A 110073-nucleotide genomic window follows, 5' to 3' on the forward strand; every position below is an offset into this window, starting at 1 on the left:
GCCGTTAAGACCGTATGTGCTCCAACGCACGAGGGAGCGCTTTCGTTTCATCACAAAGCCCGATAAGTTCCGCCGCGACCTGATCGGACCATTGGATTTACCATAAGCCGGTAAAGACCACGTACGGTAGAGCCACAGACAGACCAAAAGGAAGGGCCACAAGGTGAGCGGAAGCCAGAACACGAGCGGCCGGGTGACGGCGAGCGTCAATTCTCTCGCGGGCGAGATCGTCGACCGTCTGGTCGCCGGCGCGGAGCGCTACCGCGTTTCCGTCTCTCGGGGCGGGCTCGGCGAATTGCTGATCGACGCGGGCTCCAAGGTCGCGGGCGGAATAGACGCCGGCCTCCTCCTCACCGAAATCTGCATGGGCGGCCTCGGGAAGGTCACGCTCTCCCACGCGCCGGGCGCCGCCAAATGGCCGTTCTGGCTGACGGTGGGCAGCAATGATCCGGTCGTCGCCTGCCTCGCCAGCCAATATGCCGGCTGGAGCCTGAGCCACGAGAAATTCTTCGCGCTGGGCTCCGGTCCCGGCCGCGCGCAGGCGCGGGTCGAGAAGCTCTTCGAAGAGCTCTCCTATCAGGACAAGGCCGACCGCGTGACCATCGTCCTCGAAAGCGGCTCGCCGCCGCCGAAGGAGGTCGTCGAAAAGGTCGCGTCGAAGTCGGGCGTTTCGCCGGACAAGGTCGCCTTCATCTATGCGCCGACCCAGTCGCTCGCCGGCAGCGTGCAGGTTGTCGGCCGCGTGCTGGAAGTCGCGCTGCACAAGGCGCATGAGCTGCATTTCCCGCTCGACAACATCGTCGACGGAGTCGCCACGGCGCCGCTGTCGCCCCCTCATCCGGATTTCGTGCAGGCCATGGGCCGCACCAATGACGCGATCATCTACGCCGGCCGCGCCCATCTCTTCGTGAAGGGTCCGGCGGCTGCGGCGAAGGAACTCGCCGAAAAGCTGCCCAGCCACAATTCGCGTGACTACGGCCGCCCCTTCGCGGAAATCTTCAAGGCCTACAAGGGCGACTTTTACCAGATCGACGGCAGCCTGTTCTCGCCGGCCGAGGCGCTGGTGACGGCGGTCGAAACCGGCGAAACCTTCCGCGGCGGCGAGATCAATGTGGCGCTGCTCGACAAGTCGTTCGGGGGTTGAGCCTCGAATCTCTGTCCGCCAACGCGGGGAGAGTTTCAGCGTGAAGGGTCCGGGAATTTAGTGGCGTCGTCAAACGTGCTGGATCAACCCCGAACCCCTCGCGCGGCCGTTCTGCCGACAGGCGGAAAAAGGCGTCCCCGCGTCGCGGTCTTCACCGACAAGCTCGACTGGCATGTCGAGCATACGCTCGCGGCCTTTCGCGCGCTCGGCGCGACGCCGATTGCGGTGCGCCTCGCGGCCTGCAGGATCGACACGACGCGAACCTTCGGCCTTGCGATCCCGGGCTTTCACGCGCTTCCCGACCTCGCGATCGTGCGCGCCATCGGCGACGGGTCGCTGGAGGCGATCACCATGCGGCTCGGCGTGCTGCATGCGCTGGAGGCGCTGGGCGTCCCCCTGATCAACAGCGCGCGCGCGATCGAGCGCTGCACCGACAAGAGCATGGCGAGCTTCCTGCTTGCCCGCGCCGGCGTCCCGAGCCCCGAGACCTTCGCCACGCAGACGCTGGCGCAGGCGCGCGCCATCGCGCGGCGCGAATGCGCGCATGGCCCGCTCGTGATGAAGCCGCTTTTCGGGGCGCAGGGCTGGGGCCTGCGCCTCATCGAGAAGGAAAGCGATCTTCCCTCGCTCGAAGAGGCGCGCGGCGTCTTCTATCTGCAACGCTTCGTCGGCCCCTCGCGGCCGCCCTACGAGGACATGCGCATCCTCCTTTCCGGGGGAAAAATCATCGGCGCCATGCGGCGTCGCTCGAGCCACTGGATCACGAATGTGCGGCAGGGCGCGAAACCCGTCGCTGTCGAACCGACACCGGAGGAGCGCGACATGGCGCTCGCCGCCGCCGCGGCTCTGGGCGTCGATTTCGCCGGGGTCGATCTCATCACGGCGGCGGACGGCGCGGCGATGGCGCTGGAGGTCAACAGCATGGCGGGCTGGAGCGGGCTGCAGCGTGTGACGCCCTTCTCCATCGCCGAACGCATCGCCGCCGACGCGCTGGAAAAACTGGCGGCGGCGAAACGTGACTGAGGCGGCCGTCGCGCCCGGGACGGTCGCCCGCGCCTTCATCGCCGCCTGCGAGGCGGAGCTCGCCGCGCCCAAGCCCGGAAATGTCCATGTCTTCGCGGACGGGCATGGCATGGCGGCGCAGGATTTCATCGACAGCGCGAAGGCCGCCGCGCCCGAAATCGCAGCGCAAGGCGCGAACGTCGGAAAGCGCATCCTCGGCGCCATGCAGGCGACATGGACGGCGGTGGGTCAGAACACCAATCTCGGCATCGTGCTGCTTTGCGCGCCCCTCGCCCATGCCGCGCTCACCGCCGAAACCGGCGACCTGCGCCGCGAGACGTCGCGCGTTCTCGCGCGACTCGACCGCGCCGACGCCGACGCGGCCTTTCGCGCGATCAGCCTCGCGCAGCCGGCCGGACTCGGCTCGGCGCCCGCGCACGACGTCGCCGAGCCCGCGCAAACGACATTGCTGGAAGCCATGCGGGCGGCGTCGGACCGCGACCGCATCGCCTTCCAATATGCGAGCGGCTTCGTCGATATTTTCGGGATGGGCGCGGAGACGCTCATCCGCGCCCGCGCCGCCGGCCATGACGCGCCGCGCGCGACGCTCGAGGTTTACATGGCTTTCCTCGGCGCCTTTCCCGATAGCCACATCGCCCGCAAATACGGTCTCGAAACAGCGCAAGCCGTGCGTGATGAGGCGCGCCGGGCCGCTTTGCAAATTGGCGCCGCGACGCGCGAAGAGGCCTTTGCAATTGCGCTGGACCTCGACCGTTCGCTCAAGGAACGGCGGCTCAATCCGGGCACGAGCGCGGACATGACAGTGGCTGTTCTTTTCGCCGATTATCTCGCGGCCATCTTGGCAAGCGCTCGCAAAAATGGTTGAGTCCGCGCCGCGCGGGGTGGTCTCGCGGCTATCTGGCCAACCGGTCGGGCTTTTCGCCCGATGTCGAAAACAAAGATAGGGCGCTCGCGGCGCTCGGCGCGCGGGCGCGTCAGGGATTTGGAAAGGGAACGCACATGGCAGTTATCAACAAGATGCTGGTCGGCGAGTCGCTGGTTGGCGAAGGCAATGAAGTCGCGCACATCGACCTGATCATGGGACCGCGCGGTTCGGCCGCCGAGCTCGCTTTCGCGAACGCTCTCGTCAACAACAAGGACGGCTTCACGACGCTTCTCGCGGTCGTCGCTCCGAACCTGCTCTGCAAGCCCAACACGATCCTGTTCAACAAGGTCACCATCAAGGGCGCCAAGCAGGCCGTCCAGATGTTCGGCCCGGCTCAGCACGGCGTCGCCAAGGCCGTCGCCGACTCGGTCGCCGAGGGCGTGATCCCGGTGGCCGAAGCCGACGACCTGTTCATCTCGGTCGGCGTGTTCATTCACTGGGACGCTTCGGACGACAAGAAGATCCAGGACTACAACTATCAGGCCACGAAGGAAGCCATCGCCCGCGCCGTTCGCGGCGAGCCGAAGGCCGCCGAAGTCGTCGCCAAGCGCAACGAGGCCAAGCACCCCTTCGCGCCGAACTGAGAACCGCGCATTCCTGCGTAAATTTCGGGGAGCCGCTCGCTGCGGCTCCTCGTTCATGATGCGGATGGATAATCGACGCTGCGGCAATGTCCGGGCGTCGAGGCGAAAAAAGTTTTGGCATTCCGCGCGTGCGCTGGACAACAGGACGCCGCTGGGACGCGAACAGCACGGGAAGGGATGGAAATATGGCTTCGTTCTTTGAGAAGATTCTAGGCGCGCTGTTTCCGAAGCCATCGAGCGGCTTCGTTTCGTCGAGCGCAAAGATGGGCGTCGGCGAGTCGCTCGTCGGCGAGGGCAATGAGGTCGCCCACATCGACCTCATCATGGGTCCGCGCGGTTCGGCTGCGGAAAAGGCCTTCGCCAACGGGCTCGTCAACAACAAGGACGGCTTCACCACGCTGCTCGCGGTGATCGCGCCGAACCTGCTCGTCAAGCCCTACACCATGATGTTCAACAAGGTGACGATCAAGAACGCCAAGCAGGCCGTGCAGATGTTCGGCCCGGCGCAGCATGGCGTCGCCAAGGCCGTCGCCGACTCGGTCGCCGAGGGCGTGATCCCGCTCGACAAGGCCGAAGATCTCTTCATCTGCGTCGGCGTCTTTATCCATTGGGACGCCAACGACGACCAGAAGATTCAGGACTTCAACTATCAGGCCACGAAGGAAGCCATCGCTCGCGCGATGAAGGGCGACCCGACCGCGCAGAGCGTTCTGTCCGCCCGCGTGACGGCGAAGCATCCTTTCGCCGCCAACTGATTTCAGCCTCGTCTCGCGTTCAAAAAGGGAGCCTTCGCGGCTCCCTTTCTTTTTGCGGCTCAGCGAGCCGCGCAATATCGTCTCGCGTCAGATTGCCGTCGTGCAGGGCTGTGGCGACAAGCGCGCCGCTCGCGCCCATCTGTTTCAGCGCCACGAGATCGTCGACGCCTCTCGCTCCGCCCGCAGCGTAAACGCGCCGGCCTTTTGCGCGCGAAACAAATCGGCCCAGGCGCGTCATATCCGGCCCGAGACCGGCGCCGATGCGAGCTAAAGTCATGACGATGACGCGCGATGGCCAAAATTCCGTATTCACGAGCAGCTCCGCATCTCCAAGAAAATCTTCGCCCAGAAAATCGAGCGACAGAATCATGCGTTCGTCGTCGCGCAGGCGGCGCATCTCCTCCGGCTTTTCGAAACTTTCGCTGCCGACGATGACATCGACGTCGCGAAGCCGCAGCCAGCGCTCGACGTCGCAAGCGGTCCGAACGCCGGCGTCGACCCAGAGGCGCAACGCGGGAAAAGCGGCGCGGATCGCTTCGATCGCCGCGCGTGCGTCGCCGCGCCTTTCGATTGCGTCGAGATCGGCGATATAGAGTGCGTCGAAATCGTGGATCCTCAGCAATCCGTCGACGACATCTATGGGCGCGCTTGATTTTGCGAGCGGCGTGACGATGGGCGCATATTCGGCGCGCCGCCCCGCGACGGCGCGGACCACTTCGCTGTTTCGAATATCGATGACGGGAACGACATGCATGGGGCATTATACGCGGGACGCTTCGTCGGGCGGAGAAAGGTTGAAGGAAGCATGAATATTTCGCGCATTCTCGCGGCGGCGCTCGCTTTGACCGTTGGCGGCGCCGCATTCGCGCAAACCTCCGCCCCGCAAAGCGACTGGCCATGCAAACAGGTGCGCGTGCCAGAGATCGCGCTCGGCGGCGTGTGGACCGGGCCGTCGATCGAGAAGGAACGCAGAGACTGGCGGGGAGACGCGGCGGTCGCCGATCTCGTCACGCGTATCGCGCCCCGGCGCACGCCGCTCGAGGAAGCGGAAAGGCTCATCGGCGATTTCGCGAAAGGCGCCGGCGAGTCGCGCAAGGCGCGGCTGACGCTGCTTTTCGCCGGCGTCTATGAGCGCATGAACGACGAACGTCGCGACGTCGTCAACGGTCTCGACCGCTTCGGCCGCCGCCTGAAGGACATGGCGGAGAAGGCCCGCGAGGAGACGCAAACGATGCGCGAAGTCCAGGACCGCAAGCCGCAGGACCCGGAGGCGATCAGGAAGGCGAGCGAGGCGCTGCAATGGCGCCTGCGCATGTTTGAAGAACAGCGCAAGATGGTCGCATTCGTTTGCGAAAGCCCCGCGCTGATCGAACAGCGCTTCGGCGCGCTGGCCCGCGCGATCATGGCGGCGATGGAAACGAGGTAGAGCCATATTCGGCGAGCCTGCCGCGGATTCGCGTCCTGTCTCCCCCTTCGCAGCTGTGCCCGCGAACTTTTTTCCTGAATGGGCCCTACTCGCGCGGCTCGGGCTTGCGCTCCTCGAGCGGATGCTTTTGGGCCGCCCAGCCGTCGGTTCCCTGCGGGTACCAGAAGACATTGGCGTAGCCGAGAGACATGGCGCGCTTCGCCGCGTTCCAGGACATCCAGCAGTTTTCGAGGCAGTAGAAGACGAGCGGTTTGGCCTTGTCGCTGGCGGTGGCGCGCGCGAGTCCTTTTTCCAGATAGCGCTGCGTGGCTTCCGCGAGCTCGCCGTAGCCCGTGTCCGGAAGCCAGACGCTGCCCGGGATGTCGAAGCGCGGCTGCTCGCGCCATACTGCGCTTTTGGGGAGGCCCTCCGGTTTTGGCGCATGCGGCAGCGCGTCGATGAAGACGGCCGCCTTCGCCTTCCACATGTCGAAGGCTTTCGCCGTGTCGATCACCGTCGCGCCTGTGAGCGTCGCGGGAACCGGCGCGCGATAGGCGTCGAGACGATAGCCTTCCGGCTCGCGCGGGCGCGGCGGCGCCTCGCCGCGCGCGTTGGTCGCGGCGAGGCAAATTGCAAGAAACAAGAAGGCGCGGGTCACTGCGACCTTGCGAGGGGCTGGCCCGTTTCGTCGAGCAGCGGGACGCCATAATCGCTGAGGATCTTCTCCAGAGCGCCCTTGTTCTGCGCGATGAAGGCGTTGAGATCGCGCTTCCAGTTCTGGTCGGAATGGCGCACGCCGAACGCGATCCGGAAGGCCATGCGCGTTCCGGGGGTCTCCGCCAGCGGCGCCACATTGAGCTTCGCGCTCGACTTCTTCGCGTAGAAGCCGGCGATTGGCCCCCAGAGGAGCGCAACGTCGATGTCGCCGGTCTCGAGGTCGTGGATCATCGCGGCGCTCGAGGATTCGACGCGGGTGTCCACCATGAGCGGATATGGTTTGACCGAACCCATCAGGCCGTTCCGGGCGAGAATGTTCCCCGGCGGCGTGTTGGCGACGAGGCCGATGCGGTGCGGTTTCTCCTTCAGCCGAGGATCGTCGAGAGCGGTCATGCCGTCGAGGTCCGATCCGGCGCGCGTCACGATGGCGTAGGTCGTGCGGTAATAGGGATTGGTCGGCTGTACGAGGTCGTTGCCCTGCGGCATGCCGAGGATGACGTCGCACAGATGCGCGTTGAGCGTGTTTCGCACGAATCCTGTGGCGCCCGGGTAGAAGGAATAGGCGAGCTCCTTGCCGAGCTTCTGCGCCAGATATTCCGCGATCTTGTTTTCGAAGCCTTCGCCCTTTTCATTCGAGAAGGGTAGATTGTTCGGGTCGGCGCAGACCCGCAGCACTTTCGGATCGATAAGTTCTATTCCGCCCGAATTGTCGGACCCCTTTGCGCCGAAATCCGGTCCCATATGCTGGGCGAAGCCGGTCGCCGCCGCGAGGCTGAAGGCGATCACGAGCGCCGGCTTGCGCCAGCGCTGCTTCAAACTTTTTTGCCGCTTCACGCAATTCTACTCCTGACCTGCCGGGGGCCTTTCGGCGCCGCGGGCCAACCAAGCTTCTCCCAGATAATCTCGCTTTGTGGTTTTGACCACGGAAAAAACAAAAGGTCCGGAAGCCGCGGCGGCTCCGGACCAATTGTTCAGGCATGCTCCCGAAAGAGAACGCCGGGCGGCTTACTTATTGCCCATGCACTCGGCCTCGGCCTTCTTGAAGGCCTCGGGCGCCGGCTCCTTTTTCTCCGGGCGACCGGGCTGGACGGCGCCAGTCGAGAGCGCGCGGAGATAGACGTAAAGGTCGTCGATGTAGCAGGAAGCGTTCTTGTTGTCGGAGAAGGCCGGCATGACGCTGTTGCCGTTCTGACGGCCGCCGATCACGATGCCGGCGAATTCCGCATAGTCGAAGCGCTTCACCGACTCCTTCAACGCCGGCGCGTAAGTCGAGCCGCCGCCGTTCGGGCCGTGGCAGACGTGGCATTCGGCGTGATAGCGGCGATAGCCGGAGAAAGTGTACCAGTCCACCGTGCCGTCGGCGCCGACGTTGTAGGTGGGGTCGCCTTTCGCGTCGTAATATTTGCCGTCGACGGATTTGACGGCCTTGGGATCTCCGGGCGCCTCGGCCATGGCGGAGGTTCCCACAAACATCATGACGCCCAGGGCCAGCGCCCCGGCAAGCGACGATTTCATCACACTCTCCCTGATCGGTTCTCTAACCTTGGAAACAGCGGCGCTCGGCGACACCCGACGGAGGGGTGCGCCGAGCGCCAGATTTGCTTATGCGCCAAGCGTCTCGCTTAGTTCGGCAGAGCGAAGACGGTCAGCACGCCGCCGAGGGCGGTGTAGTTGGCGAGCGAGGCGTAGTTGCCCACCGCGCCGAGACCTTCATTGCTCTTCGACAGACCAGCCGCAAGGCCGATGCCGGCCCAGCCGCCAACGCCCGAGAGGACCGCGACATACTGCTTGCCGCCTGACTCATAGGTGATGACGTTGCCGATGATTCCCGACGGAGTCTTGTACTTGTAAAGCTCCTTGCCGGTCTTCGTGTCGACGGCCTTCAGATAGCCCTCGAGCGTGCCGTAGAAGGTCACGCCGCCGTCGGTCGACACCGCGCCCGACCACACCGAGAACTGCTCCTTGTTCGACCAGACGATCTTGCCGACCTTGGCGTCCCAGGCGATGAAGTTGCCGGTGTTGTTGGTGCCGTCGCCGAGCACCTTGCCCGCCGGATACATTTCCAGCGTCGCGCCGACGTAGGGCTGACCCGCGGTGTAGGACACGCGGAACGGCTCGTAGTCCATGCAGACGTGGTTCGTCGGCACCAGGAACAGACCCGTCGCCGGGTCATAGGAGACCGGCTGCTGGTCCTTCACGCCCAACGCCGCCGGGCACACGCCCTGGGTGTTGGTGTCCTCGCCATTCTGCTCGGTCGAATATTTCGACACGACCAGCGGACGGCCATAGGTCTTGGAGTTCTTGTCCATGTCGACCTTGGTCGCCCAGTTCACGGCCGGGTCGAACTTCTCGGCGACGAGCAGCTCGCCCGTCACCCGGTCCAGCGTGTAGCCGAAGCCGTTGCGGTCGAAGTGGACGAGCGTCTTGCGGGTCGTTCCGCCGATGTTCTGGTCGGCGAGAACCATCTCGTTGATGCCGTCATAGTCCCACTCGTCGTGGGGGGTCATCTGGTAGACCCACTTGGCCTTGCCCGTGTCGAGGTCGCGCGCCCAGATGGTCATGGACCAGCGGTTGTCGCCCGGACGCTGCTTCGGGTTCCAGGTCGAGGGGTTGCCCGAGCCGTAATAGACGAGGTTCAGTTCCGGATCATAGCTGTACCAGCCCCAGGTGGTGCCGCCGCCGATCTGCCACTGGTCACCCTGCCAGGTCGAGATGCCCGAGTCCTTGCCGACCGGCTTGCCGAGATGGGTGGTCTTCTCCGGGTCCATCAGCGTGTCGCTGTCGGGGCCCATGGAGTAGCCGCGCCAGGCCAGCTTGCCGTCCTTGATGTCGTAAGCGGTGATGTGGCCGCGCACGCCGAACTCGCCGCCGGCGATGCCCACGAACACCTTGTCCTTGAAGACGTGCGGAGCGGCGGTGGAGGTCTGGCCCTTCGCCGGGTCGCCGTTCTTCACCGACCAGACCAGCTTGCCGGTCTTGGCGTCGAGCGCGACAAGCGTCGTGTCCGCCTGGGCCAGGAAGATCTTGCCGTCGCCATAGGCGAGGCCGCGGTTCACCGTGTCGCAGCACATGACCGGAACGACGGACGGATCCTGCTTCGGCTCATACTTCCAGAGGATCTTGTGATCCGGATCCTTCAGGTCGAGCGCGTAAACATTGTTCGGGAACGGCGTGTGGAGATACATCACGTCGCCGACGACGAGCGGGGCGCCTTCGTGGCCACGCAGCACGCCGGTCGAAAACTGCCACGCCGGAGCAAGCTTGCCGACGTTCTCAGCCGTGATCTGCTTGAGAGCCGAATGGCGCAGATTCGCGTAGTCGCCAGTCGGCGAGACCCACTGCTTCGGGTCCTTCTGAAGCGCCAGCAACTCGTCGGCCTTCGCCGCGCCAGTCAGCGCGAGAACGGCCACCGAAGTCGACAACAACAGCTTATGCATGAGCTTTTCCTCCTGACGACGCCGAGGCGCGCCTTATTGTTGCGCCGCCGCCGACGTCGCGCCTCTCAGGGCGCCTCGACATTGGGAAGGCGTTTTCCGTTTCATGTCCCGCGCCGTTCGGTCAAAAAATCCGCCCGACGTCGAGAAGCTTCCAGTTCCCGTCCGGAAGGCATCTTTTAACTCGGAAACGGCGGGATAATATGTTGGGAGCGGTTGAATCGCAATCGCAAAAAACGCAGGCGTCAGCGTTTGCCGACATGCCGCCAAGGCAACGCATAATGCTAAATAAAATCAATATATTACATCGCGCGGCGGCATGTGCCGCGCTCCTTCTTTCGCTCGTTCCCGGGCCATCGCCCCTGCTCGCGCAGCCGTCCTTCACGCTGACGGAGCTCGCTCCGGGAGTCTTTGCGCATCAGGGAGAAACATCCCTGATGACCCGGGAAAATTTCGGGGGCATCGCCAATCTCGGCGCCGTCGTCGGCGACGACTCGGTCGCGGTGATCGACACGGGAGGCAGCCTGATTCAGGGCAAGGCCTTTCTCGCCGCGCTGCGCGAGAAGACGCAAAAGCCGGTTCGCTACGTCATCAACACCCACGCCCATCCCGATCACGTCTTCGGCAACGGCGCCTTCGAGGGGCCGGGCACGGTCTTCGTCGGCCACAAGAACCTGCCGCGCGCGCTCGCGGCGCGGGGCGCGCATTATCTCGCCTCCTTCCGCGAGGCGATGGGCGACGCGCTGGACGGCGTCACGATCATCTCACCGACGATGCTCGTATCCGATTCGTCAACGCTCGATCTCGGCGGACGTTCGCTCGTCCTGCAGGCTTGGCGAACCGCGCATACCGACAGCGATCTCACTGTGCTGGACCCGGCGAGCGGAACGCTTTTCGCCGGCGATCTGCTTTTCCTGCAACATGTGCCGGTGGTGGACGGCAGCCTTCTGGGCTTCCTCGACGTCGCGGAAAAGCTTTCGACGATCAAGGCCGAGCGCGTCGTGCCGGGCCACGGCCCCCTCGTCGCGCCCTGGCCGAAGGCGCTCGACGACGAGCGCAATTATCTGACCCGTCTGACCGCCGATCTGCGCGCGGCGATAAAGAAGGGCGAGAGCGTCACCGACGCGACCAAGGCGGCTGGCGCCTCGGAGCAGGGCAAATGGCGGCTGTTCGAGAATTACCACGCCCGCAACGCCACCGCCGGCTTCGCTGAACTCGAATGGGAGACGCCATGAGCGGCCGCTGCATGACTTTGTCTCATCCGTCGGGCGCGAATTGAGCTAATCTCCCGCAAAAGACCCGTCAGGAGGAACCCATGTCGAAATGCTTTCGCGCCTCAGGGCTTCTCGCCGCGTTTTTCGCCGCGACGCTCGCCTCGCCCGCGCGCGCCGAAACCGCGCCGGACCCATGGCCGGGGCTCGTGACGGATATTTTTCAGGGCCGCGCGATGGCCGAGCGCGACGGAGTCATTGCGCTCGAGGCGCCGGTGCGCGCCGAGGACGCGGCGATCGTGCCGATGACCCTGCGCTTCCCCGAGCCTGCGCGGGTAAAAACCGCAACGCTCGTCATCGATCAGAACCCGATGCCCATGGCCGCGGCCTTCACGGTCGGAGAAAAAGCGGGCGTGAGCTTCATCAGCACGCGCGTCCGGGTGAATTCCTACACCAATGTCCATGCGGTGGCGGAGACGCGGGACGGCAAGCTGCATTCCGAAGTGAAATTCGTGAAGGCGGCCGGCGGCTGCTCGGCGCCGGCGGTCAAGGACCAGGACGAGGCCAACGCCAATCTCGGCAAGATGAAATATCGCGAGTTCAGGAGCGCGGAGGCGGGCAGGCGCGAGGCGCAGATCATGATTCGCCACCCGAACAATTCGGGTCTGCAGATGGATCAGATGACGCATCTCTACATACCCGCCCACTATATCGACCGGGTCGAAGTGCGGCAGGGCGACGAACTCGTCTTTTCGATGGAAGGGGGGATTTCGCTGTCGGAAGACCCGAACTTCCGCTTCACCTATGCGCCCAATGGCGCGAAGACGATGTCAGTCGTCGCGCATGACAACAAGGGAAACGAGTTCAAGGCCGAATGGCCGGTCTCCGACGCCTCGTAAGGCGGTCGCCGCAGGACATGAACAGACAAAAGGGGAGCGCCGCGCCGCTCCCCTTTTCGTGTCACGAACCCCAGATCGTCAACGCCGCGCAGAAGGCGAGCGGGAACGTCGCCAGGGCGCAGATCGCCAGAACACACGCAACTTTCTGGAACTCGGGCGCGTCGTCGCGCGCCTCCCGCCTCTCGGTCACAAACGCCATCTCACCCACTCCGTCGCCACAACGCCACCATTCGGCGCGCCCGAAAACGGTCGCTCCATTTGATTAACGCGCGAGGGAGCGGATTCGTTGCAATTTTATCGGTCAACCGGGACGAATATGTCGAGCTTGTGACATGATGATCAATCGGTGAAGACTTACCGCGCTGCAGCGACGAGCGGCGCCGGGCGACCGCGAACCGGCTGGGGCGCCGCGGGCGCGGCCCTTTCGCTGAACAGCTCCGCGAGCTTTTCCGTCATGGCGCCGCCGAGTTCCTCCGCGTCCACGATCGTCACCGCGCGGCGGTAATAGCGCGTGACGTCGTGTCCGATGCCGATGGCGATCAGCTCCACCGGAGACTTGGTCTCGATGTCGTGGATGATCTGGCGCAGATGACGCTCCAGATAATTCCCCGGATTGACCGAGAGCGTCGAATCGTCGACCGGCGCGCCGTCGGAAATCATCATCAATATCCGGCGCTGCTCGGTGCGCGCGAGCAGGCGCCGATGCGCCCAGTCCAGCGCCTCGCCGTCGATGTTTTCCTTCAGGAGCCCCTCGCGCATCATCAGTCCGAGGTTGCGCCGCGCGCGCCGCCAGGGCGCGTCGGCCGCCTTGTAGATGATGTGGCGGATGTCGTTCAGGCGGCCCGGGTTCGGCTTCTTTCCTTCATTTATCCAGAGTTCGCGCGACTGCCCGCCCTTCCAGGCGCGAGTCGTGAAGCCGAGGATCTCGACCTTCACGCCACAGCGCTCCAGCGTGCGCGCCAGAATGTCGGCGCAGGTGGCGGCGACGGTGATCGGGCGTCCGCGCATCGAGCCGGAATTGTCGAGGAGCAGCGTGACCACCGTGTCGCGGAAGTCCATGTCCTTCTCGCGCTTGAAGGACAGCGGCTGCTGCGGATCGATGATGACGCGGGTGAGGCGCGCGGGATCGAGCATGCCCTCCTCGAGATCGAACTCCCAGCTGCGGCTCTGCTGCGCCATCAGGCGGCGCTGGAGCCGGTTCGCGAGCCGGCCGACGACGGAAGAGAGATGCAGGAGCTGCTTGTCGAGATAGGCGCGCAGCCGATCCAGCTCCTCGAGATCGCAAAGTTCCTCGGCGCGCACGATCTCGTCGAAGCGCGTGGTGTAGGCGTGGTAGTCCGCGCCGGAGCGTTCGGCGGCGGTCGTCGACGGGCGGCGCGCGTCGGGCGCCTCCTCCATGTCGCCGGCGTCGGAATCCTCCTCCGTCTCGCCATAGGGCGCCTCGGCCGATACGCTTTCGCCCTCCTGCTCCGAGTCCTCGGCGGCGAGCGCCGTCTCCATCTCGGCCTTGCTCTTGGCCGTGTCGTCTTCCTGGTCCTGATTCTCGGTCTCGTCCGGGTTCTGGGGCTGCTCCTCGCTTTCGTCCTCGGCCTCCGTTTCCTCGGGCGCCTCGCCGCTCGCCATGTCGAGATGGGAGAGAAGCTCGCGAACGATCTGCGCGAAATGACGCTGGTCCTCGACCGCGCCGACGAGCCGGTCCAGATCGGCGCCGGCGCGCTCCTCGATGACGTCGCGCCAGAACTCGACGATCTTCGCGCCATGAGGCGGCGGCGCGAGGCCAGTGAGCCGCTGGCGGGCCATGAGCGCCAGCGCGTCCTCGAGCGGCGCGTCCTCGCGGCTCCTGATCTGGTCGGAATGGCCGCGCTGGTAGCGGTCGTCGAGCATCGCCGCGATATTGGCGGCGACGCCGTCCATGCGCCGGGCGCCGATCGACTCGACGCGGGCCTGCTCCATGGCGTCGAAGGCGGCGCGCGCCTCCGCGGTATCGGGAACGTAACGGCGGTGCACCGCATCGTCGTGACATGCGAGTCGCAGGGCGATCGAGTCGGCCTGGCCGCGCAAAATGGCGGCGTCCTTCGGCGAGAGCTTGCGCGGAGGCTCCGTCAACCGCGCCTTGGCGCCGTCCTCTCCCGTGACGAGCGACGGCCGCTCGGGCGCGAAGATCACGTCGAGCGCGGGAGTTTTCGCCATGGCGCGCATGGCGCCGGAGACGGCGCGCTTGAAGGGCTCCTGCGGGGCTTCCTTGGGAGAGGCGGGACGGCGGTTTGTCGGCGCGGGGGGCATTCCGCAGTATATGCGCAACCGCGCGCGCCGCCGCAAGTCGGGCTTTGCCGGGAAAGCTCGGGGCCGCGCCGCCCCATACGCCTCCCCATGCGCCTCCCATGCGTCGCCCCGCCGCATGACGGCGCCCCTCGCCGGCCCCGACAGGCATTGATCAGGGCCGCCAAAAGGGGATAACTCGAAGTTCCTCGCGGCCCGATTCCCGGGATGGCCTTCGAACCCCGCCATGATGTCCAAACGGCTGACCTTCGTTGCGCTTTTTTCCGCCGTTTCGTGCGGGGCGGCCGATGCGCACGCTGTGATTGTCAACGCGACGCCGAGCCCCGGTCAGCAGGTTTCCGGAACCGAAATCGCGATTGAAATCCGCTTCAACAGCAGGATCGACGCCACCCGCTCGAATCTGAAGCTGACGACGCCCGAGGGCGCGAGCGTGTCCCTGCCGCTGATCGGCGACGCCGCGGCGGACAGGCTGAAGGCGCAGGCGCGCGGCCTCGCCCCCGGCGCCTATCGGCTCCACTGGCAGACTCTCAGCCCCGACGGCCATATCACTCAGGGAGACATTCCCTTCAGCGTGGGCCGCTGAGGAATGCAGCTCTTCATCGAGATATACGGCTTTCTCGGCGTCGTGCTGCGCGGCTTCATCCTCGCCGCGCAATCGCTGACCGTCGGCGGACTGGCGTTTCTCGTCCTGCTTTCCTGGCCCCTCGCGCCGCGGCTCGGCGACGCCGGGGAGAGAATTTCGACCCGCGCCCTGCGTCTGATCTCGTGGAGCGCCGGCGCGCTCGCCGCGGCGGAGGCGGTTGCGGCCGTCTCGCTCGCCGTCATGCTGGCCGGCACGCTGGAGATTTCCTTCCCGGAGGCGATCAGCGCCCGCGCGGCCATCGCCGATCTGATCGCTGCGGCGATCGCCCTGTCCATCGCCCTCGTCGCGCGCAACGGCGGCCCCGCGTTACGCTTCCTCGCGCCCGCGCTCGGCGCGCTGCTCCTCGTCGTGCAGGCCGTCTCGACGCATGCGACGAGCCAGCTCGAGGGCGCGGTCTCCCTTGCGGCGGCGGAATTGCTGCACATGTCCAGCGCCGCGGTCTGGATCGGCGGCATTCCTTTTTTCCTCATCGCGCTGACGGAAACGAACGGCGCCCCGACGCAGCCGATCGTCGGACGCCGCTTCTCGCTCATCTCCATCGGCGCCGTTGCGGCGCTGCTTTCGGGGGGCGTCTTCCTGGCCCTCGATTATGTCGATGCGCCGCCGGCGCTTTACGGCACGTCCTACGGCCTCATGCTCGGCGCCAAGATCGTGCTGCTCATGGGCCTGCTCTTTCTCGGCGGCATGAATTTTCTCGCCGTGCGCGGCGCGGCGCCCATGCTGCGCACCCGCCGCTTCGCCGAGACGGAGATCGGCGTCGGACTGACGGTCCTGTTCTGCGCCGCCTCGCTCGCCTCGCTGCCGCCGGCGCGCGACATCATCGAGCGCGCGAGTCTGCCGGAGATCGTCGAGCGTCTGGAGCCCCGCTGGCCGGTGCGTCTGGAAAGCCCGGATCACTCGGCCCTGTCCGTCTCGCAGGAGGCCATGGCCGCCGAAACCGCCTCCGCGGCGGCGCAATCGCGCTGGGCGGCGGACATCGCCTGGTCCGAATACAACCACCATTGGGCGGGGCTCTTCGTCCTCGCGATGGGCGCGATGGCGCTGATGGAGCGCGGCCGGCGCCTCGCGCCTTTCGCCCGCCACTGGCCGCTGATGTTCCTCGGCCTCGCGGCCTTCCTGTTCCTGCGCGCGGACGAAGCCGTCTGGCCGTTGGGCAAACTCGGCGTGATCGAGAGCCTGCGCGATCCGGAAATCGCGCAGCATCGCCTGCTGACGCTGTTGATCGTCGCCTTCGGGATCTTCGAGTGGCGCGTGCGGCTCGGCCGCGTGAAGGCGGGATGGGCGGCCTATGTTTTCCCGCTCTCCACGGCCGTCGCGGCGGGCTTCCTGCTGACCCACTCCCATGCGCTGACCAATGTGAAGGAAGAGACGCTGCTCGAAATCACCCACACGCCGCTCGCCCTCGTCGGCGTCGCGGCGGGATGGTCGCGCTGGCTGGAGCTGCGGCTCGACGGGCGGGCGGCCCGCATCGCGGGCTTCGTCTGGCCCATCGCCTTCATTCTGGCGGGGCTGATGCTGCTCTTCTACCGCGAGGCCTGAGTCAGACCTTCCGCTCGGCCTTGCTGAAATTCGAGAGATCGCCGGACGCCGCCGCCGCGCGCCGCCACGATCTGGCGATGGCGGGATATTTGATCTCCCTGCAGATGCGGGCGACCTGCTGCGAGAGCTTCTCGCTCTTGCAGGCGGGGCAGGCGGGCGTGTCCGACGAACGAACGAGAAGTTCGAACTGAGAATTGCAGTCTTCGCAGACATAGGCGTAAAGCGGCATCGGCTCCTCGCGACAGGCGCATTGGCGTTCCGCTCCTTGCGAGAGCAAATTCCGTTCCTGAACTTTTGCCGCCCTGTGGCGCTTTACAGCTCAATGGATTGACCCGTTAAAGGGTCCAGAAATCGTCATGTCGGGAATCGGACATCAGACCATGACCGCCCCTTTCGCGCCCGAGCTTTCCGTCACCCGCTGGTTCAATACGCCCGCGCCCGTCACCCTCGCCTCGCTGCGGGGCCGGGTCGTGCTGCTGCACGCCTTCCAGATGCTGTGCCCCGGCTGCGTGGCGCATGGCACGCCGCAGGCGCAGAAGGCGCACAGCCTCTTTCGCAACACCGACCTCGCGGTGATCGGCCTGCACACCGTCTTCGAGCATCACGCGGCGATGACGCCCGTCTCGCTCGAAGCCTTCATCCACGAATATCGCCTCACCTTCCCGATCGGCGTCGATGCGCCCGGCGAGGACGGGCCGATCCCCGTCACCATGCGCCGCTACGAGATGCGCGGCACGCCGACGTCGATCGTCATCGGCCGCGACGGGCGCATCCGCCATCATGGCTTCGGGCAGGAGGACGACATGGCGCTGGGCGCGCTTCTCGGCTCCCTGATCTCCGAGGTGCCGCCGGAAACATGACGCCCGCGCCCGTCCGCCCGCTGGTTCTCACGGGGCCGATCGCGCCTTTGGGCGAGGAAGGAGCGTCGAGCGCAATCGACAAGCGGCCCGCGCCCGCGCCGTGGCGAATTGGCGCGACGGGGTTGGAGGGCGACGCGCAGGCGGACCGCAAATATCACGGCGGGCCGGAGAAGGCGCTGCATCATTACGCCTTCGAGCATTACGCCGACTGGGCGAAAGAGATCGGCGACGCGCAGGCGCTCGAAGCGGCGGGCGCCTTCGGCGAAAATCTCTCGACGACCGGCTGGACCGAAGCAAATGTCTGCGTCGGCGACATCGTGCGTTTCGGAAGCGCGCTGCTGCAGGTGAGCCAGGGACGCCAGCCCTGTTTCAAGCTCAACATCCGATTCCATTGCCCGGACATGGCGGCGCGCGTGCAAAAGACCGGCCGCACCGGCTGGTATTACCGCGTGCTTGAAACCGGCGTCGCGGAAGAAGGCGACCTTTTGCGCCTCGTCGACAGGCCCCGGCCCCACTGGCCGCTCGAACGCCTCACGCGCCTGCTTTACCGCGACACGAGGGACCGCGAGGGACTGACCGCCATGGCGGCGCTGCCGGAGCTCGCCCAGAACTGGCGCGACCTCGCGCGAAGGCGGCTGGAGAGCGGGAAGGTGGAGGACTGGGACCGGCGGCTTTTTGGGGAGCGGTGGCTCGTTAACTAGCCCACCGACGGTATGCTCACGCGGCGGCGAAAGCGAGACTTACGACCTGGCTTAGTTTCCCTGCCTGATGACGGTCAATGTTGCGAACTTTACGGCTTTTCAAGCGTCTGAATTTTTGGCATTTCCTCTATTAGATTCTCTTTACCAGATCGGCTGGGATTGAAATTGCCATGGGTATTCGGTTAGCGCCATCACCAGTTTCGTTCATACATGAAACTAAGCTGCCCGCGTCTGATGCGGCGGCGGCGGCGTTTCTTTCATTTATGCCAGATTACTTCAAGGATAAAGTGTATCTGTTGCATGGGATTCGACGAAAGGTTGCTACAAAATTTTCTATTGAGAGTCCGTCCCAGAAGTTAGTCAACAATTGCAGAGCTTTCGTAGCATGAGCCGAATCGACGCGAAACGCAGGAACACGAGCGCTGTGATATTGAGGTTTTCCCAATCCTTGGCCAGTCTTCTACAGCGGTTTAGCCAGGCGATTGATCTTTCGACGATCCAGCGCATGGGCAATTTCACGAAGCCCTTCGCCTGATCGGATCGTTTTATAATCTCGATTTTGAGACACGGTAGGATTTTGCCCGTTGCGTCGGCGAAGATCGGTCCCTGATAGGCGCTGTCAGCCAACAGCTTTTCAAGAAAGGGAAACCGCCCATGCAACGTCGAAAGCAGCAAGACGCCGCCGTCTCGGTCCTGAATGTCGGCGCCGTGAACGACGGCGCCCATCAACAAACCTTGCGTATCGACGAGTACGTGGCGTTTCTTGCCTTTGATCTTTTTGCCGGCGTCATAGCCATGCGGATCAATGCGCGCCCCCCTTTTTCCGCGCTCTTCACGCTCTGACTATCGATGATCGCCGCGGTGGGGCTCGCCTCTCGTTCCGCTCGTTCGCGACACATGACGTAGAGCGCGTCGTGCATGCGATCCAGAACGCCGCACCAGGCCCAATCGCAAAAATAACGATACACTGTGCTCTTCGGGGGAAAATCCTTGGGAATGTACCGCCATTGGCATCCCGTGCTCAGCACATACATGATGGCGTTGAACACCGCCCGCATGTCCACTTCACGCTTGCGCCCGCCACGCTTGGCCGGAGGAATAAGCGGCGCCACATGCCCCCACTCCTCGTCCGTCACATCACTCGGATAACGTAACCTGTCGCGATTGTATTTCGCCCGGTTTGCCTTCGTCCACATCGACGGCCTCCTACGAATCAGACCGCCTCCCATCCATCACAACAGATTCATTCGATTCAACATCTTTCAGGACGGACACTTAGATGGAAAAATATTCTCGCCTTACGAGACATCGCGGATGGTGCATCTCATGTACACCTTAAATTTGATGGCTACATTTTTATTCGATTTCTATAATAGAAACGACAAAGCGAAGCAGTTTTTAGATGATTACGCTGAAAATTTTGATAACAAGGATGAATTAGTCAATAAGTTTGAACATGGAGCATTATTATTTAATCGGATGAAGTTTGCCAAGGGGTCGTCATGGCTGACGAAGTCCAACTCTTTTTCGCTCTTCCTTGTCATCGTAAGGAATATTAACGCTATTGAATCGCTTGGACCAAAGCAAACAAAAGAAAGGCTGATTGCTTTTGAAGCAAATTTGCCGAAGGATTACGAGATCGCAGCTAGAGGGTGTTATGCACCTTGGATCATGAAATCTGCTGCGCGCTTGAGCATGAGACATGCGAAGGCGACGACGTGGAGTCCTGCGAGGGTCTGAGCATAGCGCTCGTAGTCTTTGACGAGCCGCCTGCATCGCGTCGCCCAGGCGAATGAACGCTCGACCACCCAGCGCTTGGGCAGCAACACGAAGCCCTTCTTCGCTTCGGCAAGTTTGACGACGCACAGTTCGGCGCCTTGCGCCTTCGCCGCCTCGGACGCCTTTTCGCCGGTGTAGCCCTGATCGACATAAACGAGTTCGACGCTTTCGCCTGTCACATCCTGCACGGCTGCGATGAGCTTGCCGACCTCGGCGCGGTCATCGACATTCGCCGGCGTGACATGCAACGCCAGCAAATGGCCCAATGTGTCGACTGCCATGTGCAGCTTCGAGCCGCGCTTTCGCTTCGCGCCGTCATAGCCCGCTCGTGGGCCGCTCTCAGGGGTCGAGCGCAAGGTGCGGCTGTCGATGATCGCCGCCGTCGGCTCCGCCGCCCGCCCGGAAGCGACGCGCAACTGGGCGCGCAGATCCTGCGCAAGCGCCTCGAACACGCCCGCCGACAGCCAGCGCTGCGATTGCTGATACACGGCGAACCATGGCGGCAGATCGTTGGGCATGGCGCGCCAGGCGATGCCGTAGCGCAGCACGTAACGCAGGCCGTTGAACAGCTCGCGCAGCGAATGTTGACGCTGCGGCGCGCCTTCGTCCATGAGCGTCAGATAAGGCGCAACCAGCGACCATTCTTCGTCGCTGACGTCAGACGGATAAGGTTTGCGAATCGGAGACATCCGATTCTACTAAGACAATCAATCACCAAAGTACATAACACCCTCTAAGGAAGGGGTTAACAATCGTAAGGAGCGTGAGACGCGCAACGCATGGATTTTACATGCTGTCCTCGATCATCCTCCACCAATTATGCAGGTATGAGAGAGCACGCGCCCGGATCAATCCTCCGACAATCTCGTCTTCCCCGGCCCGTGCGGCGCCTCGGCCAGCGCTTCGAGATGCGGCTCCTTGCGGGCGCGGCGCAGGGCGGCCTCCAGATAGATCGTGAAGGCGTCGATGTCTTCCTCATGGGTGCGGTGATTGATGATCGCCGCGCGGATCGCCGGGACGCCGTCGAGGATGGTGAGCGAGGGGGCCGCCTCGCCGCGCTCGTGCAGCTCCATCACGATCTCGCGGGCGAGCGAGCCGTCGTCGTCGCCCGTCACGCCGAAGCAGACGATGTTGAGCGACACCGGCGCGCGCATGAAGAAATTACCGCTTCCCTCGATCCACGCCTCCAGCCGCTTCGCCATGCGGCAGGTCTGCTCGATGCATTGGCCGAGCTTTTTCGCGCCGAAGGTCTCGATCGTCATCCACGCCTTCAGAGCGCGAAAACCCCGCGAGAGATCGGGGCCGAGGTCGCAGGGCCAGGTCTCGCCCGCCGCGAGCCCGCGCGGGGCGCGCGTGAGATAGGCGGCGTTGGCGGCGAAAGCCCGCTTGTGGGCTTTGGGGTCGCGCACCAGAAAAAAGCCCGCGTCATAAGGGGCGTGCAGCCATTTGTGGAAGTCGAAGGCGATGCTGTCGGCGCGCTCCAGCCCCTTTACGAGAGGTTTGAGCGCCGGCGACAGGGCGGCCAGCGCCCCGAAGGCGCCGTCGACATGGAACCACATGTCTTCGGTGTGCGCGACGTCGGCGAGGCGGTCGAGCGGGTCGATCGCGCCCGTATCGACCGTCCCCGCCGTGCCGACGATGAGGAAGGGCCGGAATCCCGCCGCCCGGTCGGCGGCGATGGCGTGGCGCAGATAGCTGATCTTCATCGCCCGGCGCTCGTCGGAGGGGATGAGCCGCAGATGACGCGCGCCCAGCCCGGCGAGCTCCATCGCCTGCCGCACGCAATTGTGCGCCTCGCGCGAGGCGTAGGCGATGAGCTGGCCGCTCTGCGCGCACAGCCCGTTCAATCGCACGTCGCTCTCGCCATAGGCCTGATCGCGCGCGACGAGCAGCGAGAGGAAATTCGCCATGGACGTGCCGGTGACGAAAATGCCCGACGCGTCCTGCGGAAAGCCGAAGGCCTGCGCCATCCATTTCGCGATCTGGCGCTCGACGTCGATGGCGATGTGATTGCGCCCGCCGCAATTGGAGTTCAGGCCGGCGGCGAGCATTTCCGCGATCATGCCGACCGGCGTGCCGGCGCCCTGCACCCAGCCCATGAACATCGGATGGATGTTGCCGGTGGCGAAGGGCTTTATGTAGCGGTCGAAGTCCTTCAGCACATCCGCGAAATCGCGCTCCTCGACGGGAAGGTCGCGGTCGAAGCGCGCCTTCGCCTCCTCGGTCGGCGCCCGCCAGACCGGGCGCTCGCGCAAATCGCGCAGATAGTCGATCATCTCGTCGAGCGCGCGATGGCTCTTCGAGCGGAAATCTTCCCAGTCTTCGGGGTCGAGATCGACCGGCTGCGTCATGATCTTAAAGGCTCGCGCGCCGGCGGTTCACGGGAAGGCGCAATCCGGTTGCGGTCGATCGTCGTTGACGATCCATCTTGACAGCAAATAGCCGGTAATGCCCGCCGGGCGCAACCGCCCTTATTTTTCGAGGTTTACGACGACCGAACCGACGCCCTCGATCACGCCCTCCGCCCGGTCCCCCGGCTGGAGCGCGCCGACGCCGACCGGCGTGCCGGTGAAGATCAGGTCTCCCGCCGCAAGCGCCACGAAGCGCGACAGCTCCGCGATGATCCCGGGAACGCCCAGGATCATGTCCGAAAGATCGCCCTGCTGGCGCGGCGCGCCGTCGACGGAGAGCGTGATGCGCCCGCGCGCGGGATGGCCGATCCTGGCGGCGGGCTGGATGACCCCCATCGGCGCGGAATTGTCGAAGCCCTTGGACATGTCCCACGGGCGGCCGGCGTTGCGCGCCTCCGTCTGAAGGTCGCGGCGGGTGAGGTCGATGCCGGCGGCGTAGCCATAGACGCAGTCGAGCGCCCGCTCGACTGGAATATCGGAACCGCCGGACTGGAGCGCCACGACGAGTTCGATCTCGTGGTGAAGATTGCGCGTCAGGCTCGGGAAGGGAATCGTCGCCCCGTCGGCCACGACGGCGTCCGCCGGCTTGGTGAAGAAGAAGGGCGGTTCGGCTCCCGGCTCCTTGCCCATCTCGCGCGCGTGCTCCGCATAATTGAGCGCAACGCAGAAGATGCGGCGGACCGGGAAAAGGCCGCCGCCGGCGACGGCGACGCTTGGGGGCGGCGGCGGGGGAATGACGAAATTCTCGGACATCCGGGGCTCCACGAAACCTTCAAGCTTCAATTTTCCGCCAACTTATAGAGCGATTTGCGAAAAATCGCGCTATGTTGCCCGTTATGGACAAGTCCAAGGCGGAAAAGGATGTTTTTGCCGACGCGCTAGCGCGCGGGCAACTGGGCGTCGCGCTCGTGGACGACGGGCTGACAGTCGCGCGCCGTCTGGGGCGCCTCAGCGCGTGGCTGCCGGACGAAGGAGAGAAAGCCTGCAGCGCCCCGCTGCTGTTGCATATGGAGGAAAGCCTCGCCGCGCTGAAGGAGAGAGGCGGCGAGATCGTCCTGCCGTCCATGCGCGCGGCGCCCGAAGCGCCGCGCGTGACGATCTCCATCGCCTGGGACGCCGCCGCGCGGGGTTTCGTCGTCGTCACCGCGCCCGACCACGGCGGCGACCAGATCGACCGCCTGCTGGCCTCGGAGCGGCGCGAGAAGCAGTTGCTTCAGCAGCAGGCGGACGCCGCCGCCGCAAGGCTGCGGGTGGAGCGCGAGAAGGCGCAGGAGGAGGCCCAGGCGGCGGCGATCGCCAATGAGCGGCTGCGGATCGCCCACGACCTGCACGACACGCTCGTGCGCTCCATGGTGACGCTCATCACACAGTCGCGGCTCATCGCCAGGAAGACCAATGACGCGGAGGCGAGGGTGGCGCTCGCCATGCTCGACGTGCAGGCGCGCGAGGGCCTTCAGGAGGCGCGCGAGGCGATCGCGCGCACGCGCGAGGAGCGGCGCGACCTGTATGATCTGCGCCGTATCGTCGACGGCTTCTCGGAACGCATGGGCGATATTGCGGTGACGGTTGAATTCGGTTTTCCCAGCGCCGAACTGCCGCGCGAGACCGAGCAGCTCTTCGCGGCCGTGCTGCGCGAGGCGCTGCGCAACATCGAGTTGCACGCCGGCGCAAGGCGCGTCCGCGTCGCACTGGCGAAGGACGCCGGCGTGACGCGGCTTCTGGTGGAGGACGACGGGACCGGTTTCGATCCGTCGGCGCCGACGCCGGGTCATTTCGGGGTGACGGGGATGCGCGAACGCGCAAGGCTCGGAGGCGCGACGCTCGTCCTGGACAGCGCGCCGGGGAAAGGGACGCGGGTGACGCTGTCCGCGCCCGCGGCGGACGCCGCCCCGGACAACTGAGACGCCCTCGCCGGCGTCTCAGGCGAACGCCGCCGGATCGAAGCTGCGATAGGTGGAGCAGAATTCGCAGGTGACGCCGATGCGGCCGTCGTCGCCGACCATGTCGGCGCGCTCCTGCTGCGTGAAGCTCCTGAGCAGCTTCTCGATGCGCTCGGTCGAGCAGCGGCAGAATTCCTCCAGCGCGCGTTCGGCGAAGACCTTCACGCCGCGCTCGTGGAACAGGCGGTAGAGCAAGCGCTCGCCCGACAGGCCGGGGTCGATCAGCTCATGGTCCTCGATCGTCGCCGCAAGGGCCTGACCTTCCGTCCAGGCGTCGTCCTCATCGGCTTCGTCGAGAACGCCCGCGCCCTCCGGCGCGTCGCCCGGCGACAGGTCGCGCGCCCTTGCGCCGCCCGAGGGCAGATATTGCAGCAGCAGGCCGCCCGCCCGCCAGCTGCGGCCCTGCGGCGTCACGACCTCGCCGACGGCGAGGCGCACATAGGAGGGGATCTGCTCGGACTGGCGGAAATACATATGCGCCGCCTCCGCGAGGCTCTCGCCCTCGAGCGGCACGACGCCCTGATAGCGCGCGGCGTCCTCCTCGCGCTCGATGGTGAGGGCGAGATGGCCGCGCCCCAGGAGCGCCGACGGCGCCGGGTCGGTCATCTCCTCGACGCGCGCGAGATCGAAACGCGCGAAGCCGCGCAGCTTGCCCGGCGCGTCGTAATCCACGACCAGCATGTCGACGGGGCCGTCGCTGCGCGTCTGCAACTGGAATCGCCCGTGCGACTCGAGGATCGAGCCGAGCAGCGTCGCAAGCGCGATCGCTTCGCCGAGCAGGCGCGCGACCTGCGGCGGGTAATCGTAGTGCGAGAGAATGGAGTCGACGGTCGGCCCCAGCCGCACGAGGCGCCCGCGCAGGTCGAGCGGCTCCACTGCGAAAGGGAGCACGCGATCGTCCTGCGCCTCGAAAGAGACCGGCCTGCTCGGCGCCTCGGCCATCACGCCGCGCCCGGCGCGAGACACCAGGCGAGCACGCCCTTCTGGGCATGCAGGCGGTTCTCGGCCTCGTCGAAAACAACCGACTGCGGCCCGTCGATCACTTCGTCCGTGACTTCCTCGCCGCGATGCGCCGGCAGGCAATGCATGAACACCGCGTCCTTGTCGGCGGCGCGCATCAGCTTCGCGTCGACCTGATAGGGCGCGAGAACCTTGCGGCGGAAATCCTCGTCCCTGTCGCCCATCGACACCCAGCAGTCGGTGATGACCGCATCGGTTCCCGCGACGGCGGCGTAGGGGTCGCGCGTGACGTTCATCGCCACGCCATTGGCTTTCGCCCAGTCGACAAGCTCAGCGGCCGGCGAAAGTTCGGCCGGGGTCGCGACATTGATCGCAAAGCCGAAGCGCGCCGCCGCATGCACCCAGCTCGCGAGCACATTATTGGCGTCGCCGATCCAGGCGACCGTGCGCCCCGAGATCGGCCCGCAATGCTCCTCGAAGGTGAGCACGTCGGCCATGATCTGGCAGGGATGCGAGAGCTTGGTGAGCCCGTTGATGACCGGGACAGTCGCGTGGCGCGCGAGTTCCGTCAGATCTTCATGCGAGAGGATGCGGATCATGATCGCGTCGAGGAAGCGCGAAAGCACGCGCGCCGTGTCGGCGATGGTCTCGCCGCGGCCGATCTGCATTTCATTGCCGGTGAGCATGATCGTCTCGCCGCCGAGATCGCGCATGGCGACGTCGAAGGAGACGCGCGTGCGGGTCGAGGGCTTGTCGAAGATCATGCCGAGATATTTGCCGGCGAGCGGGCGCCCGGTCGGCTCCACGCCCTTCACACGCTTCGCTTTCAGCGACTTGGCGAGATCGAGGATGCGTCGAAGCTCTTCGCCGGAATGATCGCAGATGTCGAGGAAATGGCGTGGCCTTGTCATGGAATGCGCGGTCATCAGGCCGCTCCCAGTTTCGCCGCCGGAGCCGCAAGCCGCGCGCAGGCGGCGAAGAGACGCCGGACGGCCTCGGCGATATCGCTCTCGTCGATGATGAGCGGCGGCAGCAGTCGCACGACATTGTCGCCGGCGAGCACGGTGAGCAACCCTTCCGCGCGCGCGGCGGCGGCGAAGTCGCCATTGGGGACGCGCGTCTTGAGGCCGAACATGAGCCCTTCGCCGCGCACTTCCCCGATGATCGCAGGATAGCGGTCCTCGAGCTCCGCGAGACGCTGGCGCAGCAAGGCGCCGAGCCGCGCGACGCGGAGCATGAAGCCGTCTTCCAGCACCACGTCGAGCACGGCGGAGCCGACAGCCGTCGCCAGCGGATTGCCGCCGAAAGTCGAACCATGCGTGCCGGCCGTCATCCCTTTCGCCGCCTCGCGCGTCGCAAGGCAGGCGCCGATAGGGAATCCGCCGCCGAGCCCCTTGGCGAGCGCGACGACGTCGGGCGTGACGCCGGCATGTTCGCAGGCGAGGAATTTCCCCGTGCGGCCGACGCCGCATTGCACTTCGTCGAGCACGAGCAGCAGGCCGCGCGCGTCGCACAGCTTGCGAATGTCGGAGAGGAAAGCCGGCGGGAAGACGCGCAGTCCGCCCTCGCCCTGAATGGGCTCCAGCAGCACGCCCGCCGTTTCATCCGTGATGGCCTTCTCGACCGCGTCGAGATCGGCGAAGGGAACCTGATCGAAACCCTCGACCGGCGGGCCGAAGCCCTCGAGATATTTCGGATTGCCGCCGGCGGCGATGGTCGCGAGCGTGCGGCCGTGGAAGGCGCCCTCGAAAGTGATCAGACGATAGCGTTCCGGCTGGCCGTTCGCGGCATGATATTTACGCGCGGTCTTGATCGCGGCTTCGACCGCCTCGGCGCCGGAGTTGGTGAAGAAGACGATGTCGGCGAAAGTCGCCTCGGCGAGGCGCCGGGCGAGACGCTCGGCCTGCGGGATGCGAAACAGATTGGAGACATGCCAGGGCTGTTCGGCTGCGGCCTTCAGCGTCGCGACGAGATGCGGATGCTCGTGACCCAGCGACAGGACGGCGACGCCCGACGCGAAGTCCAGATAGCGGTCGCCGTTCTCGGCGACGAGCCAGGCGCCTTCGCCGCGCGCGAAAGAGATGTCGGCCCGCGCATAGGTCGGATAAAGCGCAGAATTCAAAACCGTGCTCCAGTGCTCAGGCGACCGCAACGCCGTGCGGGGCTGAAAAACAAAGCGCCGCCCTTTTCAGGGCGGCATTTTGAGCCCTTGATTTTATGCGCCCGCGCCTCTGCGGTCAAATCTCGGGCCTCGAATGCCGACGCGGCGGTCCTATGGCGCGGGCGAGGAATCGGTTTGCAGGCGTTCCGTGACCTTCGAACTGAGTCTTGAGAGCAACACCCTTGCACAAAGCTTGCAGAAAGCCTGTTGAGAACGCCGCCTTTCGCTTGCCAGCGACTCCCGCCCGTGATTCAACTGGGTCAGTAACGTTTCCTGCCGGCGCTGGCTGCATGTCGCGCCCGGCGTTTCTCGAGTTTCGATCCGCGTCAAGTCGCCGCTGGCGCCCTCCAGCGCAGCGGGCGGTGAAGGATTCTAAATCCGCGCTCGAACCGACCGAGTGGAGGACAGATATGTCTTGGACCGATGAACGCGTCGAGCTGTTGCGTAAACTTTGGAGCGACGGACTCAGCGCGAGCCAGGTCGCAGCCGAACTTGGACCCGGCATCACGCGCAACGCGGTGATCGGAAAGATCCATCGTCTGGGTCTCGCGGAGCGCGCCAAGACCGCCGCCGCGCCGCGACCGCGCGCCGCAAAGGCGCAGCGTCAGGCGGCGCCGCAGCCGCGCGCAGCCGGCCATGTCGTGCATGGCAATGTGGCGCTCGCCTTCGCGCCGCAGGCGATGGTCGTCGCCCGCGCGCAGCCGCAGGAGGAAGAAGTCGTGATCCCGATGTCGGAGCGCGTGACGCTGATGGACCTGCGGGAGTCGATGTGCCGCTGGCCGATGGGCGATCCGACGACGCCGGAATTCCGCTTCTGCGGCGGCAAGTCGCCGATCGGCGGCGGCCCCTATTGCGCCTATCACGCGCGCGTCGCCTATCAGCCCGCGCAGGATCGCCGCCGCGCCCGCGACCAGCTGCGCGCGCCGCGCTACGCCTGACAAAATGAAAGGCCGCGACTTCAGTCGCGGCCGAATGTTTCGTCGAAGGAATAGCCGGCGCCGCGCACCGTGCGGATCGGATCCTTCTCCCGCCCGCGGATCAACGCCTTGCGCAGACGGCCGACATGGACGTCGACAGTGCGCTCGTCGATTTCCGCCGACATGCCCCAGACGCTGTCGAGAAGTTGCGCGCGCGTGAAGACGCGGCCCGGCTTCTCCATGAAATATTCCAGCAACCGATATTCCGTGGGGCCGAGATGAATCTCTCGGCCCGACCGGCGCACGCGATGCGTGTCGCGGTCGAGATCAATGTCGCCCAGCCTCAACTTCGAGGCGACGCGCTCCGGGCGCGCGCGACGCAGCAGCGCGCGCACGCGCGCCATCAGCTCCGGCGTCGAGAAGGGCTTCACCACGTAATCGTCGGCGCCGACGGAAAGACCGCGCACGCGTTCGCTTTCCTCGCCGCGCGCCGTCAGCATGATGATCGGCATGTCGCGGCAGGCCTCGCGCGCGCGCAGGCGTCTGCAAATTTCGAGACCCGAGACGCCCGGCAGCATCCAGTCGAGAATGACGAGGTCGGGCGGCGTTTCCGCGATGCGCAGCTCCGCCTCGTCGCCATTGTCGACATGCTCGACCTGATAGCCTTCGGCTTCGAGATTGTAAGTGAGAAGGAGCGCGAGCGACGCTTCGTCTTCGACAACCAGTATGCGCGGCGCGCGATCGCTCTTGCCCTCCCGCATTACCGCGGGAATGCTGTCATTCATTGCGAAGCCTCTTCACTGTCTCCGCCGAACTGGGCGACGCGTATTTTCGGCCGCTCGGTCGGCATCGGCTCGCCGGTCACGAGATAGACGATCGTCTCGGAAATATTCGTCGTGTGGTCGCCGATGCGCTCGAGATTCTTCGAGCAGAACAGAAGATGCGTGCAGAAGGAGATGTTGCGCGGATCCTCCATCATGAAGGTGAGAAGATCGCGAAACACCGAATCCTCGAGCGCGTCGAGATCGGCGTCGGTCTCCCACACCGCCCGCGCGCGCTCGACGTCGCGCAACGCATAAGCGTCGAGGACGTCCTTCAATTGCATCGACGCGATTTCATGCATCGACTTGAGGCCCACGAGGGCGCGCGGAAAGCGCGCTTCCGACGCGATCTTCAGCGTGCGCTTGGCGATGTTCTTGGCGAGGTCGCCGATCCGCTCGATGTCGCCCGCGATGCGGATCGCGGCGATGCATTCGCGCAGATCCACCGCAAGAGGCTGGCGCCGCGCGATCGTCAGGACCGCGCTTTCCTCGATCTCGCGATGCAGCGCGTCGAGACGCGCGTCGCTCGCGACGACGCGATGGGCGAGATCGACGTTGCAGGTCGACAGCGCCTCCATCGCTTCCGCGAGCATTTTCTCGGCGATGCCGCCCATCTCCGCGATGCGGCGTCCGAGCGCCTCGAGATCGCGGTCGTAGGATTTGACGATATGTTCGCTCATGGCGATCATTCCTTGATTCAGATCAGCCGAAGCGGCCAGTGATGTAATCGAGGGTGCGCTTTTCTCTCGGCTTGTTGAAAACCTCGTCGGTGTCGCCGAATTCGACGAGCTCCCCGAGATACATGAAGGCCGTGTAGTCCGAGACGCGCACCGCCTGCTGCATGTTGTGCGTGACGATCGCGATGGTGTACTGATTGGCGAGTTCCTCGATCAGCTCCTCCACCTTCGCGGTCGAGATCGGATCGAGGGCCGAACAGGGTTCGTCGAAGAGGATGACCTCCGGCTGCACGGCGACGCTGCGCGCGATGCAAAGTCGCTGTTGCTGACCGCCCGAAAGGCCGAGCCCGCTGGTGTGCAGCTTGTCCTTCACCTCATCCCACAGCGCCGCGCCGCGCAGCGCCTCCTCGACGCGGGCATCCATGTCGCCGCGCGAAAGCTTCTCGTAAAGGCGGATGCCGAAGGCGATGTTCTCGTAAATCGACATAGGAAAGGGCGTCGGCTTCTGGAAGATCATGCCGACGCGCGAACGCAGCGCATTGATATCGACGGCGGGATCGAGAATGTTCTCTCCGTCGAGTAGCACCTCGCCCTCGGCGCGCTGGCCGGGATAGAGGTCATACATGCGGTTCATGACCCGCAGCAGCGTGGACTTGCCGCAGCCCGACGGACCGATGAAGGCCGTCACCTTGTTGGCGTAGAGCGGCAGGCTGATGGATTTCAGCGCGCGGGACGAGCCGTAGAAGAAATCGAGGCTGCGCACCGACACTTTGGCCGGCGGTTCCTTGGGAGCGTTGGCGGCGATGTTCATTCAGGATTTCCTCCGTCCGGCGCTGACCGCGCGGGCGATGACCGAAAGAGTCAGAACGGTGACGGTGATCAGCAGCGCGCCCGTCCAGGCGAGTTGCTGCCAGTCCTTGTAGGGCGAGAGCGCGAACTGGAAGATGACGACCGGCAGGCTCGCCATCGGCGCGGCGAGGTCCGAGCTCCAGAACTGATTGTTGAGGGCCGTGAAGAGCAGGGGCGCCGTCTCGCCGGAGACGCGCGCCACCGCGAGCAGCACGCCGGTGACGAGGCCGGCCTTCGCCGCGCGATAGGCGACGCGAGAAATGATCAGCGCGCGCGGCGCGCCAAGCGCCGCCGCCGCCTCCCGCATCGAACCCGGCACGAGCAGCAACATGTCCTCGGTCGTGCGCAGCACAACCGGCACGACCAGGATGGCGAGCGCCACGGCCCCGGAAATTCCGGAGAAATGGCCGATCGGCGCAACGAGGATCGTATAGACGAAGAGTCCGATGACGATCGACGGCGCGCTGAGCAGAATGTCGTTGATGAAGCGCACGACCGTCACGAGCTTCGTGTGTCGGCCATATTCCGCCATATAGGTCCCCGCGAGCAGGCCCAGCGGCGCCCCGATGGCGACGCCGATGACGGTCATCACGAGGGAGCCGGCGATCGCGTTCAGCAGGCCGCCCTGGCTGCCCGGCGGCGGCGTCATCTGCGTGAAGACGGCGGGGGAGAGACCGCGCAGCCCTTCATAGAGAAGGGCCGCGAGAATCAGGAACAGCCAGGCGAGGCCGAAGAGCGCGGCGCCCCAGGCGAGGCCGGTGGCGATCGAATTGCGTCGGCGGCGAGCGGCGTAGAGCGACATGAATTGGCTCCTCAAGCCGATTTCTGCTCGATGCGCATCAGCATGTAGCGCGCGCAGGCGAGAACGATGAAGGTCAGGAAGAAGAGGATGAGGCCGAGCTGGATCAGCGCCGACGTGTAGATGTCGCCCACAGCCTCCGTGAACTCATTGGCGATGGTCGCGGAAATCGTCGTGCCCGGCGCGAAGAGCGAGGGAGCGACCTTGTGCGCATTGCCGATGACGAAAGTGACGGCCATCGTTTCGCCGAGCGCGCGGCCGAGCCCGAGCATCACGCCGCCGATGACGCCGACGCGCGTGTAGGGCAGCACGACATGGCGCATCATTTCCCATGTCGTGCAGCCGATGCCCGCGGCCGCCTCCTTCAGCAAGGGCGGCACTGTCTCGAACACGTCCCGGGAGATGGAAGCGATGAAGGGCAGCACCATGATGGCGAGAATGAAGCCCGCCGTCAGCATGCCGATGCCGTAGGGCGGACCCGCGAACAGCGTCGAGAGGACCGGCACATTCCCGAAAGCCGAAATCACCGCCGGCTGCACATGCGCCTGAATGAAGGGCGCGAAGATGAAGAGGCCCCAGATGCCATAGATGATCGAGGGAATGCCGGCCAGAAGCTCGATCGCGACGCCGATCGGGCGGCGCAGCGGATGGGGGCAGAGCTCGGTGAGAAAGGTCGCGATGCCGAGCCCCACCGGCACCGCGATGAGCATGGCGATGAGCGAGGTGACGATCGTACCGTAGACCGCCGGCAGCGCGCCGAAATTATCCGTGACGGGATTCCAGGCCTGTGACGTCAGAAAGCCGAAGCCGAACGCCTTCATCGACGGCAGGGAGCCGTGAACGAGCGAGACGATCACGCCGCCGAGGATGATGAGAACGGCGATCGCCGCCGCGCGCGTCACCTGATGGAAGACGCGGTCGATGATCGCGATGCGCGCGAGCGACCGGCCGCGGTCCGCGACGGCCGGCTGCGAAACGCTTTGCTCCATTAGTGCATCCGACACGTCGCCCGCTCCATTCACTTCACGCCGGCTCGCTTCGCGCCGGCCTGGCTCGATCGTCATTCGCAACTCCCGACGCCGGTCCGCGAGGACCGACGTCCCTTGATGAAAAGGCCGCCGTCTCCGCGGACGGCGCCTGCCATATTAGTGCGCCAGCGGCTTGCCGTCCGCGCCCTTCACAGTAGCCCAGCTCTTCCTGATGAGCTCGACCACCGGCTTCGGCATCGGAATATAGTCGAGCTCCTCGGCGGCCTTGCCGCCCTTGGCGAAGGCCCAGCCGAAAAACTTCAGCGCCTCGGCCGCGGCCGCCTCGTCCTTCGGCTCCTTCGGGAGCAGGATGAAGCTCGCCGCCGTGATCGGCCATGACTTGGCGCCGGGCTCGTTGGTCAGGATCTCGTAGAAACCGTCGGCATGCGACCAGTCGGCGCCGGCGGCGGCGGCCTGGAAGCTTTCCGTGGCTGGCGCGACGGCCTTGCCGTCCTTGTTGACCATCCTGGTGTAGGTCAGCTTGTTCTGCTTGGCGTAGGCGTATTCGACATAGCCGATCGCGCCCCTGGTGTTCGCCACATTGTTGGCGACGCCCTCATTGCCCTTGGCGCCGATGCCGACCGGCCATTCCACGGCCGAGTTCTCGCCGACCTTGGTCTTCCAGTCCTCGGAGACCTTGGACAGATAGTTGGTGAAGTTGAAGGTGGTGCCGGAGCCGTCCGAGCGATGCACGACGACGATCGGCGCGTTCGACAGTTTGGCCTTCGGATTGAGCTTCTTGATCGCGGCATCGTCCCAGGCGGTGATTTCGCCGAGGAAGATCCTGGCCAGCGTCGCGCCGTCGAGCGTCAGTTCGCCCGCCGCGACGCCGTCCAGATTGACCACCGGCACGATGCCGCCGATGATCTGCGGCCATTGCACGAGGCCCGCCGCCTCGAGATCGGGGGCCTTGAGCGGCTGGTCCGAGGCGCCGAAGGTCACCGTGCGCGCCTTGATCTGCTTGATGCCGCCGCCCGAGCCGATCGACTGGTAGTTCATGCCGTTGCCGGTCTCTTTCTTGTACGTCTCGGCCCATTTGGCGTAGATCGGGTAGGGGAAGGTCGCGCCGGCGCCGGAAATGTCCAGGGCGACCGCCGCGCCCGCCGTCACGGCGAGCGCAAGCGCCGCGCCGGCGCCGCGTTTCAGCATGTTGAAAATCATCTGAGGTCTCTTTCTCAGTTCGAGAACAAAACAGGGGGAGGCGCCCACGGCGCCGTCACAGGCAGTTCCTACCCGACCCACAAAAGGATTTTGTGACAGTTGGATAACAGTAATATGACAGACTTATCGCTTGTATTTTAATGACTATCGCGATTTTGCCGCGTCGGGATCGATCGCCGGCAGCGTCACCTTGAAGAGCGAGCCTTCGCCGAGCGCGGATTCGATCGCGAGCCGGCCCTGGTGGCGCAGCACGATATGCTTGACGATGGCGAGACCGAGCCCTGTGCCGCCCTTGGCGCGGCTCTTGCCGGCGTCCACGCGATAGAAGCGCTCGGTGAGACGCGGAATATGCTCCGGCGCCACGCCCGGCCCGTGGTCGCGCACGGAGAAGGTCGCGACCGCGTCCTTGCGCGTGAGCGAAATCTCGATCGGCTTCTCCCCGCCATTTTCGTTGCGGCCGTATTTGAGCGCATTCTCGATGAGATTCTCGATGATCCGTGCGAGTTCGTCGCGGTCGCCCGGAACGATGACATTGGGCGCGAGATCGAGCGCGAGGGGAATGGCGTCCTCTTCCGCCATCGGGGTCAGCGTATCGACGATATGCGCGACCAGCAGGGTGAGATCGACCGGAGTCGCCGGGCGCACATGCATGTGCTGCTCGATGCGCGACAGCGACAGAAGATCATCGACGAGGCGCGCCATGCGCTGCGCCTGCTCGCGCATGATGCCGAGAAACTTCTCGCGCGCGGCCGCGTCATTTTTCGCCGGGCCCTGAAGCGTTTCGACGAAGCCGAGGAGCGAGGCGAGCGGCGTGCGCAATTCATGGCTGGCGTTGGCGACGAAGTCGACGCGCATGCGTTCGACCCGATGCGCTTCGGTGAGGTCGCGCAGGCTGATCATCGCCGCCGCGTCATAGCCCGGAACGCACATCGGCGCGACATGCGCCTCGAACCAGCGCTCGACCGGCGCCCGCTCGACCCAGACCGTCTTTTCCGCCGCGCCGCCCGCGAGCACGCGCCCGACGGCGTCCAGCATGTCAGGGGAGCGCAGGCTGCGCGACAGAGGCTCTCCGAAGCGCATGGCCGGCGCCAGCGCGCGCGCCGCGCCATTGGCGGCGATGGTCCGCTCCTCCGCGTCGACGACGAAGACCGGTTCCGGCAATGCGTCGATGACAGGTGCGAGCCAGTCGGTCGCCTGATCACGCCATTTTGTCTGCGGCATGAATGAGAGTCCGGTTTGTGCGGAGACGGTCAGGCGCCGCGGTCCTCGAGAATGCGGGCGATGGCGTCGCGCAGGGAGGACCAGCGGCGGGCGCCTTCGTCCGCGCCGAGAACGGCGAGCGCGAAGATGAAGGGCAGGAAGTAATAGATGACGCGGAAAAGCAGAAGCGAGGCGAGAATGCTTCCCTGCGAGGCGCCGGGGAGCGCGTGCAGCATGATCGCCTCGAACACGCCGATGCCCCCCGGCGCGTGGCTGACGACGCCGAGGATGCAGGCGACGACATAGACCGCGACGAAACCCATGAAATCGAGGTCGACGCCCTGCGGCAGCAGCACGTAGAGCGCGCCGGCGGCGGCGCAAAGATCAGCCACGCCGAAGGCGAGTTGCGCCAGCGTCGGGCCGAGACGGGGCAATTCGAGCGCATGGCCGCGAATGTGAATGCGCCGCCGCTCCAGCGCCACCCAGACGCAATAGGCGGCGACCGACGCCGTGACGACGACGCCCAGCGCGATGTGCAAGAAGACCGGGACGTGATCGAGCGCGGCGAGCGCGTCGGCGCCCGTCAGCAGGCTGACGCCGATCATCATCGTCATGCCGAGCCAGAAGGTGACTCCGGTTATGACCGTGATGTTGGCGACCTGCAGGGCGGTGATCTGGACGCGCGAATAAATCCAGTAGCGCACGGCCGCGCCGGTGATGATCGGAAAGCCGAGATTGAAGGAGATCGCATAGCTGGCGAATGAGGCGAGCGCCGCGATGCGATAGGGCGAGCGCATGCGAATTTGATACAGCGCCGAGACGTCATATCCGGTGAGGGCCAGATAGGACAAGGCGGTGAACAGCATTGCGACGAGGATCTGTGCGCCGCTCGTCTCCTTGAGCGCCGTCGCGACGTCGGCGAAATGGATTTTCGACAGGACATTGCCGAGAACGAAGGCGGCGAGAGTGAACAGCGCGAGACTCGCCAATGCGCCGATGATCTGGCCGGCGCCGTGAGGCAGGCGCTGGCTCAGTGTCTCGAAGAAGCTTTTTCGCTGCGGGGCCACGACGACAGGCAGGCGGGGTTGAGGTGAAATGGCGAGATCCTCGTCTTTTTGCATCTTTGTCTCGCGGGCTTCGGGCCCGAATGGACGGAACTGCGCTTCTTTGCTCGCAAGAGTGGCGCCGTCGCAGCGACTTCGACCGGAAATCATGACGTTTGAATGACGTCGAGCCATCTTCAGGTTGGAGCGGCGAAGACCTGGATCAAGAGAGGCCATGCACATACCAGCGCGGCCGGCCGGCCTCGCGCCCGTAAAGCCCCTCGCGAAACAGCCAGAACAGCAGGCCCTGCGCGTCCTGCGCATGGAAATAATCGCGCGTCAGCCCGTCGTCCCCAGCGCCCCACCAGGGCGGCGCGATGCGCTCCGGGCCTTCATAGGCCACGATTTCATGCAGCGCGCGCCGCCAGCGGAAGCGCAACGGGGGGCCGTCGGGCGCGAGCGCCATGGCCTCGATCGGTTCAGGCCGCTCGAAGAGGCGCAGCGGCCGCGGCGCCTCCTGCGCCGGAAAGGCGACGGGCGTAGGGCCGGAGGCGGCCGGGACGGCGGCGACCGCGAATTCCGGCAGATGCGTCTCCTGTGGATGAAGCCGCAGCACGCGGCGCAGGCCGAGCCTTGCGCCGAGCCGGTCGAGAAGATCGGAGAGATCCCGATCGTCCGGCGCGCCCTTCGGCGGCGCGACGAGCGTCGTCTGCGGCGTCTCGAAACTCTCGACCTCGCTGGCGCAGAGCCGGAGCACGTCGAAGCCATAGCCCGCGTCGAGCCCCTCCTCCGTGATCGCCGCAAGGCGCTCGATGAGCAGCGCCGCGAGGCGGGAGGGCTCGCGCAGCGGCCGGCTCGTCCCGGCGGAAAGATGTTTCACGGCGCCGTCGACGCGGTAGAAAACGGCCTCCAGCCGCCGCGCGCCGACGCCGGCGCGCGCAAGCATCGGGCAGAGGTCGGCGGCGAGGAGCCGCAGCGTCGCCTCCACATCGGCGCGCCGGGTGAGCCCGTCGATGAAGCGCCGCTCGGCGATGAAGGCCGGCGCCTCGAAGCGCGGCGTGATCGGATCACGGATGCGGCAGGTCAGCGCGTCGAGCCGGGCGAGCGCCGCCTGTCCGAAACGCGCCGCGAGCGGGGCGCGCGGGCGGGCGAGGAGATCGCCGATCCGGCGCAGGCCGGCCCGGCGCATTCCTGCCAGCGCCTCGGGATCGAGGCCGAGCGCGGCGGCGGGCAAGGCGGCGGCGATCCGGTCGATCTCCTCCTGCGGAGTCTCCGGCGCGACGAGCCGCAGGGTCGAGAAACGCGCCAGCGCCCGGGCGAGGGCGGGACCCGGCGCGATCGCGGCGCGGGCGGAAAAGCCGAGGGCCGCGAGACGGCCTTCGATTTCCGCCATCAGCGCATTCTCGCCGCCGAAAAGATGCGCCGCGCCGGAAACGTCGAGCAGCACGCCGTCCGGCGGATCGGCGGCGGCGAGCGGGGTGAAGCGGCGGCTCCAGTCGGCGAGCGTCCCGACCAGCGCGGCGTCGGCGCGGGGATCGGCCTCCGCAAGCGCGAGCGCCGGGCAGCGGGCGCGGGCGTCGGCGACCGCCAGGCCGGGATGAAGGCCGAGCTTCTGCGCGCCGGCGTCGACGGCCGTGAGCCGCTCGGCCCCCTTCACCCGGGCGTAGACGGCGAAGGGCTCACGCCCGGCGCCGCCGCGCCGCCGCAGCAGCCGGTCGGTCGCAAGACGGGGCAGGAAGACGCTCAGGAAACGCATGACGAAACACCACTCTTTCGGGATCGAAGGCGAGATCGCGCCATTGCCCCGGATCGATCTCGCCCGTCTCGCCCAGCAGGCCCGCGCGGGCTTTCGTCACCCGCAGCCGCCAAGCGAAGGGCGCGGCGGGCGAGAGCGCCGGGCGGGGACGCGACGGCGGGACGGGGGCGGCGGCGATTTCGAGGCGAAGTTCGGCGGCGCTGGAGAAGCGCGTCGCCTCCGCCCCCTGCGCGACGACGAGGCCGAGGCCGCCGCCGCGCCGCGCCGCGAGCAGCAGGCGGCGCGAAGCGGAAAGATCGTAGAGACGCGCGGGCAGGAAGCTCTCGGCGACCACCGCCGCGCAGGCTTCGCTCCTCAGCGCCTCCTCCATCGCCCAGAGAGTTTCGCGCGGACGGCGGACGCGAATGAGCGCGAAGCGGGAGAGGTCCATCCCCGCCGCCGCGAGGCCGCGCCCGTAGGGCAGGCCGAATTCGCCGGCGCTGAAATCCTCGACGATCCAGACCAGCGCCCCGCCGCCGCGCGCCGCCTGCGCCCGCAGCGCAAGCGCCAGAGCGAAAGCGCCCGCTCCCGGCGCGTCCGGCGGGCGGGCCGGCAAAAGCTCGCTCAACCCAGCGCGGCCGGGAGAAAAAAGCGCGTCGATGGAGTCGCGCGCGCCTTCGCGGACGCCCCGCGCGACCCCGTCGCGCGCCTCGATGGCGGCGATGCGGCGGCGCAAAAAGCCGATACGTTCCGAAACGCCGCCCTGCGACATCGGTTGCGAAGTCCCCGAGTTTGGAAAGATCGCCCTCATGGCGATGTTCGATATTTGTTCTCACGCGCCACGAGAGTCAAGCGAAAGAGTCCGGGCGTCGCCGCCAGGCTTGATTACGTCTACATATGGCCCAGCTAACCAAGGGGGCCGACGCGGATGAACGCGTCGATCGACCGATCGGAGGACGCCCCATGCACAAAATGTCCAAGGAGATGCAGAGCTGCGTCGACGAATGTCTGCGCTGCTACCAGATGTGCTTCGGCATGGCGATGACCCATTGTCTCGAAACGGGCGGCGACCATGTGAAACCGAAACATTTCCGCGCCATGATCAGCTGCGCCGAAATGTGCCGCAACGCCGCGCATATGATGCTGATGAAATCGCCGCAGGCCAGACATATCTGCGAGGATTGCGCCGAGGCCTGCGAAGCCTGCGCGAAGGAATGCGACGCCCTTCCCGACATGAAGGATTGCGCCGCGCAATGCCGCCGCTGCGCAGAAGCCTGCCGCAAGATGGCGGGACAAAAGATGGCGGCGTGAGAACCGGCGCTTGCGTCTCACGCAAGCGCCAAGCCGCTCCATCGCGACAAGGGACGCGCTCGCCGCTACTTCTTCTTGAGCCCCAGAATATAGGCCGCCAGGGAATCGATCTCCTCCGGCGAGAGCATGATGTTGGGCATGTTTTTATGCGAGGAGCGCAGGAAGACCTTCAGCGACAGTTCCGTCGTCGAGACCATATTCGCGACCTCCGCGAAGCGCGGCGCCTTGGGGTCGGGACTCCTGGCCTTGGCGTCCGCGTCGATGGCGTGACAGGCGGCGCATTCGCTCTTTGCGAGGCGCTCGCCCACGGCCGGATCGACGCTCTGCGCGCGAGCCGGGAAAGCGGCGGCGAGAGCGCCGATGAAAGTCATTGCAAGCGCCAGCCTCATTCGCGTCGCCCCCTTGCGCCTCACTCGCCGCCGTTGAGATCCTCCGGCCGCGGCTGCAGCATGATGTTGTAGCCGGCGTCGACGAGATGGATTTCGCCGGTCACGCCGCCCGAAAGCTCGGAAAGGAAATAAAGCGCCGAACCGCCGATTTCGTCCAGCGTGATCATTCGCCGCAGGGGGCAATGCTGCTTCTGGAAGGCGCCCATCGCCCGCGCGCCGGTGATGCCCGCGCCGGCCATGGTGCGCACCGGCCCCGGCGAGATGGCGTTCACGCGGATGCCGCGCGCGCCGTAATCCGCTGCGAGATAGCGCACGGAGGAATCGAGCGCGGCCTTCGCGACGCCCATGACATTATAGTTCGGCATGACATGCGTGCCGCCGCCGAAGCTCACCGTCACCATGGAGCCGCCCTTCTTCATCAGCGCCGCCGCGCGGCGCGCGGCCTCTGTGAAGGAGAAGCAGGAAATCACCATCGTGCGGATGAAATTCTCGCGCGAGGTGTCGGCGTAAAGCCCCTTCAGCTCGCTCTTGTCGGAATAGGCGATGGAGTGGACGAGAAAGTCCATCTCGCCCCAGTCATATTCGAGACGCGCGAAGACGTCGTCGACCGTCGAAATATCCTCGGCGTCGCAGGGCAGCACGAGGGAGGAGCCCAGCTCCTGCGCAAGCGGCTTGACGCGCTTGCCCAGCGCCTCGCCCTGATAGGTGAAGGCGAGCTCGGCGCCATGGCGCGCCAATACGCGCGCTATGCCGTAGGCGATCGAATGGTCGTTGGCGACGCCCATGATGAGCCCGCGTTTGCCTTTCATCAAACCAGTTGCAACCGTCATCGACACTCTTTCTCTTTAAGCGCGCCGCGCCTTTTCATTTCTTGCGATAATCGCCGCTGAATTCGCAGGACGCCCCGTGGAAGTAGAGGCAGCGGCTGTCTTCCTCGACGCTGACGCCCTTTTTCGTGCGGCGGATGGTCAGCGTGCAGGTCTCGTTGTCCTCTTTCTGCGAGGCCGCCAGCGCGTCCCCGCCCGCCGCGCCCACGCCATCGAAGACGCCCGTGCAGTCCGGCGTCCCGACGACCGCCTCGACTCGAAAATCTCCGTTCGCGCGGCGCTTGATGTCGAGGCTCCGCGAATACTCCTTCGTCGCTTTGGACTTCACGCCCCCGGCATACCGGCCCTCGAAGGCGGCCGCGCCGGAGGCGGAGGCGAGCGACCACGCGAGCGCGATAACGCCTGAAACTCCTGCTCGCCTTCTCGTCGTGGCGTTTGTCATGAAGCGTTCCTTAACGCGGCCCAGCCGCAAGCGCCACTGTCTGGCCGGCCCCGTTCCGCCAAAAATCCTGAAAACCCGCGGCCTGCGCCGAGCGAGCGGCGCAGGGACATGCTGTAAAGCTGCAAAAAAACGCGGCGCGCCGGATGGCCGTGTCAGGGCCGCCTCCGGCAGTTGCTCGGCGCCCGCCGAAATCTGGCGCGCGCCGGAACGCCCTTACGCGTCGGGATGCTTGAAGACCAGCGTCGCGTTGGTTCCGCCGAAACCGAAGGAGTTCGACAGCACCGCGCCGAGCTTCACATTGTCACGACGCTCCAGCAGGATCGGCATGTCCGCGAAGTCGGGGTCGAGCTCCTCGATATGGGCGCTCTTGCAGATGAAGCCGTTCTGCATCATCAGCAGCGAATAGATCGCCTCCTGCACGCCGGTCGCGCCGAGCGAATGGCCCGTCAGCGACTTTGTCGCGGCGATCGGCGGACATTTGTCGCCAACGCCGAAGACTTCGCGCAGCGCCTCGATCTCCTTGGCGTCGCCGACCGGCGTCGCGGTGGCGTGCGGATTGATATAGTCGATCGAACACTTCACGGTGGAAAGCGCCTGGCGCATGCAGCGCACGGCGCCTTCGCCCGAGGGCGCGACCATGTCGTAGCCGTCCGACGTCGCGCCATAGCCCGCCACTTCGGCGTAGATCTTCGCGCCGCGGGCCTTGGCGTGCTCATATTCCTCGAGCACCAGCACGCCCGCGCCGCCCGCGATCACGAAGCCGTCGCGGTTTTTGTCATAGGCGCGGGAGGCGGTCGCCGGACGGTCGTTGTAGGCGGAGGACATCGCGCCCATGGCGTCGAAGAGGACGGAGAGCTCCCACTCCAGCTCCTCGCAGCCGCCGGCGAAGATCATGTCCTGCTTGCCGTGCTGGATCATCTCATAGGCGTTGCCGATGCAATGGTTGGAGGTCGCGCAAGCCGAGGAGATGGAATAGTTCACGCCCTTGATCTTGAACCAGACCGCGAGCGTCGCGGACGCCGTCGAGGACATGCATTTCGGCACCGCGAAGGGGCCGACGCGCTTGGGGCCCTTGCTGCGGGTGATGTCGGCCGCCTCGACGATGGTCCTGGTCGATGGGCCGCCCGAGCCCATGATGATGCCGGTGCGCTCGTTGGAGATTTCCGCCTCGGTCAGCCCCGCGTCGCGGATCGCCTGATCCATGGCGACATGGTTCCAGGCGGTACCCGTCGCATGGAAGCGCATGGCGCGGCGGTCGACGACGGTCGAGGGATCGAGCGTCGGCATGCCGTGGACCTGCGAGCGGAAGCCGAGTTCGGCGTATTTCTCCGCGCGCACGATGCCCGACTTCGCCTCGCGAAGGGAGGCGACCACTTCCTGCGTCGTATTGCCGATTGACGACACGATGCCCATGCCGGTGACGACGACTCGTCTCATTGTTCTCTCCCCTGGCGTCGGGATCACGGCTCCCGAACTTCCCATCGATTTTCCGTTCAGGCGGCGGGCGCTTCGGCCTTGGCGAGTCCGACCCTCAGATCCTTCGCCTCATAGATTCGCTCCCCGTCGGCCGCCACCCAGCCGTCGGCGATGCCGAGCACGAGCTTGCCCTTGAAGACGCGCTTGAAATCGACTCCATAGGTGACCGTCTTGACGGTCGGGCGCACCTGGCCGGTGAACTTCACCTCGCCGACGCCCAGCGCCATGCCGCGTCCCGGATTGTCCAGCCAGGCGAGGTAGAAGCCGACCATCTGCCAGAGGGCGTCGAGGCCGAGGCAGCCGGGCATGACCGGATTGCCCTTGAAGTGGCAGTCGAAGAACCAGAGGCTCGGCTTGATGTCGAGTTCGGCGCGCATATAGCCCTTGCCATGCTCGCCGCCTGTCTCGAAAATCTCGGTGATGCGATCGAACATCAGCATCGGCGGCAGCGGCAATTGCGCGTTGCCGGGGCCGAAAAGCTCCTCGCGCCCGCAGGCCAACAAGTCCTCATAGCCGAATGACGAGCGCCGTTCGCTCATGGTGATACCGCCTCCCGTTGGAGCCTAAAGCCCTGATTCCCCAGCCTTTGCGCTCGACCTCCGAAAGGAGGGCGAGCCGCCCCTTTGTTATCGAAAGGTCCGCGGCCAGCGAGGACGCGCCTTTGCGCTTATGGGCGATTTGTTCCGTAACATAGGCCGCGGCGCGCCGGAAGCGTCTGCTGCGATCGCGTGGACCGCTCGCTGCGCCGGCGCCCAGGCGCCGGCGGACGTTGAGTTCCAGCCGTTTTTTGGTATAAGTCAAAGCTTGGGAGAACAAAGAGCCGCCGCCGATGGACGCCTTTGAAAACGGAGCCGTTGCGCCAGCCGCCGCCTCGCGCGAACAGGACGCGAGCCGCAGGCCGGTTCATGAAATTCTGGACAAGGCGGGGCTTCGGCCGACGCGCCAGCGCCTCGCGCTCGGCGAACTGCTCTTTTCCGGCCGCGACCGCCATGTGACGGCGGAGCGTCTCTATGAAGAAGCGGCCGCCGCCAATCTCTCGGTCTCGCTCGCGACCGTATACAACACGCTGCATCAGTTCACCGACGCCGGCCTTCTGCGCGAAATCGCCGTGGACGGGACTCGGGTCTATTTCGACACCAATGTCAGCGACCATCATCATTTCCTGATCGAGGACGATGGCGAGCTGTGCGACATTCACGGCTCGAACATCACGATCGCAAATCTGCCCGCGCCGCCCGAGGGACTGCGCGTCGAGCGCGTCGACGTCGTGGTCCGGCTGCGGCGGGACAAGCCCGCCTCCTGACGGGTTCCGGCGCTACTCCACCTTCTCGCCGGGATAGACGCCCCAAAGATTCTCCTGCTGAATGTAGCCGTCGAACTCCTTGCCCGCGAGACGGCACCATTTGCCGTCGCAGCCGCGCAGCGTCCCGATCACGCCGGGGCCGAGCTTGGCGACCGGCGTCGTGTGATCCGAGGCCGTGAGGAGCTGCGGCTCTTTCTTCCAGGGCGCGATCAGCGCGGTGCGCCGGCCCGACAGCAGCGAGTGCAGGACCCAGCCCTCCGAGCCTTCCGAATCGCGGATCTTGCGCCAGGTCTCGAATTCGGCGGTGATCTCCACGGGCAGGCCGGCCCGCGTGTAGATCCAGAGGGTGGGGTGCTCCTTGCTCGGCCCCTCGCGCACATTGACGCGGTCGGACTTCAGGCTGACGTAGCGCGGGATCGGCAGATTGCTCACCGGCCCCTTCTGCTGCTCCTGCGCAGGCGCCAATGTTGCAAAAATCAGGCAGAATGCGCCGATCAGCAGGGCGGCCCCGCCTGTTGCAAAGTCTCTTTTCCGATGCGGCATGATGGAGTGGTCGCTCGTCTTGTCTTTGGCCCGTCATCTGCTAGGAAGTCTAAGCCCAGCGCGCAGACGGCGTATTGGTTTTGTCGCTTATCGCCGTTAAGACCGGGTTGAAAAGGGCGCAGGATTCGACCGCGGTCTTTACCCGCGAAGATTGTGAATCGGCTCGGGCGACTGGGCGAAATTGTATCGGAAATTGCGGATTTCTGCTACGCAGCAACGCATAGGCGAGCCGAGGGGATAAAGCGCAAGATGCCGAAAAAGAAGCCGCTCGTTGTCGTGACGCGTCGACTCCCCGAGGTGATCGAGACTCGCATGTGCGAACTCTTCGACACGCGCCTCAATGAGACCGACAGGCCGCTCACCCACGACGAACTGGTCGAGGCCATGCGCACCGCGGAAGTCCTGGTGCCCACCATCACCGACCGCATCGATTCGCATCTCATCGCCCAGGCGGGCGAGCAGATGAAGCTCATCGCCAATTTCGGCAATGGCGTCGACAATATCGACGTCGCCTCGGCGCTCGGCCGCTCGATCACGGTCACCAACACCCCCGGCGTGCTGACGGAAGACACCGCCGACATGACCATGGCGCTGATTCTCTCGGTCGCGCGCCGTCTGGTGGAAGGCGCCCGCGCCATTCCCGAGGGCACATGGTCCGGCTGGTCGCCGACCTGGATGCTCGGCCATCGCATCACCGGCAAGCGGCTCGGCATCGTCGGCATGGGCCGCATCGGCCAGGCGCTCGCCCGCCGCGCCAAGGCCTTCGGCCTGTCGATCCACTATCACAACCGTCGCCGCGTTCCCGTCGAGATCGAGGAGCAGCTGGAGGCGACCTATTGGGAATCGCTCGACCAGATGCTGGCGCGCGTCGACATCGTGTCGATCCACTGCCCGCATACGCCGGCGACCTACCACCTGCTGTCCGCGCGACGGCTGAAGCATCTGCGCCCGCAGGCCATTCTGGTGAACACCGCGCGCGGCGAGATCGTCGACGAGAACGCGCTGGTGCGCATGCTGGAAGCCGATGAAATGGCCGGCGCGGGCCTCGACGTGTTCGAGCACGAGCCCGCCGTTTCGCCCAAGCTCCTGAAGCTCGCCCAGTCCGGCAAGGTCACGCTGCTGCCGCATATGGGCTCGGCGACGATCGAGGGCCGCATCGACATGGGCGAGAAGGTCATCATCAATATCAAGACCTTCATGGACGGCCACCGCCCGCCGGATCGCGTTCTGCCCAGCATGCTGTAAAAGTAGACGCGCCGGCGCCCGACCGCCGCCAGATTTTGCGGCGATGATCGTCCCGCGTCGCTTTGAATTCAGGGAGAACGCCCAGATGAACAGATTTTTCCTCGCTGTCGCCGCCACCCTCTGCGCCGTGGCGCTGGCGGCGCCGGCCGAGGCCAAGAAGGCGAAGCCGGCGGCCGGCGGCGAGCAGCAGCAACAGCAGCAGGGCGAAGGCGAGGACGCCGCCGGCATTCCGCGCTACCAGCCCTTCCCGCACAATCGCAACTTCGTCCTCAAGGAAATCAACGGCAAGGCTCCGCCCGTCGAGATGTGGATCACCATCGACGCGACGGGTCGCGCAAACGGCTTCTCGGGCTGCAAGAACTGGTCGGGCGTCTTCGTGATCGGCCCCAACCGCCTCGGCCCCAAGGCCATGCCGGCGATCAACGAGCAGAAATGCGACGGCGCCCTCGCCTCCATCGAAAAGGACTATTGGGGCGTGCTGCTTTCCGGCCCCTATTGGGACACCAAGGGCGACGAACTGACGCTGAAGGGCTTCAAGGGCGGCGTGCTGAAGTTCCAGCGGTCGCTTTGATACGAAGAGGCAAAAGGGATGCGAGGCGCGAAGCCTCGCGTTCCTATTTCACCGGCGCAGCATAGAGCGGGCAGGGCGACTGGCGCAGGACGCGCTCGGTCGTCGAACCGCGCAAGGCGTCGAGCAGTCCGTGACGGCCGCGCGTCGGCATGGCGATCATGTCCGCGCCGATCTCCTTCGCGTAATTCAGGATCGTCTCCACAACCGGCCCCTGCCGCAATTCGATATGCGGCAGCAGCCCGTCGAAGATGGGCAGATCCTCGCCCACATGCAGCAGCATGACGTCCGCGGCCGGGTTCAGCGCATGGGCGAAGTCGGCGACATGGCGGAAGGCGTCGAGCGGGGCCACCCTCGCCTCGACCGGCATCAGCACGGTGTTGAGCGACACCGCGCCCGTCTCGCGATCGACGAAGCCGGTCTGATCTTCGCGCAGGAACAGCGCGGGCGTCTTCGCCTCGCGCGCCGCATCCTCCGCCACCGACCCCTCCAGCCAGCGCTCCAGCCCGCTGCGATTATGGGTCATCAGCACCATGAGGTCGCACATGTGCCGCTCGACATAGGCGGCGACGCCATGCACGGGCGTATCCGACTCGACGGCGGCCTTGATCAGCTTGACGCCGAGCTTCTCGGTCACTTCGGCGCGCGAGGCGCTCGGCTCGATCATCCGCCAGCGCGCGAGCATTTCGCGAACATGGGGAAAGCGCTCCCAGTCGTCTTCGTCCTGATCCTCCCCCTCGATGTGCAGGATATGCAGCAGCGCCCTCGACGCGACGGCGATGCGCAGCGCATGCGCGAAGGCGTCGAGGCTCCCGAAGGAAAGGTCGGTCGGATGGACGATGGATTTGGGCGGATTGCCGAGCATTTGCATTTCCCCTGGCCGCGTTACCCAGAAAACTATAGCGCGCCGAAGGTGACGCAAGGACGAGCTTTGTCGCAGGCCCTCACTCCTGCCCCTTCTGCGCCGCGAGCGCCTGCGCGACCCTCTCGACGAGCTCGCTTTCGGGGATGGAAATCTGCGCGGGGCGCGCGGCCTTCCATTCCTCATTCGTGGCGATCGCCGCCGCGGCCCTGGCGCCGGCCACGAGATCCTTGATCTGCACTTCGCCCTTCGCCTTTTCGTCCGAACCTTGGATGACGACGAGCGGGCTGTTGCGCCGGTCGGCGTATTTCATCTGCGCCTTCATGCCGGCGGCGCCGAGATAAAGCTCGGCGGCGATTCCGCCCTGCCGCAATTGCCCGACCATGCGCTGATAATCGGCGAGCCGGTCGCGATCGAGCACCAGCACCACCACCGGCCCGACATGCGGCCGCGCCGTGACGATCGGACTTCCCACGAGCTTCAGCGCCGCGAAGAGGCGCGACACGCCGATCGAGAAACCGGTCGCCGGCGTGTTCTCCGGCCGGAAGCGCCCGACGAGCCCGTCATAGCGCCCGCCGCCGCCGACCGAGCCGAAGCGCACCGGATGGCCCTTCTCGTCCCGCGTCTCGAAAGTGAGGTCCGCCTCGAAGACGGGGCCGGTGTAATATTCGAGGCCGCGCACGACGGAAGGATCGATGCGGATGCGGTCCGGCCCGAAGCCGGCGTCGCGGGCAAGATCCTCGATCTCCAGTAGCTCCTCGGCGCCCTGCGCTCCGATGTCGCTCTTGCCGAGCAGGCCGAAGAGATCGAACTGCGGCTTGCCGTCCCGATATTGGCCGCCGAGGCTGAAGGAGAGGATCGTGTCGATCGCCTCGAGCGGCAGGCCCGCGCCTTTGGTGAAATCGCCGCTCTCGTCCTTGCGGCCCTCGCCGAGCAATTGCCGCACCCCGTCGGGGCCGAGCCGGTCGAGCTTGTCGATGGCGCGCAGCACCACGAGGCGGCGCCCCGCGTTTTCCTCGCCGCCAACGCCGATCGCCTGCATGACGCCGTCGAGCACCTTGCGGCTGTTGATCTTGATGACATAGTCGCCGCGCGCAATGCCGAGCTTCTCCAGCGCGTCGGCCGCCATCATGCAGATTTCCGCGTCGGCGGCGGGCGAGGCGGAGCCGACGGTGTCCGCGTCGAACTGCATGAACTGGCGGAAGCGTCCCGGCCCCGGCTTCTCGTTGCGGTAGACATGGCCGAGCCGGTAGGAGCGATAGGGCTTCGGCAGCCGGTCGAAATTCTGCGCGACGAAACGGGCGAGCGGCGCGGTCAGGTCATAGCGCAGCGACAGCCATTGCTCGTCGTCGTCCTGAAGCGAGAAAACGCCCTCGTTCGGCCGGTCCTGATCGGGCAGGAACTTGCCGAGCGCGTCCGTATATTCGAACGCCGGGGTCTCCAGCGCCTCGAAGCCGTAAAGCTCATAGACCGAACGGATGACGTCCAGCATGCGCGAGGTCGCGGCGAGTTCGCCCGCCTCTCGGTCGGCGAATCCGCGCGGCGCGCGCGCTTCGACTTTGGTCTTTGCTTCTTCCTTGGACATTTGGCCTTGTTCGCCGTGAGGGCGCTGAATCGCCCTCCCCTTTAGGGGGAAGGTCGGACCGCGGGGCGGTCCGGGGGTGGGGTGAATTCAGCCGCCTTCCTAGCATTTTCCCATGCGGAGGGAAGCCGCGCATCGGTAGGAAAAAAGCGCAAATGCGACCCGCAGCGCGGGCAATCGGAGCTGCCGAAGCCGTCGAGGGGGATTGGCAGCGCGGCGAGCGCGGCGTTGAGCGCGCATTCGTCGCCGCCCTCGACGATGAAAGCCCCGCGCGCCTCGCCCGCGACGGTGAGCTGGTCGATGTGCCAATGGGGGCGTTTGTCGCGACGCATGTGGCGGGCGAGGCGCGCGCGCAACCCGCCCGATCCGCGCGCCGAGCCGCAATAGAGATAGTCCCCCGGCGCGAGAACCGCGGCGCGCTTGCCGGCCGTGACGGCCAATGGCGCGTCGAGCCGCAGCCACAGCGCATAGGCGCCGGGCGCTGCGGGGGCGTCGGCGGCGTCGATGACGAAACGGATCATCGCTCACCCAGGCGGCGCGCGCCCTTTCGGGGCGGGGTCGAGCGCGCGTTTACCCTGCCGCAAGCTCGGCCTCGACGGGGAGACCGGGATTGCCGACAATCGAAAAATGCTGCGCAGCAATCCTTGCACAAAACCGATTTCCCGCCGAGAAATGCTGCGCCTTTGCTGCGCGGTAAGTATTTCTCAAGTCTCACAAATTCCCGCGGCCCATGCGAGGACCGCCGATCTCGCCCTTCGGCTTCGGGAAGCCGCGGCGCGAGGCGCCGCCGTGAACCTTCCCGCCGGTGAAATATCCCTCATGGGCCTCGACCTCCCGGACGGGACGATCCTCAAAGGCGTTCCCGGCCGCACGGTGTTGAAGCTCGCCGGCCTCGGCCCGCTGCTTTCCGCCAGCATGGCGAAAAGAATTACGCTGGAATCGCTCATTCTCGAAGGGGCCGAAGCCTTTATCCCCCGCGAAAAGGGCCTTCTCGATTTCGCCGACGTGATCGACCTCGCGATCCGCGATTGCGTGATTCGCCGCTCGACGGCGCGCGGCGTCAATCTCCTGCGCTGCGGCGGCGTCTTCGCCGGGAATACGATCGAGACAGTCGCCGATTCCGGCTTCCATTCGCTCGACGGGCTCGGGATCGACGTCGACGACAATCTTGTGCGCAAATGCGGCGACAATGGCGTCGTCGTCTTCACCACGACCGCCGGCCGCTATGAGGGCTCGCGCATTCGCAACAACAGGATCGAGGACATTCTCAACCGCTCGGGGGGCAACGGGCCCTTCGGCAATGGCGTGCTGATCTGGGGCGCGGGCGCGGTGCGCGTGGCGCATAACCGCATCTCGCGCTGCGCCTACACCGCCGTGCGCAACAACTCCGGACATGGCGTCGAGGTGATCGGCAACGACTGCAGGACCTTCGGCGAAAAGGCGATGTACGCCGAATTCGGCGCGAAGAACGCCGTCTTCCGCGACAATCGCATCGAGGACGCCGGCGCGGGAATAGCGGTCGCAAATTCCGACAAGGGCACGGATGGCGCGGTCATTTCGGGCAATGTCATCATCGGCATGAGGGAGAGCCATCCCGATTCCGACTTCGGGCCGGACATGCTCTGGCTGACCGGAATCCTCGCCGAGAAGAACGCCGACATCGTCGGCAACCGCATCGTCGGACCGGGCTGGATCGGCGTCGCGCTCGGCGGCTGGCGCGAGAATCTGCGCGCCGAGGCGAATGACATCGCCGGCGTCGACTATGGAGTGGTCTTCGCGACGGGCGAAGGCGCTGGCGACGCCCTCATCGCGCGCAACCGGATCAGGGCGCGAAAAGGCGCGATCGTCGCCACGGCGGGAACGGAATTCCTGCCCGGCGATCTGGCGGCGCCCGGCGCGCGAAAATATCCCCGGCTGACGGTGCGGGACAATGAGACGACCTAGCTAGAATTTCGTCAGCACGAAGCGGACGAGCGCAGCGCAGACGGCAAGAGTCAGTGTCGCGCCCATCGCCGGAAACGCCATGTGACCGGCGCTGTCGAGCGTTATGAAATCGATCGCCTCCACACCGAGCGCGGCGCCGAACCAGATCGCGACGCTGGCGGCGAGAACGATGAAAAGGCGGGTGAGTCCCTTCGCGACTTGCGCGGGAGGCGTATGTTTCCAGTAGTAGAACTGAATCGCGACAAAGCTGGCCAGCAGCGCGAGGAAAACCATGCCCGCCCACTCGCCGAAAAGCGCATCGGGGGTCCAGCGCCGATATTGTTCGGGCATCCAGCGCGAGCAGACGAAAACGATGGCGACGGCGGCGAGCGAAAAGAAAAAGGGAACGCCGATGCGGGCGCGTCCCAGCAGAGCGAAAAGCCAGGACTTGTCTCTGAACAGCGCGTCGTTTTCCCCGATATGGCCGAAGGGCTTTTCTCGCGTGACGATGAACTTCGCGATCTCGGGCCAGTGTCCCTCCCCGATCGCGCCGCTGTGGCCGCCTTTCGCGTAACGCTTCGATTGCGTCAGCTCGGCGCCATCCATCTCGATCTGATCGAATCCATCGAAGCCGCCGCCGCCGAGATCCGTGAAATATTCGAGGCTCTTGGGCAGGAGGGCCACGACCCAGTCCGTGCCGCCGCGCGCATTGTGAAACCTCCGCACTCGCTCCTGCGCGATCTTTTCCTTCCAGTCATAGGCCGGATGAACCACGCTGCCGGCGAAATAGATGTTGCCGAAACGCGCCGCCGGATAATACTCCAGGGAGCTTGCGGCGAGATATGTGCCGTTGGAGTGGCCGACGTAATGCATGGTCGCGCGCGGAAATTGCGCGCGGGTTTCGACGTAGAGATCCATGAACCATTCGACTTTTTGCCGCCTGATCCAGGGCATGATGAACGCGCCCATCGGAAAATAGCCATAGGTCTGCGTGCAGGCGACAAACGGCGCGCGGTCCGCTCCGTCGGGGTCGGCGGCGCGCGTCGCCTCGTCCGTTTCCTTGATGCATTGCGCGATGCGCTGCGTCCAATAGCCGTCGTCGCGTATGCCGTGCATGACGAAGACGACGTCGGTCACGCCCGGGTCGACGGGCGACTGGCGGTCGAAGAAATAGGCGGGATTGAGCGAGAGACGCGCCAGTTCCTGCGGCGGAAGACTCAATGCGCTCGCAAAGATCTCCTTGCGCTTTTCGAGGATCTCGCCGCTTTCCACGACCGGTCTTTGCAGGAGCCCGCGCTTTCTCCCCAGTGAATTGCTGAAATCGACAACCCCGCCGTGGTCGCTCCCCTCCATTTGCAGCAGGAAGTAACGCTTCTCGTCGGCGTCGTCCTCCAGCCAGGCCGTCGCCTCGACGTCCCGGTCCACCTGGTCTCGCGGCGACACGAAATCGTCTTGCGACCCGATCACCTGCACGACGATCGGATTGGCTGCTTGCTTCTCGTCCGGCGCCGCAAGAAGCGCCGCTGGGCGCCCCGCATTGTAAAGCTCGCGAAGTTTCTCGTTATGCCAGCGACGGTAGGCCATCCACAGCAGCCGGGTCTGGACGATGAAGGGCGCGCCCTTTCGCGCGTCGAGCATCGTCCGGCCCGGCTTGCGTTCGCTTATTCCGGATAATTCCAGCAGATCCAGAACACGGCCCCAGGCGCCCAGAATATTCAGACCGATCGAATAGAACCAGCTGGTGCTGTCGGAAATGCTCCAGCCCTTGTCCCAGGAAGCGAGCAGCACGAGGCGCCTGACGCTCCTGGCCCATTCGCAAGGGAGTCCCCTGTCGCGCTTTTGCGCGACAGCCTTCCACAATTCGTCACGCACCGAATATGCGCCCGAATAATCGGGCGGATTTAGCGAACCCGCGAGAAAGACGCGCCGCAGGATCGTGCCGCCGATGCTGTGCCCGATGAAAATGACGTTTTGGTATTTTTCTCCGGCCTTGGCGTCCCATATCCGGTCGAGGTCGGCCACGAGATTGAGGACGAGTTCATCGGCGCCGCCGCCGTCGAGCCGATGCTGATAGGGCAAGTCGGGGGCGTAGACGTCGACCTCGTCCTTTCCGTAAACCGTCTCCACGACCCTGATCAGATCGGCGAGTTGCTTATGCGTCGACGCGAATGCGTGCAGCATCACGACGAGCGTTTTCGCTCCGGGAGCGGAAGTGAAGACGGGAATGTTGTAGGTCAGCGCCGGGCTCGTCGAATTCATTTTCGACCTCGAAAAAATTTCCCGGCCGGAATTCGGCCGAATGAATGAAATGCGACTCCGCCACGATCGCGAGCGGACGAAAGTTTATAATTAAATGGTGTTAGCGCAATGACGATTTACGGCGGAGGCGGCGCGGAAGGCGCCGCCAAGCCTTTACGCGATCATCACCCGGGCCGCGCCCTTCTCGTCCCCAAGAAGCTCCAGCGCCTTCGCCACGATCGCCTTGCTGTCGAGCATGGCCCTGGCGATCATGATCTCGTGCTTGTCGTGGTCGATATAGGCGTCTGGCAGGGTCATGCTGCGGAACTTGAAGGCGCCGCGCGCGCCATCGAGCAGGCCGTCGTCGGAGAGCGCCTGGAAGACCTGTGAACCAAAGCCGCCGATCGAGCCCTCCTCCAGGGTGATCACGACTTCATGATTGGCGGCGAGGCGGCGCAGCAGGTCGCGGTCGATCGGCTTGGCGAAGCGCGCGTCGGCGACCGTGGTCGAGACGCCGTAATTCTCCAGCTCCTCGGCGGCCTTCATCGCCTCGGCGAGACGGGTGCCGAGCGCGACCAGCGCGACCTTTGTCCCTTCGCGCAGGACGCGGCCCTTGCCGATCTCGAGGACGTCGCCGCGTTCCGGCAGCTCCACGCCCACGCCTTCGCCACGTGGATAGCGGAAGGCGATCGGGCCTTCGTCATAGGCGGCGGCCGTCGCCACCATATGCATGAGCTCCGCCTCGTCGGAGGGCGCCATCACCACCATGCCCGGCAGGCAGCCGAGATAGGCGATGTCGAACGCGCCCGCATGAGTCGGGCCGTCGGCGCCGACGAGACCGGCGCGGTCGATGGCGAAACGCACCGGCAGATGCTGAATCGCAACGTCATGCACGACCTGATCGTAGCCGCGCTGCAGGAAGGTCGAATAGAGCGCGCAGAAGGGCTTGTAGCCCTCGCAGGCGAGGCCGGCCGCGAATGTCACCGCATGCTGCTCGGCGATGGCGACGTCGAACGTGCGCTGCGGGAAATGCTTGCCGAATATGTCGAGGCCCGTGCCCGACGGCATGGCGGCCGTGATGGCTACAATCCTGTCGTCATGCTCGGCCTCGGCGACCAGCGCCTTGGCGAAGACGCCCGTGTAGGAAGGGGCGTTGGCCTTCGGCTTGAACTGCTTGCCGGTCTCGACGTCGAATTTCACGACGCCGTGATATTTGTCGTCGGCGGCCTCGGCCGGCGCGTAGCCCTTGCCCTTCTGCGTCACGACATGGACGAGAACCGGGCCGTCGTCCTTGTCGCGCACATTCATCAGCACGGGCAGGAGATGGTCGAGATTGTGCCCGTCGATCGGCCCGACGTAATAGAAGCCAAGCTCCTCGAACATCGTGCCGCCGGTGATGAAGCTCCTCGAGAACTCCTCGGCCTTGCGCGCCTTGTCGTAGATGAAGCGCGGCAGATGGGAGGCGAGCTGCTTGGCGGCGTCGCGGATCGAGCGATAGGCGCCGCCGGAAACCAGACGCGCCAGATAGGCCGACATGGCGCCGGTGGGCGGCGCGATGGACATGTCGTTGTCGTTGAGAATGACGATGAGGCGGGAATCGAGCGCGCCGGCGTTGTTCAGGGCCTCATAGGCCATGCCGGCCGACATGGAACTGTCGCCGATCACTGCTACGACATGATTATTGCCGCCCGCGAGGTCGCGGGCCACGGCCATGCCGAGGCCGGCGGAGATCGAGGTCGAGGAATGACCCGCGCCGAAAGCGTCATATTCGCTCTCCGCGCGCTTGGTGAAACCCGAAAGGCCGCCGCCCATGCGCAACGTGCGGATGCGGTCGCGCCGCCCGGTGATGATCTTGTGAGGATAGGTCTGGTGGCCGACGTCCCAGATGATCTTGTCGTTGGGCGTGTCAAAGACATAGTGCAGCGCGACCGTCAGCTCGACGACGCCGAGGCCCGCGCCGAGATGGCCGCCCGTGACCGATACGGCGTCGATGGTCTCGCGCCGAAGCTCGTCAGCGAATTGCTTCAGCTGGCTGGGGTGCAGCCTGCGCAACTCGTCAGGCGTGTTGATCCGGTCGAGAAGGGGGGTCTTCGATGTGGTCAAAGTCTTTTCTCTGATCTCGGTCGCTTACGATGCCGGAAGGGCAAGCCTTACCCGCTTAGCAGCGCCGCCGCAAACGCCACGCAACGCATTGAGATGATTCTCTTGACGAGTGTTGCCGCCGGGCAACGCCGCAGCCGCATTTGCGGCCGCCGGGGGGCGCAAGACGGAACATTTCAATAACGGGAGACGCTCTCGAGCACAACGTCGGCAGAATCCGCGTCGCGAACCGGCGGACGGCGGGAGAACCGCGGCCGCTCCAAGCGCGGCCCGCGGCGCGCGGCGGAACGGGTTTCGCCGACGATCTCGATGGAGGCGCCGCCCTGCTCCTCGACCCATTGATAGAGCTTCTGCGCATTGGCCACCGAAAGCCGAACGCAGCCGTGCGAGGCCGGCCGGCCCAGCCCGCGCTCGAAACTGCCATGAATGGCGAGCCCGCGCGGCGAGAAGAAGATCGCATAGGGCATCGGCGCCTGGTCATATTCGTCGGAATGGTGGTCGGCCTCCATCCGCATGACCGAGTAGCTCCCGGTCGGCGTCTCGTAACCCGGTCGGCCGCTGGAGATTTTCCACACCACCGTCTCACCGCCGCCGCGCATGGCGGTGAGCCGCTGCGCGCCGAGGTCGATCCTGATCTGGACCCTGGCGAAGGCTGGCGCCGTCGATAGCAAGGCTGCGAAAACCAGCAAAATCCGGAAAGTCTTCATGTGCGGACCTAACCACGACGGGCGGCCGGCGTAAAGCGCCGGTTCAAGACAGGATTCACGCGGCTGGCGCGCCGCTTGAAGCGCGCGACGGCGGCGGGGGCGACGCTTTCGCAAACGTCCCGAAAAATCGGGCCTTCGTTTCAGGATGACGCAGTCGGGAGGATCGTCGAGGATGTTCGCGCCGTTCCGGAACACCAAAGGCGTCGCAGGCGCCATGGTCGATTTCGGCCTTTCCGAGGCGCGCGGCGGCCGGCCCGCGCGACCGGGCCCGCCGCGCCTCGTAGCGGACAACCGTCTGTCGGGCGGCTTCGCCGCCTTCGACGTGGCCGAGCTGTCGCTGGACCAGATCGACGCGGCGCAGGGCGAATGGACGAGCCTCGCGGCGCGGGCGCTGGAGCCCAACGCCTTCTTCGAACCCGGCTTCGCCCTTGCGGCGGCGCTGCATTTTCCGCCGAAGGCGCGGCCGGTCTTCATCGTCGTCTGGAGCCGCCAGCCGGGCGGCGGCCGCCGAATGATGGGCCTCTTTCCGATCACGCCGGCCAATCCGCTCACGGGCGACGGCTTCATCCGGCTGTGGCTGCACAAGCAGGCCGCGCTGGCGACGCCGCTCGTCGATCGGGAGAAAGCCGTCGAGGTTCTCGAAGCCTTTCTCGACTGGTTGGAGGCGCGCAGTTTCGCGCGGGGGATCGTCTTTTCCAGAACGACCGCCGACGGCCGTTTCCACGCGGCGCTCGCCGACGCCGCCCGCCGAAAGGGGCGGCGCATGGAAATTCTAGATTCCTACGAACGCGCGGCCCTGTTCGCCGGCGGCGACGCGGACGCGGTGCTGGCGCGCGGCTCGCGCAAGAGGCTCAACGAAATAGGTCGGCTGCGCCGCCGCCTCGCGGAAATGGGGCGCGTTGATTTCGACTTCGCCGCCACGCCCGAGGAGGTGCGGGGCGCGACCGAGGAGTTTCTCGCGCTCGAAGCCTCCGGCTGGAAGGCCGGCCGCGGCGCCTTGCTCTCGCAGGCCTCGCTGACGACCTTCCTGCGCAGCGCGACGCGGCTGCTGGCCCGAGAGGGTCGCTGCAAAATCCACGCGCTGCGCCTCGAGGGCCGCCCCATCGCCATGGGCGTGCTGATCGAAAGCCAGAGGCGGAACTATTACTGGAAGATCGCCTTCGACGAGAATTTCCGCTCGCTGGGGCCGGGCGTCCAGCTCGTCCATGAGCAGACCAGATTGCTGCTGTCGCGGCCGGAGGTCGAACTCACGGATTCCTGCGCCATCGCCAATCATCCGATGATCGACCGCCTCTGGCCGGATCGCATCGGCGTCTGCGATCTCGCCGTGCAGCTGCAATCCGGGCGGGAAGGCGATTTTCTGGCGGGCTGCCGCAGGGACCTTGGCCGCCGCCGGTTGCGCGATCTCGCCAAGCGGGCCGCGAACCGGCTTCTGAGGCGCAAGGTGAGCTGAGACGGCTCGCCTTTTCTCCGCGGATCAGTATAGTGCGCGCTGTTCCATACCGCCGGACCGACCGACCCGTGACGCTTCGCCGAACCCTTCGTTACACCCTTTTCGCCGCCGCGATCTGCGCGCTGGGCCTCTCCGGCTGCGGACGGCGCGGACCGCTGGAGCTGCCGCCCGAAACGCAGGCGCGCGGCGCCGCGCTGAAGGCGGAGGAGGAGGCGCGCGCGGCGCGCGCCCCCAAGGCGCGGCCGGCCCCCGGCGCCGCGGAAGCGCCAAAACAGGACCCCGCGATCCCCGGCACGATCGGCCATCGCCCGCCGGACCAGTATCCCTTCCCGCTCGACCCGCTGCTCTAGAAGCGATGCATCATTTCGACTATCGCGACGGCGCGCTCCACGCCGAAGACGTCGCCGTGTCCGCCATTGCGGATTGCGTCGGCACGCCCTTCTATTGCTATTCGGCGGCGACGATCCGGCGACACTTTCGCGTCTTCGCGCAGGCTTTCGACGGCCTCGACGCGATGGTCTGCTATGCGATGAAGGCGAACTCCAACCAGGCGGTGCTGCGCCTTCTGGCCAAAGAGGGCGCCGGCATGGACGTGGTCTCGGGCGGCGAACTCGCCCGCGCGCTCGCGGCCGGCGCGCCGGGAGGCAGGATCACCTATTCCGGCGTCGGCAAGACCGAGGAGGAGATCGCCGCGGCGCTCGACGCGGACATCTTCTGCTTCAATGTCGAGTCGGAGCCGGAGCTCGAGGCGATCTCGCGCGTCGCGACCCGCATGGGCAAGGTCGCCCGCGTCTCGCTGCGCGTCAATCCGGACGTCGACGCGCGCACGCACAAGAAGATTTCGACCGGCAAGGCCGAGAACAAATTCGGCGTGCCGCTGTCGCACGCCCGCGAGGTCTATGCGCGGGCCGCGAAATTCCGCGGCGTCGACATCACCGGCGCCGACATGCACATCGGCTCGCAGCTCACGGATCTCGAACCCTTCGACGAGGCCTTTTCACTGCTCGCCGAACTGGTGGTCGATCTGCGCGCCGACGGCCATCATATCTCGCATGTCGATCTCGGCGGCGGCCTCGGCATTCCCTATCACGAGGGCGACGACCCGCAGTCCTATCATCCGGAGCGCTACGCCGCGATCGTTCGCAAGCACTTTGCCGGATTGAACTGCAAGCTGGTGCTGGAGCCGGGGCGCCTCATCGTCGGCAACGCCGGGGTTCTCGTTACGCGCGTGATTTACGTGAAGCATGGCGAGGCCAAGACCTTCGTCATCGTGGACGCCGGCATGAACGACCTCGTGCGGCCGACGCTCTACGACGCGCATCACGACATCATCCCCGTGCGCGCGGCGGCCGACCGCGAGGAGATCACCGCCGACGTGGTGGGTCCGGTCTGCGAGACAGGCGATTATCTCGCGCTCGACCGCAAGATGCCGGAAGCGCGGCCGGGCGAATTGCTCGCGGTTCTCACCGCAGGCGCCTATGGCGCCGTGCAGGCGGGCACCTACAACACCCGCCCGCTGATCCCGGAAGTTCTGGTCGACGGGGAGCGCTTCGCGGTGATCCGCCCGCGCCCGAGCGTCGCGGAGCTTATTGCGATGGACCGGGTGCCGGACTGGCTGTGACGGTCGCGTCGATCCAGTCAATCGCGCGGGCCAGCACGTCGGGGCGCGACATGGGCACGTGGCCGCCGCCGGGGATTTCGACAATCTCCTTGGGTTCGTTCGCCCTTGCAAAAAGGCGGCGCGCGGATTCGACCGGGGTGATCGGGTCCGCTTCACCCACGGCCATGAAACACGGCGCGCGCACTTTTCCGATGGCCTCACCGGCGTTGAAAGTATCGATGACGGCGAGGCTGACGGGAAAGAGTGGAAATCGCACCGCGGCCGCGTCGACGATCGAATCGTAGGGCGAGTCCAGCACCAAGGCCGCCGCCTCATGGCGCGAAGCGAGAATCGTCGCGACGCCCGTGCCGAGAGATTCTCCCATCAGGACGATTCGCGAGGGCGGAAAACCGCGTCTGCGCGCCTCGGCGTAGGCGGCGTCGGCGTCCTGCAACAGCCCCTCCTCGGTTGGCGTTCCCGTTGAACCGCCATAGCCGCGATAAGAGATCGCGAGGAGTCCGAAGCCGTGCATGGTCAGCATGCGAAACCGGTTCCCGCGGTCGACGAGCCCGCCGCCATTGCCATGGAAATAGATGATCAACGGAAAGCGCGCCGTGCTGGGCGCGGCGTACCAGGCCGCCAGGCGTTCTCCGTCCTCGGTAGCGAGCTTCAGCGTCTCGGCCCCGGCAAGCCCCGCCTGCGCGGGCGTCATGAAGGCGGCGCCGGGATGATACAGGATCGAGCGCTGCTGGAGCGCGAGGCCGATAAAAGTCGTGGCGTAAAGCAGCGGGGGGCCGCAAGCCGCGACAGCAATGATGTTCCTGATCCGCAACCCATGTTCCTCCGCCGCGGCGGCGCGCCAGTCGACCATGAAGATATGTCGCGCCTGACGAAAAACGGAAGGAGAGACTAAAGTTTCAACTCACCATGCGTCGCCCGATACTCCCGATACCATCCCACCAGCGCCTTCACCCCCTCGTCGAGCGACGTCTGCGGCCGGTAGCCCGTGAGCCTTTCCAGCAGATCGGCGGAGGCGAAGGTGCGGGGCACGTCGCCGGGCTGCATGTCGAGATAGTTGCGCTTCGCTTTCCTGCCGAGCGTTTTCTCCAGCGTGTCGATGAAATCGAGGAGCTGGACAGGGGCGCCGCGGCCGATGTTGACGATGCGGAAGGGCGCGACCGGCGAGACGCTGTCGTCGCCCGAATCCCGCGCGGGAACGCAGTCGATCAGCCGCACGACGGCCTCGACGAGATCGTCGACATAGGTGAAGTCCCGCGACATGTTCCCGTGATTGTAGATGTCGATCGGCCGGCCGTTTTCTATCGCGTCGAGAAATTTCAGCGGCGCCATGTCGGGGCGCCCCCAGGGGCCATAGACGGTGAAGAAGCGGAACATGGTCGTCGGGATCGACCACAGATGCGCGTATGAGTGCGCCATCGCCTCGCCCGCCTTCTTGCTCGCGGCGTAGAGCGTCAGCGGATGGTCGGTGCGATCATGTTCGTGGAAGGGCACGCTCGGGCTCGCGCCATAGACCGAACTCGTCGAGGCGATGAGCAGATGCCGCGGCTTGAGGATGCGCGCGACCTCCATGACGTTGAAGGTTCCGACGAGGTTCGATTCGACATAGGCGCGCGGGTTCTGCAGGCTGTAGCGAACCCCCGCCTGCGCCGCCAGATGAATGATGACGTCGGGCGCGCCCGCCTCCGCCGCGCGGTTCAGCGCCTCCATGTCCTCGAGCATGGCGATCGTGTCGCGATAGCCGTCGCCGCGCAGCAGGATCGCGCGGCGTGCCTCCTTGAGGCGGGGATCGTAATAGAGCGTCATCCCGTCGAAGCCGTCGACAAAATGGCCGAGTTCGAGCAGTCTCCTCGCGAGATGGAAGCCGATGAATCCGGCCGTGCCGGTGACGAAAACGCGCATGGACCGCCGTGTCGCTGGAGGGGAAGTGCCGCGCCCTCATGGGCAAAAGCCGCGGGCGTGTCAACGCGTCGCACTTTGGCGAAACTCTCGCTTTCCGGCGCGCGCGACATAGTTGAGAGTGGTTCGCTGACAACGGGAGACGCGATGAAGGCTGAAGCGCGGGAATTTGAGTCTGTTTCAGGGGCGACCGTTCACCCGCTCGCCCTGAGAATGCTGCATTGGGCGACCGCCTTCGCCGTCATCGTCATGATCCTGAGCGGCTGGCGCATCTACAACGCCTCGCCCCTCTTTCCGTTCGTGTTTCCGGTGGGATTCACGCTAGGCGGCTGGCTCGCCGGCGCGCTGGCCTGGCACTTCGCCGCCATGTGGCTGCTGGCCGGGAGCCTTCTCGCCTATCTCGCCTACGGGATATTCACCGGCCATTTCCGCAGGCGCCTGTGGCCGTTTTCGCCCGGGGCCATATGGCGTGATTTCCAGAAAGTGCTCGCCGGCCGCGGCCACGTTCCCGGCAGTTACAATGCCGCGCAACGCGCCGCCTATGTCCTCGCCTTCCTCGCCATCGCCGTCGCCATCCTCTCCGGCCTCGCGATCTGGAAACCCGTGCAGCTTCAGGAGCTGACGGCGGCGTTGGGCGGCTTCGAGACCGCGCGGCGCATTCACTTCTTCGCAATGTCCGCGCTCGTTCTCTTTATCGTCGTCCATGTCTCCTTCGCCTGCGGCGTGAAGGGCGTGCTGAAACTCATGATCACCGGGCGGTTGGAGGCGCCGCAATGAAGACGCGCAAAATCTCTTTGCAGGATTTCCGACCGCAACTCGCCCGCGTCGAGCGCCGGCTCTTTCTGAAGCAGAGCCTGTCGCTGGGCGCCCTGACCATGCTCTCCGGCTGCACGCTGAAGGACGAGGACGCGGTCGATCGTCTTCTCTTCGCGATGTCGTGCTTCAACGACCGCGTGCAGGCGGCGCTGTTCGACCCGGATAAGCTCGCGCCGACCTATTCGGAAGCGGAAATCACGCAACCTTTCCCCTTCAACGCATTCTACGAGGAGCCGCTCGCGCCGGTCATCGACGGCGACCATTACCGCCTGCAGCTCTCGGGCCTCATCGAAAACAAGAGGGCCTGGTCGCTGCGCGAATTGCGCGAACTGCCGCAGGTCAGCCAGATCACGCGGCAGGTTTGCGTGGAGGGCTGGAGCGCGATCGGCAAATGGGGCGGGGTTCCGCTGCGCACATTTCTCGAGCGCGTCGGCGCCGATCTGACCGCGCGCTATGTCGGCTTCCGTTGCGCAGACAATTATTCGACGAGCATCGACATGCCGAGCGCGCTGCATGCGCAGACCCTGCTGGCGCTGGATTTTCCGGGGAGCCAGGTCGAAACGAAATATGGCTTTCCGGTAAAGATCCGCATTCCGACGAAACTCGGTTTCAAGAATCCGAAATTCGTCACCGAGATTTTCGTCACCAATGATTATCCGGGCGGCTATTGGGAAGACAAAGGCTACAATTGGTTCAGCGGCTCGTGACGCCTCAATCGTGGTCAAGCTCGCCTTGAAATGAACTCATTAGGGCCAAATGCGCGACTCGAATTTTCCACGGTTGGGCGGCCTCATTGCCTCGGGCGGGCCGGCTGAGTCGGCGCGGGGGCTTTTCACATCCGAGGGGATTTCATGATCCATCCCAGACCCTGCGTGAACGGCATTCTCGCCGCCGTGCTGTCGGCCAGCATACTTCCGATCCATGGCGCGCTTGCCAGAGAGAAGGCGCCCGCCGCGCACAAGGCGGCGAAAAAACACGCGGTGAAGAAGCCCGCGCCGGCCGAGGCGCCCAAGGCCGAGCCGGCCCCCGACACCGGCGGGGGCGGAGCCGGCGCGCCGATGGTTCAGTAATCGACAGCGACGAGATAGAGACCGTGCGGCGGCGCGACCTGTCCGCAGCGCGCACGGTCTTTCGCCTCGAGGGCCGCCGCCAGATCGTCGGCGGTCCATTTTCCCGAGCCGACATGCTCCAGTGAACCCGCCATGGAGCGCACCTGATTATGCAGGAAGGAGCGGGCGCAGGTGACGATCTCGATGCGGTCGCCCTCGCGCCGCACGTCGAGTCTTTCGAGCGTGCGGACGGGCGAATTGGCCTGACATTCGGAGGCGCGAAAGGTCGTGAAGTCGTGGCGGCCGACGAGGCGCTGGGCTGCGTCATGCATGGCCTGCGCGTCGAGGGGGCGCTTCACATGCCAGGCGCGGCCGAGGCCAACGGTGAGCGGCGCGCGGCGGTTGTCGATGACATAGCGATAGTGGCGGCGGATCGCGGAGAAGCGCGCCTCGAAATTTTCATCGACCGCGCGCGCTGAAACAACGGCGACAGGATCGGGCTTGAGATGCGCGTTCAAGGCGTCGCGCAGCCGGTCCGCGCGCCATTCGCGCGCGAGATCGACATGAGCGACCTGCCCCAGCGCGTGGACGCCGGCGTCGGTGCGCCCGGCGCCGTGGATGACCGCGCGCGCGCCATTGATGGCCGCGACCGCTTCCTCCAGCCGCTGCTGCACGGAGACGCCATTCGCCTGCCGCTGCCAGCCGACGAAGGGGCCGCCGTCATATTCGATGGTGAGCGCGTAGCGGGGCATCAGGCGAGCGTGACGCCGCGCGTGAGCTTGCGGCCGCGCAGGAATTCCTCGATCCCCATTTCGCCCTTGCCTGCGCGCTGAACGCGCAGGAGGCGCAGCGCCCCTTCGCCGCAGGCGATGAGTCCCGCGTCGTCGAGAGCCGCGCCGGGCGCGCCCCTGCCGTCCTCGACCCGCGTGCGCAGGACTTTCACGCGCTCGACGCCATGGCCGAGATCGCTTTCGAAAAAGGCGCCGGGGAAGGGCGCGAGGCCGCGAACGTGATTATGGAGGTCGCGCGCCGACCTGCGCCAGTCGATGCGTCCCTCCGCCTTGTCGATCTTCTGCGCGTAGCAGGCGCCCTCCTGCGTCTGCGGCGTGAAGCGCAGTTCGCCCTTCGCGAGAAGGTCGAGCGCGTCGGCCATCAGCGGCGCGCCGAGTTCGGCGAGCTTGTCGTGCAATTCGCCCGCGGTCATGTCCGGGCCGATCGGCGTCCTGGCGGTCAGGGCGACGGGGCCGGTGTCGAGGCCGGCGTCCATCTTCATCACCATCACGCCGCTTTCGGCGTCGCCCGCCATGATGGCGCGCTGGATCGGCGCCGCCCCGCGCCAGCGCGGCAGCAGCGAGCCGTGGAGATTGAGACAGCCATGTTTCGGCGCGTCGAGGATCGGCTGCGGCAGGAGAAGCCCATAGGCGGCGACCACCGCGACGTCGGAGCCCAGCGCGGCGAAAGCCTCCGCCTCCTCCGCGCTGCGCAGGCTCCTCGGCGTGCGCACGGCGAGGCCGCGGCTTTCGGCGAACTGGTGGACGCTGGATTTCTTTTCCGACATGCCGCGCCCGGCCGGACGCGGCGGCTGCGTATAAACCGCGGCCACGTCATGGCCGCGGGCGCAAATCTCTCTGAGCAGGGCCGTCGCGAAGTCCGGCGTGCCCATGAAAACGAGGCGCAAGCGTCAGGCCCCGGCTTCTTCCGACTGGCGCTCGGCTTCCGCGCGGCGTTGGGCGACGATCTCGTCGAAGCGCGCCGCCTTGCTGAATTTCTTCACCACCCGCTCGCGCTTCAGGCGAGAGAGATTGTCGATGAAAAGGCCGCCTTCGAGATGTTCGAGCTCGTGCTGCACGACGGTCGCGAGCAGCCCCACCGCGTCGAACTCCTGTGTTTGGCCATGCCGGTCTAGGTGGCGCACCTTCACCATCGCCGGACGTTTCACGTCGTCGAAATAATCCGGCACCGAGAGGCAGCCCTCCTGATAGGAGCTGAGCTCCTCGGACGCCCAGATGATCTCGGGATTGATGAGAAAGAGCGGCGAGCGCTCGTCCTCCGTCTTGCCGATGTCGACGACGACGATCCGCTTCGCGACGGCGACCTGAATGGCGGCGAGCCCAATGCCCGGAGCCGCGTACATGGTCTCCAGCATGTCGTCGAGGAGCCGGTGGATTTCGGCGTCGATGCGCTCCACGGGTTCGGAGACCTTGCGCAGGCGCGGGTCGGGAAGGGTGATGATCGGCAGAAGAGCCATCGCTGTTTCTTCTATGGTTTGGTCGCGTTTTCGCGCGCTGCAAGGGTTTCGGAAGAGATAGGCGCGGTTTGCCGTTCCGTCAAATGCCGCGCGCGTCTTTGCCATGGCGCGGAAGGCGGCTAACATGCAGGCGTTGCAAGTCGGCGCAGCCGCCTCGGGGGGTCGACCGGAAAGGATTACGTCATGGCGTTCCTCGTATTCTTGGGATTGGTCGCGCTCGTCGGCCTCTGGCTGGTCGGCGTCTACAACGGCCTCGTCAATCTGCGGCAGCGCAGCAAACAGGCCTTTTCCGACATCAATGTGCAACTGAAGCAGCGCCACGACCTCATTCCCAACCTCGTCGAGACGGTGAAAGGTTACGCCACCCACGAAAAGACCACGCTCGAGGACGTGATCAAGGCGCGCAACGCCGCCGTCGTCGCCAGCGGCCCGGCCGCACAGGGCGCCGCCGAGGGCGCGCTGACCGGCGCCCTTTCCCGCCTCATCGCGCTGTCGGAGGCCTATCCCGACCTCAAGGCCAATCAGAACTTCCAGCAGCTTCAGAACGAGCTTTCGGACGTCGAGAACAAGATTTCGGCGGCGCGGCGCTTCCTCAACAACACCGTCGCCGAATACAACGCCACGCGCGAGGGCTTCCCGGGCTTTCTGATCGCCCAGCGCTTCGGCTTCGATCCGCTCGACTATTTCAATCTCGACGAGGCCGAACAGAAGGCCGTCGAGGCCCCGCCGAAGGTGCAGTTCTGACTGGCCTTCGCCGCACGGCCGGGCTCGACCCGGCCGGCCCTGCAAACGCCCGGCGCAAAGACCGGGCCTGACGGCCGCAGCCAGGACAATTGCGCCAGATGTTCAAAGCCTACGGCCTTTATTCCCATATCCGCGCCAACCGGCTGCGCTCGGGCTTTCTGCTCGCGGGCTTCGTCGCGCTGCTGTTTGCGCTGATGTTCTCCTTCGCGCTGCTGTTCGAGGCCTTCGGCGCGCGGCACGGCGAGCCCTTCGACTACATTCTCGCCCACGCTTACGACGACTTCAGGCGAAGCTGGCCGATCGGCTTCGCGGCCGCCGGCGTCTGGTTCGCCATCGCCTATCTCTTCCACCAGAAGATGATCGACTTCGCCACGGGCGCTTCGGCGATTTCGCGGGCCGAGGCGCCGCGGCTTTACAATCTGCTGGAGAATCTCTGCATCTCGCGCGGCGTCCCGATCCCGGCGCTCCAGATCATGGAGAGCGAGGCGCTCAACGCCTACGCCTCCGGCCTGAAGGAAGGGCAATACAGGATCGCGGTGACGCGCGGGCTGATCACCGAGCTCACCGACGCCGAGATCGAGGCGGTGCTCGCCCATGAGCTGACCCATATCCGCAATCGCGACGTGCAGATGATGGTGATCGCGGTCATCTTCGCGGGGATTTTCGCCTTCGTCGCCGATCTGACCATCCGCCGGTGGGACTTTCCCTTCGGCTTCTCGCCGCATCGCCCCTCGACGCGCGAGGACAACCGCCGCGAGGGCGGCGCGGGGCTGGCCGTTCTCGTCGCGCTGCTCATCATCGCGCTGAGCTGGGGCGCGTCGGTGCTGATCCGCTTCGCCATCTCCCGCTCGCGCGAATATCTCGCCGACGCGGGCTCGGTGGAATTGACCAAGAACCCGGACGCCATGATCTCCGCGCTGCGCAAGATCGAGGCGCATTCGGCGATGCCGGCCATGCCCTCGCGCATGCACGCCTTTTTCATCGAAAGCCCGGCGCGCATTCAGGAGTCAGGCTGGTTCTCGACGCATCCGACCGTCGACGAGCGTATCCGGGCGCTGGTCGAATATGCGGGCGGCCAGGATGTTTCGATCGCGCTGGAGGAGCCGCCGCGGGAGGCGAACGGGCTGCCCCGGGAGGGCGAAGCCTCCTTTCTGCCGCAGGACGGCCGCAGCCCGCTCGAGCCGCCGCCGGAAGGACCCTGGGGTTAAACGCTCCGTCGCGCCTTTTCCTTCAGGAACGCGATCGCCTTCCCGCGCGATTCTTCCGCCTCGGGCAGGAAGCTCATCAGCTGCCATGCGTGGGGAACGCCGGGCCAGATTTCGATCTGCGCCTCCACGCCGGCGGCGCGCGCCCGCTCGACGAGTCTCGTCGAATCGTCGCGCAGGACTTCGTCGGCGCCCACATGGACGATGAGGGGCGGAAGGCCGGAGAGGTCGGCGAAAATCGGCGAGGCGAGAGGATTGCGCGCGCTTGCCTTCCCCAGAGCGGCGCGGGCGCCGGAGAGAATCGCGCGCCGCGTGAAGAAAGCGTCCTTCTCCTCATTCTCGCGCGCCGAGGCGCCGGTGGCGGCGAGATCGGTCCAGGGCGAAAACAGCGCGGCGGCCGCGGGCAGACGGAAACCGTCGTCTCGCAGCCGCGCCATCAACGAAACGGCCAGGCCGCCGCCGGCCGAATCGCCGGCGACGACGATCGGCCCCGGCCTTGCGGCGGCGAGCGCCTTGTAGGCCGCCACCGCATCCTCCAGCGCCGCGGGGAAGACATGTTCGGGCGCGAGGCGATAGGCGGGCGTGAAGACGTCGAAGCCGGCCTGCGCGAAACGGCGCGACGCATAGCGGAAAACGCGGGGCGAACCGACCAGAAAGGCGCCGCCGTGAAGATAGAAGAGCGTCGCCGCGGGCGCGCCCTCCGATGGCGTCCAGTCGCCGGGGATGTCGGGCGCGAAAGGCGCGCGGCGGGCGGGCGACAGCCTTTCGATGAGGGATTGCAACAGCCGCAGCGTCGGCGCGAGGCGCTCCACCCGCGGCTTCACGAAGCGGCGCAGGAAGCCGACCGTCCGCTGAACGGCGGGGCTTGCAGTCTTGTCGCTCATTTCGCAGGCGGGGGCGGAGGCGTCTTGCTCTCCGCCGCTTTGGGGGGAGTCTCCGCATTGTCCAGAAAATCGAGCGAGGGATCCTTCAGTCCGGCCTCGCGCGCCTTGTCGCGCCACTCGCGGGCTTCGCGCAGGTTGGTCTCGACGCCGAGCCCCTCGGCGAGGAGATGCGCGAGGCGGTTCTGCGCCACCGCATTGCCCTTCACCGCGGCCTTGCGCAGGAGATCGACGGCCGAAAGCCGGTCGCGCTCCACGCCAACGCCGTTGAACTGCATGATGGCGTATTCGACCATCGCCGCCGTCAGGCCGAGATCGGCGGCGCGCCTGAACCATTCGGCCGCCGCCTTGTCGTCCTTCGCGACGCCCTTTCCGGTCTTGTAGAGGACGCCCAGCGCATAATCGGCGTCGGCGTTGCCGCCCTCGGCGGCCCGGCGGAAATAGTTCGCGGCCGTATCGAAATCCGACGGCTTGCCTTCGTTCTCCAGCGCCATCTCGCCGAGAAGATGCAGCGCCGCCGCATGATCCTGGGCGGCGGCCTTCTCGAGATAGTTTCGGGCGGCCGCGCGGTTCTTGGGGATGTCGATGCCTTCGAGCGCCGCCACGCCGTAAAGATAGGCCGCCTCCTTCCCCCCCGCGTCGGCGCCGCGCCGGAACCAGTCCATCGCCTGCTTGCCGTCGCGCCTGACGCCGGCGCCTTCGAGATAGAGCTGGCCGATGAGGGTGAGCGCCGCAGAATCCTTCGGGTTCGCCTCGACGCGCTTCTTCGCCTCGCTCATCGCCGCCTTGTAGTCGCCGCGCTGATAGGCGCCATAGGCGAGATCGCGCGGTGGCGCGCCGTTCTCCGCCTCCTTGGCCAGCGCGGGCGCGAGCAGGGAGAGAAGGACGAGCGACGCGAGTAGACGGCGAATCATGGCTGCGCTTCCTGCAAATGTTTCAGCGCGTCGGCGACGGCGGCGGCGGGACCGCGGCTGTCGGTCCATACCGCGTCGTCGAGCATGACGAAATCGGCGCCGGCCTGCGCAAGCGGCGCGACGTCCGCGAGAGAAGCGGCGCGCGCCACGCAGGGCGTGTTGAAAAGCTCCGTCCACCAGGAGACGCGCTCGGCGAGGGCTTCCCGGTCGTCGTCCTCGAAGAGCACATAATCGGCGCCGAGCTCTCCGGCGCGCATGGCGTCGTCGCGCAGCGCCAGTCCGCCGGCGCCGACGATGTAGCGCGGCGAGAGTTTCTTGACGGCGTCGGCAAGCTCGTCGCCGGAGCCCGAAACATGCGCGCCGTCGGCCCTGGCGCGCAGCGCGACCGTCACGGACCCGTCGACCAGAACCGCAACGCCCTTTTCCTGCGCGAGGGGCGCAAGCGCGCGAACGATGTCCTCGTTCCTGCGCGGGTCATCGCCCGCGAGACGGATGAGGAGCGAGGCGACCTCGCCGGCCGAAAGCGCGCTCGTCAAGGCGGGCAGGAAATCCCGCGCCTCCGCGAGCGGCGGGGTCGCGAGATAGAGACGCGGGGCGTCCTCGCTCATTTTTGCGCCTTCAGGCAGTCGAGCCAGCTTTGCGCGGAGCGGCGCACATTGTCGGGCGCCGTGCCGCCGTAGCTCGTGCGGCTCTCGACGGATTTTTCCACGCCGAGCACGGCGAACACGTCCTGCGTGATGCGCGGCTCGACGCTCTGCATGTCCGCGAGCGTCAGATCCTCGAGGCCAATTCCGCGGCCCTCGGCCAGCGCCACGACGCGGCCCGTGACGTGATGCGCCTCGCGGAAGGGGAGGTTGAGCTTTCTCACCAGCCAGTCGGCGAGGTCGGTCGCGGTCGCGAAGCCCGCTCCGGCGGCGGCCTTCATGCGTGCGCGGTTCACCTTCATGTCGCGAACCATTCCCGCGATGGCGGCGATGCAGAGCGACAGCGAATCGAGCGAATCGAAAGCGCCTTCCTTGTCCTCCTGCATGTCCTTGGAATAGGCGAGCGGCAGGCCCTTCATCACGATCAGCAGCGCCGTCAGCGCGCCGATGACGCGGCCCGACTTGCCGCGCACCAGCTCCGCAGCGTCGGGGTTTCGCTTCTGCGGCATGATCGACGAGCCGGTGGTGAATTTGTCGGACAGCGCGATGAAATTGAACTGCGGCGTCGTCCACAACACGATCTCTTCCGCGAAGCGCGAGAGATGCGTGGCGCAGATCGCGGCGGCCGACAGCGTCTCCAGCACGAAGTCGCGGTCGGAAACGCTGTCGAGCGAATTGGCGGTCGGGCGGTCGAACTGAAGCGCCTTCGCCGTCATGTGGCGATCGATGGGGAAGGACGTTCCCGCAAGCGCGGCGGCGCCGAGCGGGCACTCGTTCGTGCGCGAACGCGCGTCGCGCAGGCGCCCGCGATCGCGGCCGATCATCTCGACATAGGCGAGAAGATGATGGCCGAGCGTGACCGGTTGCGCCGACTGCAAATGTGTGAAGCCCGGCATGACGCTCGCCGCCTCCTCCATCGCGCGCTCGACGAGCGCGAGCTGCAAATCGGCGAGCTGGGCGTCCAGCGCGTCGATCTCGTCGCGGATGTAGAGGCGGAAATCCGTCGCCACTTGATCGTTTCGCGAGCGCGCCGTGTGCAGCCGGCCCGCCGCCGGGCCGATGAGTTCGGCGAGGCGCGATTCGGCGTTCATGTGGATGTCTTCCAGCGCGCGGGAGAAGACGAATTCGCCGCGCTCGATCTCGCCGCCGATCTGCTCGAGGCCCTTCTTTATCCTGTCCGCGTCCTCCTGCGAGACAATGCCCTGTTTCGCGAGCATCGCGACATGTGCGAGCGAGCCGCGTATGTCCTGGGGCCCGAGACGCTTGTCAAAATCGATGGAGACGTTAATGGCCTCCAGAACCGCGTCGGTTGCGCTCTGAAAGCGACCGCCCCATATCTTGCTCGTCATTTTTTCCCCGGAGCCCGCGCCTGATGAAAACACCGTCCGCCTTCCCGCGACGCCTGACGTCGCTCGCTGTTGTCGCGGCCAGCGCCGGTTTTCTATACTTGGGCGGGCCGAGCGGCAAGGAAGCGCTGGCGGAGGAAGCCTGCGGGGCGTCGGCCAGGATCGCCGACAGCGTGAAGGATCTCGCTAGGGGCGATGTCGCGGCGATGAATATCTCGAAAAAGCCCGAGGCCTTGCCCGACTTCGCCTTCAACGGTCCCGACGGCAAGGCGACCTCGCTGTCCGCCTTCAGGGGCAAGACCCTCCTCTTCAATGTCTGGGCGACATGGTGCGTGCCCTGCCGCGCGGAAATGCCGGAGCTCGACAAGCTTCAGGCCGACCTGGGCTCCAACAGGTTTCAGGTCGTGACGGTCAATATCGACACGTCGAGGCTCGAGCGGCCGAAAAAGTTCTTCGAGGAGACTGGCGTCAAGTCGCTCGACCTCAACGCCGACCCCAAGGCCAATATTTTCTTCGAGCTGAAACAGGCGGGCAAGGCGCTTGGGCTTCCCGTCACCATTCTGATCGGCCCCGACGGCTGCCAGATCGGACTGATGAACGGCCCGGCCGCCTGGCATTCCGCGGACGCCAAGGCGCTCGTCTCGAAGGCGGTTGAAGCGGCGTCGCGCTGAACGCTTAACATCGGCCGGCCGCGCCCTAGTTGATGTCGAGATGTTTCCCGGACGCAACAAGGAAGACGGCCGTGCACGTATCGATCGAACAGGCGGAGAAAGCCATCGCCGCCGCCCGCAGCAAGGCGCTCGAACTCAAGACCCAGATGTGCATCGCCGTCGTCGACTCGGGCGGCGTGCTGAAAGCGTTTCATCGCATGGACGACGCCTGGGTCGGCAGCGTCGATATTGCGATGAAGAAGGCGAAGACGGCCGTCTTCTTCGGCATGCCGACCGGCCAGATCGGCAAGCTGTCGCAGCCGGGCGGCCCGCTCTACGGCATCGAACACTCGAACGACGGGCTCATCACCTTCCCCGGCGGCCTGCCCATCGTCGACGGGCAGGGCGTCATGATCGGCGCCATCGGGGTCAGCGGCTCATCGGTCGAGAATGACCACGCCGTGGCGAAGGCGGGCGTCGACACGCTCGGCGTCTGCGACCTGCCGGAGCATCCCTGGCGGACCTGATGGCGGCGCCGGGCGGCGGCGCCCGGGCCGCGCCAAGGCCTCAATCTTCGTCATGCGACCTTTTCGATTTCTTCTTTTTCTTGCCGGCGGGCTTTGCCGGCTCGGCGGGAGCGGCGGCCTTGGGCGCCTCTGGCGCCGCGGGGGCGGCAGCGGGAGGCTGTTCGGCGGGCGGCGCCGCGGCGGGCGCCGGGGCGCTCTCGGCGGCGGGAGCGGGGGCGGCGGCTTCAGTCGGCGCCTCGGGCGCGGGATTGGAGGCGGGACGGGTCGTGAAAAGCCAGGTCAGACCGGCGATGACGAGAACCGCTGCGGCGATCGCGAGACCCGACATGCTCGCCTTCTTCGCCGCTGCGACGGGCGTCTTGACCGCAACCGCCTCGGCGGGCGGTTCGGCGGCAGGAGCGGCGGCTGGCGCTGGATCGGCGGCGGCCGGCGCGGGCTCCCCGGCCGGAAGTTCGCCCCGATACTGGCTCCACACCCACGCCTTCGACTGCTCGTCCGACATCGTCATTCCTCCCTGAAAAAGCTCGCGCCTGGAGAAGTTTATCTCCGATCCGCCACTGGCCTCATGTTGCCTTCCCTTCGCGCGGGTCACAAGACCATTTCGCGGAAAACGCGTGGGCGAAACCGCGCAAAATCCGTCTCCCCAACTGGAGACAGGGCTGCAAATCGCGCTAAGTAGAAGGCAGTTTCACCCAACCCGAAGCAATGAGCGAGAGGCAGCATGACCATCAAGGCCGGCGACAGAATTCCCGACGTCACACTGACCGTCATGGGCAAGGACGGCCCGCAGACGATCAAATCCAAGGATTATTTCGCCGGTCGCAAGATCGCGCTTTTTTCGGTGCCGGGCGCCTATACGCCGACCTGCCACACGAAGCACCTGCCGGGCTTCGTCGAGAAGGCCGACGAGATCAAGTCCAAGGGCGTCGACGCCGTGGCGGTGACCGCGGTCAACGACATCTTCACCCTCGACGCCTGGCTGAAGGAGAAGGGCGCGAGCGGCAAGATCGACGGTCTCGCCGACGGCTCCGCCGTGCTCGCGAGGGCCATGGGGCTCGAACTCGATCTGACCGAGCATGGACTCGGCGTGCGCGGCAAGCGCTATTCGGCGATCGTCAGGGACGGCGTCGTCGAATGGATCAATGTCGAGGAAAATTCGAGCCTCGCGACCGTATCGAGCGCCGAATCGACGCTGGCGAAGCTCTGAGCGCGACGCGCTGAAACGAAAAGGCCGGCCCCGCGAGGCCGGCCTTCTTTATTTTAGAATCCGTAAATCTTCGCGAAATCCGCATCCTTCGCCGCGACCTGCCTTGCGAGGTCGACGACGACCTTGCACTGCTTCCAGGTCGCGTCGTCCTGCATGCGGCCGTCGATCATCACCGCGCCGGTGCCGTCGGGCATGGCCTCCAGCACGCGCCTCGCGAAGGCGACTTCCGCCGGATCGGGCGAGAAGACGCGCTTGGCGATGTCGATCTGGGTCGGATGAAGCGACCAGGCGCCGGCGCAGCCCAGAAGGAAGGCGTTGCGGAACTGCGATTCGCAGGCGGCCGGGTCCGAGAAGTCGCCGAAGGGGCCATAGAAGGCCTTGATGCCGGCGGAGGCGCAGGCGTCGACCATCTTGGCGATGGTGTAATGCCAGAGATCCTGCTGGAAGGTCGCGCGCGGCGCGTCTCCTTGGGCGTCCGCGATGACCTTGTATTCCGGATGGCCGCCGCCGACGCGCGTCGTCTTCATGGCGCGCGAGGCCGCGAGGTCCGCCGGGCCGAGCGAAATGCCGTGCATGCGCGGCGAGGCGGCCGCGATGGCGTCGACATTCTTCACGCCCTCGGCCGTCTCCAGAATCGCGTGGATCATGATCGGCTTGGTGACGCCGTTCTTCCCCTCCAGCTGCGCGAGCAGCTGGTCGAGATAGGCGATGTCCCAAGGGCCTTCGACCTTGGGCAGCATGACGACGTCGAGCTTGTTCCCCACCGCGCCCACGACCTCGATCATGTCGTCGAGCGCCCAGGGGCTGTTCAGCGAATTCATGCGCGTCCACAGGCCGGTGGAGCCGAAGTCGGTGGACTTCGCCATTTCGATGAAGCCGGCGCGGGCGGCCTCCTTGGCGTCGGCGGGAATGGCGTCCTCGAGATTGCCGAGCACCACGTCGACCTGTTTCGCGATATCCGGAACTTTCGCGCGCATTTTCTCGATATGCGGCGGCACGAAATGGATCATGCGCTCCACCTTCACCGGCGGCTCGCGGTAGGGAGCGGGCGCGCCGATGGCCAGCGGACGGTAGAATTGATTGGGAAGTTTCATCGAGATCAGCTCCGCTCGCGCGCGTCTCCCGCCGGGAATGGAGGCCGGAGGGCTTCGGGGGAGACGCGGAAAAGACGGGTCGAGCTAGCGCAGACCGCGGGGAATGGCAATGGCGCCGCCCGAAGGCCGCGCCTTTTTGAAGATCGGCCCGGACAATGAAAGGGCGCTCCTGCGCCCTTATTCCGCCGGCGCGGGCTCCGCGTGACGCGCCGGCTGGGGAGCGGGCGGCATGGCGAGTTGCGGCTCCCAGTAATTGCCCTTCGCGAACATGTGCCGGGCCTGGGCGTATTGGAACATGATGCGCGCGACGATGGTCATCGTGGAGGGCTTACGCACGGCCGCGCCCCAGACCCTGTTCCACATGCGGCCTTCCGGCTCGCCCATCTTGCGCACGTCCATCCCCACCTGCATCGCCTGGCGCTCGATATCGCGCAGCTTCGACACGTCGAGCGGAGCCGGCTCCGGCCCCTTGCGCTCCCGGCCGAAGGTCTCGATGAAGCGCAGCATCCGCTCGCCGAAGGCCGCCGGCGCATAGAGCGCGTTGCAGAGATTCTTCATGCCGTGATGAAGCTCCTCCATGCTCATCGTCTTCGACTGGATGTTGGAGCTCCACGGCACCGCCTGCGTCTCGACGCCGCCGGAGAGAAGGCGCCCTTCGCTCGTGATGCGGTCGTAAAGCGGCGTCGCCTCGGAGGCCATAAGGGCGCCGAGGCTGAACATCGGAATCGCGGTCGCCATGGCGAAATCATATTGCTGGGCGAAGACGTTCGGACCGTCGTGGTCGAAGCCGACGATCATGCCGCCCATGACGGAAATCCCGTGGTCGACGAGCTTCTGCACTTCGTCGACGAGATTGATCTTCAAATTCTGCCGCTTGCCCGTCTCGCGCAGGCTCTCGATATTCGGCGTCTCGATGCCGACGAAGACCTGGTTGAGGCCGGCCGCGACGCACATGTCGAGCAGTTCCTCGTCGCGGGTCGCGTCGATGGAGATTTGCGTGACGAAATCCATGGGGTGATCGCGCCGCCAATCGGCGATCGCCGCGAGCAGTTCCTTGCAATGCGCACGATAGGCCGTGAAATTGTCGTCGGCCAGAAAGGCCGCGCGATAGCCCTGCGCCCAGAGTGCGTCGAGTTCGGCGATGACATGCGCGATGGGCTTGTGGCGCTGCCTGCGCCCCAGATACTGGATGACGTCGCAGAACTCGCATTCGAACGGACAGCCGCGCGAGGTCTGCACGGCCCCTAGCAGCGCGCGATCGTTGGGATAGAGATCCCAGCGCGGCGCCGGCGTGAGGGCGAGCGAGGGCTTGTCGCCGAAATAGGCGTCGTTCGGCCGGCCGGCGCGAAGATCCGCGAAGACCTTGCCGGCGATTTCCTCCGCCTCGCCGCACACCATCACGTCGCAATGGTCGCGCAGGCGGGCGGGGCTGAGGCTGGCATAGGGGCCGCCGATGACGACCTTCTTGCCGCGACGCCGGAACGCGTCGGCGATCGCGGTCATGCGGCCGCGCTGGCTGACCTTGCCGGTGATCAGGATCCAGTCCGCCGGATGGTCGTAATCGACCGGCGACACCGTTTCATCGCAAATGGAAATCCGGAAGTCGCCCGGCGCCAGAGCCGCGACCGTCGCGGCGGCGAGGTCGGCCATCATCACGCCGGCGGGCTGTCCCGAAGCGGCAAGAACCTCCGCGCCGAAATAGGTCGGAAAATCGGCCGCCGGATTGATCACGTACAGAGATGATGTCATTGTGAAGCCTCAGCTTTAACATGATTTATTATTTCCTTTTCTGAATGTTGCCACAAGCGCCGTAATCGCGTCACATGGCTGCTGTCGCGCCTAAGCTTGCCCGGTCGGGGCCGGCGTCGGGGCAATTCGGCGCCGGCGCGACGCATGCGCCGTCAGCTCCCGTCACCCCTATGCGCTGATTGCTGACTTCCACGGCGGCGACCGACGCCGGCGACCCGGCCATCGCCCGCGAAGAAGGGAGACCACCGCAGCCGGGATTAAGTATTTTTCGCATGTTGCGCTCTTCGATCATTCGTGGAACCCAGGGCCGGGTTTTTGAAGCGCGCCCGAAATTTTGTCCGCGCGGCGGCCTTCGAGGGTGAGCGAGGGGCGCGAGACAACGTAAAGAAAGCGTAAATGCGACGACGCGACGCGCTGTTTCTAATCGGGAAATCCGGTACGGGACCGGCACGAAGCCGGTCCGAATCGGGAGCGGCGGATTCGCCCGGCGCGAATGTGAAGAAAGCGTAATCGCGCCCGGCGGATCGGGGAGGATGTATGGGTAACGCGACGTCGCCGAAGAAATCCCTGTGGCGCGGGATCATGATGAAATGCCCCCGCTGCGGGGAGGGAAAGCTTTTCAACGGCTATCTGAAACGGGAAGCGGCCTGCCCCCATTGCCATGAGAGCTTCGACGGCCTCGACGCGGACGACGGCCCGGCGTGGCTGACGATCGGCCTTACGGCGCATATCGTCATTCCGCTGCTGATCTTTCTGGAGCGCGGCGACTTGCTGCCGCTCTGGCAGGAGTTCTCGATCCTCGCCGTCGTGACGATCGCCTGCGCGCTCCTGCTGCTGCCGCTCTCGAAGGGCTTCTTCATCGCGGCGATGTGGCTCACCGCCCGCAAGAGCGCCTGATTACGACATAACCTTGCGCAACAACGCTTCCAGCCCCTCGGGAAAGATCAGCTCGCGCGAGGCGGCGATCTCCTCCGGGCTCCACCAGCGCCAGCCCAGCGTGTGGGTCTTTTCCTCTTCCGTCTGCCCTTGCGGAGCGGGCGCGAATTCCTCGGTGCGGATGAGATAATAGCGCTCGACCGCCTGATGCCAGTCCTCGCCCAGCTCCATCGGGAATTCGCGCGTGGCGACGACGGGGCCGGGATCGCCGGAGACGACGAGGCCGGTCTCCTCATAGACCTCGCGGCGCAGGGCGGCCGTGAAGCTCTCGCCCTCCTTCAGCGCGCCGCCCGGCGTCGCCCAGAAGTGATGATGGCCAAGCTCCAGGAAATGCGGCGACAGCCCGCCGGCGTATTGCATCAGCAGCGCGCGGCCGCCCGTCTCGACGATGAGCGCGCGGGCCGCCTCGCGCCGCGGCAGCTTGGACCCGTCCCAGGGCGCGGCGATCTCGGGGCGCCCCTCCGGCCGGGCCCAGTCGACGAGCGACCATTTGCCGTCCTCGTAAGCGATCCAGTTCGGCGTGGCGTTCAGCACCGGATATTCGCGCTTCTCGTCGAGCCGCTTGCCCGTGGCGAGGCGCCAGGCGATGTCGAGCACGCCCGCATGGGCGACCACCAGCACGGTGCGCCCCTCGTTTTCGCGCGCGATGGCGGTCAGGGCCGCCGCGACTCGCTCGCGAAACTGCTCGAGAGTCTCGCCGTCGGGCGCGGCGAAGCTGGCCTTCCGGCTCAGATAATGCGGATAGATGTCTTCGTAGATGACCTGCACTTCGGCGTGGGTGTGACCCTGCCAGACGCCGTCATTCTTCTCGCGCAGCTCGGGAACCGTCCGGATTTTCAGCCCCCGTCCCTCGGCGACGGCTTCCGCGGTCGTCAGCGCCCGGCGCAGATCGCTCGAATAGACTCGGTCGAAATGTTTTTCGTCGAGCTCGCGGGCCAGCGCCTGCGCCTGGGCGCGGCCGCGGGCGTTGAGCGCGATGTCGAACTGGCCCTGAAAGCGCCGTTCGATATTCCAGTTGGTCTCGCCGTGGCGGGCGAGGCATAGCAGCGTGCGGGACATGTCGTTTCAAGCTGCGCCGGCGCCGAAAACGGCCTGGCCAATATGCGCGCGGGCTTGCGCGAAAATCGCCCGCCGCGCCGTTACGCTTGGTTGTATTGCCTCATTCAGCGCCAAAAGTCAGTCGCCTTTTGGCTGTTGCGGCCGCCAAATCGCTAGTGGCGGGCGGTCAGCGTGAATTCGCCCGCGCGCAGGCGGCCAGGCAGCGCCTCCGCGAATGTCGCCACAGCCTCTTCGCCATAGGTCGCGACGAGCTCGCGCAGGGCGGCCGACAGCGCGGCCTGAGCGAAGGAATCGCTCTCTATGCCGGCGAGGATCGCTTCGGCGAAAGCTTCGGTCACATAGGCGAGCGCGGCGCGGTGTTGCTCCCCGCCCGCCTCGTCGAGAGAGGCGAATGTCAGTTGCGTCATGAAGCGCACTCTAGACAAGCCGCCCGCCCCGCGCGACACGCCTCTTTCCAAACGGTTAATTCGGGCTTGTAAAAACTGTTACGGACTTCCGTAGCGATAGGTGATGTTTTCATGCTCGGTGATTAGGTCTCGATCTGAGACCTGTCCTCGCTTGCCGAAATGCGGGAGTTCCGCACGCCCCTCGTGTTTCTCGTAAACACGAGGGGCGACTCACTTGCTCGTAGGGAGCAAAGCTAATAGCCTATTCCTTAATGGATTATAAGAACTTAAGGGATCGATGTGACCTATTCTTTTTTATGCACCACTATGATTGGACTAACGTTGATAGCTTCATCTGCTCTTTGCTTCGCCGTGTACAAGTGGATCAATTACCGCCGGGCGCTCACGGAAGCCCAAATTGCTTTGCGCGACCTAGAGGGTGTTATGCACCTTGGATCATGAAATCTGCTGCGCGCTTGAGCATGAGACATGCGAAGGCGACGACGTGGAGTCCTGCGAGGGTCTGAGCATAGCGCTCGTAGTCTTTGACGAGCCGCCTGCATCGCGTCGCCCAGGCGAATGAACGCTCGACCACCCAGCGCTTGGGCAGCAACACGAAGCCCTTCTTCGCTTCGGCAAGTTTGACGACGCACAGTTCGGCGCCTTGCGCCTTCGCCGCCTCGGACGCCTTTTCGCCGGTGTAGCCCTGATCGACATAAACGAGTTCGACGCTTTCGCCTGTCACATCCTGCACGGCTGCGATGAGCTTGCCGACCTCGGCGCGGTCATCGACATTCGCCGGCGTGACATGCAACGCCAGCAAATGGCCCAATGTGTCGACTGCCATGTGCAGCTTCGAGCCGCGCTTTCGCTTCGCGCCGTCATAGCCCGCTCGTGGGCCGCTCTCAGGGGTCGAGCGCAAGGTGCGGCTGTCGATGATCGCCGCCGTCGGCTCCGCCGCCCGCCCGGAAGCGACGCGCAACTGGGCGCGCAGATCCTGCGCAAGCGCCTCGAACACGCCCGCCGACAGCCAGCGCTGCGATTGCTGATACACGGCGAACCATGGCGGCAGATCGTTGGGCATGGCGCGCCAGGCGATGCCGTAGCGCAGCACGTAACGCAGGCCGTTGAACAGCTCGCGCAGCGAATGTTGACGCTGCGGCGCGCCTTCGTCCATGAGCGTCAGATAAGGCGCAACCAGCGACCATTCTTCGTCGCTGACGTCAGACGGATAAGGTTTGCGAATCGGAGACATCCGATTCTACTAAGACAATCAATCACCAAAGTACATAACACCCTCTAGAGTTGCACTTCTCGCCGATAACCAATCTCGACGAAGAAAGAGGTCGCATTCAAACTGAAATTGAGCAGCTGGATCAAAAATTCGAGCAACTGAAATTTGCATACCATACCCAATTCGAGAAAGCGAAGAGTTCCTGTATCCAAGAAATAGAAGCTATTAAGGCATCTTACAGAGAAAAGAAGGAAATTTATGACCATTTAGCTTCCGAAGTAGCTATTTTCGATGATCGTTTAGCTTTTGCCGAAATGGGAGTCTATGAGCCACATTTCGATTTCAGTGATAGTGAAGAATATAAACAGAATATCTTGAGAATACGCGAAAATCAAAAGGAAATGATCTCACTGAAAACAGCAGTATTTTGTACTACAAGCTGGACTTTGGATGGTAGTCAGTCCAAAGGGCAGACGATGACGAATCGTGCAATTAGGCTTACCCTGCGAGCATTCAACAATGAGTGTGAAGCGGCCATAGCTAACACTAGATGGAATAACGTCAACGCTATGGAAAAGCGAATTGTTAAAGCAAAAGAGCAGATAGACAACTTAAATAGCTCAAGTAAAATCTTCATATCTGATGATTTCTTGAAGCTTAAGTTGGAAGAGCTTTATCTTACCCACGAATATCGTGAAAAATTAAAGCATGAACGAGATGAACGTGCGGAGGCTGCCAGACTTCAGAGTCCGTCCCAGAAGTTAGTCAACAATTGCAGAGCTTTCGTAGCATGAGCCGAATCGACGCGAAACGCAGGAACACGAGCGCTGTGATATTGAGGTTTTCCCAATCCTTGGCCAGTCTTCTACAGCGGTTTAGCCAGGCGATTGATCTTTCGACGATCCAGCGCATGGGCAATTTCACGAAGCCCTTCGCCTGATCGGATCGTTTTATAATCTCGATTTTGAGACACGGTAGGATTTTGCCCGTTGCGTCGGCGAAGATCGGTCCCTGATAGGCGCTGTCAGCCAACAGCTTTTCAAGAAAGGGAAACCGCCCATGCAACGTCGAAAGCAGCAAGACGCCGCCGTCTCGGTCCTGAATGTCGGCGCCGTGAACGACGGCGCCCATCAACAAACCTTGCGTATCGACGAGTACGTGGCGTTTCTTGCCTTTGATCTTTTTGCCGGCGTCATAGCCATGCGGATCAATGCGCGCCCCCCTTTTTCCGCGCTCTTCACGCTCTGACTATCGATGATCGCCGCGGTGGGGCTCGCCTCTCGTTCCGCTCGTTCGCGACACATGACGTAGAGCGCGTCGTGCATGCGATCCAGAACGCCGCACCAGGCCCAATCGCAAAAATAACGATACACTGTGCTCTTCGGGGGAAAATCCTTGGGAATGTACCGCCATTGGCATCCCGTGCTCAGCACATACATGATGGCGTTGAACACCGCCCGCATGTCCACTTCACGCTTGCGCCCGCCACGCTTGGCCGGAGGAATAAGCGGCGCCACATGCCCCCACTCCTCGTCCGTCACATCACTCGGATAACGTAACCTGTCGCGATTGTATTTCGCCCGGTTTGCCTTCGTCCACATCGACGGCCTCCTACGAATCAGACCGCCTCCCATCCATCACAACAGATTCATTCGATTCAACATCTTTCAGGACGGACACTCAGCGGGAGGAGCAGCGTTTGCTGCGCGACATGGAGGAGGCCGAACGTCAAGAAGAACATTACACGAAGCTTCTAGAAAAGGCAAAATTAGAAGCAGCCAATATAACTGGAGAACGGATAAGTGCGTATGACGAACAGATAAAATTGCTTGAGAAACAGTTGGAAGAAGCGCACGCGAAGGCGGAGCGCGCCAAAGCTATGGCAGAGAAAACTCGATCTGGTTACGTTTACATTATCTCTAACATCGGTTCTTTCGGAGAAGGCGTAGTAAAAATCGGTTTAACTCGACGACTCGATCCCTTAGATCGAGTTCGAGAGTTGGGTGACGCAAGTGTCCCATTCATTTTCGACACACACGCCATCATTTACAGTGACGATGCGCCACTTCTCGAAAGGATGCTTCATGCAGAGTTTGAACAAACACGAATAAACACCCAAAATTATAGGAAGGAATTTTTCCGAGCCTCTCTCGACGAGGTTGAAGTCGCCGTAAAGCGGCTAGCGCCCGACGCTCCATTTTTCAAAGACATTGAGGCTCAGGAATACCGTGAAACACTTTACAAGCGTCAACTACTCTTGGAACAAAATGACCTAGGAAATAACTCAGCGTTTCCTGATCAGATTTAGTAATTACCAAGCGGCACACCTGAAGGGTTTACCGCTTGTAAAAACCGTTACGGACTTCCGTAGCGATAGGTGATGTCGAGCGACAGCCGCGACGCCTCGTCCAGATAGCGGGAAATCGCGGTTTTCGCATTGGGCGTGCAGACCCGATAGGCGAGTTCGTAGCCGCGAAAACCGCGGTTGAAGGAGGCGATGAATTTGTCCCGGCGCGGGCCGTTCGGCGCCTCGGCGTCGAGGAGGGCGGACATTTTGCCGCGCCAGTCGTCGCCGTCGCCCGCGCCGCAAAGGTCGCGCAGAAAGGACAGCGCCCCGAGCACTTCGGTGAGCCGCGTCATCTGCGCCTCATAGGGCGGGGGCGGCGCCTCGGCGCCCGTCGCGGGTTTGGCGGGCTCGGCGGCCTTGTCGCTTTTGCGGGCCTCGCGCTTCTTCGTCCGGGGCTCGGCGCGCTTCTTCTCCTTCTCCGCCGCGCGGGGAATGTCGCGCGAGGGCCGCGGCGCGGCGCGGCGGGAGGGGCCGTCCGCGCCAAAGAGATCGAGGATCCCCTGCGCGGAAGCCTCCGAGGCGAAGAGAAGCGCCGTCGCGACGGCGAGGGCGGCGGCCCCTTTGCGCCCGATCATGGATACAGCCGCTGCTTGCGCCAGTCCTCGCCCGGCGCGTCGCGGAAGAAACGGACGCGGTCGTGCAGGCGAAAAGGCCGGTCCGACCAGAACTCCATGGCGACGGGCCGGATGCGGAAGCCGCGCCAGTAGGGCGGGCGCGGAATGTCGCCGATGGCGTATTTGGCGGCGTAGGTCGCGACCGACTTCTCCAGCGCGAAACGGCTTTCGAGCGGGCGCGACTGCTGGCTCGCCCAGGCGCCGATGCGGGAGTCGCGCGGGCGGCTGTTGTAATAGGCGTCCGCCTCCGCGTCGCTGACCTGTTCGACGGGGCCGCGCACGCGCACCTGCCGGCGCAGCGATTTCCAGTGGAAGAGCAGCGCCGCCTTCATGTTTCCGGCGAGCTGACGGCCCTTGGCGCTCTCGGCGTTGGTGTAGAAGACGAAACCTTCCGGCCCCCAGTCCTTCAGCAGCACCATGCGCAGGTCAGGCAGGCCGTCGGCGTCGACGGTGGCGATCGCCATGGCCTCGGGATCGTTGAGTTCTTTCTGTTTCGCCTCCTCGAACCACTGTCCGAACAAGGCGAAAGGCTCCACGGCCTCGACAAAGTCACCCGTCGTTAACGCATTCACGCGAAAATCCTCTCTCGACCGCAGCCCCGGGCGCGGCGCGTTTTGAAGGTGGCGCTTTGCAGTTCTTGCGTATCAGACATAACGCCGGCGGCGTGTTTCCTCAATTCCCGCCGGCCGCGCGGATTGCTGCGGCGCTCATGGCCGCAGGCGCCCTTTCCGGCTGCTCCATCGCCATCCCCATGTCCTCCTCCTCCGCCATGTGGAGCGGCGGCGCGGAGGACGTAACCGGCTCGATCCCGAAGCCCGGCGGGCTGAAACTCTCGCGCGCGCTCGACCCGGAGGACCTTCGCCGCGCCGCGGCGGCGATGAGCACGGCGCTCGACCCGCAGGGCAGCGGCGCGAGCGTCAACTGGGACAATCCGCAAACGGGCGCCAGAGGCTCCTTCACCCCCGTCGGCCAAGCCTATCCGCTCGACGGCAAGATTTGCCGCGCCTTCCTCGCCGACGTGACGGCCGACGAAAGCCATGAGAAACTGCAAGGCGCGGCCTGCCGCGAGAAAACCGCCGATTGGGCGCTGACCGAGGTGAAGCCCTTCAGGAAGAGTTGACCATGGACCAGCCCTTCGGCCGCCGGAAGATGATCGCCGCCCTGATCCTGGCCATTGTGGCGATGCCGGTCTTTTTCCTCTCCGTCCGCGCCTTTTCCGCCTGGCGGGCGGGTTACTCCTGGGCCGAGATGGACTGGGACGGCAAGGGGCGCACAACCATCGTCGACTTCCTGAAGGCGGCCGAGATCGGCAAGCGGCCGATTCTGGTCAATGGCCAGCAATGCTTCGAATATTACCTCCATCGCGACCGGCTCGTGGTGAAGACCGTCTGCCCGCGGTAAACCCTTCGGCGTCGGGTTTCGGAACAGGATCAACTCCCCGCGCGTTGAATTTGCAAGAGCGCAAACGCGAGGGTTCAGATGAAGATACAGGCGTCAAACCTCGGCAAGGCCGAAATCGAGCAGGCCCTGATTTCGCCGACCGCCGTCTTCGACCTCCCGTCCGAAGTGGTGGAGGCGACGACCCTCACCCAAGTCCAGAAAATCGAAATACTGAAGCGCTGGGAGCTCGACGCCCGCGCCCTGAGCCGCGCGACGGAGGAGAACATGCCCGGCGGCGAGCCCCCGCTGCTCGACGAGGTCAACGCCGCGCTCGCGGTCGTCGATCCGGAAGGCAAGTCGCTGGAAGAATTCGATAAAGCCCCCACGAAACTTTGACGGGGCCTGCTCTTCGATCTGAACGCTTGCGTCAGCCCCGCGCTTCTCCCAAATATTAGATGAGACATTTGCGCCTGCGCCGCTTCGGGCGGGCGCCATCATGGGCTACTGGACAGACATGCGCGATCCTTATGACGTTCTAGGCGTATCCAAATCGGCGAGTCCCGCCGACATCAAAAAGGCCTATCGCCAGCTCGCTAAAAAGTATCACCCCGACCGAAACAAGGACGACGTCAAGGCGAAGGAGCGCTTCGCGGAGATCAATTCGGCCTATGAGATCGTCGGCGACGAGAAGAAGAAGGCCCAGTTCGACCGCGGCGAAATCGGCGCGGACGGCAAGCCGCGCGGCTTCGAGGGCTTCGGCGCGGGCGCCGGGCCGGGCGGATTCTCGCGCGGCTGGCGCGGCGGCGCAGGCTCCGGCGGCGAGCAGCATTTCGAATTCAATTTCGGCGGCGGCGGACCGGGTGCCGGCGGCGGCGGTTTCGATCCCGCCGACCTCTTCGCCGATCTCTTCGGCGGGCGCGGCCGGCGCGCGGCGCCGACACGCGGCGAGGACGTCGTGGCGACAGCCACCGTGCCGCTGGAGACCGTCGCCCATGGCGGCGCGGCGCGGGTCATCCTGCCGAGCGGCCGCACGCTGGAGGTGAAAATTCCCGCCGGCGTCGACGACGGCCAGCAGATCCGCCTGCGCGGCCAGGGCCAGCCCGGCGCGCGCGGCGGAGAGCCGGGCGACGCGCTTGTGACGGTGAAGGTCGCCGCGCACCCCTCCTTCAAGGTCGATGGCCGCGACCTGCGGCTGGAGCTGCCCGTCACTGTCTACGAGGCGGCGCTCGGCGCGCGGGTGCAGACGCCCACGCTTGACGGCAAGGTGGAGCTCGCCGTGCCCCCGGGCTCCAACGGCGGGCGCGTGCTCCGTCTGCGGGGCAAGGGCCTGCCGGCCTCGGAGGGCAAGATTGCGGGCGACCTCTATGTGTCGCTGAAGATCATGCTGCCCGAAACAACGGGCGCCGATTTCGAGGCGAAGATGCGGGAGCTGCGGGACGTCCATCCCTACGATCCGCGCCGGAAGATGGGCTGAGCCGGCGACGCTGTCGGCTGTCCGAGCTTGACCCGCGGCCCATTCCGCGCGACCTAGTGCGAAATTCGCAATGGAGCCGTGACGAGAGCCATGAACGACAGCGTTACGACCGACGCCCCCGAGACCCGCCTGCCCGACCCCGTTTCCGCCGAGCCCGCCGCGCGCAAGCGCACCTGCGCCGTGACCATCGGGACTGGCGCCGGAGCTGTCACCGTCGGCGGGGACGCACCCATCGTCGTGCAGTCCATGACCAACACCGACACGGCCGACATCGAGTCGACCGTGGCGCAGGTGACGGCGCTGGCGCAGGCGGGCTCGGAGCTCGTCCGCATCACCGTCGACCGCGACGAGGCGGCGGCGGCCGTGCCGCACATTCGCGAGAAGCTGGACCGGAAGGGAATCAACGTCCCGCTCGTCGGCGACTTTCACTACATTGGCCACAAGCTTCTCGCCGATCATCCGGCCTGCGCCGAGGCGCTGGCCAAATATCGCATCAATCCCGGCAATGTCGGCTTCAAGGACAAGAAGGACAGGCAGTTCGGCGCAATCGTGGAGCTTGCGGCGAAGCACGACAAGGCCGTGCGCATCGGCGCCAACTGGGGCTCGCTCGACCAGGAGCTGCTGACGCATCTCATGGACATCAACGCCGCCTCCGACCGGCCGATCGACGCGCGCGCGGTGACGCGCGAGGCTCTGGCCCGTTCGGCGCTGATCTCCGCCGCCCGGGCCGAGGAGATCGGCCTGCCGAAGAACCGCATCGTGATCTCCGCCAAGGTCTCGGCCGTGCAGGACCTCATCGCCGTCTATCGCATGCTGGCGGCGCGCAGCGATTATGCGCTGCATCTGGGCCTGACCGAAGCCGGCATGGGCACAAAGGGCGTCGTCGCCTCGGCCTCCGCGCTCGGCGTGCTGCTGCAGGACGGCATTGGCGACACGATCCGCGTCTCGCTGACGCCCGAGCCCGGCGGCGACCGTTCGCTCGAGGTGCGCGTGGCGCAGGAAATCCTGCAGACGATGGGTTTCCGCACCTTCGTGCCGCTCGTCGCCGCCTGCCCGGGCTGCGGCCGCACCACATCGACCGTATTCCAGGAGCTCGCCCGCGACATTCAGGAGCATATTCGCGAGCGCATGCCCGTCTGGCGCGCGCAATATCCGGGCGTCGAGTCGCTCAATGTCGCGGTGATGGGCTGCATCGTGAACGGCCCCGGCGAGTCGAAACACGCCGACATCGGCATTTCGCTTCCCGGCACCGGCGAGACGCCGGCGGCGCCGGTGTTCATCGACGGCAAGAAGGCGATGACGCTGCGCGGCGAGGGCATCGCCGAGGAATTCACCCGCATCGTCGACGATTATGTCGTGCGCCGCTTCGGCGGCGTGAAGGAAGGCGAGGCGGCGGAGTAGTTTTCGTCCCTCCTCCGTGAAGGAGGCGGTGGGCGAGCGGCTGATCAGCTTCGCAAGAGAGCCGCCGCCGCGCGCAAATCACGCCACGCGGCGGGCTTGAGGCCCGCGCTTTTCAGCATCGCGTCGAGGCTCGAAAAAACAAATGCGCGCGCGGCGTGATCGCCGCAGCGGACATCGAAACATTTGCCGCGCAGCTTCGCGAGCGGCTCGCCCGTCTCCAGCATGATCCGCGCCGGTGCCTCGCCGAAGAGCAGCAGAACCTCGGGCCGCGCGAGCTCCACATGACGGCGCGCGAAAGGCGCGAAGACCGCCATTTCCTGCGGCGTCAGCGCCTTGTCCCCAGGCGGCCGCCAGGGCGAGACATAGGCGAGACGCGCGCTCCCGCGATCAAGGCCGATCGCCGCGAGCATATTGTCCAGAAGCTTCGCGCGCTCGCCGCTGAACGCCGCTCCGCCGGATTCCTCCGTCGCGCCCGGCGCGGCGTCGAAGGCCATCAGCCGCGCGCCCGGCGCCCCCGCGCCGAACAGGAAATGCCGCGCCATGTCGCGAAACGGCGCATGGGGAAAATCCGCGAGGCGGGCGGCGAGATCATCGAGATCGCGCGCGGCCGCCGCCGTCGCCTCGGCGGCGCGGGCGGCTTCATCGGGAGGGGCGATCAGCGTCTCGGGACGGGCGCGCCGCGGCGCGGGCGTCAACGGCGCCCGTGGCTCGCCGCGTTCGACGGCCCGGGAGGGCGGCGGCGGCTCGGAAACCGCTGTCGGCGCCCGCGCACTGTCGGCGTAGCGGTCGTGCGGCGAGTCGTCGAGCGCGAAATCGGCGCCGCTCTCGACATACCAGTCGAGCAGCGCGAGGAGCGCTTCACGCGTTTCGGGCGGATGAGCGAGGGACATGCGCCAGCTTACCCCACCCTTCCCTCGAGGGGGAGGGTCGAACGCGTGCGCGACGACGATCCGTCAGCAGCACCGGAACGCGCGTTCTCCGTCCACGCCGAAACGCGCATTTTCCCGCGCGCGGAAAAACTCCTCGCGCGTCATGACCGGCTGGCCGTCGTGGCGTGCGCGGACATGGGCGACATAGGCGTCATAGTCGCCCTGCCCCACCATCAGCCGCGCGCCGTCGCGCAGCTTTCCGGCGAGCCGCGCGAGATCAAGCACGGGCAGGCTGCAACATTTCATCTTCCGTCTCCCGGGTGGTGACGACGTCGCAGGCGCGGGCGTGGCGAATGGCGGCGAGCGCGAAGCCGAGCATGGCGAGCACGAGCGCGATGTAGATCGCGCAGAGACTGGCGTCGATGTAGTCGTTGAAGATCACGCGCTGCATTTCGGAAAGCGTCTTCGCCGGCGCGAGCAGCTGCTCCTTGTCCGCCGCCGCGGCGAATTTCCTTGCGTGAGCGAGGAAGCCGATGCGCGGATCGTCATGGAAGATTTTCTCCAGCCCCGCCGTCATGGTGCAGATGTAGAGCCATGTCGCCGGGACGATGGCGACGAAGGCGTAGCGTTCGCGCTTCATGCGGAACAGCACGACGACGCAGAGCGTCAGAGCGATGGCTGCGAGCATCTGATTGGCGATGCCGAAGAGCGGCCAGAGCGTGTTGATGCCGCCCAATGGATCGATGACGCCCTGATAAAGGAAATAGCCCCAGCCGGTGACGGCGACGCCTGTCGCGACGAGATTGGGCGTCCACGCCTGGGTGTGACGGAAGGACGGAATGAAAGTTCCGACGAGATCCTGAATCATGAAGCGCGCGACGCGCGTGCCGGCGTCGATCGTGGTGAGGATGAACAGCGCCTCGAACAGGATCGCGAAATGATACCAGAAGGACATGGCCGTCGAGCCGCCGACGACCTTGGAGAGAATATGCGCCATGCCGACGGCGAGCGTCGGCGCGCCGCCTGTGCGCGAGAGAATGGTCTTCTCGCCGACTTCCGCCGCAACGCCCGACAATGTTTCCGGCGAAACCGCAAAGCCCCATGAGGAGATCGCCGCAGCCGCGGCCTCTGGCGTCGCGCCGATGACGGCGGGCGCGCTGTTCATGGCGAAATAGACGCCGGGCTCCAGCACGCTCGCGGCGATCAGCGCCATGACGGCGACGAAGCTCTCCATCAGCATCGCGCCATAGCCGATGAAGCGCGTCTGCGTTTCGTCGGCGATCATCTTCGGCGTCGTGCCGGAAGAGACGAGCGCGTGAAAACCCGACACTGCGCCGCAGGCGATGGTGATGAAAAGGAAGGGGAAGACGCTGCCGGCGAATACCGGACCCGTGCCATCGATGAAGCGGCTCACAGGCGGCATCCGCAAATCGGGCCAGACGATGAAAATGCCGAGCGCGAGCGACATGATCGTGCCGATCTTGAGGAATGTCGACAGATAGTCGCGCGGCGCAAGCAGCAGCCATACCGGAAGAACGGAAGCGACGAATCCATAGCCGATGAGCATGAAGGCGAGCGTCTCGCCCCGATACGTAAACAGGGGCGCGAGCGTCGCGCTCTCCGCGACCGTGCGGCCAAAGGCGATGCTCAGGAGCAGCAGCGCGAAGCCGATGATCGACATTTCGCCGATGCGATGCGGACGGATGTAGCGGCCATAGACGCCCATGAAGACGGCGATGGGAAGCGTCGCGAAAACGGTGAAGGCGCCCCAGGGGCTGTCGGCGAGCGCCTTGACGACGACGAGCGCGAGCACCGCGAGCAGAATGATCATTATCGACAGAATGCCGATCATGGCGACGACGCCGGGAATCGGCCCCATCTCGGTCTTGATCAAATCGCCGAGCGAGCGCCCGTCTCGGCGCGTCGAAATGAAGAGAACGAGAAAGTCCTGCACCGCTCCCGCGAAGATGACGCCGGTCAGCAGCCACAGCGTTCCCGGAAGATAGCCCATCTGCGCCGCGAGCACGGGGCCGACGAGCGGGCCGGCGCCGGCGATGGCCGCGAAATGATGGCCGAACAGAACCCATTTGTCGGTCGGCACATAATCGAGACCGTCGTTGCGCCGATGCGCGGGCGTGCGCCGCGCGGGGTCGAGCCCGAGCACCGTGTCGGCGATGAAACGCGAATAGAAACGATAGCCGATGGCGTAGACGCCGATCGCCGCCGTGACGAGCCACATGGCGTTGACGGGTTCGCCGCGCACGGTGGCGAGCGTGTAGAGCGCGTAAAGCGCCAGCGCAAAGACAGCCGCCCAGGCGGCGAGTGAAACGGGTGAGTGGCGGCGGACGGAATCAAGGCGCGTCATGCATAGGCCCCGGCGATCGTGCAAAATCGCCGAAAATCCAGCAAAGACGCGATCTTCGCGGGCGGCGACGGCTTGGCGAGCCGTCACATTAAGAGAGCGCTGCTTTTGCTTCAACTGCGGCGAGCGCCGAAAAAATGCGGCGCGCCCCGCGAAGGAGGCGCGCCGTTTCCGAAATGCAAGGTTGTTTTTCAATCAAGCCGCCATTGCTCGCTCGCCATCCCGTGTATTCAAAAATCAACCGGAGGTGAGAGACACCAGGCGGCGACCGCCATGTTACTGGGCTTCGCTGCCCGAATGGCCGTCGCTGCCTTCATCGACAGGGGCGCTGTAATCGTCGTTTCCGTGGCCGTTATCCCAGTAGTGATCGTCGGCAAAAGCCGGGGCGACCGGGACAGCGAAGGCGGCAAGAAACAGGGACAGCAGCAGAAATTTTTTCATGGGCGTTACTCCGGTTGCATTGATTACTGAGAGAGGCGCAGCTTGCCGAGGCCGATTCCGATCGAGGAGAAGGCCGCGTTGAGCTGATTGGCGTTTTCGACCGCGAAATAGTGATCGACATTCGTCGCACAGCTTTTCAGCAATTCGAGGCCCTGCGCGTCGATCGGGTCCGTCGAGGTCGAGAAGCCGATGGTGAAGACTTCGACGCCGGCGTTCTTGGCGTTCGTGCAGGCCTGCAGCGTCAGTTCATCCTGGGCGTCGCGAGCCGTCGCGAGATAGCTCGAATTGGAGTTCCTCGCCGCCTTCAGCGCGTTCTGGTAATCGACGCGATCGCCCCTGGAGCCGTCCGGCAGCCGCAGGTTCTTCTCGCCGTTGTAAGTGTAGTAGCCGAGCGCTTCGTAATCCGAGCCGACGACAGTGTTGGGATAGGCGCCCCAATGGTTGAAGCCATCGGTCATGAAAACCATGACCTTGCGGTTGTTGGACGTGGCGTAGGGCCGGCCAGCGGCGAAGGGACCGTTGGGGGAAATGGTGCGCCATCCCCACATGAAGCCTTCCTGCAGGTTGGTGTTGCCGTTCGCCACCAGCTGGTCGATCTTGTTCTTGATCGTCGTCTGCGACGTGGTCAGTTGCAGCAGTCTCTGGGTCGTATGGTCGGGGCAGAAGGCGTTTGGCCCAAAGAAGCTCGTCGGACCATAATTGCCGCTCTTCGCCGCGGTCGGCTTGTATTTGCAGACATGCGTCAGCTTGCTCCAGCTGCCGCTCGCTGTGTCGGAGCAGGTGTAGGTGGTCGTCGAACCGTAATAGGTCCTGGTCGTGACGCCGCCATTGTCGTCGATATAATTGTTGTTGTCGTATCCGCTCGGCTCGTCCGGCGCGAGATAAGGCACGAACTGCGTCTCCGGATCGCTCGACGACACGACGATGTCCTGCACATTTTTCGGATAGGCGGGCGCCTCGAAGCAGCCGCGCCAATCCATGGCGCTGTTGCGCTGCTTGAGCTTATTGAAAATGTCGAAACGGTTGTTGAAGCCCTGCGCCGCCGCGGCGGCCTTGGCCGTCGACGGCGTCAGGCTGCCATTGCCGAAGACGAGCCAGTGCTGCGAATTGTCGCCCTCTGTGTCGATCCAGGGCAGCGTGCGATTGGCCGCGACCGTCGGATCGACCGCGACGACCGCGCCGGCGAAAGGCGTGACCGAGAACTGCACGCGGTCGGGCGCCTTGGCGAACATCGTATCAACGAAGCTCTTGGCGGCGGTCTTCAATGCGGAAATTTTCGTCACGCTGCCGTCGCTCGACAACATCGAGCCCGAATTGTCGACGACGAGCGCGACTTCATATGTCGCGTTGGGATTGGCGCCCCAGGCGAGATCGGCGCAGGACGTCACGCTCGGCGTCAGCGACGTTACGCGCGCCATCTGCATGAAGGAATTCTGGATCGTGACCTCCGAGGTCGCGCAGAACGTCTGCTTCGTGGTCGCGATGGAGGCGGTCGTGATGCTCGCCGTCGACATGCGGGGTTGCGCGTTGAGAATGACCTGCGCCTGGGCCTTCGCCTGCGCGTCGGTCGTGGTCGCGGTCAGCTTCGAGGCGACTGTCAGCACCGCCACGTCGGTGGCTTGCCGCAAGGCCGAACGCGTCGTGGCGTAACGCGTGTAATCCGCCGTGGCGCCGAGCATGAACATGACGGGGACGAGGCCGAGGCCGAAAACCATGCCGACATTGCCGGACTCGTCGGCGCCAAATGATTTCTTCTGCTGCGGCTTTTGCGAATGCGCGTCGGTAATCATCCTAACCCCCAACAGTCCATTCCTGAAATGGCGTGTTCCTCATGAACGCGCTCAAAGTTCATGGAGGGAGTTAAAGGCGAAAGCGGAGCAATTGGAATCGACGACTGTCGACAGCGTATGCGGCCTGTGTACGAATTGCGCGCGATTCGACGAATATTTTAAGAGTTCTTTTAGAAGCGCGGCCGGCGGCGCTTCGTTAACAATTCATTGAATGGATCGATAAGCGCCTTGAATCGCTGCGCTTCTGACAAATCCACATAATTGTGCGCGAACACTGTCGAGCGCCAATTTCCAGCTAACTATTCATAAACCGTATGAGTTGCGCGGTCGCGTCCTCGGCAGGTCGAACGGCGCCGCGAGCGTGTCGCGGCGCCGTTTTTCGTTACTCGGCGGCTTCTGCAGTCGCCGGCTCGTAATTAAGGATCGGCGCCAGCCAGCGCTCCACTTCCGAAACGGCCATGCCCTTGCGCCGCGCGTAATCCTCGACCTGATCGCGCTCGACCTTGGCGACGCCGAAATAATGCGCCTTAGGATTCGCGAGATAGAGCCCGCTGACCGACGCCGCCGGGGTCATGGCGAAACTCTCGGTGAGCTTCACGCCCGTGCGCTTCTCGACGTCGAGCAGCCGGAACAGCGTCTCCTTTTCCGTATGATCGGGTTGCGCCGGATAGCCCGGCGCGGGACGAATGCCGGCGTAAGGCTCGTTGATGAGTTCATTCGGCGCCAAGGCTTCCTCTTTCGCATAGCCCCAGAACTCGCGCCGCACGCGCTCGTGCATGCGCTCGGCGAAAGCCTCCGCGATGCGGTCCGCGAGCGCCTTCACCATGATCGAACCATAGTCGTCATTGGCGCGGGCGTAGCGTGCGGAAATCTTCTCCTCCTCCGCGCCGGCGGTGACGACGAAGGCGCCGACATAATCGCCCTTGCCGCTCTCCTTCGGCGCGACGAAATCGGCAAGCGCGATATTCGCCTTGCCGTCGCGCTTGCCGAGCTGCTGGCGCAGCGTGAAGAAGGTCGCGATTTCCTCGTTGCGGGACTCGCCGTTGTAAAGCGCAATGTCGTCGCCGACGGCGTTCGCCGGCCAGAAGCCGATGACCGCTTTCGGCGTGAACCAGCGTTCGTCGACGATGCGCTTCAGCATCGCCTGCGCGTCGTCATAAAGCTGGCGCGCCGCTTCGCCGCGCTCGGGATCGTCGAGCAGCGCTGGATAGCGGCCCTTGAACTCCCATGTCTGGAAGAAGGGCGTCCAGTCGATATAGGGAACGAGCTCCCCAACGTCATAGCTCGCGAATGCGCGCGCGCCGAAGAAGCTCGGCTTCGCCGGCTCGAAAGCGGACCAATCGATCCTGTAGTGATTGGCCCGCGCCTGCGCGAGCGTGACGCGCTGCTTCTCGGCCTGCGCGCGCGCATGCGCTTCCGCGACGCGCTCATATTCCGCGCGCGTCTCGGCGATATAGTCGCCGCGCGTCTTTTCGGAGACGAGCGCCTGCGCCACGCCGACCGCGCGGCTCGCGTCGGTGACATAAACAGCCTGCCCGCGACGATAATTCGGGTTGATCTTCACCGCGGTGTGCACGCGGCTCGTCGTCGCCCCGCCGATGAGCAGCGGCATGTCGAGCCCCTCGCGCTCGAGTTCGGCGGCGACGAAGCACATCTCGTCGAGCGAGGGCGTGATGAGGCCGGAGAGGCCGATGAGGTCGACCTTCTCCTTCTTGGCGGTTTCGAGAATCTTCGCAGCCGGCGTCATGACGCCGAGGTCGATCACCTCGAAATTGTTGCAGCCGAGAACGACCCCGACGATGTTCTTGCCGATGTCGTGAACGTCGCCCTTCACCGTGGCGAGCAGGATCTTGCCGGCGGTGGAGCGCTCGCTCTTGTCGGCCTCCATGAACGGCATGAGATAGGCCACGGCCTGCTTCATCACGCGAGCGGACTTCACGACCTGCGGCAGGAACATCTTGCCCTGTCCGAAGAGGTCGCCGACGACATTCATGCCGTCCATCAGCGGACCTTCGATCACGTCGAGCGGACGCGACGAGCGCTGACGCGCCTCTTCCACATCCGCCTCGATATAATCCGTGACGCCATTCACCAGCGCATATTCGAGACGCTTCTCGACGCTGTGCTCGCGCCACGCGGCGTCCTTCTCCTGGGTTTTCGCGCCGCCGCCCTTGAATTTCTCCGCGGCCTCGACGAGTCGCTCGGTCGCGTCCTTGCGGCGGTTCAGCACCACGTCTTCGCAAAGTTCGCGCAGCTCGGGATCGATCTCCGCATAGACCGCGAGCTGGCCGGCGTTGACGATGCCCATGTCCATACCCGCCTGAATGGCGTGGTAGAGGAACACGGAGTGCATCGCCTCGCGCACGGGTTCGTTGCCGCGGAAGGAGAAGGAGAGGTTCGATACGCCGCCCGAGACATGGGCGTAGGGCAGTTCGCGCTTGATGACGCGCGCGGCCTCGATGAAATCGACGCCGTAATTCTCATGCTCCTCGATGCCCGTCGCCACCGCGAAAATGTTCGGGTCGAAGATGATGTCCTGCGGCGGGAAGCCGACCTGTTCAGTGAGTATCTTGTAGGCGCGCGCGCAGATCTCCGTCTTGCGGGCGAGCGTATCGGCCTGGCCTGTTTCATCAAAGGCCATGACGACGACAGCGGCGCCGTAGCGGCGGACCTTCTGGGCCTCTTGAATGAACTTCTCCTCGCCTTCCTTCAGCGAGATAGAGTTGACGACGCCCTTGCCCTGCAGGCATTTCAGGCCCGCCTCGATCACCTCGAACTTGGACGAGTCGACCATCACCGGCACGCGGGCGATGTCGGGCTCCGCTGCAAGCAGGTTCAGGAAGTCGATCATCGCCTGCTGCGAATCGAGCAGGCCCTCGTCCATGTTGACGTCGATGACCTGCGCGCCATTGGCGACCTGATCGCGCGCGACGTCGAGCGCCGCCGTGTAATCGCCATTGGTGATGAGCTTGCGGAACTTGGCCGAGCCCGTGACATTGGTGCGTTCGCCGACATTGACGAAGGGAATGTCCTTCGTCAGCGCGAAGGGCTCGAGGCCCGAGAGGCGCAGCATCGGCTCGATCTTCGGCACGACGCGCGGCTTCATGCCCTTCACCTTCTGCGCGATGGCGCCGATGTGATCGGGTGTCGTGCCGCAGCAGCCGCCGAGAATATTGACGAGCCCGGCCGAGGCGAATTCGCCGACGAGCTCCGCCATATATTCGGGGCTCTCGTCATAGAGGCCGAATTCATTCGGCAGGCCGGCGTTCGGGAAGGCGCAGACGCGCGTATCGGCGATACGGCCGATCTCCGCAATATGCTGACGCATCTCGCGGGCGCCCAGCGCGCAGTTGAAGCCAATCGAAAACGGCTTGGCGTGGGCGAGCGAATTCCAGAAGGCGACCGAGGTCTGACCAGAAAGCGTGCGGCCCGAGAGATCGGTGATCGTGCCGGAGATCATGATGGGGAAGCGCGTGCCGACTTCGTCGAAGGCGTCTTCGAGCGCATAGATCGCCGCCTTGGCGTTCAGCGTGTCGAAGATCGTCTCGACGAGCATGATGTCGGCGCCGCCGTCGATGAGGCCGAGCGCGGCTTCCCTATAGGCGGCGCGCAGCTCGTCGAAAGTAACGGCGCGGAAGCCGGGATTCGACACGTCCGGCGAAATGGAGGCGGTGCGGTTCGTCGGACCCATCGATCCGGCGACGAAGCGGCGCACGCCGGTCTTCGCCGCGACTTCATCGGCCGCCGCGCGCGCGAGTTTCGCGCCTTCGCGATTGAGCTCGAAGGCGAGATGCTCGAGGCCATAGTCGGCCTGCGCGATCGTCGTCGAGGAGAAGGTGTTGGTCTCGATGATGTCGGCGCCGGCCTCGAGATACTGGATATGGATCGCCTTGATCGCCTCGGGCTGCGTGAGGATCAGGAGGTCATTGTTGCCGCGCAGATCCTTCGGGTGATCCCTGAAGCGCTCGCCGCGGAAATCGCTTTCCTCGAATTTGTGGCGCTGGATCATCGTGCCCATGGCGCCGTCGAGGATGAGGATGCGGCTCGACGCCGCTTCTTCGAGCGCCTTGAGAATCCTGGGTCCGTAAGCTTTGTCGAGGGTCATGCGTCTACTTTCTCGCGAACGGGACGAACGCCGAGCAGATGGCAAATGGCGAAAACGAGATCTGCGCGGTTGTTGGTGTAAAAGTGAAATTCATTGACGCCGGCGCGGGCGAGGCCCATCACCTGCTCGACCGCGGTGGTCGCCGCGACGAGCGCGCGTGTCTCTGGATCCTCGTCGAGACCCTCGAAACGCTCGGCGACCCAACGCGGCACGCTCGCGCCGGCCTTTTGCGCAAAGCCGGCAACCTGCCGGAAATTGCGGATCGGCATGATGCCGGGGACGATGGGAATCGTGATTCCCCGCGCGCGCGCCCTGTCGAGAAACCGGAAGTAGATGTCGTTGTCGAAGAAGAATTGCGTGATGGCGCGCGTCGCCCCCGCGTCGATCTTCGACTCCAGCGCGTCGAGATCCTGCTCGATCGAGGCGCTTTCTGGATGGCCTTCGGGATAGGTCGAAACTGAAATCTCGAAATCATGCAGACGGCGAATACCGCGCACGAGATCGGAAGACGAGGCGTAGCCATTGGGGTTCGCCTCGAATTTCGTGCCGACGCCCGTCGGCGGATCGCCGCGCAGGGCGACGATGTGACGGACGCCCGCGTCCCAATAGCCGCGCAGAATTTCATCCGTCTCTTCCTTCGAGGAGGAGACGCAGGTCAGATGCGCGGCGGGCTTCATCTGCGTCTCGCGGGCGATGCGCGTGACGATGTGATGGGTGCGCTCGCGCGTCGAGCCGCCGGCGCCATAGGTGACGGAGACGAAATGCGGATTGAGCGCGGCGAGCCGCTTCACGGTCTCCCAGAGCTGCGTCTCCATCTCCGGCGTCTTCGGCGGGAAGAATTCATAGGAGATGTTGAAGCGACCCCGGGTCGCGGTGGGATGGAGCGCGTTGAACATCAGGCGGTCTCGTAGGAAGAAGCAGGAACGGGATCGGCAATGACGCGCGGGTCGCGCGCGAGCCAGAGAGACACGGTGAGCTTGGCGCCCTCCTTCGCGTCCGGCGCGAGCTCGCGGTGGAGAATCGTCTCCAGCCCCGCCTGGCGAAGAAGCCCGACGATCTCGCTCTCCGAAAAGCCGAGGCGGCGATGGGCGTGCTTGTCGCGCAGCGCTTCCTCGTTGTGAGGCGCGAAGTCGACAACGAGCAGTCGGCCGCCGGGCGCGAGCACGCGCGCCGCCTCGCGCAGCGCGCGCGCGGGATCGTCGAGATAATGCAGCACCTGATGCATGATCGCGAGATCGACCGAATTGCGCTCGATGGGCAGCGCATAGATGTCGCCCTGGCGCAGCTGAACATTGCGCAGGCCGGTTTCCTCGAGCCGCCCGCGCGCGACGGCGAGCATGGCCGAGGAGAGATCGACGCCGATGGCGCGCTCGGCGAGCGGGGCAAAAAGCTCGAGCATGCGGCCCGCCCCGGCGCCGAGATCGACGACGCAGCGGACGGGCCTGTCGCCGACGGCGTCCCGCATCGCCTCCTCGACCAGCGCCTCCGGCACATGCAGGGAGCGGATGTCGTCCCATTCGGCGGCGTGGGCGGCGAAATATCGGGCCGCGTTTTCGGCGCGGGCGTGGCGCACCTCGGCGAGACGCGCCTGATCCTCGGAAAGGATCGAATCATGCTGGTCGAGCCAGGCGACGATGTCGCGGGCGAGCGCGCCGGCGCCGCCGGCCGGGGAGAGCCGGAAAAACGCCCAGGCCCCCTCGCGACGGCGCTCGACGAGGCCGGCCTCGACAAGGAGCTTGAGATGGCGCGACACGCGCGGCTGCGACTGGCCGAGGATCGTGACGACTTCGCTGACAGTGAGCTCCGACTGCGCAAGAAGCGCGAGCAGGCGCAGCCGCGTCTCTTCGCCGGCGGCGTTGAGCGCCGCAATCGCCGGCTCCAGCCGTAAGGTGGTGTTGGGGCCGATCATTCAATCCTCACATGAGACATAAAGATATCTATATACGTTGATCAATACTCGCGCAAGCGACAAAATTCGTGCTCACGAATTGGGCGCGCCTGCTTCAACTTGTCACTTGACCAGAATCGAAAGCGGGTTCATCCTTTTCTTATATCGCACCTGCCTCCCCCGGTTGGAGACCGAAGGCAGGGCCGCTCGGGCGGGACCTCGATGCGGACGCGGTATCAGGAACCGCCGTTGGACTCCCCTGTCACCGGCGAGGCCGAAGCAACGATGTTGCGAGAGGAGCATGACGCCACCGGGTCAGATCGTTTGACCGGCGTTTGGTTCCGGTCAAGTCGGAAAGCCAGGCTCAGCGCTGCCTGACAAATTCCGAACCGCTCAAATATTCTCTCCATGACTGAGGACAGCCCGCCACGAAGGCCAAGTAGCGGGCGACCCATGTGAAGCTGGAAAAATCCCAGATACGTTTCCCTAGAGGAAGCAAATCGGCCCCGTGCGCCTCAGGCGACGGGGCCTTCACTTTTTTCACGCCACTTTGGCCGGAGCGTTCTACGTTTTGCTGGACGCAGCACCGGGCCGGGTGAATCTTTTTGGCGTTCGTGCGGTTCGATAGATTTTGCAAATCGAACGTTATTACGCGGGATGCCTTCCACGCTGCATTTTCCGGCTGTTTGGCATCCGGCGCCTCATCCTGATCACAGATGGCTCGATCGGGCCGAAGTCGGTCGAATATGGCGGGCGGCGTCATGCTGGACTCGATCATGGTCTGATCGATCAACGCCGGGCATGGCGGATAACGGCATGGCTAGTTGACTCGGCAGAGAGTCGCATTCCATGATACGTGTTGCCGACACTCAATATTCGCGGCGCATGCGGCAAAATCTCAAAAATTCCAGAAACTTTTACAGCAATAATGGGAATACGGAAATGTCGGTCCAGCTGAATAGCCGTTCTGTGAAAATTTTTGGGGTGATTGCGGCGGCGTGCATCGTCGCTTTCGACAGCAGCAGCGCATTGGAATCGGGGGCAGAATCCGCTCGCCACGGCGCGACCCGCACACCAATCGAACATCTTATCGTCGTTGTCGGCGAGAATCGGGGCTTCGACAATGTGTTCGGCGCCTATGTCCCACCCGATCCGACGCAGACAGTCTGGAATCTGCTGTCGCTGGGGATCGTTGACAGAGCCGGTTTGCCGGGACCCAATGCGGCGCTCGCGCGACAGCAGCAAGCAACCGACACGAGCTTTTTTCAGCTGGCTCCGACCCGGACCGGCGCGCCGTCGTCCTTGCCGCAACCCAGCACCACGCTCAACGCGTTGCCGGCCTCGCCCTGTTTACTGTCGCAGCTCTATACGAAGCTCGGCAAAAATCCCTCGGGAGTGCTGTTTTGCACTGACACCGGCCTGTTGCCGCTCGACCAGATCCTGCTTTCGAAAGGAGGAACCGGTCAGCTGTTCTATGATCCGACGTTGAACGCCTATCCGGTTCCGGATTGCCGTTATCCGACCCATCTGCCGAACGCCCCCTATTCACTCGTGGGGGCTTCGACATTGAATCATTGCCCGTCGCCTCCCTTCATCAAACCGGTGATCACGCCTACCCAGTTCAGCGACAACACCGGCGATCCCGTGCACCGCTTTTTTCAGATGTGGCAGCAAAACGATTGTCGCAGTTCCGCGATCTCGAGAAAAAATCCCAGCGGATGCTTGGGTGATCTCTATGTCTGGGTCGCGACGAGCGTCGGATGGCAAATCACTCGGGACGGAAAACCGCCGACCAACGCCCAGGCCACGTTCCAGGGCGCGGTCCCGATGGGCTTTTACAACATGGCGGCCGGCGACTACCCGTATTTTCGGTCGCTCGCTGAAAGATACGCGATCAACGACAACTACCATCAGTTCATCATGGGCGGGACGGGAGCGAATTCGCAGTCCATCCTGACCGCCGACGTCTACTATTTCACGGACAGCAAAGGGAATCCGGCGAAGCCTCCAGCGGAGCTGATCGAGAATCCGAACCCCCGGCCCGGCAGCAATAATTTCTATACGCACGCCGCTCCCGGCGCCGTCGACCCGGGCAACACCAGCACCGGCGGGCTCGTCAATTGCTCCGATATGACGCAACCGGGCGTGAAGGCGATCCGGCAATATCTGAGGTCGCTGCCATACCGGGCGTTCAATGACGGCAACTGCGCGCCCGGCCGCTATTACCAGGTGGATAATGAGTATCCGAGCTACAACCGCCTCGGCGGCCCGAACACCCTCGGCAATGAATTTCCCGCCGGCCCCGCCTTCGCGATCGGTCCACAGACGATTCCAACGATCGGCGACACCCTCGCCGCAAAAGGGGTCTCATGGAAATATTACGGCGGCGGCTTCAATCGGGCTGCCGATCCGCCGCTCGCGAACTCGCTCTATTGCGCAATCTGCAACGGCTTCCAGTATTCGCGCTCGATCATGACCGGTCCGCTGAAGAACAACCTCAAGGACTTCAACTCGTTCCTCAGCGACGTGCGCGGCGGCGACCTGCCTGCGGTCTCATTCGTCAAACCCGACTTGCTCCTCGACAGTCATCCGGGCACTTCCACGCCGCCGCTTTTCGAGGCGTTCGTGAAACGCGTCGTCGAGGCTGTCCAAAAAAATCAGTCGATCTGGCGGAACACCGCGATACTGATCACCTTCGACGAAGCGGGAGGCTACTATGACTCGGGTTATATCCAGCCGATCGACTTTTTTGGCGACGGGCCGCGCACGGTGATGATCGCGATTTCCCCCTATGCGAAAACCGGCATGGTCGACCATACTTATTCCGATCACGCATCGATCGTTAAGTTCATCGAGCGCAACTGGAATCTGAAACCGCTGTCGTCACGCAGCCGCGACAATCTGCCGAATCCGATAGCGCTCCCTTCGGCGCCCTATTTTCCGACCAACAAGCCGGCGATCGGCGATTTGATGAACATGTTCGACTTCCCCCGCGCGTCCGAGCATTAAACTTTCTAATGGACGCGCCGGGGGCTGGCCGGTTTTGTTCCGAATTCAAGAGGGTTGCCGCGAGGCGGATCATGGCGCGAGAGCCATGCTCCGCCTCGCGTCGCATGGGGATGCTTTTGAATCCCTGGACTGTGGTTGTGAAGTTCCCGGCGGGCGGCGCCATGGAATTTCGGCGTCGCTCCGAGGCGGCCTGCTTTCGCAGGGCGCCGGGGATCCAAGACCCTGCTTACGCATTCGTGGATATTGGCGGCAGTCGCGCGGCTGTCGAAGATCAGCCCGCCCAAAGCCAGGCCGCTTGGATGAGCGGTGAAACGCCGGCGGCGCGAAAAAGGCCGGGCGCGCGAAACGCCCGGCCCGAGGGCGCGGCTTAGACTGACGCCTTTTCTTCCTCATTGGCCACGACCTGCAGGAAGGTCTCGGCCGCCTCGCGACGCTCGAAGACATGCGGCTGCAGGCCGCGCTTGGCCATCGCCTCCTTCATCTTCATTCGGGCGAAGGCGCTCGTCGCATAGCGGGTGGTCGTCAGATAATAGTGCTGGCTCAGATATTCGATCATCTCGGCGTAATCGTCGTAAAGCGCCTCGTTGATCCGCGCGCCGTCGTGGTTGACGACCGAATTGACGCGCTTGCCCACCTTCTGACAGGCGGCGATGAGCGCGTTGCGCATTTCGTCGATGTCCTTCTTCGTGCGCGCGTTCCAGCCCTCGAGATTGAGGAAGAGAATATTGCGCGCGGCGTCGTAGGTGATGCGCTGATCGAGATTGAGATTGATCAGGTCGTTCAGGAGGCCCATCGGCTCGTCGATGAAGATGCGCCTGTCCATCGGCTGCGGGTCGTTGATGATCGGCTTGAAGTCCATGAACGGCAGGATGTGCTTGTCGATGTCGATGCCCGGCGCGACCTCGATCAGTTCGAGACCCTTGTCCTTGAGCTGGAACACGCAACGCTCGGTCACGTAATAGACCGGCTGCTTGCGCTTCTGGGCGAACTTGCCGGAGAAGGTGATCTGCTCGACGAAGTTCAGGAACTTCTTGTTGCGGCCTTCCTGCGCAATGTTGACCTTGCCGTCTGCGATCTCGACGCGCAGGCCGCCATTGGTGAAAGTGCCGGCGAAGACGACGAGGCGCGCGTTCTGGCTGATGTTGATGAAGCCGCCGCAGCCATTGAGGCGGCCGCCGAATTTCGAGGTGTTGACGTTGCCCTGCACGTCGGCCTCCGCCATGCCGAGGCAGGTCATGTCGAGGCCGCCGCCGTCGTAGAAGTCGAACTGCTGGTTCTGCTGGATGATGCAGTCGGCGTTGGTCGCGGCGCCGAAGCTGGAGCCCGAGGCGAGAACGCCGCCGATGGCGCCGGCTTCCGTCGTCAGCGTGATGTAGGGCGTGACCTTTTCCTCATTGGCGACGGCCGAGATGCCCTCCGGCGCGCCGACGCCGAGGTTCACCACGCCGTTCGGCGGCAGCTCGAAGGCGGCGCGGCGCGCGATGACCTTGCGCTCGTCGAGCGGCATCTTGGCGAGCTTCTCGACGGGGACGCGGACTTCGCCCGCGAGCGCCGGATTGTAGATCACGCCATAGTTCATGCGGTGCATTTCCGGCGGATCGGCGACGACGACGGCCGACACCAGAACGCCCGGAACGTGCACGTCCTTGGGCTTGATCGAGCCCTGTTCGACGATGCGCTCGACCTGCGCGATGACGATGCCGCCATTGTTGTGGGCGGCCATGGCCTGGGCGAGGTTGTCGAGGACCAGCGCCTCCTTCTCCATGCTGATGTTGCCGGAGGGGTCGGCCGATGTGCCACGGATGAAGGCGACGTCGATCTTGGTGGCGATATAGAACAACCACTCCTCGCCCTGGATATTATGGTACTTGACCATATCCTCCTTGGTTCGCTCGTTCACCTTGCCGCCGCCGAAGCGCGGATCGACATAGGTGTAGAGACCGACCTTGGAGAAGAGCCCCGGCTGACCCGAGGCGCAGGCGCGGTAGAGCTGCGAGATGACGCCCTGCGGCAGGTTGTAGCCGCAGATCTTTTCTTCCTGGGCCGCCTGGGCGACCTTGGGCATGCGTCCGAAATTGGCGGCGATGACCCGGCGCAGAAGGCCCTCGTGATGGAAGCGGCCGGTGCCGAGGCCCTTGGAGTCGCCGGCGCCGGCGGTCATGATGAGGGTCAGGTCGCGGGGATGCTGGGTCTCGACGTAGCGCTTCTCCAGCGCGGCGTGCAGGGCCTCCGGGATACAGCTCTGGACGAAGCCCGTGGTGGTCACGACGTCGTTGTCGCGAATGAGCGCAATCGCCTCGTCGGCGCTGATGACCTTGTTGTTCGCCATGTCCTTAGGATTCCCTCGTCGCTCCACTCTCTTATGCGGGCGCCCGTCGCGTCGCCGCCCCGGTGGATGCTGTGCTCAAATGACGGGCGCAAGCGTAGAGACCGCGTTCCGCTTTCGCAATAGCGGCGATCCGCCGCATGCGAAATCTAGTCGCCGCGATAGACGCATCCCTCGAAGCAGCTGTCGCGGAACAGCCCCACTTCGTAAAGGCCCGGGAGCGACGGCGCGAGATCGCGCCAGATATAGACGCAAAGGTTCTCAAGCGTCGGCTTGCCGAGCCCTTCAAGATCATTGAGGAAGGAGTGGTCGAGCCTTTCGCGCAGCTCCGCGAGGCGTCGGCCGAGCTTGCCGAGGTCCATCACCCATTCCTCTCCGGCGTTCCGCTCGCCGCGCAGCGTCACGCGCAGCCGGAAGGAGTGACCGTGCAGATTGCGGTACTTGCCGCCCTCCGGGGCCTCCGGATCGTAAAGCGCGTGCGCCGCCTCGAAATAAAGCTCGCGATAGACCTCGAAACTCGCCACGTCGATTAATCCTTTCCCGCCGCCCGCGGACGCCGCGGCCGTCGGACCCCTCGCATAAGCTCGGCGTCGCTTCGCTCCTAAACCAACGCCATGGATTTCGGTCAACCGGGGCTTCTACCTCACCCCGATCATCTTGTGCGTCTGCAGCGACAGGCGCCAGCGCGGATGCGCCAGGCAATAGTCGACCGCCGCCTTCGTATTGCGCACAATTTCCGGCCCGTCCATGGGCTGCAGCAGAAAATGCCGAAAGTCGAGCCGCTCGAATGTCGCAGGATCGACGCCGGGCTGCGGATAGACGAGCTTCAGCTCGCTCCCGCTGGTCTGGACGATCGGCGCGCCCGCCTTGGGCGAGACGCAGATCCAGTCGATCCCCGGCGCCGCCGCAATCGTGCCATTGCTTTCGATCGCGATCTCGAAGCCCTCGTTGTGGAGAGCGTCGACCAGCGCGGGGTCTACCTGCAGCATCGGCTCGCCGCCGGTCAGCACGATGAAGCGGTCCTCGTCGTCCGCTCCCCAAATCGCCACGAGGTGGTCGGCGAGTTCTCGCGCGCCGGGGAATTTGCCCCCGCCTTCCCCGTCGACCCCGGTAAACTCAGTGTCGCAGAAATTGCAGGCGGCCTCGGCGCGATCCTCCTCTCGCCCGCTCCAGAGGTTGCAGCCGGCGAAGCGGCAGAAGACGGCGACGCGGCCGGCGTTGACGCCCTCGCCCTGCACCGTCCTGAAAGCTTCCTTGACGAAATAAGCCATTTGCCCGCCGCTCTAGCGCTTCGGCGGGCCCCGAGTCCAGCGCGACGAGCGGAATCTCAGCCCTTTTTCGGAAGCTCCTCGTCCTTCCCGTCCGGCTCCGCCGGCTGGGGCCGCGGGTCGAGGCTGCGGATATAGGTGACGATGTCGTCGATCTCCTTGCGCGAGAGATGCATGTCGGGCATCGGCGGATGCGGGTCGATGAGGAAGTTCGCGAGCTGCTTCCGGTCGGCGCGCCGCCGGGCGATGTCGAAGAAGGAAGGCGCGTCGGCGTTGGCGGCGGTCTGGTCCTTCACGACGACATGACAGCTGGAGCACCAGCGCTTCGATATGACAGCGCCGCGATTTGCGTCGCCCGCCAGGGCCGGCGCGGCGGCCGCGCCGAGAATCGCGCTGGTGAAAAAGGCGACGGTCAGCGCGTGGTTAAAGAAAGCCATTCCTCATTCCTTGTCCGGGGGCGCGGATGCGACGTCGATTCGACCTCCCGCGCGCCGGCCGATGAAAGCATAAGTCGAGCTTCAAGAGAATCTCGGCGAAGCCCGTGTGGGCGCGTTACGCGGACGCAGCATGAAATGAATTGGTAAACACGATAGTTTCAATTTTGAGATCGATGCATTTTCGCAACACTCATTGTGCCTTCCTTGCAACACCAGAAAACATTGAGAGCAGGCTGATCGAATCCGCCCTGAAAGCCCCTTTTCAGCCATAAAAGCTGCGCTAAGGTCATCTGGTCACTTGCTCATCCAAGACGCGGAGACAATCGCCGGCAGCGTTCCCGCTCCGGGGAAGAGAAACCGTTTTTCCGCTGCGCGCGAGGATGGTGGTCGAGTTTCGGCATTCGGTTCGGGCGTGGGCGCCGGTTCACGGCGGTTTTGGGTTGAGAAAGTCGGATCGGTTATGGTCGGGTCTGCGAAAAGAAACGTTTTTTCCGCCGCATCGCAAAAACTGAAGCGCGCTGCGCTCCCGGCCGGCCTCTTCGCCGCAAGTCTCGGCATGCTTGTGACCGCCTTCGTCGATCCGGCTCCGGCCCTCGACGCCCCGGCTGCGCGCTCGGCGCCCGAGAGGACGCCGCTGCCCATGTTCAAGGACCCGCGCGCGGCCCTGCGCGCCGGCATAGAGAGCTATCACGCCGGCGACCCCGCGACCTCGGTCACGGCCCTGAGCTACGCCGCCGACGGCGGCGAGCCGCTCGCGCAATGGAAGCTCGGCCGCATGTACGCCGAAGGCGACGGCGTGACGCGCGACGACGCCAAGGCCTACGACTATTTCTCGAAGATCATCGAGCATTTCGCCGATGACGAGCCGGATCCGCGCGAACGCTCCATGGCGGCGAACGCCTTCGTGGCCGTCGGGCTGTATCTGCGCGACGGCGTCTCGGCCGCGAAGATCGAGCCCGATCTCGACCGCGCCTTCGAGCTCTTCCGCTATGCGGCGACCTATTTCCGCAACGCGGACGCGCAATATCAGCTGGCCCGCATGTATCTCGACGGCGTCGGGGTAAAGAAGGACCTGCGCCAGAGCGTGAACTGGATGGAGCTCGCCGCCCGCAAGGGACATCCGCAGGCCCAGGCCATCCTCGGACGAATGATCTTCAACGGTGAAGCCGGCGGCGCGGCCCAGCGGCCGCGCGGCCTGATGTATCTGACGCTGGCGCGCGACGCCGTTTCCGGCTCGGCCAGCGAGCAGTGGATCGTGGACCTCCACGCCAAGGCGCTGGACACGGCGAGCGAGGCCGACCGCAAGGCGGCGGTCGCAATGCTCGAAGATTATCTGCGCGAGCGCAACTGAGGCGCGCCCGCGCCTTCTTCGAACTGGCCGGCGTTATTGCCGGCCAGCCGATCCCCTGAATTTCACCGGGATTTTCAGGCGCCGCACGCCGTCGGCGCTGGCGGGCGGGAAGTTTCCGGCGCGAATATTGACCTGTACTGACGGCAGCAACAGCCGGGGCGCCGCGAGCTCGCGGTCGCGCGCCTTGCGCGAGGCGACGAATTCCTCTTCGCTCACGCCGTCCCTGATCTGCACATTTTTCGCGCGCTCCTCGGCGACGGTCGTCTCCCAGAGATAGACGTCGCGACCGGGCGCCTTGTAGTCGTGACACATGAAGAGCCTCGTCTGCGGCGGTAACGCCAGCAGGCGGCAGATCGAATGATAGAGCGCGCGGGCGTCGCCGCCGGGGAAATCGGCCCGCGCGGTCCCGTAATCGGGCATGAACAGCGTGTCGCCGACGAAGACCGCATCGCCGATCTTGTAGGATATGTCCGCGGGCGTATGGCCGGGCGTGAACAGGACCTCGACCTCCAGTTCGCCAAGCAGGAATTTCTCGCCATCGGCGAATAGCCGGTCGAAATCGGCGCCATCCGGCTTCAGATCATCCGCCTCGAAGATGGGCCGGAAAATCTTCTGCACCTCGGTGATCTTCTCGCCGATGCCGATTTTCGCGCCCGTCGCCGCCTTCACGACCGGCGCGGCCGAAAGATGGTCGGCGTGGGCGTGCGTCTCCAGAACCCATTCGACCGTCAGGCCCTGATCGCGCGCGGCGGCGAGGATGGCGTCGATGGAGCGCGAATCGGCGACGCCGCCGCCCGGCTCATAATCGAGCACGGGGTCGATGATCGCCGCCTTTTTCGTCGCGGGGTCGGAGACGAGATAGGTGATGGTGAAGGTGGGCTCGTCGAAAAAGGCCTGGATATTCGCCGCCTGAGCCATGTTCTGGCCTCCCGTCTGCAGATTGCTCTTGCCCTATATATAAGACTTATCTAAATAAGCAATATCTAATGTATGAACGCCGGAGATCGACATGACATTGGCTTCGCCCGAACTTCTTCAACTGGGCGCGGCCGTGCTCTCTGGCGTCTTCGTCGGTTTTTCCCTCGGCCTTGTCGGGGGCGGCGGCTCGGTCCTCGCCGTGCCATTGCTCGTCTATTTCGTCGGCGTCGGCGATCCGCATGTCGCCATCGGCACGAGCGCCGTGGCCGTCGCCGCGAACGCGCTGGCGAGCCTCGGCAATCACGCCCGCGCCGGCACGATCAAATGGCGCTGCGCCTCCGTCTTCGCGCTCTTCGGCGTCGCCGGCGCCTTCGGCGGCTCGACGCTCGGCAAGATGCTGGATGGCCAGAAGCTTCTTGCGCTCTTCGGCCTGCTGATGCTCGTGGTGGGCGCGGTGATGTTCCGGCGTCGCGGCGGGGAGGGTTTTCACGCCGTGCGGCTGAACCGCGACAACTTCCCCCGCCTCGCGGCGCTTGGCCTCGTCATCGGCGGGCTTTCCGGCTTTTTCGGCATCGGCGGCGGGTTTCTCGTCGTGCCCGGCCTGATGCTCGCCTCCGATATGCCGATTCTCTACGCCATCGGATCGTCGCTCGTCTCGGTCACGGCCTTCGGCGTCACCACCGCGGGCAATTACGCGCTCTCGGGCCTCGTCGACTGGCCGCTCGCGGGCGGCATTCTCGGCGGCGGGGTGATCGGCGGCATGATCGGCGCGGCGACCGGGCGGCGCCTCTCGACGCAGCGCGGCGCCCTGGCGGCGGTCTTCGCGATGATCATCGTCGCGGTGGCGATCTATGTGCTCTGGCGCAGCGCCGCGGCGCTCGGCCTTCTCGAACTCGCGAAGGACTGGCTCTCTACGCCGTCAGCTCCGCGCTGATCGCGACATGGTCCGAGGGCTTCTCGCCCGCGCGCATGGACTTGTGGATCTCGACGCCCGCGAGCCGGTCGGCGGCGCGGGGCGAGAGCAGCAGATGGTCGATGCGCAGCCCGCGGTTTTTCTGCCAGGCGCCCGCCTGATAGTCCCAGAAAGTGTAAAGGCCCGGCTCGTCCGTGACGGCGCGCAGCGCGTCCGTATAGCCCAGATTGATTACCCGCTGCAGCGCCGCCCGGCTCTGCGGCATGAACAGCGCATCCCCGATCCAGGCCGCCGGATCGTGAACGTCGCGGGCTTCGGGGATGACATTGTAGTCGCCGGCGAGAATCGTGACTTCCTCGAGCCGCAACAGATCCGCGGCGTGGCGGGTCAGCGCCTCCATGAAGGCGAGCTTGTAGGTGTATTTCGGCGTGTCGGGCGGATTGCCGTTCGGCGCATAGATCGACGCGACGCGCAGGACGCCGCCGGCGCCGTCTGAAATCACCGCCTCGACATAGCGGGACTGCGCCTCGCCGTCGAAGCCCGGCAGGCCGATGGTCGTTTCCTCGATCGGGCGGTTAGAGAGAATCGCGACGCCGTTGAACGTCTTCTGGCCATGGACGACGACGTTATATCCCGCGTCCTCGATCTCGGACCGCGGAAAGGCGTGGTCCTCGCATTTCAGCTCCTGCAGGCAGAGAATATCCGGCGCGGTTTCCTTCAGGAAAGCGAGCAGCGGCGAAAGCCGCTGCCGGACCGAGTTCACATTCCAGGTGGCGACGCGCAATTCTTGGCTCCCGCGCGGAGCCATCGGCTCCGTTAATCCAGCCGATAGGCGGCGTGACAGGCGTTGCAGGCTTGCACGACTTGCGACAGCTCGGCAAGCGCCGGACGCAGGTCGCCGCCCTGTTTGACCTTGGCCGCCTCCTCAGCGAATTTGTCGGCCTGCTGATGCATCGTCATGCCGAGCGCGCGCATTTCGTCGGGCATGTGCTTGGCCATCATCGCCGGCATGTCGCCCAGTTCGCCCGATTTCGCATTGGGCTTGCAGGCGGCGGAGCCCGGCGAGCCGGCGCCGAGCCGCGTCTGCGCGATCTTCGCGGCCGCCGCGCCGTCGCCCTTCGAGAGCGCGGCGAGAATTTCCGCCACCGCCTCCTGATGCCCGCGCATGTTGGCAAGCATCTTCGCCTTCATGGGGCCGGGAACGTCGACCTCGATGCGCGCATCCTTCATCTTCGGCGACATCTGCATGTGTTCGTGATGGTCGCTGTCCTGCGCGATGGCGGCGGCGGCGAAAAGCGAGAGACCGCAGGCGGCGGCCAAGATGGTTTTGCTGCGCATCATCAGTTCCTCCTCGAAAAACGATCGAGCCTAACGCCGTGCGCCGGATTTTTCGCGACGGCGAATCGTCACGGCTTTGTCTCCGGCAGTTTCAAGATCTGTCCCGGGCGCAGCTTGCCCTTGCGAAGGCCCGGATTGACGGCGGCGATGTCGCGCCAGCGTTTCGCGTCGCCGTACAGTTTCTTCGCGATCCGTTCGAGCGTGTCGCCGCGCTGGACGGCGTAAGATTTTTCCGGCGCGAGCGGGGGCGCCGGCGGCGCGACTTCGACTGGCGCGACTTGGGCCGGCGCGACTTGGGCCGGCGGGCCGGCGGCCGGGGGGGCCGCCTGCGGCTCGGGGGGCGTCGCCTTCGGCGCCTCGCCGGCCTCCACCACCTCGAACTCGCCGCGGATCATTCCCATCCAGCAGCTCCATGGAATCACGCCCGTTTCCTTCGGGGTGAATTCGATGGTCTGCAGGCCGGGCTTGAGATCGAACTCGAGCTTCAGCGACGGTACGATGATGCGATTGTTGCAGCTCGTGAGCTCGGCGGCGTTGATCACCCATTTCACCGGCACGCCGCGAATGAGCGTGAAACGCTTCGGCTTGTAGCCGAAACGGTTCGCCTCCATCTCGATCGTCTGGACCGCCGGAACCTTCTGCTCCGGGACGGAAACGGGCGCGCTCTGACGCATCCGCGCCAGCAGGGAGCCGAGGTCGTAACCCGTCCCGGTAAGGATGATCCCGCGATTGATCATCACCGCGCCGAGCGCAACGACGATCATGCCCGAGGCCTTCAGCAGCCGGTGCGTCAGCGCGCTCGACAGCATTGAGGCGATGACGCCGAAGGCGAGCATCACGGGCAGCGTGCCGAGGCCGAAGGCGAAGAGCATTTTCGCGCCCTCGACCGGACTGCCCGTGCCGGCCGCCATCACATACATCGCCTGCAACGGCCCGCAGGCGATCATCAATCCATTGAGCAGGCCGATGACGAAAGGCTGATGTCGCCCGCTCGCCTCCCGATAGACCCAGTTCTCCAGCGGCGCCGGCAGCCCGAGACGGAACCGGCGCAGCGGCGCGAAAAGGC

At 65.0% G+C, this 110073-nt stretch carries 113 protein-coding genes (1 of these 113 cut by a window edge); 41 read left to right on the forward strand and 72 right to left on the reverse strand.

What is annotated here, in order from left to right; genetic code table 11:
• Nucleotides 1–163 precede the first annotated feature (163 nt).
• From mch to fae (MET49242_RS15800), 5 genes are all read left to right on the forward strand, one after another.
• Nucleotides 164–1144 carry a methenyltetrahydromethanopterin cyclohydrolase gene (gene mch / locus MET49242_RS15780; protein WP_036284209.1) on the forward strand — a complete coding sequence of 327 codons (981 nt, stop codon included), beginning with the start codon at nt 164–166 and terminating at the stop codon, nt 1142–1144.
• 75 nt (nt 1145–1219) lie between these two features.
• Nucleotides 1220–2167, forward strand: coding sequence for a RimK family alpha-L-glutamate ligase (locus MET49242_RS15785; protein WP_144259662.1), 948 nt, complete (start codon nt 1220–1222; stop codon nt 2165–2167).
• On the forward strand, nt 2160–3032 hold the full coding sequence (locus tag MET49242_RS15790; protein ID WP_036284211.1) for a triphosphoribosyl-dephospho-CoA synthase: 873 nt from the start codon (nt 2160–2162) through the stop codon (nt 3030–3032). The genes MET49242_RS15785 and MET49242_RS15790 overlap by 8 nt, the downstream gene beginning before the upstream one ends.
• A 134-nt stretch (nt 3033–3166) precedes the next feature.
• Nucleotides 3167–3676: a formaldehyde-activating enzyme gene (gene fae / locus MET49242_RS15795; RefSeq protein ID WP_036288365.1), complete on the forward strand. Its 510-nt coding sequence runs from the start codon at nt 3167–3169 to the stop codon at nt 3674–3676.
• Nucleotides 3677–3861: 185 nt separating this feature from the next.
• Entirely contained in the window at nt 3862–4431 is a 570-nt protein-coding gene (gene fae / locus MET49242_RS15800; protein WP_036288367.1) for a formaldehyde-activating enzyme, read from the forward strand.
• A gap of 19 nt (nt 4432–4450) precedes the next feature.
• Here fae (MET49242_RS15800) and MET49242_RS15805 read toward each other — a convergent pair whose 3' ends face one another.
• Nucleotides 4451–5185, reverse strand: a complete 735-nt coding sequence (locus MET49242_RS15805) for a HisA/HisF-related TIM barrel protein (protein WP_036284212.1) — start codon at nt 5183–5185, stop codon at nt 4451–4453.
• A 51-nt stretch (nt 5186–5236) separates the two neighbouring features.
• Between MET49242_RS15805 and MET49242_RS15810 the strand changes: the two genes are divergently transcribed.
• Nucleotides 5237–5857: a hypothetical protein gene (locus MET49242_RS15810; protein ID WP_036284214.1), complete on the forward strand. Its 621-nt coding sequence runs from the start codon at nt 5237–5239 to the stop codon at nt 5855–5857.
• A gap of 85 nt (nt 5858–5942) precedes the next feature.
• Here MET49242_RS15810 and MET49242_RS15815 read toward each other — a convergent pair whose 3' ends face one another.
• The 4 genes from MET49242_RS15815 to xoxF5 form a co-directional block, all read right to left on the reverse strand.
• Nucleotides 5943–6494, reverse strand: a complete 552-nt coding sequence (locus MET49242_RS15815) for a rhodanese-like domain-containing protein (RefSeq protein ID WP_036284216.1) — start codon at nt 6492–6494, stop codon at nt 5943–5945.
• Nucleotides 6491–7369, reverse strand: coding sequence for a substrate-binding domain-containing protein (locus MET49242_RS15820; protein ID WP_371212555.1), 879 nt, complete (start codon nt 7367–7369; stop codon nt 6491–6493). Before MET49242_RS15820 ends, MET49242_RS15815 begins: the two co-directional genes overlap by 4 nt.
• Nucleotides 7370–7558: 189 nt before the next feature.
• Nucleotides 7559–8026 carry a c-type cytochrome, methanol metabolism-related gene (locus MET49242_RS15825; RefSeq protein WP_036288371.1) on the reverse strand — a complete coding sequence of 156 codons (468 nt, stop codon included), beginning with the start codon at nt 8024–8026 and terminating at the stop codon, nt 7559–7561.
• Nucleotides 8027–8175: 149 nt separating this feature from the next.
• Nucleotides 8176–9990: a lanthanide-dependent methanol dehydrogenase XoxF5 gene (xoxF5, locus tag MET49242_RS15830; protein WP_036284218.1), complete on the reverse strand. Its 1815-nt coding sequence runs from the start codon at nt 9988–9990 to the stop codon at nt 8176–8178.
• A gap of 278 nt (nt 9991–10268) precedes the next feature.
• Between xoxF5 and MET49242_RS15835 the strand changes: the two genes are divergently transcribed.
• On the forward strand, nt 10269–11222 hold the full coding sequence (locus tag MET49242_RS15835) for a quinoprotein relay system zinc metallohydrolase 2 (RefSeq protein WP_036284220.1): 954 nt from the start codon (nt 10269–10271) through the stop codon (nt 11220–11222).
• An 80-nt stretch (nt 11223–11302) separates the two neighbouring features.
• Nucleotides 11303–12097 (forward strand): quinoprotein dehydrogenase-associated SoxYZ-like carrier, encoded by a 795-nt coding sequence (locus MET49242_RS15840; protein WP_036284221.1) that lies wholly within the window; start codon nt 11303–11305, stop codon nt 12095–12097.
• A gap of 61 nt (nt 12098–12158) precedes the next feature.
• On the opposite strand, the gene MET49242_RS25795 is transcribed toward MET49242_RS15840, so the two are convergent.
• Entirely contained in the window at nt 12159–12296 is a 138-nt protein-coding gene (locus MET49242_RS25795) for a hypothetical protein (protein WP_192815606.1), read from the reverse strand.
• Between the two features lie 155 nt (nt 12297–12451).
• Nucleotides 12452–14380 (reverse strand): cobaltochelatase subunit CobT, encoded by a 1929-nt coding sequence (gene cobT / locus MET49242_RS15845; protein ID WP_036284223.1) that lies wholly within the window; start codon nt 14378–14380, stop codon nt 12452–12454.
• A 223-nt stretch (nt 14381–14603) separates the two neighbouring features.
• On the opposite strand from cobT, the gene MET49242_RS15850 reads away from it, so the two are divergent.
• On the forward strand, nt 14604–14960 hold the full coding sequence (locus MET49242_RS15850; protein ID WP_036284224.1) for a copper resistance CopC family protein: 357 nt from the start codon (nt 14604–14606) through the stop codon (nt 14958–14960).
• A gap of 3 nt (nt 14961–14963) precedes the next feature.
• Nucleotides 14964–16559 (forward strand): copper resistance D family protein, encoded by a 1596-nt coding sequence (locus MET49242_RS15855; RefSeq protein ID WP_036284226.1) that lies wholly within the window; start codon nt 14964–14966, stop codon nt 16557–16559.
• A 1-nt stretch (nt 16560) separates the two neighbouring features.
• On the opposite strand, the gene MET49242_RS15860 is transcribed toward MET49242_RS15855, so the two are convergent.
• Complete coding sequence (locus tag MET49242_RS15860; protein ID WP_036284228.1) at nt 16561–16788, reverse strand: zinc ribbon domain-containing protein; 228 nt, start codon at nt 16786–16788, stop codon at nt 16561–16563.
• A gap of 151 nt (nt 16789–16939) precedes the next feature.
• Between MET49242_RS15860 and MET49242_RS15865 the strand changes: the two genes are divergently transcribed.
• Nucleotides 16940–17419, forward strand: a complete 480-nt coding sequence (locus MET49242_RS15865; RefSeq protein ID WP_036288373.1) for a peroxiredoxin — start codon at nt 16940–16942, stop codon at nt 17417–17419.
• Nucleotides 17416–18120 carry an MOSC domain-containing protein gene (locus tag MET49242_RS15870; protein WP_036284231.1) on the forward strand — a complete coding sequence of 235 codons (705 nt, stop codon included), beginning with the start codon at nt 17416–17418 and terminating at the stop codon, nt 18118–18120. The genes MET49242_RS15865 and MET49242_RS15870 overlap by 4 nt, the downstream gene beginning before the upstream one ends.
• A gap of 360 nt (nt 18121–18480) precedes the next feature.
• On the opposite strand, the gene MET49242_RS24410 is transcribed toward MET49242_RS15870, so the two are convergent.
• From MET49242_RS24410 to MET49242_RS15895, 4 genes are all read right to left on the reverse strand, one after another.
• A protein-coding gene (locus MET49242_RS24410; protein ID WP_144259444.1) for an IS5 family transposase occupies nt 18481–19316 on the reverse strand; the annotation gives its coding sequence in 2 pieces (ribosomal slippage) (nt 18481–18932 and nt 18932–19316; 837 coding nt in all).
• 459 nt (nt 19317–19775) lie between these two features.
• Nucleotides 19776–20588 (reverse strand): IS5 family transposase, encoded by an 813-nt coding sequence (locus MET49242_RS15885; protein WP_036279258.1) that lies wholly within the window; start codon nt 20586–20588, stop codon nt 19776–19778.
• 159 nt (nt 20589–20747) lie between these two features.
• Complete coding sequence (locus MET49242_RS15890) at nt 20748–22250, reverse strand: pyridoxal-dependent decarboxylase (protein ID WP_036284233.1); 1503 nt, start codon at nt 22248–22250, stop codon at nt 20748–20750.
• 120 nt (nt 22251–22370) lie between these two features.
• Nucleotides 22371–23063 (reverse strand): fumarylacetoacetate hydrolase family protein, encoded by a 693-nt coding sequence (locus MET49242_RS15895; RefSeq protein ID WP_036288375.1) that lies wholly within the window; start codon nt 23061–23063, stop codon nt 22371–22373.
• Nucleotides 23064–23134: 71 nt separating this feature from the next.
• On the opposite strand from MET49242_RS15895, the gene MET49242_RS23485 reads away from it, so the two are divergent.
• On the forward strand, nt 23135–24211 hold the full coding sequence (locus MET49242_RS23485) for a sensor histidine kinase (RefSeq protein WP_084679147.1): 1077 nt from the start codon (nt 23135–23137) through the stop codon (nt 24209–24211).
• An 18-nt stretch (nt 24212–24229) separates the two neighbouring features.
• Here the strand turns inward: MET49242_RS23485 and MET49242_RS15905 are convergent, their stop codons facing one another.
• From MET49242_RS15905 to MET49242_RS15915, 3 genes are read right to left on the reverse strand one after another with little or no spacing between them, the layout of a single operon-like run.
• Nucleotides 24230–25192, reverse strand: coding sequence for an Hsp33 family molecular chaperone (locus MET49242_RS15905; protein ID WP_036284235.1), 963 nt, complete (start codon nt 25190–25192; stop codon nt 24230–24232).
• Entirely contained in the window at nt 25192–26136 is a 945-nt protein-coding gene (argF, locus tag MET49242_RS15910) for an ornithine carbamoyltransferase (RefSeq protein WP_036284238.1), read from the reverse strand. The genes MET49242_RS15905 and argF overlap by 1 nt, the downstream gene beginning before the upstream one ends.
• The gene (locus MET49242_RS15915; protein WP_036284245.1) at nt 26136–27332 is read right to left on the reverse strand and encodes an aspartate aminotransferase family protein; all 1197 of its coding nucleotides are present in this window, start codon (nt 27330–27332) and stop codon (nt 26136–26138) included. The genes argF and MET49242_RS15915 overlap by 1 nt, the downstream gene beginning before the upstream one ends.
• Nucleotides 27333–27781: 449 nt before the next feature.
• Here MET49242_RS15915 and MET49242_RS15920 point away from each other — a divergent pair, with 449 nt between their 5' ends.
• Nucleotides 27782–28309 (forward strand): GcrA family cell cycle regulator, encoded by a 528-nt coding sequence (locus MET49242_RS15920; protein ID WP_036284247.1) that lies wholly within the window; start codon nt 27782–27784, stop codon nt 28307–28309.
• 20 nt (nt 28310–28329) lie between these two features.
• Here MET49242_RS15920 and phoB read toward each other — a convergent pair whose 3' ends face one another.
• The 10 genes from phoB to MET49242_RS15970 all read right to left on the reverse strand — a co-directional run bounded on the left by phoB (nt 28330) and on the right by MET49242_RS15970 (nt 38373).
• A complete protein-coding gene (gene phoB, locus MET49242_RS15925; RefSeq protein ID WP_036284249.1) occupies nt 28330–29073 on the reverse strand; it encodes a phosphate regulon transcriptional regulator PhoB in 744 nt (247 codons plus the stop codon).
• Entirely contained in the window at nt 29070–29789 is a 720-nt protein-coding gene (gene phoU / locus MET49242_RS15930) for a phosphate signaling complex protein PhoU (protein ID WP_036288380.1), read from the reverse strand. The genes phoB and phoU overlap by 4 nt, the downstream gene beginning before the upstream one ends.
• 22 nt (nt 29790–29811) lie before the next feature.
• Nucleotides 29812–30597 (reverse strand): phosphate ABC transporter ATP-binding protein PstB, encoded by a 786-nt coding sequence (gene pstB, locus MET49242_RS15935; RefSeq protein ID WP_036284261.1) that lies wholly within the window; start codon nt 30595–30597, stop codon nt 29812–29814.
• A complete protein-coding gene (gene pstA / locus MET49242_RS15940) occupies nt 30598–31437 on the reverse strand; it encodes a phosphate ABC transporter permease PstA (protein ID WP_084679148.1) in 840 nt (279 codons plus the stop codon). It abuts the gene before it with no gap.
• A gap of 11 nt (nt 31438–31448) precedes the next feature.
• A complete protein-coding gene (gene pstC, locus MET49242_RS15945) occupies nt 31449–32423 on the reverse strand; it encodes a phosphate ABC transporter permease subunit PstC (RefSeq protein ID WP_036288382.1) in 975 nt (324 codons plus the stop codon).
• A gap of 156 nt (nt 32424–32579) precedes the next feature.
• Nucleotides 32580–33623: a phosphate ABC transporter substrate-binding protein PstS gene (gene pstS / locus MET49242_RS15950; protein WP_036284267.1), complete on the reverse strand. Its 1044-nt coding sequence runs from the start codon at nt 33621–33623 to the stop codon at nt 32580–32582.
• A 144-nt stretch (nt 33624–33767) separates the two neighbouring features.
• Nucleotides 33768–34844 (reverse strand): ATP-binding protein, encoded by a 1077-nt coding sequence (locus MET49242_RS15955; protein ID WP_036284268.1) that lies wholly within the window; start codon nt 34842–34844, stop codon nt 33768–33770.
• Between the two features lie 29 nt (nt 34845–34873).
• Nucleotides 34874–35944, reverse strand: coding sequence for a lysylphosphatidylglycerol synthase domain-containing protein (locus tag MET49242_RS15960; RefSeq protein ID WP_036288384.1), 1071 nt, complete (start codon nt 35942–35944; stop codon nt 34874–34876).
• Between the two features lie 145 nt (nt 35945–36089).
• Entirely contained in the window at nt 36090–37622 is a 1533-nt protein-coding gene (locus MET49242_RS15965; protein WP_084679149.1) for a DNA polymerase Y family protein, read from the reverse strand.
• Nucleotides 37546–38373, reverse strand: a complete 828-nt coding sequence (locus MET49242_RS15970; protein WP_036284269.1) for an ImuA family protein — start codon at nt 38371–38373, stop codon at nt 37546–37548. The genes MET49242_RS15965 and MET49242_RS15970 overlap by 77 nt, the downstream gene beginning before the upstream one ends.
• A gap of 191 nt (nt 38374–38564) precedes the next feature.
• Between MET49242_RS15970 and MET49242_RS15975 the strand changes: the two genes are divergently transcribed.
• Nucleotides 38565–38912 (forward strand): four-helix bundle copper-binding protein, encoded by a 348-nt coding sequence (locus MET49242_RS15975; RefSeq protein WP_036288389.1) that lies wholly within the window; start codon nt 38565–38567, stop codon nt 38910–38912.
• A gap of 65 nt (nt 38913–38977) precedes the next feature.
• Here MET49242_RS15975 and MET49242_RS15980 read toward each other — a convergent pair whose 3' ends face one another.
• The 5 genes from MET49242_RS15980 to fabA all read right to left on the reverse strand — a co-directional run bounded on the left by MET49242_RS15980 (nt 38978) and on the right by fabA (nt 42585).
• Nucleotides 38978–39283 carry a cytochrome c gene (locus MET49242_RS15980; protein ID WP_244430834.1) on the reverse strand — a complete coding sequence of 102 codons (306 nt, stop codon included), beginning with the start codon at nt 39281–39283 and terminating at the stop codon, nt 38978–38980.
• Between the two features lie 38 nt (nt 39284–39321).
• Nucleotides 39322–40131, reverse strand: coding sequence for an enoyl-ACP reductase FabI (gene fabI / locus MET49242_RS15985; RefSeq protein WP_036284272.1), 810 nt, complete (start codon nt 40129–40131; stop codon nt 39322–39324).
• Between the two features lie 34 nt (nt 40132–40165).
• Nucleotides 40166–40570: a hypothetical protein gene (locus tag MET49242_RS15990; RefSeq protein ID WP_144259664.1), complete on the reverse strand. Its 405-nt coding sequence runs from the start codon at nt 40568–40570 to the stop codon at nt 40166–40168.
• A 213-nt stretch (nt 40571–40783) separates the two neighbouring features.
• Nucleotides 40784–42007, reverse strand: coding sequence for a beta-ketoacyl-ACP synthase I (gene fabB / locus MET49242_RS15995; protein WP_036284276.1), 1224 nt, complete (start codon nt 42005–42007; stop codon nt 40784–40786).
• Nucleotides 42008–42063: 56 nt separating this feature from the next.
• Nucleotides 42064–42585: a 3-hydroxyacyl-[acyl-carrier-protein] dehydratase FabA gene (gene fabA / locus MET49242_RS16000; protein ID WP_036284278.1), complete on the reverse strand. Its 522-nt coding sequence runs from the start codon at nt 42583–42585 to the stop codon at nt 42064–42066.
• 290 nt (nt 42586–42875) lie between these two features.
• Between fabA and irrA the strand changes: the two genes are divergently transcribed.
• A complete protein-coding gene (irrA, locus tag MET49242_RS16005) occupies nt 42876–43349 on the forward strand; it encodes an iron response transcriptional regulator IrrA (protein WP_084679151.1) in 474 nt (157 codons plus the stop codon).
• A 12-nt stretch (nt 43350–43361) separates the two neighbouring features.
• Here the strand turns inward: irrA and MET49242_RS16010 are convergent, their stop codons facing one another.
• Nucleotides 43362–43892 carry an SH3 domain-containing protein gene (locus MET49242_RS16010; RefSeq protein ID WP_036284280.1) on the reverse strand — a complete coding sequence of 177 codons (531 nt, stop codon included), beginning with the start codon at nt 43890–43892 and terminating at the stop codon, nt 43362–43364.
• Between the two features lie 249 nt (nt 43893–44141).
• Here MET49242_RS16010 and MET49242_RS16015 point away from each other — a divergent pair, with 249 nt between their 5' ends.
• Together MET49242_RS16015 and MET49242_RS16020 are read left to right on the forward strand one after the other, a co-directional pair.
• Nucleotides 44142–45137, forward strand: a complete 996-nt coding sequence (locus MET49242_RS16015; protein WP_036288393.1) for a D-glycerate dehydrogenase — start codon at nt 44142–44144, stop codon at nt 45135–45137.
• An 85-nt stretch (nt 45138–45222) separates the two neighbouring features.
• Nucleotides 45223–45708, forward strand: coding sequence for an META domain-containing protein (locus MET49242_RS16020; protein ID WP_036288395.1), 486 nt, complete (start codon nt 45223–45225; stop codon nt 45706–45708).
• Between the two features lie 43 nt (nt 45709–45751).
• Here MET49242_RS16020 and MET49242_RS16025 read toward each other — a convergent pair whose 3' ends face one another.
• From MET49242_RS16025 to MET49242_RS16035, 3 genes are all read right to left on the reverse strand, one after another.
• Nucleotides 45752–46570, reverse strand: a complete 819-nt coding sequence (locus tag MET49242_RS16025; protein WP_036288397.1) for a universal stress protein — start codon at nt 46568–46570, stop codon at nt 45752–45754.
• A 79-nt stretch (nt 46571–46649) separates the two neighbouring features.
• Complete coding sequence (gene hisS / locus MET49242_RS16030; protein ID WP_036284282.1) at nt 46650–48152, reverse strand: histidine--tRNA ligase; 1503 nt, start codon at nt 48150–48152, stop codon at nt 46650–46652.
• Nucleotides 48153–48193: 41 nt separating this feature from the next.
• The gene (locus MET49242_RS16035; protein WP_036284284.1) at nt 48194–48670 is read right to left on the reverse strand and encodes a DUF123 domain-containing protein; all 477 of its coding nucleotides are present in this window, start codon (nt 48668–48670) and stop codon (nt 48194–48196) included.
• Between the two features lie 151 nt (nt 48671–48821).
• On the opposite strand from MET49242_RS16035, the gene MET49242_RS16040 reads away from it, so the two are divergent.
• Nucleotides 48822–50093 carry a TIGR03808 family TAT-translocated repetitive protein gene (locus MET49242_RS16040; RefSeq protein WP_036284288.1) on the forward strand — a complete coding sequence of 424 codons (1272 nt, stop codon included), beginning with the start codon at nt 48822–48824 and terminating at the stop codon, nt 50091–50093.
• Here MET49242_RS16040 and MET49242_RS16045 read toward each other — a convergent pair whose 3' ends face one another.
• The 3 genes from MET49242_RS16045 to MET49242_RS16055 all read right to left on the reverse strand — a co-directional run bounded on the left by MET49242_RS16045 (nt 50094) and on the right by MET49242_RS16055 (nt 55117).
• The gene (locus tag MET49242_RS16045; protein ID WP_051134260.1) at nt 50094–52331 is read right to left on the reverse strand and encodes an alpha/beta fold hydrolase; all 2238 of its coding nucleotides are present in this window, start codon (nt 52329–52331) and stop codon (nt 50094–50096) included.
• A 153-nt stretch (nt 52332–52484) separates the two neighbouring features.
• Nucleotides 52485–54413, reverse strand: coding sequence for a 1-deoxy-D-xylulose-5-phosphate synthase (gene dxs / locus MET49242_RS16050; protein WP_036284294.1), 1929 nt, complete (start codon nt 54411–54413; stop codon nt 52485–52487).
• 173 nt (nt 54414–54586) lie between these two features.
• Nucleotides 54587–55117 (reverse strand): L,D-transpeptidase, encoded by a 531-nt coding sequence (locus tag MET49242_RS16055; protein WP_036288399.1) that lies wholly within the window; start codon nt 55115–55117, stop codon nt 54587–54589.
• 172 nt (nt 55118–55289) lie between these two features.
• Between MET49242_RS16055 and MET49242_RS16060 the strand changes: the two genes are divergently transcribed.
• The 3 genes from MET49242_RS16060 (at nt 55290) to lysA (ending at nt 58191) form a co-directional block, all read left to right on the forward strand.
• On the forward strand, nt 55290–56570 hold the full coding sequence (locus MET49242_RS16060) for a GNAT family N-acetyltransferase (RefSeq protein ID WP_051134261.1): 1281 nt from the start codon (nt 55290–55292) through the stop codon (nt 56568–56570).
• 68 nt (nt 56571–56638) lie between these two features.
• Nucleotides 56639–56920: a lipoprotein gene (locus MET49242_RS16065; protein ID WP_036288403.1), complete on the forward strand. Its 282-nt coding sequence runs from the start codon at nt 56639–56641 to the stop codon at nt 56918–56920.
• Nucleotides 56921–56925: 5 nt separating this feature from the next.
• Nucleotides 56926–58191 carry a diaminopimelate decarboxylase gene (gene lysA, locus MET49242_RS16070; protein ID WP_036284295.1) on the forward strand — a complete coding sequence of 422 codons (1266 nt, stop codon included), beginning with the start codon at nt 56926–56928 and terminating at the stop codon, nt 58189–58191.
• On the opposite strand, the gene MET49242_RS16075 is transcribed toward lysA, so the two are convergent.
• Together MET49242_RS16075 and MET49242_RS16080 are read right to left on the reverse strand one after the other, a co-directional pair.
• A complete protein-coding gene (locus MET49242_RS16075) occupies nt 58157–59041 on the reverse strand; it encodes an alpha/beta hydrolase (RefSeq protein ID WP_051134262.1) in 885 nt (294 codons plus the stop codon). The two genes, lysA and MET49242_RS16075, sit on opposite strands and share 35 nt — an antisense overlap.
• Before the next feature lie 38 nt (nt 59042–59079).
• Nucleotides 59080–60090 (reverse strand): NAD-dependent epimerase/dehydratase family protein, encoded by a 1011-nt coding sequence (locus MET49242_RS16080; protein WP_036284298.1) that lies wholly within the window; start codon nt 60088–60090, stop codon nt 59080–59082.
• A 144-nt stretch (nt 60091–60234) separates the two neighbouring features.
• On the opposite strand from MET49242_RS16080, the gene MET49242_RS16085 reads away from it, so the two are divergent.
• The 3 genes from MET49242_RS16085 (at nt 60235) to MET49242_RS16095 (ending at nt 61973) form a co-directional block, all read left to right on the forward strand.
• Nucleotides 60235–60864 carry a cytochrome b/b6 domain-containing protein gene (locus MET49242_RS16085; RefSeq protein ID WP_036288409.1) on the forward strand — a complete coding sequence of 210 codons (630 nt, stop codon included), beginning with the start codon at nt 60235–60237 and terminating at the stop codon, nt 60862–60864.
• A complete protein-coding gene (locus tag MET49242_RS16090; protein WP_036284301.1) occupies nt 60861–61610 on the forward strand; it encodes a molybdopterin-dependent oxidoreductase in 750 nt (249 codons plus the stop codon). Before MET49242_RS16085 ends, MET49242_RS16090 begins: the two co-directional genes overlap by 4 nt.
• Before the next feature lie 144 nt (nt 61611–61754).
• A complete protein-coding gene (locus MET49242_RS16095; RefSeq protein WP_227966492.1) occupies nt 61755–61973 on the forward strand; it encodes a hypothetical protein in 219 nt (72 codons plus the stop codon).
• On the opposite strand, the gene truA is transcribed toward MET49242_RS16095, so the two are convergent.
• The 3 genes from truA to def are packed head-to-tail and all read right to left on the reverse strand — an operon-like array spanning nt 61967 to nt 64200.
• Nucleotides 61967–62704 (reverse strand): tRNA pseudouridine(38-40) synthase TruA, encoded by a 738-nt coding sequence (truA, locus tag MET49242_RS16100; protein WP_036284302.1) that lies wholly within the window; start codon nt 62702–62704, stop codon nt 61967–61969. The two genes, MET49242_RS16095 and truA, sit on opposite strands and share 7 nt — an antisense overlap.
• The gene (fmt, locus tag MET49242_RS16105; RefSeq protein WP_036284304.1) at nt 62704–63615 is read right to left on the reverse strand and encodes a methionyl-tRNA formyltransferase; all 912 of its coding nucleotides are present in this window, start codon (nt 63613–63615) and stop codon (nt 62704–62706) included. The genes truA and fmt overlap by 1 nt, the downstream gene beginning before the upstream one ends.
• An 18-nt stretch (nt 63616–63633) precedes the next feature.
• Nucleotides 63634–64200: a peptide deformylase gene (gene def / locus MET49242_RS16110; protein WP_036288413.1), complete on the reverse strand. Its 567-nt coding sequence runs from the start codon at nt 64198–64200 to the stop codon at nt 63634–63636.
• A gap of 183 nt (nt 64201–64383) precedes the next feature.
• Between def and MET49242_RS16115 the strand changes: the two genes are divergently transcribed.
• Complete coding sequence (locus tag MET49242_RS16115; protein ID WP_036284305.1) at nt 64384–64944, forward strand: LemA family protein; 561 nt, start codon at nt 64384–64386, stop codon at nt 64942–64944.
• A gap of 98 nt (nt 64945–65042) precedes the next feature.
• Nucleotides 65043–66152 carry a M48 family metallopeptidase gene (locus tag MET49242_RS16120; RefSeq protein WP_036284307.1) on the forward strand — a complete coding sequence of 370 codons (1110 nt, stop codon included), beginning with the start codon at nt 65043–65045 and terminating at the stop codon, nt 66150–66152.
• Here the strand turns inward: MET49242_RS16120 and MET49242_RS16125 are convergent.
• Genes MET49242_RS16125 through argH form a run of 4 tightly spaced genes read right to left on the reverse strand, consistent with a single transcriptional unit; the run spans nt 66149 to nt 69937 of the window.
• Nucleotides 66149–67033, reverse strand: a complete 885-nt coding sequence (locus MET49242_RS16125) for an alpha/beta hydrolase (protein WP_036284309.1) — start codon at nt 67031–67033, stop codon at nt 66149–66151. The genes MET49242_RS16120 and MET49242_RS16125 overlap by 4 nt on opposite strands.
• On the reverse strand, nt 67030–67944 hold the full coding sequence (locus tag MET49242_RS16130) for a tetratricopeptide repeat protein (RefSeq protein ID WP_036284311.1): 915 nt from the start codon (nt 67942–67944) through the stop codon (nt 67030–67032). The genes MET49242_RS16125 and MET49242_RS16130 overlap by 4 nt, the downstream gene beginning before the upstream one ends.
• Nucleotides 67941–68552 (reverse strand): thiamine phosphate synthase, encoded by a 612-nt coding sequence (locus tag MET49242_RS16135; protein WP_036284313.1) that lies wholly within the window; start codon nt 68550–68552, stop codon nt 67941–67943. Before MET49242_RS16135 ends, MET49242_RS16130 begins: the two co-directional genes overlap by 4 nt.
• Nucleotides 68549–69937 (reverse strand): argininosuccinate lyase, encoded by a 1389-nt coding sequence (gene argH / locus MET49242_RS16140; protein WP_036284314.1) that lies wholly within the window; start codon nt 69935–69937, stop codon nt 68549–68551. The genes MET49242_RS16135 and argH overlap by 4 nt, the downstream gene beginning before the upstream one ends.
• Before the next feature lie 23 nt (nt 69938–69960).
• Here argH and MET49242_RS16145 point away from each other — a divergent pair, with 23 nt between their 5' ends.
• Nucleotides 69961–70605, forward strand: a complete 645-nt coding sequence (locus tag MET49242_RS16145; protein WP_036284316.1) for a TlpA disulfide reductase family protein — start codon at nt 69961–69963, stop codon at nt 70603–70605.
• A 71-nt stretch (nt 70606–70676) separates the two neighbouring features.
• Nucleotides 70677–71111 carry a heme-binding protein gene (locus MET49242_RS16150; protein ID WP_036284317.1) on the forward strand — a complete coding sequence of 145 codons (435 nt, stop codon included), beginning with the start codon at nt 70677–70679 and terminating at the stop codon, nt 71109–71111.
• A gap of 40 nt (nt 71112–71151) precedes the next feature.
• Here the strand turns inward: MET49242_RS16150 and MET49242_RS16155 are convergent, their stop codons facing one another.
• Nucleotides 71152–71613: a hypothetical protein gene (locus tag MET49242_RS16155; protein WP_210162338.1), complete on the reverse strand. Its 462-nt coding sequence runs from the start codon at nt 71611–71613 to the stop codon at nt 71152–71154.
• A 219-nt stretch (nt 71614–71832) separates the two neighbouring features.
• Here MET49242_RS16155 and MET49242_RS16160 point away from each other — a divergent pair, with 219 nt between their 5' ends.
• On the forward strand, nt 71833–72318 hold the full coding sequence (locus tag MET49242_RS16160) for a peroxiredoxin (RefSeq protein WP_036284320.1): 486 nt from the start codon (nt 71833–71835) through the stop codon (nt 72316–72318).
• Nucleotides 72319–72371: 53 nt separating this feature from the next.
• Here the strand turns inward: MET49242_RS16160 and MET49242_RS16165 are convergent, their stop codons facing one another.
• Both MET49242_RS16165 and MET49242_RS16170 read right to left on the reverse strand, forming a co-directional pair.
• A complete protein-coding gene (locus tag MET49242_RS16165) occupies nt 72372–73412 on the reverse strand; it encodes a CoA ester lyase (RefSeq protein WP_036284323.1) in 1041 nt (346 codons plus the stop codon).
• Nucleotides 73413–73589: 177 nt separating this feature from the next.
• Nucleotides 73590–75161, reverse strand: coding sequence for a radical SAM protein (locus MET49242_RS16170; RefSeq protein WP_036284326.1), 1572 nt, complete (start codon nt 75159–75161; stop codon nt 73590–73592).
• Nucleotides 75162–75698: 537 nt separating this feature from the next.
• Between MET49242_RS16170 and MET49242_RS16175 the strand changes: the two genes are divergently transcribed.
• Entirely contained in the window at nt 75699–76058 is a 360-nt protein-coding gene (locus tag MET49242_RS16175; protein ID WP_036284329.1) for a DUF983 domain-containing protein, read from the forward strand.
• On the opposite strand, the gene MET49242_RS16180 is transcribed toward MET49242_RS16175, so the two are convergent.
• From MET49242_RS16180 to MET49242_RS16190, 3 genes are all read right to left on the reverse strand, one after another.
• Nucleotides 76059–77156: a histidine phosphatase family protein gene (locus MET49242_RS16180; protein WP_036284332.1), complete on the reverse strand. Its 1098-nt coding sequence runs from the start codon at nt 77154–77156 to the stop codon at nt 76059–76061.
• A 152-nt stretch (nt 77157–77308) separates the two neighbouring features.
• Complete coding sequence (locus tag MET49242_RS16185) at nt 77309–77563, reverse strand: hypothetical protein (protein WP_036284335.1); 255 nt, start codon at nt 77561–77563, stop codon at nt 77309–77311.
• 421 nt (nt 77564–77984) lie between these two features.
• Entirely contained in the window at nt 77985–78797 is an 813-nt protein-coding gene (locus MET49242_RS16190; RefSeq protein ID WP_036279258.1) for an IS5 family transposase, read from the reverse strand.
• 50 nt (nt 78798–78847) lie between these two features.
• Here MET49242_RS16190 and MET49242_RS24415 point away from each other — a divergent pair, with 50 nt between their 5' ends.
• Nucleotides 78848–79570 (forward strand): DUF4041 domain-containing protein, encoded by a 723-nt coding sequence (locus tag MET49242_RS24415; RefSeq protein WP_084679154.1) that lies wholly within the window; start codon nt 78848–78850, stop codon nt 79568–79570.
• Here MET49242_RS24415 and MET49242_RS24420 read toward each other — a convergent pair.
• Nucleotides 79542–80377, reverse strand: a protein-coding gene (locus MET49242_RS24420; protein WP_144259444.1) for an IS5 family transposase whose coding sequence is annotated in 2 segments (ribosomal slippage) — nt 79542–79993 and nt 79993–80377 — 837 coding nt in all. Because the reading frame shifts where the segments join, the coding sequence is not laid out codon by codon here. The genes MET49242_RS24415 and MET49242_RS24420 overlap by 29 nt on opposite strands.
• A gap of 98 nt (nt 80378–80475) precedes the next feature.
• Here MET49242_RS24420 and MET49242_RS16205 point away from each other — a divergent pair.
• Nucleotides 80476–81084 (forward strand): GIY-YIG nuclease family protein, encoded by a 609-nt coding sequence (locus tag MET49242_RS16205; protein WP_244430837.1) that lies wholly within the window; start codon nt 80476–80478, stop codon nt 81082–81084.
• Between the two features lie 47 nt (nt 81085–81131).
• On the opposite strand, the gene MET49242_RS16210 is transcribed toward MET49242_RS16205, so the two are convergent.
• On the reverse strand, nt 81132–81698 hold the full coding sequence (locus MET49242_RS16210; RefSeq protein WP_036284338.1) for a TIGR02301 family protein: 567 nt from the start codon (nt 81696–81698) through the stop codon (nt 81132–81134).
• Nucleotides 81695–82309, reverse strand: coding sequence for a pyridoxamine 5'-phosphate oxidase (gene pdxH / locus MET49242_RS16215; RefSeq protein WP_036284341.1), 615 nt, complete (start codon nt 82307–82309; stop codon nt 81695–81697). The genes MET49242_RS16210 and pdxH overlap by 4 nt, the downstream gene beginning before the upstream one ends.
• Nucleotides 82310–82374: 65 nt before the next feature.
• On the opposite strand from pdxH, the gene MET49242_RS16220 reads away from it, so the two are divergent.
• The 5 genes from MET49242_RS16220 to ispG all read left to right on the forward strand — a co-directional run bounded on the left by MET49242_RS16220 (nt 82375) and on the right by ispG (nt 85992).
• A complete protein-coding gene (locus tag MET49242_RS16220; RefSeq protein ID WP_244430838.1) occupies nt 82375–82857 on the forward strand; it encodes an RT0821/Lpp0805 family surface protein in 483 nt (160 codons plus the stop codon).
• Nucleotides 82858–82859: 2 nt separating this feature from the next.
• Nucleotides 82860–83138: a hypothetical protein gene (locus MET49242_RS16225; RefSeq protein ID WP_036284345.1), complete on the forward strand. Its 279-nt coding sequence runs from the start codon at nt 82860–82862 to the stop codon at nt 83136–83138.
• Nucleotides 83139–83216: 78 nt separating this feature from the next.
• Nucleotides 83217–83513 carry a hypothetical protein gene (locus tag MET49242_RS16230; RefSeq protein WP_036284347.1) on the forward strand — a complete coding sequence of 99 codons (297 nt, stop codon included), beginning with the start codon at nt 83217–83219 and terminating at the stop codon, nt 83511–83513.
• Between the two features lie 118 nt (nt 83514–83631).
• A complete protein-coding gene (locus tag MET49242_RS16235) occupies nt 83632–84591 on the forward strand; it encodes a DnaJ C-terminal domain-containing protein (protein ID WP_036288420.1) in 960 nt (319 codons plus the stop codon).
• Between the two features lie 90 nt (nt 84592–84681).
• Nucleotides 84682–85992, forward strand: a complete 1311-nt coding sequence (gene ispG / locus MET49242_RS16240; protein ID WP_036284349.1) for a flavodoxin-dependent (E)-4-hydroxy-3-methylbut-2-enyl-diphosphate synthase — start codon at nt 84682–84684, stop codon at nt 85990–85992.
• A 44-nt stretch (nt 85993–86036) separates the two neighbouring features.
• On the opposite strand, the gene MET49242_RS16245 is transcribed toward ispG, so the two are convergent.
• The 9 genes from MET49242_RS16245 to MET49242_RS16280 form a co-directional block, all read right to left on the reverse strand.
• Nucleotides 86037–86882, reverse strand: coding sequence for a uracil-DNA glycosylase (locus tag MET49242_RS16245; protein WP_036284351.1), 846 nt, complete (start codon nt 86880–86882; stop codon nt 86037–86039).
• 63 nt (nt 86883–86945) lie between these two features.
• Nucleotides 86946–87167 (reverse strand): YbdD/YjiX family protein, encoded by a 222-nt coding sequence (locus tag MET49242_RS16250; protein ID WP_036284353.1) that lies wholly within the window; start codon nt 87165–87167, stop codon nt 86946–86948.
• Nucleotides 87139–89226, reverse strand: coding sequence for a carbon starvation CstA family protein (locus MET49242_RS16255; RefSeq protein WP_036288423.1), 2088 nt, complete (start codon nt 89224–89226; stop codon nt 87139–87141). The genes MET49242_RS16250 and MET49242_RS16255 overlap by 29 nt, the downstream gene beginning before the upstream one ends.
• Nucleotides 89227–89499: 273 nt before the next feature.
• Nucleotides 89500–89664 (reverse strand): hypothetical protein, encoded by a 165-nt coding sequence (locus tag MET49242_RS25575; protein ID WP_158497313.1) that lies wholly within the window; start codon nt 89662–89664, stop codon nt 89500–89502.
• A 23-nt stretch (nt 89665–89687) separates the two neighbouring features.
• Entirely contained in the window at nt 89688–91454 is a 1767-nt protein-coding gene (locus MET49242_RS16260) for a TadE/TadG family type IV pilus assembly protein (protein WP_036284355.1), read from the reverse strand.
• A gap of 382 nt (nt 91455–91836) precedes the next feature.
• Nucleotides 91837–95559 carry a methionine synthase gene (metH, locus tag MET49242_RS16265; RefSeq protein ID WP_036284358.1) on the reverse strand — a complete coding sequence of 1241 codons (3723 nt, stop codon included), beginning with the start codon at nt 95557–95559 and terminating at the stop codon, nt 91837–91839.
• Nucleotides 95556–96455, reverse strand: coding sequence for a methylenetetrahydrofolate reductase [NAD(P)H] (gene metF / locus MET49242_RS16270; RefSeq protein WP_036284359.1), 900 nt, complete (start codon nt 96453–96455; stop codon nt 95556–95558). Before metF ends, metH begins: the two co-directional genes overlap by 4 nt.
• On the reverse strand, nt 96455–97468 hold the full coding sequence (locus MET49242_RS16275) for a metalloregulator ArsR/SmtB family transcription factor (protein ID WP_036284363.1): 1014 nt from the start codon (nt 97466–97468) through the stop codon (nt 96455–96457). Before MET49242_RS16275 ends, metF begins: the two co-directional genes overlap by 1 nt.
• Before the next feature lie 343 nt (nt 97469–97811).
• Nucleotides 97812–98225: a hypothetical protein gene (locus MET49242_RS16280; protein ID WP_144259665.1), complete on the reverse strand. Its 414-nt coding sequence runs from the start codon at nt 98223–98225 to the stop codon at nt 97812–97814.
• 191 nt (nt 98226–98416) lie between these two features.
• Between MET49242_RS16280 and MET49242_RS16285 the strand changes: the two genes are divergently transcribed.
• Nucleotides 98417–100456, forward strand: a complete 2040-nt coding sequence (locus tag MET49242_RS16285; protein ID WP_158497314.1) for an alkaline phosphatase family protein — start codon at nt 98417–98419, stop codon at nt 100454–100456.
• A 367-nt stretch (nt 100457–100823) separates the two neighbouring features.
• On the opposite strand, the gene MET49242_RS16295 is transcribed toward MET49242_RS16285, so the two are convergent.
• The 4 genes from MET49242_RS16295 to MET49242_RS16310 form a co-directional block, all read right to left on the reverse strand.
• Complete coding sequence (locus MET49242_RS16295) at nt 100824–102785, reverse strand: acyl CoA:acetate/3-ketoacid CoA transferase (protein ID WP_036284372.1); 1962 nt, start codon at nt 102783–102785, stop codon at nt 100824–100826.
• Between the two features lie 146 nt (nt 102786–102931).
• Nucleotides 102932–103306, reverse strand: coding sequence for a 6-carboxytetrahydropterin synthase (locus MET49242_RS16300; protein ID WP_036284375.1), 375 nt, complete (start codon nt 103304–103306; stop codon nt 102932–102934).
• Nucleotides 103307–103420: 114 nt separating this feature from the next.
• Entirely contained in the window at nt 103421–104053 is a 633-nt protein-coding gene (queE, locus tag MET49242_RS16305; protein WP_036284377.1) for a 7-carboxy-7-deazaguanine synthase, read from the reverse strand.
• A 56-nt stretch (nt 104054–104109) separates the two neighbouring features.
• Nucleotides 104110–104487, reverse strand: a complete 378-nt coding sequence (locus MET49242_RS16310) for a cytochrome c (protein WP_144259666.1) — start codon at nt 104485–104487, stop codon at nt 104110–104112.
• Between the two features lie 460 nt (nt 104488–104947).
• Between MET49242_RS16310 and MET49242_RS16315 the strand changes: the two genes are divergently transcribed.
• Nucleotides 104948–105838 (forward strand): tetratricopeptide repeat protein, encoded by an 891-nt coding sequence (locus MET49242_RS16315; protein ID WP_084679157.1) that lies wholly within the window; start codon nt 104948–104950, stop codon nt 105836–105838.
• 33 nt (nt 105839–105871) lie between these two features.
• On the opposite strand, the gene MET49242_RS16320 is transcribed toward MET49242_RS16315, so the two are convergent.
• The gene (locus MET49242_RS16320; protein WP_036284380.1) at nt 105872–106756 is read right to left on the reverse strand and encodes an MBL fold metallo-hydrolase; all 885 of its coding nucleotides are present in this window, start codon (nt 106754–106756) and stop codon (nt 105872–105874) included.
• Between the two features lie 91 nt (nt 106757–106847).
• On the opposite strand from MET49242_RS16320, the gene MET49242_RS16325 reads away from it, so the two are divergent.
• Nucleotides 106848–107690, forward strand: a complete 843-nt coding sequence (locus tag MET49242_RS16325; RefSeq protein ID WP_051134265.1) for a sulfite exporter TauE/SafE family protein — start codon at nt 106848–106850, stop codon at nt 107688–107690.
• Here the strand turns inward: MET49242_RS16325 and xth are convergent.
• The 3 genes from xth to MET49242_RS16340 form a co-directional block, all read right to left on the reverse strand.
• Complete coding sequence (gene xth / locus MET49242_RS16330; RefSeq protein ID WP_036288438.1) at nt 107668–108453, reverse strand: exodeoxyribonuclease III; 786 nt, start codon at nt 108451–108453, stop codon at nt 107668–107670. The two genes, MET49242_RS16325 and xth, sit on opposite strands and share 23 nt — an antisense overlap.
• Nucleotides 108454–108485: 32 nt before the next feature.
• A complete protein-coding gene (locus MET49242_RS16335; RefSeq protein ID WP_227966527.1) occupies nt 108486–109010 on the reverse strand; it encodes a hypothetical protein in 525 nt (174 codons plus the stop codon).
• 65 nt (nt 109011–109075) lie between these two features.
• On the reverse strand, nt 109076–110073 hold the 3' portion of the coding sequence (locus MET49242_RS16340) for a sulfite exporter TauE/SafE family protein (protein ID WP_036288443.1). The gene runs 628 nt beyond the window's last position; the window shows 998 of its 1626 coding nt (coding positions 629–1626); the start codon falls outside the window, past its right edge; the stop codon is at nt 109076–109078.

Source organism: Methylocystis sp. ATCC 49242, from assembly GCF_000188155.2.
In the GTDB taxonomy this organism is placed as follows: domain Bacteria; phylum Pseudomonadota; class Alphaproteobacteria; order Rhizobiales; family Beijerinckiaceae; genus Methylocystis.

Excerpts from the sequence above, each read along its gene's own strand:
- fae (WP_036288365.1), top strand. The coding sequence starts at position 3,167 with ATGGCAGTTATCAACAAGATGCTGGTCGGCGAGTCGCTGGTTGGCGAA.
- fae (WP_036288367.1), top strand. The coding sequence starts at position 3,862 with ATGGCTTCGTTCTTTGAGAAGATTCTAGGCGCGCTGTTTCCGAAGCCA.
- MET49242_RS15805 (WP_036284212.1), bottom strand. The coding sequence starts at position 5,185 with ATGCATGTCGTTCCCGTCATCGATATTCGAAACAGCGAAGTGGTCCGC.
- MET49242_RS15810 (WP_036284214.1), top strand. The coding sequence starts at position 5,237 with ATGAATATTTCGCGCATTCTCGCGGCGGCGCTCGCTTTGACCGTTGGC.
- MET49242_RS15825 (WP_036288371.1), bottom strand. The coding sequence starts at position 8,026 with ATGTTTGTGGGAACCTCCGCCATGGCCGAGGCGCCCGGAGATCCCAAG.
- xoxF5 (WP_036284218.1), bottom strand. The coding sequence starts at position 9,990 with ATGCATAAGCTGTTGTTGTCGACTTCGGTGGCCGTTCTCGCGCTGACT.
- MET49242_RS15835 (WP_036284220.1), top strand. The coding sequence starts at position 10,269 with ATGCTAAATAAAATCAATATATTACATCGCGCGGCGGCATGTGCCGCG.
- MET49242_RS15840 (WP_036284221.1), top strand. The coding sequence starts at position 11,303 with ATGTCGAAATGCTTTCGCGCCTCAGGGCTTCTCGCCGCGTTTTTCGCC.
- MET49242_RS25795 (WP_192815606.1), bottom strand. The coding sequence starts at position 12,296 with ATGGCGTTTGTGACCGAGAGGCGGGAGGCGCGCGACGACGCGCCCGAG.
- cobT (WP_036284223.1), bottom strand. The coding sequence starts at position 14,380 with ATGCCCCCCGCGCCGACAAACCGCCGTCCCGCCTCTCCCAAGGAAGCC.
- MET49242_RS15850 (WP_036284224.1), top strand. The coding sequence starts at position 14,604 with ATGATGTCCAAACGGCTGACCTTCGTTGCGCTTTTTTCCGCCGTTTCG.
- MET49242_RS15855 (WP_036284226.1), top strand. The coding sequence starts at position 14,964 with ATGCAGCTCTTCATCGAGATATACGGCTTTCTCGGCGTCGTGCTGCGC.
- MET49242_RS15860 (WP_036284228.1), bottom strand. The coding sequence starts at position 16,788 with ATGCCGCTTTACGCCTATGTCTGCGAAGACTGCAATTCTCAGTTCGAA.
- MET49242_RS15865 (WP_036288373.1), top strand. The coding sequence starts at position 16,940 with ATGACCGCCCCTTTCGCGCCCGAGCTTTCCGTCACCCGCTGGTTCAAT.
- MET49242_RS15870 (WP_036284231.1), top strand. The coding sequence starts at position 17,416 with ATGACGCCCGCGCCCGTCCGCCCGCTGGTTCTCACGGGGCCGATCGCG.
- MET49242_RS15885 (WP_036279258.1), bottom strand. The coding sequence starts at position 20,588 with ATGTCTCCGATTCGCAAACCTTATCCGTCTGACGTCAGCGACGAAGAA.
- MET49242_RS15890 (WP_036284233.1), bottom strand. The coding sequence starts at position 22,250 with ATGACGCAGCCGGTCGATCTCGACCCCGAAGACTGGGAAGATTTCCGC.
- MET49242_RS15895 (WP_036288375.1), bottom strand. The coding sequence starts at position 23,063 with ATGTCCGAGAATTTCGTCATTCCCCCGCCGCCGCCCCCAAGCGTCGCC.
- MET49242_RS23485 (WP_084679147.1), top strand. The coding sequence starts at position 23,135 with ATGTTGCCCGTTATGGACAAGTCCAAGGCGGAAAAGGATGTTTTTGCC.
- MET49242_RS15905 (WP_036284235.1), bottom strand. The coding sequence starts at position 25,192 with ATGGCCGAGGCGCCGAGCAGGCCGGTCTCTTTCGAGGCGCAGGACGAT.
- argF (WP_036284238.1), bottom strand. The coding sequence starts at position 26,136 with ATGACCGCGCATTCCATGACAAGGCCACGCCATTTCCTCGACATCTGC.
- MET49242_RS15920 (WP_036284247.1), top strand. The coding sequence starts at position 27,782 with ATGTCTTGGACCGATGAACGCGTCGAGCTGTTGCGTAAACTTTGGAGC.
- phoB (WP_036284249.1), bottom strand. The coding sequence starts at position 29,073 with ATGAATGACAGCATTCCCGCGGTAATGCGGGAGGGCAAGAGCGATCGC.
- phoU (WP_036288380.1), bottom strand. The coding sequence starts at position 29,789 with ATGAGCGAACATATCGTCAAATCCTACGACCGCGATCTCGAGGCGCTC.
- pstB (WP_036284261.1), bottom strand. The coding sequence starts at position 30,597 with ATGAACATCGCCGCCAACGCTCCCAAGGAACCGCCGGCCAAAGTGTCG.
- pstA (WP_084679148.1), bottom strand. The coding sequence starts at position 31,437 with ATGTCGCTCTACGCCGCTCGCCGCCGACGCAATTCGATCGCCACCGGC.
- pstC (WP_036288382.1), bottom strand. The coding sequence starts at position 32,423 with ATGGAGCAAAGCGTTTCGCAGCCGGCCGTCGCGGACCGCGGCCGGTCG.
- pstS (WP_036284267.1), bottom strand. The coding sequence starts at position 33,623 with ATGATTTTCAACATGCTGAAACGCGGCGCCGGCGCGGCGCTTGCGCTC.
- MET49242_RS15955 (WP_036284268.1), bottom strand. The coding sequence starts at position 34,844 with ATGCCGCAGACAAAATGGCGTGATCAGGCGACCGACTGGCTCGCACCT.
- MET49242_RS15960 (WP_036288384.1), bottom strand. The coding sequence starts at position 35,944 with ATGCAAAAAGACGAGGATCTCGCCATTTCACCTCAACCCCGCCTGCCT.
- MET49242_RS15965 (WP_084679149.1), bottom strand. The coding sequence starts at position 37,622 with ATGCGTTTCCTGAGCGTCTTCCTGCCCCGTCTTGCGACCGACCGGCTG.
- MET49242_RS15970 (WP_036284269.1), bottom strand. The coding sequence starts at position 38,373 with ATGTCGCAGGGCGGCGTTTCGGAACGTATCGGCTTTTTGCGCCGCCGC.
- MET49242_RS15975 (WP_036288389.1), top strand. The coding sequence starts at position 38,565 with ATGCACAAAATGTCCAAGGAGATGCAGAGCTGCGTCGACGAATGTCTG.
- MET49242_RS15980 (WP_244430834.1), bottom strand. The coding sequence starts at position 39,283 with ATGACTTTCATCGGCGCTCTCGCCGCCGCTTTCCCGGCTCGCGCGCAG.
- fabI (WP_036284272.1), bottom strand. The coding sequence starts at position 40,131 with ATGACGGTTGCAACTGGTTTGATGAAAGGCAAACGCGGGCTCATCATG.
- MET49242_RS15990 (WP_144259664.1), bottom strand. The coding sequence starts at position 40,570 with ATGACAAACGCCACGACGAGAAGGCGAGCAGGAGTTTCAGGCGTTATC.
- fabB (WP_036284276.1), bottom strand. The coding sequence starts at position 42,007 with ATGAGACGAGTCGTCGTCACCGGCATGGGCATCGTGTCGTCAATCGGC.
- fabA (WP_036284278.1), bottom strand. The coding sequence starts at position 42,585 with ATGAGCGAACGGCGCTCGTCATTCGGCTATGAGGACTTGTTGGCCTGC.
- irrA (WP_084679151.1), top strand. The coding sequence starts at position 42,876 with ATGGACGCCTTTGAAAACGGAGCCGTTGCGCCAGCCGCCGCCTCGCGC.
- MET49242_RS16010 (WP_036284280.1), bottom strand. The coding sequence starts at position 43,892 with ATGCCGCATCGGAAAAGAGACTTTGCAACAGGCGGGGCCGCCCTGCTG.
- MET49242_RS16015 (WP_036288393.1), top strand. The coding sequence starts at position 44,142 with ATGCCGAAAAAGAAGCCGCTCGTTGTCGTGACGCGTCGACTCCCCGAG.
- MET49242_RS16020 (WP_036288395.1), top strand. The coding sequence starts at position 45,223 with ATGAACAGATTTTTCCTCGCTGTCGCCGCCACCCTCTGCGCCGTGGCG.
- MET49242_RS16025 (WP_036288397.1), bottom strand. The coding sequence starts at position 46,570 with ATGCTCGGCAATCCGCCCAAATCCATCGTCCATCCGACCGACCTTTCC.
- hisS (WP_036284282.1), bottom strand. The coding sequence starts at position 48,152 with ATGTCCAAGGAAGAAGCAAAGACCAAAGTCGAAGCGCGCGCGCCGCGC.
- MET49242_RS16035 (WP_036284284.1), bottom strand. The coding sequence starts at position 48,670 with ATGATCCGTTTCGTCATCGACGCCGCCGACGCCCCCGCAGCGCCCGGC.
- MET49242_RS16040 (WP_036284288.1), top strand. The coding sequence starts at position 48,822 with ATGCTGCGCCTTTGCTGCGCGGTAAGTATTTCTCAAGTCTCACAAATT.
- MET49242_RS16045 (WP_051134260.1), bottom strand. The coding sequence starts at position 52,331 with ATGAATTCGACGAGCCCGGCGCTGACCTACAACATTCCCGTCTTCACT.
- MET49242_RS16055 (WP_036288399.1), bottom strand. The coding sequence starts at position 55,117 with ATGAAGACTTTCCGGATTTTGCTGGTTTTCGCAGCCTTGCTATCGACG.
- MET49242_RS16060 (WP_051134261.1), top strand. The coding sequence starts at position 55,290 with ATGTTCGCGCCGTTCCGGAACACCAAAGGCGTCGCAGGCGCCATGGTC.
- lysA (WP_036284295.1), top strand. The coding sequence starts at position 56,926 with ATGCATCATTTCGACTATCGCGACGGCGCGCTCCACGCCGAAGACGTC.
- MET49242_RS16075 (WP_051134262.1), bottom strand. The coding sequence starts at position 59,041 with ATGGTCGACTGGCGCGCCGCCGCGGCGGAGGAACATGGGTTGCGGATC.
- MET49242_RS16080 (WP_036284298.1), bottom strand. The coding sequence starts at position 60,090 with ATGCGCGTTTTCGTCACCGGCACGGCCGGATTCATCGGCTTCCATCTC.
- MET49242_RS16085 (WP_036288409.1), top strand. The coding sequence starts at position 60,235 with ATGAAGGCTGAAGCGCGGGAATTTGAGTCTGTTTCAGGGGCGACCGTT.
- MET49242_RS16090 (WP_036284301.1), top strand. The coding sequence starts at position 60,861 with ATGAAGACGCGCAAAATCTCTTTGCAGGATTTCCGACCGCAACTCGCC.
- MET49242_RS16095 (WP_227966492.1), top strand. The coding sequence starts at position 61,755 with ATGATCCATCCCAGACCCTGCGTGAACGGCATTCTCGCCGCCGTGCTG.
- truA (WP_036284302.1), bottom strand. The coding sequence starts at position 62,704 with ATGCCCCGCTACGCGCTCACCATCGAATATGACGGCGGCCCCTTCGTC.
- fmt (WP_036284304.1), bottom strand. The coding sequence starts at position 63,615 with ATGGGCACGCCGGACTTCGCGACGGCCCTGCTCAGAGAGATTTGCGCC.
- def (WP_036288413.1), bottom strand. The coding sequence starts at position 64,200 with ATGGCTCTTCTGCCGATCATCACCCTTCCCGACCCGCGCCTGCGCAAG.
- MET49242_RS16115 (WP_036284305.1), top strand. The coding sequence starts at position 64,384 with ATGGCGTTCCTCGTATTCTTGGGATTGGTCGCGCTCGTCGGCCTCTGG.
- MET49242_RS16120 (WP_036284307.1), top strand. The coding sequence starts at position 65,043 with ATGTTCAAAGCCTACGGCCTTTATTCCCATATCCGCGCCAACCGGCTG.
- MET49242_RS16125 (WP_036284309.1), bottom strand. The coding sequence starts at position 67,033 with ATGAGCGACAAGACTGCAAGCCCCGCCGTTCAGCGGACGGTCGGCTTC.
- MET49242_RS16130 (WP_036284311.1), bottom strand. The coding sequence starts at position 67,944 with ATGATTCGCCGTCTACTCGCGTCGCTCGTCCTTCTCTCCCTGCTCGCG.
- MET49242_RS16135 (WP_036284313.1), bottom strand. The coding sequence starts at position 68,552 with ATGAGCGAGGACGCCCCGCGTCTCTATCTCGCGACCCCGCCGCTCGCG.
- argH (WP_036284314.1), bottom strand. The coding sequence starts at position 69,937 with ATGACGAGCAAGATATGGGGCGGTCGCTTTCAGAGCGCAACCGACGCG.
- MET49242_RS16145 (WP_036284316.1), top strand. The coding sequence starts at position 69,961 with ATGAAAACACCGTCCGCCTTCCCGCGACGCCTGACGTCGCTCGCTGTT.
- MET49242_RS16155 (WP_210162338.1), bottom strand. The coding sequence starts at position 71,613 with ATGTCGGACGAGCAGTCGAAGGCGTGGGTGTGGAGCCAGTATCGGGGC.
- MET49242_RS16160 (WP_036284320.1), top strand. The coding sequence starts at position 71,833 with ATGACCATCAAGGCCGGCGACAGAATTCCCGACGTCACACTGACCGTC.
- MET49242_RS16165 (WP_036284323.1), bottom strand. The coding sequence starts at position 73,412 with ATGAAACTTCCCAATCAATTCTACCGTCCGCTGGCCATCGGCGCGCCC.
- MET49242_RS16170 (WP_036284326.1), bottom strand. The coding sequence starts at position 75,161 with ATGACATCATCTCTGTACGTGATCAATCCGGCGGCCGATTTTCCGACC.
- MET49242_RS16175 (WP_036284329.1), top strand. The coding sequence starts at position 75,699 with ATGGGTAACGCGACGTCGCCGAAGAAATCCCTGTGGCGCGGGATCATG.
- MET49242_RS16180 (WP_036284332.1), bottom strand. The coding sequence starts at position 77,156 with ATGTCCCGCACGCTGCTATGCCTCGCCCGCCACGGCGAGACCAACTGG.
- MET49242_RS16185 (WP_036284335.1), bottom strand. The coding sequence starts at position 77,563 with ATGACGCAACTGACATTCGCCTCTCTCGACGAGGCGGGCGGGGAGCAA.
- MET49242_RS16190 (WP_036279258.1), bottom strand. The coding sequence starts at position 78,797 with ATGTCTCCGATTCGCAAACCTTATCCGTCTGACGTCAGCGACGAAGAA.
- MET49242_RS16210 (WP_036284338.1), bottom strand. The coding sequence starts at position 81,698 with ATGATCGGGCGCAAAGGGGCCGCCGCCCTCGCCGTCGCGACGGCGCTT.
- MET49242_RS16225 (WP_036284345.1), top strand. The coding sequence starts at position 82,860 with ATGGACCAGCCCTTCGGCCGCCGGAAGATGATCGCCGCCCTGATCCTG.
- MET49242_RS16230 (WP_036284347.1), top strand. The coding sequence starts at position 83,217 with ATGAAGATACAGGCGTCAAACCTCGGCAAGGCCGAAATCGAGCAGGCC.
- MET49242_RS16235 (WP_036288420.1), top strand. The coding sequence starts at position 83,632 with ATGCGCGATCCTTATGACGTTCTAGGCGTATCCAAATCGGCGAGTCCC.
- ispG (WP_036284349.1), top strand. The coding sequence starts at position 84,682 with ATGAACGACAGCGTTACGACCGACGCCCCCGAGACCCGCCTGCCCGAC.
- MET49242_RS16245 (WP_036284351.1), bottom strand. The coding sequence starts at position 86,882 with ATGTCCCTCGCTCATCCGCCCGAAACGCGTGAAGCGCTCCTCGCGCTG.
- MET49242_RS16250 (WP_036284353.1), bottom strand. The coding sequence starts at position 87,167 with ATGAAATGTTGCAGCCTGCCCGTGCTTGATCTCGCGCGGCTCGCCGGA.
- MET49242_RS16255 (WP_036288423.1), bottom strand. The coding sequence starts at position 89,226 with ATGACGCGCCTTGATTCCGTCCGCCGCCACTCACCCGTTTCACTCGCC.
- MET49242_RS25575 (WP_158497313.1), bottom strand. The coding sequence starts at position 89,664 with ATGAAAAAATTTCTGCTGCTGTCCCTGTTTCTTGCCGCCTTCGCTGTC.
- MET49242_RS16260 (WP_036284355.1), bottom strand. The coding sequence starts at position 91,454 with ATGATTACCGACGCGCATTCGCAAAAGCCGCAGCAGAAGAAATCATTT.
- metH (WP_036284358.1), bottom strand. The coding sequence starts at position 95,559 with ATGACCCTCGACAAAGCTTACGGACCCAGGATTCTCAAGGCGCTCGAA.
- metF (WP_036284359.1), bottom strand. The coding sequence starts at position 96,455 with ATGTTCAACGCGCTCCATCCCACCGCGACCCGGGGTCGCTTCAACATC.
- MET49242_RS16275 (WP_036284363.1), bottom strand. The coding sequence starts at position 97,468 with ATGATCGGCCCCAACACCACCTTACGGCTGGAGCCGGCGATTGCGGCG.
- MET49242_RS16280 (WP_144259665.1), bottom strand. The coding sequence starts at position 98,225 with ATGATCGAGTCCAGCATGACGCCGCCCGCCATATTCGACCGACTTCGG.
- MET49242_RS16295 (WP_036284372.1), bottom strand. The coding sequence starts at position 102,785 with ATGGCGAACAACAAGGTCATCAGCGCCGACGAGGCGATTGCGCTCATT.
- queE (WP_036284377.1), bottom strand. The coding sequence starts at position 104,053 with ATGGCTTATTTCGTCAAGGAAGCTTTCAGGACGGTGCAGGGCGAGGGC.
- MET49242_RS16310 (WP_144259666.1), bottom strand. The coding sequence starts at position 104,487 with ATGGCTTTCTTTAACCACGCGCTGACCGTCGCCTTTTTCACCAGCGCG.
- MET49242_RS16315 (WP_084679157.1), top strand. The coding sequence starts at position 104,948 with ATGGTCGGGTCTGCGAAAAGAAACGTTTTTTCCGCCGCATCGCAAAAA.
- MET49242_RS16320 (WP_036284380.1), bottom strand. The coding sequence starts at position 106,756 with ATGGCTCAGGCGGCGAATATCCAGGCCTTTTTCGACGAGCCCACCTTC.
- MET49242_RS16325 (WP_051134265.1), top strand. The coding sequence starts at position 106,848 with ATGACATTGGCTTCGCCCGAACTTCTTCAACTGGGCGCGGCCGTGCTC.
- MET49242_RS16335 (WP_227966527.1), bottom strand. The coding sequence starts at position 109,010 with ATGATGCGCAGCAAAACCATCTTGGCCGCCGCCTGCGGTCTCTCGCTT.